Consider the following 88,566-nt stretch of genomic DNA (forward strand, 5'->3'; position numbering starts at 1 on the left):
TCGCCGGTTCCCGCGGGGCAAGCAACACCGGGAAGGAGCGCCTGGACAAGCGTCCCGTACGTGACGGGAGCGGTGCTGGGTACGGCGAACGTGGCGACGCTTGCGGCAAGGAGTGTGCGGCGGTGCATGTCCTCTGGGGTCTCTCGATCTGTGCTGCGGACGGTGGGAGGCGGAGCAAGCCCCAGCGTGTGCAAAGGGATACGAAGTTCCGCGGCAACGGCACGAAGAACGCGTAAGTCCTCGGTGCCCTTGCCCTGTTCGAGCCGGCTGACCTTCGACTGGTGGTAGCCGAGCGCGGTCGCGACCTCCGTCTGGGAACGTCTCGCGAGCATCCGCGCATGCCGGAGAATCCCGCCGATCTTCTTTGCCTCGTCCTGGTCTGCGGCCATGCGCGCCGACTCCCTCCGCTGCCGTCGATCCTGCCCCGTGGACCACAGCCGGCAACAGGCCGCCTATCCGTCATGCGCAGTCTGCATAGGCCATGCCGCACCAGCGGCTCGGCTGGAACGTCCCGTTCGGTCGACGGTTTCGTGGTGATCCGTACCCGTCGCCGTCGAGGAGGGACACGCATGGAAGAGTCGTACGCCAACACCAGAAGCGCCGAACGGGCAACGGCCGCCGAGGTCATCGCCATTCGGCCCGGGCTGCCGCTCAACGGCACAGTGCGCGTGGACGGTTCGAAGAACGCGGCCTTGCCGCTGCTGGCCGCGGCGGCGGTGCTCGGCACGCCGGTGCGGCTGAGCAACCTTCCTGGCAGCCGCGACGTGCACGTCATGATCGCGCTCTTACGCGCTGCCGGGCTCGACGTGACCTGGCTTCTCGGCAGCGCCGACTCCGCATTGATCACGCCGGGCGGTTCTCGGGGTCCGGCGTCCGAACTCCTCGCCGCAGCAAGCGGCATCCGCGCTTCCTACTACCTGGTCCCGGTACTCGTCGCGCTCCACGGCCGAGCCCGCCTGCCGTGGCCCGGCGGCTGCCGCATCGGCGACCGGGGCATGGAACAGCACTTCCGGGTGTACGAGGCGTTCGGCGACCGCTGCACGAGCCACCGGCAGGGCTACGCCGTCACGATGGCGCGTTCGTCTCAAGGACTCGTGTCCCTTGCCCTGCCGTTTCGCTCCCGGGGAGCGACGATTGCCGCGATCCTGCGTGCTGTCGCCTCCGAGCAGGAACTGCGGCTGGCCACGCCGAACCTCTCGCCCGAAGTGCTCAGCGTTCTTGGTGCGTTGGGGACGGTCGGCTGGAGTTTCGACACCCGCCGCGATCTCCTCACGCTGGTCCCGCCGCGCCACCCGGCGGAGGACGCGAGCAGTTGGTCCGTGCCGGGCGACAAGATCGAGGCCGGAACCCTCGCCTGTGCGGTCGCCGCCACCGGCGGCACCGCCCGCATCGAAGGCATCCGGAGCCGTGACGCCAGCCCCGCACTGGTGCAACTGCGTCGGGCGGGCGTCACGATCACCGATGAGCAGGACGCCATCGTCGTCGACGCTCAGGAAATCCGTCCCACCGACCGCCCGATGCGCGCCTCAGCTTCCCTCTCTCCCGACGGACTCGACGCCGACTTCGAGCCCTCTCTGCTCGCTCTGGCTCTCGGCGTTCCCGGCGCCCACGCTTTCGCGGACACGATCAACCCAGGCCGGCACGCGAACCTGATCCCACAACTTCGCAGCATGGGCGCGGACATCGAGGAGATCTCGCCTACGCAGTGCAGGTTCGCCGGCCCGCAACGGCTGTCGGGTGCAGGCGTGGAGACCACCGACATCCGCACCGGGGCGGCGCTTCTCATCGCGGGACTGACCGCCGACGGCATCACCACCCTCGGCGGCCTCGAACAACTCCGCCGAGGCCACGCCGACTTACCGGGCAAACTCCGCTCGCTGGGGGCCGACATCTGCGAGGTCACCCCGTGAGACGGCAACTCGCGCGCATCATGGCCACCACCGACTTCCACTCCAACTTCGATGACGCCACGCCGTTGCTGGCCCACCTGTCGGCCACCCGCCCGGACACCCTGATTGTGGACAGCGGCGACTTCTTCGAGGGCACCGGCTACTACCGCATCGGCCGCGGCTACCTCGAACGAGCCACGCTGCTCGCGCTGTACGACGTGATCGCCCCCGGCAACCATGGCTGGCAGCACTACTTCGAACCTGACCTGCACCGCATCACCGTCTGCGCCAACGCGTACGGCGCCGACGGTCGCCGGCTGTTCCGGCCGGTGGACATACGCCGCATCGGCGGTCGAACGGTCGGCGTGACGGGCGTGCTCGGCCACCAGGCGTTCAACGCCATTCCGTACGCCGAGCGTGCCGGCCAGCACGTGACCAATCCGGCCCACGCGTTGCGTGAACTGAGGCTCGCGCACGAAGAGGTGGAGTCCTGGGCAGTGCTCAGCCACTCGGGCTTCGAGGAAGACCTACTCCTCGCTGACGCGTGCCCCTTCCTCGACCTCGTCTTCGCCGGCCACTGCCACGGCGACCAGTACGGTCCCGTGCAGGTGGGCGGCGTGAACGTCCTCAAGGGATACGAACTGGGCGCGGGCTTCGCGTACGCCGAGCCGTCGGAATGCGGCTGGACAGCGCGGGTCTCGCGGTTCGACCTGATCGCGTCGTCCCCGCCACCGGACGGGTTGGAAGACGTTCGCGCTCAGATAAGTTCCATCGCGCGCGAACTCGCCGCGGGGCTTGGCATAGTGGCGGCGCCGTACCGGCGTACCACCCTGAACCGCCGATCGTTGCTGACGGACATCATCGCCCGCATCGGTGCGGAGCGCGCCGTGGACGCCGTCCTTCTCAACGAGACGGCGCTGCGGGCCGTCCAGCTCAACGACGTGCTCACTTACGGCGACCTCCTCGCCGTCGAGCCGTTCGGCAACCAACTCGTGCGCACGACCCTCCCGGAGAGGTTCCGGAGCGACCCGGCTTCGCTGATGGCCCGCCTCACCGAGCACGCGGGCCCGATGGCGTCGGCCCCGGACCCGCTCCCGCGGCGCTTGCACACCGTACTGACCACCGGCTACCTCGCCGACGCCATCGGCGTACCTGCGGACGCAACCGGTCCACCGCTCGCGCAGCTCGTACGACAGGCCCTCACCCAAGGAGTTGGCCGATGATCCTCACCGGCCCCGAAATCACCGCGGCGGCGAGCGACGGCCGCTTACGGATCACCCCGTTCGACCAGACCCAGGTCAACCCGAACAGCTACAACGTCCGCCTCGGCCGGAGCCTGCTCGTCTACACCGGCGACGTGTTGGACCCCCACCGCCCCAACCTCACCCGGCACGTGGAAATCGGCGCCGAGGGACAGGTGCTGGAACCCGGCCAGCTCTATCTCGGTCACACCGTCGAGCACGTCGGCTCCGACGTCTTCGTCCCGCTGCTCTTCGGGCGCTCGTCCGTCGGACGCCTCGGACTCTTCGTGGAGATCACCGCTCCGATCGGCGACATCGGCTTCCACGGGCAGTGGACGCTGATGCTCTCCTCGATCCGCCCGCTGCGGGTCTACGCCGGCATGAAGATCGGGCAGATCATGTTCTTCGTGGCCGTCGGCCCGATCACGCCCTATGCAGGCAAGTACCAGGCGTCGGAGGGTCCCAGGCCCTCCGCCTTCTGGCGTGACGAGCGGCCGGCACCGGTGGTCGTCTCGTGATCCTCACCGGCCCCGCCATAGCCGCCGCTCGCGCCACTGGCGAGATAGCCATCGAACCGTACGACCCCCGACGGCTCTCCCCGAACGCCTACGACTGGCGACTCGGCGAGACCCTACACATCTGCGACGACGCACTCGATTCGGCTCAGCCCACCCTCGCCCGAGAACTGAACATCCCGCCATCGGGGTTCGTGCTGCACCCGGGTGTGCTGTACCTCGGCAGCACATACGAGAGAACGAGCTCGGAGCGGTACGCGCAGTTCCTCAACGGCTCGCGCACGATCGGCGCCCTCGGCATCTGGGTCCACGTTTCCGCCCCGCTGGGACACCAAGGCCACGCTATCCGCTGGACGTTGGAGATCCGCGCGGCCAGGCCCGTGCGCGTCTATCCACGGATGACCTTCGGCAAGCTCGCGTTCCTCCACACCCTCGGCGCCCCGGCGAGCTACCAGGAGCACGGCCTGAAGTACGTCACCAGCCGAGGCGCCGAGACCTCCCGACTGTACGAGGAACTGCCCGGCGGCCGACCGTGAACCCGTCAGTCGCCACCGCGCTCGACCTGCCCTACCCAAGCCCCGGCGGAAGCGTCGAACTCTTCCTCGACCTCTACACCGGCGACCGGCCGCTGATCCCGGCTTCCGCGTTCATGCTCGCCAATCGACCCGAGCAGACGTCGCTCCCGAGAGGGCTGAGTGTCCTCACCGTCCCCGGCAAATGCGTCGAAGGCCCCGGCCTCCGCGCTTACCTCAAGGCTCTGCGCCAGGCACTCGCTGGGGCCATCGACCCGACCGCCATCAGCACGCTCCACCTGCACCACCTCGCCTTCGGTGCCTCACCGGCTCTGCTCGCAGCACTACCGACCGCCCGCAGCATCGCCCTGATCCACGGCACCGACTTGCTGTACGCCGAGAGGTACGCCGACCAGCTCGCCGTCCTCCAGCACTGCGCCGGCGCCGCCGACGCGATCGTGGTGCCGACCAACGCGATGGCCGACCGACTGCTCACGCTCGCCCCGGAAGCCCGCAAGAAGATCGAATTCATCCCCTGGGGCATCCCGGACCACCTGCTCAACTCCCCGCGGGCGCAGCAGAGTCCACGCCGCACGGACCATCTGCGCTTGCTGTACGCGGGCCGCCTGACCGCGGAGAAGGGCATCGAACTACTGCTGCGGGCGCTCGCCTACGCCCCGGCCGTCGAGCTGAGCGTGGCGGCCCCACCGGCTCAGTTCCAGGCCCTGGCGCCGCTCCTCCACCAACTCGGCCTGCACGTTCACTACCTCGGCTGGCTCCGCCGTCCACAGTTGTGGAAAACCTTCCGTGACCACGACGTGCTCGTCATGCCGTCGACCACTCTGGAGGCCATGGGCCTGGTGGCCCTCGAAGCGCAAGCCTGCGGGCTTCCCGTCCTCTACCAGCCCGTCCCGGGCCTCAACGAGTCCGTGGGAACGAGCGGCCTGGCGACCGACTTCACCAGCCCTGCCACTCTCGCCCGCGACCTGGAACGGCTCCGCACGGTACCGGGACTACTCGACGCCCTCCGCGAGGCAGGCCGCGCCAACGCCGCCCGCTACCCGCTCAGCGCCACCGCAGCAGCGCTCACCGCTCTCGGCAACCAACTCAACTGATGACCGCCGTGGCACCCGAACCCTCCTCGCCGGTCTTACTACGCTGGCCGGAGGGCAACTGCCGGGACTCGACGGGGAGACCATGACGCTCGACACCGACCGCATCCACCAGTTCCTGGACGACGGCGTACGCGACAAGGTCTACCCCGGCGCAGTCTGGGCCACCGGCGACGCCAACGGCACCACGGCCAGCGGAGCGGTCGGCCTCCTCGACCCCGACGAGCCCGACCACCCGATGCGACTCGACACCATCTTCGACATCGCCAGCCTCACCAAGATCCTGGCGGTCTGGTCCACGATCGGCACCCTCGTCGAAGCGGGCAAGCTCCAACTCGAAGCCCCCCTCGGCACGTTCTGGCCCGAGACCGAAGGCCACCCGCTCGCCGACGTCACCGCCCAGCAGCTCCTGACCCACACCGCCGGCCTCCCGCTCCGCGCCAACCTGCGCAACCTCTACGGCACGGACCCCCAGGACATCCGCGACGGCGTCCTCCGCGAAGCCCTGCACCGCCCACCCGGCGAGGCCGTCGAATACACCGACCGAGCCGCCCTCATCCTCGGCTACCTGGCCGAACACCTCGCGGGTGAGCCCCTCGACCAGCTCGCCACAACCCACGTCTGGCAGCCCCTCGGTATGACGGAAACCAGCTTCGGCCCGCTGAGCCCGGAAAAGGTGACCCGCAGCGCCCCCACCGAGCTGGACGACGAAACCGGCCGCCACCTCAAAGGCACCGCCCACGATTTCTCCGCCCGCCTCCTCGGCGGCGTCTGCGGCATCGCCGGCGCCTTCACCACAGCCGCCGACCTCGCCACCTTCGCCCGCCACATGCTCACGCCCACCGAGTCCGCCTTCGGCGCCGGCTGGGTGCAGGAATCCCTCCGGGTCCACACCGGCAGCCTCACCCCACCCCGCGGCTTCTTCTGGCACCCCGCCCCCGGCACCGACCCAGAAGCAGATGACGTGTGGGTCCACTACGGCTTCACCGGCACGGCCCTATGGATCTCCCCGTCCCGTCAGAGGTGGGCCGTCCTGCTCTCGAACAAGCTCTACTACACCCGCGACCGCGCCCCCCTCTCCGACATCCGCGACCCCTTCCGGACACTGACGTTCGAGTGAGCCAAGACGATGGACACGTTGTTGGAAAGGGCGGTTCGCCGACGCCACGGATACTCACGAGCGACACGACATAAGTGTCTCTGGGCATGGTCATCAGGATCGCAATGACCAAGGCAGCGTTGTAGAGTTGAGGCTCGCGTCTGGAGCGCATCTCGCATGTTCGGAGGGCCAAGATGGTGATCGTTTCGCCGTGGGGCTCAGCTGCGAAGCCCCTCAAAGGCATCTATGCCTTCAATGCCCCAGGGGAGGCAATCGTACTCCACGATGGCCCTATATGCGGAGCCACCGAGGATGAGGCAGTCGGCTGTGTGACGCTTCGTTGCTCGCCGAAACCGGGAATCGAATGGTACTTGGATCCCTCTCCGGGGATTTTCCCCGGACTTCGTGATTCGCTCACGTTGGAGTTGCGCCGCCCTTACGGAAATGTGACCATCCCAGTCAAGGTCCGAGGCCCGTTCGATGGCTGGATGAATGGGACGGCTCTCGGCGATCCGGCGGCGCCGTTGCAACGGATCATCGCCCACTGGTTCAACATTCCGCGCTTCCCAGGGCAGCAAAATCTGGCCGAGCATACAGGTCAAGGTGACCGAATGTGGTCGGACGGCCGATGGGTCCATGAAGTGGACGGATGGACGATCACCATCGACGTGCGCCCCGACCACAGAGACGTCTGGGAAGATCTTCACAAGTCCGATGTCTACGTGATGACGCATATCATGGAGATCTCCCGGGAAAACGGCGCTACCTTCACTGCCGACGAGGCAGCGCCAGTTCTGGCCGCCTTGCACTGTGGCTTCTCTTTTGGGCTCGGCCGCTGGGTTGCGCCCTTTCTTCCCGTAGGGCTCGACGCTGACAACAATGTCGTATGGGAGGAGTGGGGACCAAACCATTGTGCCCCTGCCCGCAAGAGTAGCAACGGATGGTGGAACGCGCTGGATAGCCAATCGCTATCGATGTTGCTCGATAAATTGGTCCCGGCCTTCGCTGACTCCGTTAAGGCCGAGCCGATCCGGCTCCAAATTAACTACGCGATAACAGCCACCAACGACGTGGGGTTCGTGGAGCAACGAGTAATGATCGGGGCTGCTGGCCTGGAACACGTGATGTGGGAGCGCCTCGTGCTGAGCGGACGTTTGACCCGGTCGCAGTACAACGGGCGTCCAGCGCATTCACTTCTGCGAGAGGTCTTAACAGACGTCAGAATTCCGCTGTCAATCGACGACAAGCAACTTCCCGCCCTATCACAGCTTGTCGAATACAGGCGCCGGGAGACCGGAGCGCAGATGGATGGCCCGGATGTGTCAACGTGGGTTCGCAATAAGCTAGTACACCCTAGTGGTTCGCAGGATGTCGTTTACCGTATTCCAGGAGTTGTTACAGAGACCTGGCTGCTGACACGCCACTACCTGACTCTGCTGATCCTGGAATCCCTCGGTTACCGTGGTCCCTACGCCCACCTCGCGAAGCTGGACCGTTGGGTCGGCGAGGTCGAGAACGTGCCATGGGCCTAACGGAACTGTCGCAACCCCGCCCATCGTGGCGAGGAGGAGAGCCTGGACACCATGGATCTGGCGGAGGACTGCGTCGTTCTATGCAGCGACCCGAGCTGAGTTCGGACGGCACCCAGCCTGATGACCTACAAGCGCACGTGGTCAGCGCTTTCCCAGGGCGGTACCGATCACCACTCTGGCGTCTCCGACGGACTTCGCACATTTTCGGCATGAAGGTGATAGATCTAGGTACAGTGTTTTTCTTCGCCACGCGCCCCCAGGAGAACCGATGGCTCTACAACTTACTGCTAATGAACAACGTGATGAGCTGAGTGCTCAGCGACGGCAGGTAGATTTTGATACCTACGACGTAACAGTAGATGAACTTCTCCGACGAGTTCAGAGGAAACGCATCGATATCGCCCCCGTCTACCAACGGCAGTTTCGCTGGGATACGGAACGGCAATCTACGCTGATCGAGTCAGTTCTTCTTGGAATCCCAATTCCCCCGCTTTTCATGGCGACTAACATTGATGCGAATAAGCAAAACCGCTGGGAAGTTGTCGATGGACTACAGCGTTTGCTCACTCTCGTGAATTTTGCAGGGGACCAGAAGACAAGGACTTCCGCCAAGCTGACGACAGATAGGTTGACTCTCTCAAAGCTCGAAAAACTTGAGTCCTTCAATAGGTGCACCTTCGAGTCTCTTCCGGAAGATATTCGTTCGGCGTTCGAGGATCGGCCTCTAAAGATCATTATCCTCAACGACAAGAGTCAGCTTCAGGTTCGATTCGACCTGTTTGAACGATTGAATACAGGTGGTATCGCACTTACTCAGCAGGAAATTCGCGAGTGTGTCTACCGGGGGGACTTCGTGGATCTTCTTGGAGAGCTGGCAGATTCCGATGACTTCAAGAGAGTCGTAATCCTACCCGAAGCCAGGACAAAGGACGGCACACCCAAGGATTTTGTGCTGAGATATTTTGCGTACTCTGAAGCGTATGCAGATTTTGAGCACATCGTGAAAGATTTCCTCAAGGCTTTCATGGAGGATGCATTCGAAAATCCAAGAACAGAGGAGAGGAAGGAAAAGTTCCACCGAACCTTCAGGTATCTATCTGCATGTTTCCCGGAAGGAATCAAGACGCGTAAAGGGCAGACGCCAGTCAATCTCTATGAGGCGCTGTCGGCCGGCGCCGCATTGGCGCTTTCTCAGGAACCCGATCTACAGCCGCCGAGCGATCTAGAGTGGGTCGAATCGCCAGAGTTGAAGCATCTAGTAACGGGTGCCACGAACAGTCGCCCCCGTGTGAGGGATCGGATCGAGTTTTGTCGGGACAAGTTCATTGGCTAGGGCATTCGACTGCAGTCCGCAGCGATCCGAGATGCAGAGAAGACTCAAGGTTGTCACGACCATTCTTGACGCAACGCACGATTACGTTCCTTCGGCGACTTTGGACATTTCGAGAGAAGCGCGAGGGATGGGAATCGTTCTTGTCTATGCGGCCTACGAAAACATGCTCTATTCTCTCTGCAGGGCAGTGCTTGAACATGTAGTGAATCTTCGTGTCTCCAATAAGCGTTTAATGCCTGGACTGCAGATTTTCGCCGTTCATCCTAAATTGAAATCACTAACCAACTCTTCGCCGGCCAAGATTTGGAGCGGGTCAGGAAGCGACGTAGTAGACGCTATAACGTCGTCATCGTGTACCATTTCCAGTGATCTATTTCCAGATGACGGTTCCCACATGAGAAGATCGCAGGTGACAACCTTCTGCAATGTATTTAATTTCGGAAATCCTGCCCCTATCCTTCGCGAGGCGTGGCAGCGGATTGACTCCATTGTCAACGAAAGAAATGCTGTAGCCCACGGAAGGATGACACCCGAGGAAGTAGGAAGAAACTACTCGATCGGGGAGATGCGTGATTTTCTCCAAATTTGGGAGATCCGGTGGAATGAATTTTTGGATTGGGTGGAATCGAAGGCATCGTCGCGAGATACATTTCGAGTGCGCAGATAGTCTATTACGCACAGTCCTCCCGGGCGCTGGTCGCAGAATGAAGGCGTCTCAGTCTGCATCTCATTCAGGCCGTTCGGGAACTTTCATGCCGTCCTGGATCTCACGGCATTAACCGTCCGTATGCGGGTGAGATCAGGAGTTGCTATAGCGGAGGCGAGTCGCCGCCTCCTGGAGGACATCCTTCTTCTTGCAGAACGCGAAGCGGGCCTGGGTTCGGCCGGCGTCGGGGTTGTCGTAGAAGACCGAGTTGGGGACCGCGACCACGCCGCAGCGTTCGGGGAGGGTGCGGCAGAAGGTGAGGGCGTCCTTCTCGCCGAGGGCTGCGAGGTCTGTCGTGATGAAGTACGTGCCCTGGGGGCGGTAGACCTCGAACCCGGCCGCGGTGAGGCCGTCGGCCAGGAGGTCGCGCTTCGTCTGGAGGTCGTCGCGGAAGGCGGTGAAGTAGTCGTCCGGGAGGCGGAGGGCCTCGGCGATGGCGTACTGGAACGGGCCCGAGGCGACGTAGGTGAGGAACTGCTTGGTGGTGCGGACGGCCGCGACGAGGGGAGCGGAGGCGGTAACCCAGCCAACCTTCCAACCCGTGAACGAGAAGGTTTTGCCCGCCGAGGAGATGGAGACCGTCCGGTCGCGCATGCCGGGCAGCGAGATCAGCGGGGTGTGGGCGCCGCCGTCGAAGACCAGGTGTTCGTAGACCTCGTCGGTGACGACCAGCAGGTCGCGCTCGACGGCCAGTTTGGCGATTGCCGTCAGTTCGTCTCGCGTGAGGACCATGCCGGTCGGGTTGTGCGGGCTGTTCAGGAGGAGAAGGCGGGTGCGTGGTGTGACGGCCGCCCGTAGCGCGTCGAGGTCCGGGCGGAAGTCGGGGGCGCGCAGGGTTAGCGGGACTCGTACCCCGCCGGCCATCGCGATGCTCGCCGCGTAGGAGTCGTAGAACGGCTCGAACGCGATGACCTCGTCACCCGGCTCCAGAAGCGCCAGCATCGCGGCCGCGATGGCCTCGGTCGCTCCCGCGGTGACCAGGACCTCGGTGTCGGGGTCGAAGCTCAGTCCGTAGAAGCGGCGCTGGTGGTCGACGATCGCCGTCCGCAGCTCAGGAACGCCCATCCCCGGCGGGTACTGATTCCCGCGCCCCTCCCGCAGCGCCCGCACGGCCGCTTCCCGGATCGCCTCCGGGCCATCCGTGTCCGGGAAGCCCTGGCCCAGGTTGATCGCCCCGGTGGCCAGTGCCAGCGCGGACATCTCCGCGAAGATCGTCGTCCCGAGCCCGTCCAGCCTGCGGTTCAGCAGCGGCCTGCCGCTCATCTCTCCACCGTCCTCAACCCGACACCACGCGTCCGTTGACCATCCTGGCCGATCATCGCCGGCACGCCTACGCAGCCAGCGTCCAATAGGTAGGTGAAAACGGCTTGACGCAGCCGACCTTCCAGCCCGTGAAGGAGAAGGTCTTGCCGGCTGAGGAGATGGAGAGGGTGCGGGTGCGCATGCCGGGGAGGGAGATCAGCGGGATGTGTTCGCCGCCGTCGAAGACCAGGTGTTCGTAGACCTCGTCGGTCACCACGATGAGGTCGCGGTCCACAGCCAGTTCGGCGATCGCGGTCAGCTCATCTCGGGTGAGGACCATGCCGGTCGGGTTGTGCGGACTGTTCAGCAGGAGCAGGCGGGTGCGCGGGGTCACGGCCGCACGCAGCGCGTCCAGGTCGGGGCGGAAGTCGGGGGCGTGGAGCGTCAGCGGGACACGGACGCCGCCGGCCATCGCGATGCTCGCCGCGTAGGAGTCGTAGAAGGGCTCGAAGGCGATCACCTCGTCGCCCGGTTCGAGCAGGGCGAGCATCGCCGCCGCGATGGCCTCGGTGGCGCCCGCGGTGACCAGTACCTCGGTGTCGGGGTCGAACTCCAGGCCGTAGAAGCGCTGTTGGTGCGCGGCGATCGCCGTGCGCAGCTCGGGGACGCCGAGGCCCGGCGGGTACTGGTTGCCGCGGCCGTCGCGCAGCGCGCGGACAGCGGCCTCCCGCACGGACTCGGGTCCGTCCGTGTCGGGGAAGCCCTGCCCGAGGTTGATGGCGCCGGTCGCCACCGCCAGCGCGGACATCTCCGCGAAGATCGTCGTGCCGAGCCCGTCAAGGGCCCGGTTCAGCAGCGGCCTGCCGTCCATCTCTCCACCGTCCTCAATCCCCGGAACGACACCGGATCACGTCGTACGGGGACCATCCTGGCCGAGAGACGGCCGTACGCCTAAGGTCAGCCGGTTTCGCCGCCCGTGGCGATCCGGCCCGCGTAGCGCTGCGTCCAGGCCGGGTCGGTGCCGGCGGTGACGATCACGTCGTAGTAGCCGTCCTGGGTGGGCCACGTGACGGTCTTCGTCCGGCCGCGCTCCACCGTGACGCTCTGGGTGCGGCCGAGGTAGTCCTGGGCGGTGAGGGTGTAACGCACCGGGTCGTGGCCGTCGTTGTGCAGGGCGAACCTCAACCGCGCCTCGGGCCGGGGGCCTTCGCCCGTCAGCAGGTCCACCGCCACGCGGGGGAGGCCCGCGCGTGAGGAGCCGGCGGGCGGGGTGATCCGGCCGGCGAAGGAGCGGACGAAGCCGTCGTTGGAGTAGATCGAGAACGCGTACTTGCCGCCGGTGCCCGCGGTGTCCCAGGTGTACTCGCGCGGCCGGCGCGCGGAGACGGTGAACGGGGTCGCGGAGAAGGGGAGATGGCCGTCGGGGAAGACCTGGAAGCTCATCGCCTTGTCCCACGGGCCGCCGGCCAGGGTCATCCTGGCCGTGACCGTGCCGGCGGCGCGGTCCTCGGAGATCGTCGCGTGCGGGTGGAAGTCCAGCGGGCGCGGCTTCATGTGGCCGGCCGCGACCACCACCGGCTGCTCGGCGAGCGGGTCGGGGAAGGCGGCGGGCCCCGGCTGCGGGTGGGCGAAGTCGAGCGCGCTGGTCAGGTCGCCGGCGATCGAGCGCCGCCAGTCGCTGATGTTGGGGCAGCGGAACGGCCTGCCGAGGTGCGCCGCCCACGTCTCGAGGAACCTGATCGTCGAGGTGTGGTCGAAGACCTCCGTGGCGACGTGGCCGCCGCGGGTCCACGGCGAGACCAGCAGCATCGGCACCCGCGGGCCGAAGCCGAGCGGGTAGTCGCCGGCGTACTCGCGCGCGGTGCCCGGCTCCGGCCACGGCGCCAGGACGTGGTCGAACTTCCCGTCGTTCTCGTCGTAGTTGAGGATGAACAGGGTGTGGTTCCAGATGTCGGGGTTGCTCTGCAGGGCGTCGAGCACCTTTTTGACGTAGCGCTCGCCGTGCTGGGTGTCCGCGCTCGGGTGCTCGGACCAGCCGTACGGCGCCACCAGCCAGGAGACCGCGGGCAGCGGGTGCTCGGCGCCCGGCTGGCAGGCGTCGTGGAAGTCCTTCAGCACGGCGTCGAGGTTGCCGTCGGAGTCGTCGTTCGGTGCCGTCATCCCGGAGTAGTACGTGGCGTTGCCGCGCCAGATCAGCCCGGTGCCGGGCCGCAGCTTCGGGTCGTCGGCGCTCAGGCCCTCCGGGTCGAACCCCTTGAAGTACTTCAGCTCGTTGTCGCCGTAGTCGCCGACCCACGAACTGACGTAGCCCTGCCGCCCGTTGCCGCTGTTGTCGGAGTAGAGCCGCCAGCCGATGCCGGCCTGCTGCAACTGCTCGGCCACCGTGATCCACGGGCGCGAGTAGTTGGACTCGTCGGTGTTGCCCGTCTCGCTGTTGGCGGTGCCGCTCCACAGGTACTTGCGGTTGGGGTCGGTCGGCCCGAACTCGGAGCAGAAGTTCTGGTCGGCGACGGTGTATTGGGCCGCGACCGAGTGGTAGAAGCCCATGTAGCCGTCGCTGTGGTAGTTCATGCAGCTGGCGCCGTTGTGCCGCACCCACAGGTCCCACTTGCGGTGGTCGGCGTCGCCCCACGCCCCGTGGTCGTTGCCCCAGGCGCCGTCGTCCACCTGCGGGGTGACGACGGCGCCGGCGGCGTCCTTCTGCTGGAAGACGGTGCTGCCGTCCTGGAACCGCAGCGCCTGCTTGTCGGCGAAGCCGCGTACGCCGGGGAACGTACCGAAGTAGTGGTCGGTCGACCGGTTCTCCTGCATCAGGATGACGACGTGCCGCAGGTCGGAGATGTCACCCCGGTAGCCGTGCGACAGCCCGCGGCGCGGCTGCGGGGCGGCGGCGTACGCGCTGCCGGCCGCGGCGGTCCCGCCGAGCGCGAGCGTCCCGGCGGCGACCCCCGTGCCCTGGAGGAACCGGCGGCGGGACGTGCCGGAGGAGGTGCCGGAGGACGTGTCCGCGTACGTGCCTGAGGCGTAGGCCGCCGTCCCGGCGCTGCCGCCTGGACGCTCGTGCTCGGGGGCCGGGCTCATCGGATCGGGGGCCATGGCGAAGCTCCTCACCTGCGCGCGAAGACGCGGTGGACGGTCGGGGGGACGCTCGTGGGACGGGCGCTGCTACCCGCTCATCGAACCGACCCGACACCAACTCCGTGTGAACGCCGGCGAAGCGCTGACCAGCGGGACGTCGACCGGCACCTCCGCCGGGATCTCCGCCCGGGCCTCACCCTGACCTCCACCGCGACGTCACCCGCGACCTCGCCCGGACGTATACGAAACCGTCTACCCGGCCTTCGCCCCCGCCGTCCCCGCGCCCCGGTCCCACCCCGCCGTCGTGGCGTCGAGCGCCGCCACCGCCCGCGCGATCCGCCGCGGGCTGTCCCGTACCGACCGGCTGAACTCGACGTGCAGGAACGGCACATGGGCCGCCGCGGCGATCGCGCTCTGCACGTTGGTGCGGCCTTCGAGCGTGCAGTCCCGCGTCCAGGCCCGGCAGACGTCGAGGCCGTGGTCGCCGAAGCCGCGGGCCAGCGCCACCGCGGCGGCATGCGCGTCCGACCCCTTGCCGGTGGACAGCAGGACGTCGTAGTGCGGCTCGGTGGCGTCGGCGAACCCGTGCACCTGGACCCCCGGCAGCCCGCGGTGCACGAGCTCGGTGCAGATCGCGTCGAAGACGGTGTCGGCCCGGTGCGCGACGTCGGCGGAGCCGTCCTCGCCGGCGTCGCGGTGGGCGCCGGCCAGCACCATCACCCCGCCGGGGGTACCGCGCAGCACGCCGACGCCGATCGTCTCGCTGTCCTGGTCGGCGACCGGGTGCGGGACCTGGACAGACCAGCGGACCGGGGCGCCGAGGTCGGCGTAGACCCGGCCCCAGCCGCGGTTGCCGGTGCCGCTCTCGCGGGCGTCGGCGATCTCGGCGAAGCTGCGCCCGGTGCCGGAGTCGGTGAGGGTGCGCAGGACGTAGTCGACCTCGGCCAGCCGGGCGACCGCGGCCGACCGCCTGCCGTCGAGCAGCAGGCCGACGCCGTCGGCGATGGTGGTCCGCTCCAGGAGGGACGGGGTCCGGTAGCCGCCGCGCGCCGCCTTACCCGCCCCACTGCCCCCGCCCGCGCCGAACCCCGCAGTGAAGTCCGTCACGCGGCGCTCCAGGTCGACCCCGCCCCGGGGCGCCGTCGAACCGCCGCCTCCGGGCGAACGCCCATTGTCGGAGCGGCCACCCGCCCCGGAACCGTCGATTCCGAATATCACGAAAAAAAGTCCCGCGGCCAGTACAACCATTGAGGTAATCCCAATTGTTATTCGCCGAGGGGAGTTTGCATCCACGAAACCAGCACAATACCCGAGTGATACGAAGTTCAAACCGGTCCCCGCAGGCGCTGAGCGCGCTGCTCCTGGCGCTCGCGCTCACCGCCCTCGCAGCGTGCAGCGGCGGCGGCGGTGGTTCGCACGGGTCCGGATCCGGCGGCCCGACCTTCACGGTGGCCGCCGCGGGTGACATCCTCATCCACCCGCAGCTGACCGCGCAGGCCCAGCTGGACGCCAAGCGCAGGCACGTACCCGGGCCCTACTTCGGCGACATCATGGCCGGGGTCAAGCCGGTGATCAGCAAGGCGGATCTGGCGATCTGCCACCTGGAGCCGGTGCTCGGCAAGCCCTCGGGGCCCTGGTCCTCGTACCCGAACTTCCTGGTGCCGCCGCAGATCGCCACCACGATCAAGGACATCGGCTACGACACCTGCTCGACCAACTCCAACCACTCGCTGGACGACGGCTACAGCGGCGTCAAGCGGACCCTCGACACCCTCGACAAGGTCGGCCTCAAGCACACCGGCTCGGCCAGGACGAAGGCCGAGCACGACACGCCGAACATCATCGACGTCAAGGGCGTGAAGGTCGCGCAGCTGTCGTTCGCGTTCGGCTACAACGCGCACGAGGTCCCCAAGGACAAGCCGTGGCTGGTCAACAAGACCAGCCTCAAGGCGATCAAGGCGGCCGAGAAGCGGGCCCGCGCCGCCGGCGCGGAAGTGGTCATCCTCAGCATCCACTGGGGCCGCGAGGACTGGCCCAACCCGAGCAAGTCGCAGCTCGAACTGGGCCGGCAGATCGCCCGCGAGACGACGATCAACCTGGTCATCGGGCACCACGCGCACGTCGTGCAGCCGATGGAGAAGGTGGACGGCACCTGGATCGCGTACGGCCTCGGCAACCAGGTGGCCCGGCACGACGTGCCGATCGGGCTCACCGAGGAGGGCGTGATCGGCTGGTTCACGTTCAGCAAGCGGGACGGCAAGTGGGACGTGCGGGCGCAGTACGTGCCCACGTTCGTCGATCTGCCGGCCGACCCGGACGAGACCGCGACCGGCCCCGACGGCGGCCAGGTCACGCCGGTCACGGACCACCGGCTGGTGGACGTCGCCCGCTCGCTGCGCGACGACCACACGCTGACCGACGAGCAGCGGGCCCGCTACCGGCTGGCGTTCGAACGCACCCGCGGCACGCTGCTCAACCGGGGCGCCGCGAAGGACGGCCTCACCCCGCTGCTCGACCTGCCGGCGGACTGAGCCGGGGGCCGCCGGACCGACCGGGGGGTCGTCCGACGGAGCACCGTCACGCATCACAAGCGCGCGCCGCACCACGCGCGCGAGCACGCACGACCACGCACGACCACGCCCGAGCACGCACGACCACGCACGAACCGGATCGCACGAGCCGCACGAACCGGACAAAACCACAGGGGAGGGACCTCCGTTGGCCGCCTGGCAGACCACACGGGGAACACAAGCATCACGGGGCGCACCCGCCGCACCCGGTCCGCGGGGCGGCCGCACCCGCCACCACAGGGCCCGGCGCCGCGCCGACATGTCGCTGCTCGGCGGCATCCGCCCGCCCATCGCCGCACTCGCCGCGGCGCTGCTCGCGCTGGCCGGCGTCACCGCGTTCACCATCGGCCAGGTGCACAGCGCCGGCCAGCCCCGCGCCGTCCTCACCTCGCAGCAGCACTTCGCCGAGGACGGCGCCATCGCGCTGCGCGCCTCGCTCGACGAGAGCGTCACCGACCTGACCAGGACCGCCGAGCTGTTCGACGCGGGGCAGCCGGTACCGGCCGACGCCGTCCTCGACAAGATCGGCAACGTCTACCAGAAGTGGCTCGGCACCGCCGTCATCGAGATCGGCTCCGGCAAGCTGCTGGCCGCCCGCGGCGAGAACGTGCCGCTCACCGCCGTCGACCGCGGCACGCTCGGCGACGAGGGCGGGCTCAGCCCGCGGATGGTCAAGCTCAGCAACGGCGAGACCCGGCTGCTGACGTTCGCCCTGCTGTCCTGGCCGGGCCGGCCGCAGGAGCTGCTGATCGCCTCCAGCGGGCTGAAGTTCCCCGGCATCAGCCTCGGCGACTTCCGGGCCATCGCCGTCCTGGACGCGCAGGGCGCGATCCTGTCGACCGACGGCATCCCCGCCCCCGAGCAGGTGCTCACCGCCGACGAGCGGGAGGGCGTGAAGCGGTCCAACGCGCAGCTGGCCGACTACGCCAGGACCGTCACGAAGAAGACCGCCCGGCAGCCGCTGACCACCAAGAACCCCGGTGAGGGCGGCTTCCTCGGGATCAGCGGCAGCCTGACCGGTGGGATGTTCCAGGGCGACCGCTCGGTGGCCGGCTACGCCACCCTCGCCGCGCCGCAACCGGGCGAGGGCACGGTGGCGACCGACCTCGGGTTGACCGTGCTCGCCATGGTCAGCGTCGCCGAGGACCCGACCAGGACCGACCATCCGCTGTTCGGCCTGCTGGCCGCGGGCGCGCTGCTGGTGCTCGGCGCGCTGGCGGTCGCGGTGCTGCTCGGCACCGTGCAGCGGCCGCTGCTGCGGCTGTTCCTGGAGAGCCGGCGGCTGCACCGCGGCGAGCTGACCCGACCGGTGACCGTGCCGGGGTTCGGCGAGACCGCCCGGATCGGCCGGGCCCTGGAACGGCTGCGCCGGCAGCTGAACGGCGAGGAGGCGGGCGGCGGCGCGGGGGCGGGCGGCGGCGCGGGCGCCGGCGGCGGCGAGGGGGTGGGCGCGGGTGCGCCGCGAGCCGGCCGGCTGCCGCGCTTCGGCTCCCGGATCGTCCTCGTCCTGTGCGGGATCCTGCTGGTGGCCTGGTCCGCGCCGCTGATGCTGCTGCTCAACCGGGCCGACACGACGGTGATCGTGCCGCAGCAGGTGGTCAACGACCAGCGGGAGCGCACCGACACCCTGACCGACCGGGTGCGCCGCGCGCTCAACGAGGGGCAGGCCGACCTGGCCTCCGTGGCCTCGCTGATCGGCAACAAGACGCCGACCGACCAGATGGCCAAGGTGCTCGACCGCACCATGGGCGACCACCTGCGCTACCGCTCGCTCTACGTGCTGGACGGCGACGACGTGCTGGCCAGGGCCGGCGAGAAGCCGCGCGAGCTGGAGCAGCAGCGGCCCAAGGACCTCCAGGTGACGGTGGTCAACTCCTCCGGCCGCGAGCCGGTGATCGCCGGCTACGCCGAGATACCCGGCAGGGCCGGCGCCATGCTGGTCGGCGAGTTCCGGATCGACTTCCTCAACTCGCTGCTCAAGCGGCCCGGCCTCGGCACGGTCCGGGTGGTGGACGCCAAGCGGCGGGTGATCGCCGGCAACACCGGCTACATCGCGTTCCGGCCGCTGCCGACGGAGGACCTGGACGAGCTGGCCGAGGCGTCCGCCATGAAGGTCGGCGCCGGCGCGCACCCCGGCAGCGTCGTCTACCGGCACCACGGCAAGGCGCAGATCGCGGCCTCGGCGCCGTTCGCCGGCGGCGGTCCGGCGAAGGCGCTCAGCTGGTCGGTGGTCAGCTGGCAGCCGGTGGCGGGCCTGGACATCCCGGAGAACCGGCTCCAGCACCGCACCACGCTGGCCGGGCTGCTCGGACTGGCCGCGGCCGTCGCGTGCCTCGGCTGGCTCCACATCGTGGTGGTCCGCCCGCTGCGGGAGCTCGCGGCGCAGGCCGAGGCGCTGGCGGACGGCGACCGGCGGACCGTGCTCTTCCCACGGCACCACGACGAGGTGGGCGCGGTGACCCGCAGCCTGGAGCTGATCCGCCAGGAGTTGCAGCAGGCGAAGCCGCGCCGGCCCGACCCGTCCCGCCGGCCCGACCCGTCCCGCCGGCCCGAGCAGCACCGACACCCGGACGAGCCCCATTGGTACGCCCCGCCGGACCCTCGTACCGACGGACGCGACCCCGGCGATTCCCCGCAGACGGCCGGAAGGATCTGACCCGCCGTGCTCTTCCTCTTCTCCGTCCTCGTGGTGAGCTGCGCGGTGCTGCTGGTCGCGGGCATCGTCGAACAGCGGCGGCACTTCACCAACCTGACCCAGATACCGGTACGGGTGCTGGTCAACGGCATCCGCGGCAAGTCCTCGATCACCCGGCTGTGCGCGGGTGCGCTGCGCGGCGGCGGGCTGCTGACGGTCGCCAAGACCACCGGCACCGCGGCCCGCTTCATCCACCCCGACGCCACCGAGGAGCCGGTCTACCGCAAGTTCGGCATCGCCAACATCGTCGAGCAGATCGGCATCGTCAGGCGGGCCGCCGCCTACCGGCCCGACGCGCTGGTCATCGAGTGCATGGCGGTGATGCCGCCGCTCCAGGAGATCAACCAGACCAAGCTGATCCAGTCCACCATCGGCGTGCTCTGCAACGTCCGCGAGGACCACCTCGCCGAGATGGGCCCGACGCTGGACGACGTGGCGCGCTCGCTGTCCCGGTCGATGCCGGTCGGCGGGGTGTGCGTGACGGCCGAACGGGACCGGTTCGACATCCTCAAGGAGGAGGCCGACGCCCGGGACTGCGAGCTGGTCTACGCCGACCCGGACACCGTCACCGACGAGGAGCTGCGCGGATTCAGCTGGTTCACGTTCAAGGAGAACGTGGCCATCGCGCTGAAGGTCGCCGAACTCCTCGGCGTGGAGCGGCAGACGGCGCTGCGCGGGATGTACGAGGCCCCGCCGGATCCAGGTGTGCTGTCCGTGCAGCGCTACCGGATCCCGGACGAGCAGAGCTCGTTCATCCCTGACGAGCAGACCTCGTACGACCCGTCAGCGGCCGGCGGGTTCCCGGCCGGCGGCAAGCGGCTCCGGTTCGCGAACGTCTTCGCCGCCAACGACCCCGAGTCCACGCTGATGAACGTCAACCAGCTGCTCGACCTCGGGGCGATCAGCCGCCCGTTGAACGTCCTCATCAACTGCCGTCCCGACCGGGTGGAGCGCAACGGCCAGATGGGCGAGATCGTCCCGCAACTCGCCCCCGACCAGGTGTTCGTGATCGGCCACCCGGCCAAGAGCGCGATCGACGCGATCCCGGGGGAGTGGCGGTCGCGGGCCGTCGACCTCGGCGGCGACCGGCGCGACCCCGACGGCCTGCTGGCCGAGATCCTGCGGCGGCTCGGCCCCGACTCCTCGCTGGTCGCCGTCGGCAACATCCACGGCCAGGGCGAGCTGCTGCTCGAACGGCTCGCGGAGCTGCCGGCCGACGACGAGCAGGGGGACCTGGCGGCGGACACCTTCTCCGATGTCTACGCCGACCCGTACGGCAGCCCGTACGGCGACGCGTCCTACCCCGAGCTGTACGCGGACCCGAACTACTACCCCGAACCGGGCTCGTACCAGCGGGCCGCCCCCAGCTGGGCGCAGCCCGCCCCGACGGACCCGCCGGCACCGTATCCGGCCCAGCCCACGTCATGGCAGAACCCAGGAGAGCACCGATGATCCCCGACGCCCTCACTCCCGAGATCGCCGCCATCGGCATCGCCCTCGGCCTGCTCGCCTCGCTGGTCTGCTACCTGACCACCAACCTGTCGCCGGGCGGCATGATCACGCCCGGCTGGCTCGCGCTGACCCTGGTGGAGGACCTGCAGCGGGCCTCGATGGTGGTCGGCGTCACCGTGCTGACGTATCTGCTGACCGTGCTGACCCAGCGGTACGTGATCCTCTACGGCAAGCGGCTGTTCGCGGCCGTGGTGCTGATCGGCGTGGTGCTCCAGGGGACGCTGATCATCGGGCTCCAGCACGAGTACCCGCTGATGTACACCAACGAGACGCTGGGCTTCGTCGTCCCCGGGCTGATCGCGTACCAGCTGGTCAGGCAGCCCAAGGGGCCGACGCTGCTGGCCACCAGCGGCGCCACGCTCACCACGTACGTCGTGCTCACCGCCGGAATCCTGCTCGGCGTCATGCCGTCCGCCTGAAGCCGAAGTCACCGAAGTCACCGAAGTCACCGAAGAGCCGAAGTCACCGAAGAACGGAGCTGTTCGCATGCCCGCCACCAGGACGGCCGGCCAGAGCCGGACCCGCAAGGCCGTCAACGTCGCCGCGATCACCGCGCTGCTCGCCGCCAGCGGCTACTTCACCGTCGCGCTGCGCAAGGACGAGCAGGCCAAGGCGCCCGCCGTGCAGGCCGTCACCGACAAGCCGGCGCTCAGCTCGTCCAACGCCGGCACCCAGGTCAAGGCGCAGACCTGGGAGCGGCTGACCGGCCCGGCGCGTTCGGTGCTGCGCGGCTCGAACGGCGCGGTGCTCGCCACCTTCACCGACGGCGCCCGCACCGCCACCCTCACCGGCCCGAGCCGCACCTTCGCCGAGCCGGCCAACACCAAGTCCCGGGTGGTGACCGAGAACTGGGTGCGGCTGCTGCCGCAGAAGTGGTCGGCGGGCGCACAACAGGCCCAGTGGTTCAAGGACTGGTACAAGAAGTACGCGGGCAGCGAGGAGGACGACCTGTTCGCGTACGCCTTCCAGTACGTCCAGGGCGCACCGGTGAAGAAGGACGCGCAGGGCATCCCCTACGCGGGTGACGCCAACTTCGGCCCGATCAACCCCAACGGCAGCGAGGGCAACGACCTGCGGGACGAGCAGTCCGACTTCTACGACTACCTCGGCATCCCGTACACCTTCAGGGACGGCAGCACGATGAAGCCGCAGAGCGGCCGCTACCGGGACATCGACTGCTCCGGCTTCGTCCGAACGGTGTTCGGCTTCCGCGGCCGCTACCCGCTGGCGCCCACCGACGACCAGGGCGACGGGCTGCCGCGCACCGCCAACGGCATCGCGCGCTCGCACGAGGGCATCACCGTCATCCCGCTGGCCGGCAACGGCCCCTGGTACACCCGGCCGACGTCGATCGACCTGCTGCAACCCGGGGACCTGGTGATCTTCAAGCTGGACGGGCGGACCAAGAACCGGCTCGACCACATCGGGATCTACCTCGGCAACGACACCGACGGGCACAAGATCTTCATCTCCAGCCGGGAGGAGGTCAACGGCCCGACCATCGGCGACAAGGGCGGCACCTCGCGGCTCGACGGCAACGGCTACTACGCGACGTACTTCCGCACGGCGCGGCGGCTCTGAGAGCGGGCCGCCGCGGCTCTGCGGGCGGCCCGCCGCAACCGGACAACAACTGAACATCTGAACTCGTAAGCGCTCCAAGGGATGGAAAGTCCGCACAGATGGGTAAAAAGGCTGAGGGCGGCATGAGTTTCATGATTCCGTAGCTGTCGGATCCACTCGATCCACGGACCCCACGCCCACGTGGGCACGAGCCGTCGCGCCTGGCTGCCGCTGGCCGTCAGCGCGGATCGGCCCCACACCCCGACTGCGTGTCTGATCCACTGCGTGCTTGCGGAGCCGACCCATGCTCACCACCCTTCAGACCTCGTATACCGACACCCGCGCGGGAGACCTCGCCTGGTGCCTCGGCAAAGACCCGCTGCCCGCGCTCGCCGAGCTCGGCGTCGAGGTCGGTGAGGCGCCCGGGCTGCGGGCCAAGGTGGAATTACGCCTGCTCGGCGCCTCCCACCAGGTGCTCGTCGACGCCGGCAACGGCGGCTGCTCGGAGACCGTCGCCTGCATGCCCGGCAGCCAGGCGCCGCTGCCGTTCGGCGTCGCCCGCCGGGTCGGCAGCTGGGACTACGAGTTCGCGGCCCGGATCGAGACGCTGTCACAGGGCTCGTTCGCCGGCCGCGCACAGGAGTTGCTCGCGCTGGTGGCCGACCACCCGCACGGCCTGGCCGGCACCTTCCCCGGCGACCCGCACGCCTTCACCGCGATGCTCGTGCAGTGCACCGAGGGCAGCGTGCGCTGGCGCACCTGGCACGCGTACCCGCAGGAGGGGCGGCTGGTGACGACCAGAACGCGGGTGAGCGTGGCGGCGGCGTGAGGGCCGGCGGGAGGGAACGCGCCCCCGGGGCGGGTGCGCCGCCGCGTTCCCGAAGGCGCCCTCAACTGCCGTTGATTACACCCCTGTGGGTGACTTGTGGCGACGCGGCACTGACATAGCGTGCACTCATGATCGACCAGCGCGGCCGCCAGGCACCCCGACTCGCAGCCTTAACGCTCCCCGTGCCCGCGGGCGCGGCTCGCGCGCTGGTCCTCGCCGCCGTGTTCGTCTGCGCCGCCTGCGGCCTGGTCTACGAACTCGAACTCGTCGCCCTGGCCTCCTACCTGGTCGGCGACTCGGTCACCCAGGCGTCGGTGATCCTGTCCGTGATGGTCTTCGCGATGGGCTGCGGCTCGCTGCTCGCCAAGCGGCTGCGCTGCATGGCCGCCGCCGGCTTCGCCGCCGTCGAGACGGCGCTCGCCCTGGTCGGCGGCCTGTCGGTGATGGCGCTCTACGCCTGCTTCGCGTGGTTCGGGCAGGCCGAACCCGCCATGGTGGGCTGCGCGTTCGCCATCGGGGTGCTGATCGGCGCGGAGGTGCCGCTGCTGATGACGCTCGTGCAGCGGATCAGGCGGCAGGACGCGGGCGGCGCCGTCGCCGACCTGTTCGCCGCCGACTACGTGGGCGCGCTGGTCGGCGGGCTCGCCTTCCCGTTCCTGCTGCTGCCGAGGTTCGGCCAGCTCACCGGGGCGCTCGCCACCGGCGTGGTCAACGCGCTGGCCGGCGGGGCCACCGTGCTGTGGCTGTTCCGCGGCGACCTCAGCGGGCGCACCCGGCGGTGGCTGCTGATCGCGAACGTCACCGTGCTCGCCGTGCTCGGCGCCGCCGCCGCGGCGGCGGGACCGTTCGAGCGGGCGGCGCGCAACGCCGTCTACGGCGGGCAGGTGCGGGTCGCGGAGCACACCGCCGTGCAGGAGATCGTGGTGACCGGCGGCGGCCGGACGCACGCCCCCGTCGAACTCTTCCTCGACGGCCGGCTGCGGGTCTGCGGCCCCGGCTCGGCCGGATACGCCCAGGCGCTCGTGCGCCCCGCGCTGATGGGTCCGCACGACCGGGTGCTTATCCTCGGCGGCGGCGACGGACTCGCGCTGCACCAGGTGCTCCTCGACTCCGGCGTGCGGTCGGCGACCGTCGTCGAGGACGACGGCGAGCTGCTGCGGCTGGCCCGCACCGACCCCGGCCTCGCCGCGCTCAACGGCCACGCCTACGACGACCCCCGGGTGCGGACGGTCACCGACGACCCGTTCGACTGGCTGCGGGGTTCCGCGGCGCGGGACGGGCCGCCGTACGACGTGATCGTCGCGGATCTGCCCGACCCGGGGATCTCGCGCAGCACGAAGCTCTACTCGGAGGAGTTCTACGGGTTGGCGTCGCGGGTGCTCGCGCCGGACGGCCGGCTGGCCGTGCACGCGGGAACGCCCGACGGCTCGGCCCACCCGTTCTGGACGATCGACGCGACCCTCCAGGCCGTGGGCCTCCAGACCACCCCGTACTGGACCCCGGGCCGGGGGTGCGACGCCCCTGGCGGGGGGCCGTCCCGAGAAACCCCAAACGCAGCGTTCCTGCTTGCAGCACGCCAGCCCCCTCTCCCGCCCGCGCCGCCCCTCCGGCTGCTGCCGAGACCGCTGCACGCGCTGCCGCCTTCGACGCTGCTGCATCCGCGGGTGGCGATGTGAGGGGCGGTTCGTCGGCTGCGGCGCCGTCGTGGCTGGTCGCGCCCACGCGACGGCAGCCGCAGATCAGATACAGCCCCGCGCCCCTTCTTGGGTTGCGGTCCGGTTTTCGTCTGCGGCGCCGTCGTGGCTGGTCGCGCCCACGCGGCGGCAGCCGCAGATCAGATACAGCCCCGCGCCCCTGTCGGGGCGCGTCCCCCCAGCCCGTCCGGCGATTGAGGACGGCCCCGGTGCACCCGTTCAGCCTGTCCGGCGATTGAGGACTGGCGGGCGGGTGGGTGGGCGAAAAGGGGCATCGTGGGTAGGCTCCGCCGCATGGAGCACGACTCATTCGTCCCGGCCACCAGCCCCGCCCACCTCAGCCGCGCCCTCGCGCACCCCGCCGTGGTCGCGGCGAGCCTCCCGGGCTGGCAGCCCGACGCCCCGGACGCTCCGGACACCCCTGCCCCGGAGGGGCGCCTGCGGCTGCGGATCGGCGGATCCACCATCACCTACCGGGGCTCCTACCGCGTCAGCGACAAAAGCGGGGACGCCGGCCGCTTCACCGTCGAGGCCACCGGCACGGAGGTCCGCGGCACGGGCAAGGTGACCGCCACCCTGGAGATCACCCTCGCCGAGGCCACCCACCCGGAACCGGGCACCCTGCTGACGTTCCGCGGCACCGCCCAGGCCGACGGCCGGCTGGCCGGCTACGACGCCGCCGTCGTGGAGTCCGCCGTCCACCGCCTGCTGGACCGTTTCGCCGCCGAGCTGGCCGCGAACGCCGGGGACGTCCCGGCCGCGGAGACCGCGCGGGAACCGGAGCCCGAGAACGACGTCGTGGACGACCTGGGCGAGCCCGCCCCGCCCGCCGACCTGGACGACTTCGAGCTCGTCGAGGTCGAGGTGGAGGTCCCGGAGAGCGCCGCCGCCCTGGACGACCTCGTCCCGGCCGCCGAAGCCGCGCACGCCCGCCGCACGATGATCGGCCGCAGCGCGGAGGAGGTCGACCACGCCCCGCCGCGTGGCCGGTACGCCCCCGTCCCCGCCCCGGAGAGCGGCTCCGCCGCCGCCACCCTGCGCTGGGCGGCCCCCGCGGCCGCCGCCCTGGTCGCGTCCGCCGTGGTCGTCGGACGCGTGCTGCGCCGCCGCCGGTAGAGCCGTTCCCACCTGCCCGGCACCGTCCCGCTAGGCTCACGCCGTGGAGACTGAGAAGACCGAGAAGAAGCTGACGGCGGGCGACGCCGAACTGACGCTGCGCCCCGACCAGGGCTGCCGGATCGCCTCACTGAAGATCGGCGGGACCGAGCTCCTGCGCCAGGGGGACCACTTCGGCGCCTTCGTGATGGTGCCGTGGTGCGGCCGTACGGAGAACGCCACCTTCCGCAACGGACCCGTCACCCACCACCTCCCGGTGGACGACCCGCCGCACGCCATCCACGGCACCGGCCGGCACACCGCCTGGCACGAGGCGGCGCCCGGCACCGACACCACGGCCGCGTACTACTTCGACCTCGCCGACCCCTGGCCGTACCCGGGCCGGGTCACCCACACGGTGGAGCTGTCCCCGCACTCGGTGAAGCTGACGCTGAGCGTGGAGGCGGCCGGCGACTCGTTCCCCGCGCAGGCCGGCTGGCACCCGTGGTGGCTGCGCAACCTCGGCCAGGGCGGCCAGGACGTCGAGCTGGCCTTCACCGCGGCCTGGCAGGAGGAGCGCGGCGACAACCACCTGCCCAACGGCAACCGCATCGACCCCAAGCCGGGGCCGTGGGACGACTGCTTCGGCATGCCCGACGGCGTCGACGTCTCGCTGACCTGGCCGACCGAGCTGCGGGTCCGGGTGGAGAGCCCGGAGCAGTGGGCCGTGATCTACGACGAGCAGCCGGAGGCCGTCTGCGTGGAGCCGCAGTCCGGGCCGCCCAACGGCCTGAACACGCTGCCGCGCCTCGTCACGATGATCGACCCGCTGGAGGTCAGCACGACCTGGTCCTGGCACCGCTTCGGCTGAGCCGCTGAGCGGCGGCCGCTGAGCCGCACCGGGGCCGTCACCTGGCCCGCCGCCGTCCCGGAGATACTGGTCGCATGAGTGACCAGACACGTGACGCCCTGCTGCGGCAGATCAAGGACAAGGCCGTAGTGCACGGCAAGGTGACCCTCTCCTCGGGTCTCGAGGCCGACTTCTACGTCGACCTGCGCCGGATCACCCTGGACGGCGAGGCCGCCCCGCTGGCCGGACAGGTGATGCTCGACCTCACCGCCGACCTCGACTTCGACGCGGTCGGCGGCCTCACCCTGGGCGCCGACCCGGTGGCCGGCTCGATGCTGCACGCCGCCGCGGCCCGCGGGCAGCGGCTCGACGCCTTCGTCGTCCGCAAGGCCAACAAGGCGCACGGCCTGCAGCGCCGGATCGAGGGCACCGAGGTCAAGGGCCGCCGGGTGCTGGTCGTGGAGGACACCTCGACCACCGGCGGCTCGCCGCTGACCGCCGTGGAGGCCGTCCGGGAGGCGGGCGGCGAGGTGGTCGCCGTCGCGGTGATCGTCGACCGCGGGGCGGCGGCCAGGATCGCGGAGGCCGGGCTGCCGTATCTCGCCGCGTACTCGCTGGCCGATCTCGGCCTCGACGCGTAGCCCGCCTACACCACCTCCACGCGGAGGTGGTGTATCGGCGCGCGTCTGGGAAGATGAGGGCGACGAAAACGACAACGACGTCGCTCAGCAGCAGGACCACCCGCAGATCATGAGGAGCGGACACGATGCCCATCGCAACCCCCGAGGTCTACAGCGACATGCTCGACCGGGCGAAGGCAGGCAAGTTCGCCTACCCGGCCATCAATGTCACCTCGTCGCAGACGCTGCACGCCGCGCTGCGCGGCCTCGCCGAGGCGGAGAGCGACGGGATCATCCAGATCTCCACGGGCGGCGCGGAGTTCCTGGGCGGCCAGTACAGCAAGGACATGGTCACCGGCGCGGTCGCGCTGGCCGAGTTCGCGCACATCGTCGCCGAGAAGTACCCGGTGACGGTCGCGCTGCACACCGACCACTGCGCCAAGGACAAGCTGGACGCGTACGTGCGCCCGCTGCTCAAGATCTCGCAGGAGCGGGTCAGCGCCGGCCGCGACCCGCTGTTCCAGTCGCACATGTGGGACGGCTCCGCGGAGAACCTGGACGACAACCTCGCCATCGCCAAGGAGCTGCTGGCCGAGGCCGCGAAGGCCAGGATCATCCTGGAGATGGAGATCACCCCGACCGGTGGTGAGGAGGACGGCGTCTCGCACGAGATCAACGACAACCTCTACACCACGGTGGACGACGCCTTCCGCACGGTCGAGGCGGTCGGCCTCGGCGAGCACGGCCGCTACCTGCTGGCCGCCTCGTTCGGCAACGTGCACGGCGTCTACAAGCCGGGCAACGTCGTGCTGCGGCCGGGCATCCTCAAGGAGCTCCAGGAAGCGGTCGCGCAGAAGTACGGCAAGGCCAACCCGTTCGACTTCGTCTTCCACGGCGGCTCCGGCTCGACGGTCGAGGAGATCGACGAGGCGCTGGAGAACGGCGTGGTCAAGATGAACATCGACACCGACCTCCAGTACGCGTTCACCCGGCCGGTGGCCGGCCACATGTTCAGCAACTACGACGGTGTGCTGAAGGTCGACGGCGAGGTCGGCAACAAGAAGGCGTACGACCCCCGTGTGTGGGGCAAGGCCGCGGAGGCGGGCATGGCGGCGCGCGTCGTCGTCGCGACGCAGAACCTCCGCTCGGCGGGCAACCGCCGCAAGTAGCGCTCGCCTCAGGTTTCGCACCACGGCGCGGCGCCGTCTGCCCCTTGCAGGGGGGCGGGGCGGCTGCCGCGCCGTGGCCTTGTGGGGCGCGAGCCCCAAGGGGCGCGGGGAACTGCGCGCTCAGCCCCCACCGGGCCGCGGACGGGGTCCGGCCGTGCGGCCCCGGCTCATCCCGGCTTTTCCGCCGCTGCGCAACAGATGCGGGCCCGCGCCCCTCCGGGGCGCGTTTTCGTGGGGGCTCGCGGGGCCCGCGGCCATCGCTCTCGGGCAGACTGGGGGCATGGCCAATCACGAGAATCTGCTCGGGGGTCCTGCCCCGACCCATCTGCCCGACGACCCGGAGCCGCGCGAGCTGCTCGCCTCCGGGGCGGCGCCCGCCGAGGTCGCTGCCAAGTACCCGGCGTCCTCGCTGGTCTGGGCGCGGCTGTCCGACGACGCGTTCGAGGACGGGCGGGTCGTGGAGTCCTACGCCTACGCCCGTACCGGCTACCACCGCGGCCTGGACGCGCTGCGCAGGGCCGGCTGGAAGGGGCACGGGCCGGTGCCGTTCGAGCACGAGCCCAACCGCGGCTTCCTGCGCGCCCTGCACGGCCTCGCCCGCGCCGCGCAGGCGATCGGCGAGAACGAGGAGTACGAGCGCTGCACCACGTTTCTGCGGGACAGCTCGCCGACCGCCGCGGACACGCTGAGCTGACCTCCGGCGGGGGACACGCTGAGCTGACCTCCGGCGGGCCCGGCCCCGTGCCGCCCGCGACCTGGCCCGATGTCGCAGTCCTGGCACAGTCGTGGCACAGGCGGCAGGCGCCTTCGTTCTCGTGTGCGGGCTCATGCGATCGTTGTCACTCCGACGTCCGCACCCGCGGCGGGGAGCGCCACCAGGGGCCGGGCACCAGCGGCCGGGCCCGGCTCCCGCCGTGCCAGCACTGGGGGAGTTTTGGCCGCACCGCGCCGCCGCAGTCCGCTTCATCACCGCACGGACGGGGGGCGGATCGCGATCGGGCCGCTGCTGATCGCCGTCGTGCTGCTGCTCGTCGTCGGGGCCGGTTACGGCGCCTGGCATCGTTCCGGGCACGGTGGCGACGCGTCGGCGGCGATCTCCGGGGGGTCGGACGACTCCAAGGGCGGTTCGCCGGCGGACGGTTCCTCGTCCGGCTCCTCCTCCGGCGGCTCGTCCGCCGACGGCGCGCGGACGGACGGCGTCCCGAAGTCGGGCACCAGCAAGTTCGCCACCGCGCACGCCTCGGGCCGCGCCTCCGGGCACGGCACGGTCCGCCGCTACAAGGTCCAGGTCGAGGGCGGGATCAGCCTGTCGCCCAGTGCGGCGGCGCACGAGATCGAGGCGATCCTCGCCAACCCGCGCGGCTGGACCGCCGACGGCCACGACGCCTTCCAGCTGGTCTCCTCCGGCCACTCCGACTTCGTGGTCAAGATCGCGACCCCGGACACGGTGGACGACATCTGCGGCGCGGCGGGCCTGGACACCGGCGGCGAGGTCAACTGCGACGTCGGCTCCACCGTCGTGGTCAACCTCAAGCGCTGGATGCTGGGCTCGCCCGAGTTCAACGGCCCGATCTCGGAGTACCGGGCGCTGATCATCAACCACGAGGTCGGCCACCGCATCGGCCACGGCCACGAGGGCTGCCCCGGTCCCGGCAAGCCGGCGCCGGTGATGATGCAGCAGATCAAGGGCCTGGACGGCTGCAAGGCCAACGAGTGGCCGTACGACGCCCAGGGCCACTACCTCAGCGGCCCGCCCGCCCAGTAGCCCCGCCCCTCACCGCGGGGGCCGTCGGCCGCTCCGGCCTTGCCGGATCGGTCCGCACCACAGATGATCTCGGCGTAGCCCAGCGATCCTGGGAACGTATCCGGAGGTATCCCATGTCCGAGCAACCGACCGACGAGGCGGCGACCCCGAATCTCTCGTTCGAGGGCGCGACCCCCTACGAGGACTACGTCCAGGCGTCCGTCCTCACCCACTTGCAGCACCCGCTGTCCGACGAGCCCGGCGAGATGGCGTTCCTGGTCACCACCCAGGTCATGGAGCTGTGGTTCACCCTGCTGGTCCACGAGTGGACCACCGCCGCCTCGGCGCTGCGCCGGGACGACCTGCCGACGGCGATGACCGCGCTGCGCCGCAGCCTGCCGACGCTGGAGTCGCTGAACGCCTCCTGGAAGCCGATCGCGCACCTCACCCCCGCCCAGTTCAACGCGTACCGGTCCGCCCTCGGCGACGGCTCCGGCTTCCAGTCGGCGATGTATCGCCGGCTGGAGTTCCTGCTCGGCGACAAGTCCGCCTCCATGCTCGTACCGCACCGCGGCACGCCCGCCGCGCACGCCGAGCTGGAGAAGGCGCTCACCGAGCCGAGCCTGTACGACGAGGTGCTGCGGCTGCTCAAGCGGCGCGGCTACGCGGTGCCGGCCGCCGTCATCGACCGCGACCCGGCGCTGCGGCACGATCCCGACCCGGAGGTCGAGGCCGTCTGGCAGGCCGTCTACGCCGACGACGACCAGGACTCCGAGCTCATCCGGCTCGGCGAGGCGCTGACCGACGTCGCCGAACTCGTCTGGCGCTGGCGCAACGACCACCTGGTGGCGACCCGGCGCGCGATGGGCGCGAAGGCGGGCACCGGCGGCTCCGCGGGGGTGGCCTGGCTGGAGAAGCGCGCGGCCAAGAACGTCTTCCCCGAGCTGTGGACGGCCCGCAGCCATGTCTGAGCCGCACGGCCGCCCGGCCGGCCTCTCTCCCTACGACGGGCTCGTCGCGCGCGCCTCCGCGCTCGACACCGGCGACCCGCTGGCCCCGCTCCGGGACCGCTTCATGCTCGACCCCGCCGGTCCGGCCGTCCCGGCCGGCCCCGCCGATCCCGCACAAGACGGCAACGGCACGGTCTATCTCGACGGCAACTCGCTCGGCGCCCTGAGCACCGGCGTGCTGCCCCGGCTGACCGACGTGGTGAACCGGGAGTGGGGCGAGCTGCGGATCCGCTCCTGGGAGGAGAGCGGCTGGTGGACCGCCCCCGAGCGGATCGGCGACCGGATCGCGCCACTGGTGGGCGCGGCTCCGGGACAGCTGGTGGTCGGCGACTCCACCAGCGTGAACGTCTTCAAGGCGTTGGTCGCCGCCGTGCGGATGGCGCCGGCTGAGCGCACCGAGATCCTGGTGGACGCCGACACCTTCCCCACCGACGGCTACATCGCCGCCTCCGCGGCCCGGCTGACCGGGCACACCCTGCGGCCGGTGCCGGCCGCCGGGATCGCCGCCGCGGCCGGCCCGCAGACCGCCGCCGCCCTGGTCAACCACGTGGACTACCGCACCGGCCGGCTGCACGACCTGGCCGCCGTGACCGCCGCCCTGCACGCGGCCGGCGCGCTCGCCGTCTGGGACCTGTGCCACAGCGCGGGCGCGCTGCCGGTCGCACTGGACGCGGCCGGGGCGGACCTCGCGGTGGGCTGTACGTACAAGTACCTCAACGGCGGCCCGGGCGCCCCCGCGTACCTCTACGTCAGGCGCGACCTCCAGCCGCGCTTCGACTCGCCGCTGCCCGGCTGGAACTCGCACGCCGACCCGTTCGGCATGGCCGGCGACTTCCAGCCCGCGCAGGGCGCGCCGCGCGGCCGGGTCGGCACCCCGGAGATCCTGTCCCTGCTCGCCCTGGACGCCGCTCTCGACGTCTGGGACGGGGTGGACCTGGCCGAAGTGCGGGCCAAGAGCCTCGCGCTGACCGACTTCTTCCTGGAGTGTGTGGCCGCGCTCGTGCCGGCCGGCCGGGTGGCCTCCGTGACCCCGCAGGCGCACGCCGAGCGCGGCAGCCAGGTGTCGCTGCGCTGCGCGGACGCGGGCAAGGTGATGGGCGAGCTGACCGCGCGCGGTGTGGTGGGCGACTACCGCAGGCCCGACCTGCTGCGCTTCGGCTTCACCCCGCTCTACACCCGCTACGCCGACGCGCTGCGTGCCGCCCGCGTGCTGGCCGACGTCATCGAAGGGACCGCCTGAACGATGTCCGCCGCTGACCCCGCCACCTTCCCACCGGTGCCGCAGGCCGAGGCAGCCGAAGCCGCCGAGGCCGCCGAGGACGCGGCCGAGGAGTCCTCGGCCTTCGCGCACGCACCGGTGCCGCCGGACGCCACCGCGGCCTACGGCGACCACCCTGACCAGGTGGTGGACTTCTACCGCCCGCGCAGACCGGGGGCCGGCCCCGCGCCGCTGGTGGCCCTGCTGCACGGCGGCGCCTGGCGGGCAGCCCACGACCGGGCCCACCTCTCGCCGCTCGCGGCCCACCTGGCCGGCCACGGCTACGCGGTGGCCTCGATCGAGTACCGCCGCGGCGCCGCACCGGCCCGGCCGCGCCCGGCGGAGGACGGCCCGGCCCCCGTACCGGCCCCAGCACCGGCCGAACAGGCGCCCGACGGCCCCGAGCCGGCGCTGCCGCCCGCCGGCTGGTGGCCCGGCACCTTCCACGACGTGGCGGCCGTCGTGGACGCGCTGCCCGAGCTGGCCGTGGCCGCGCTCGGCGCCGCGGCCGTCGATCCGCGGCGGATCGTACTGAGCGGCCACAGCGCGGGCGGTCACCTCGCCCTGTGGGCAGCCGCCCGTAACGCGCTTCCTGCTGATTCCCCCTGGCACCGCCCCTCACCTCCCCCGTTGCGCGGTGTCGTGGCCCTCGCCCCGATCGCCGACTTCACCTCGGCGATCCGGCTGCGGGTCTGCTCCGACGCGGTGATCGGCCTGCTCGGCGGCCCCGACCACCTCACCGACCGACTTCCCCACGCCGACCCGGCCTCGCTGCTGCCTACCGGTATCGCCACAACCATCGTGCACGGCACCACTGACAATACGGTTCCGCCGCAGGTCAGCGCCGCTTTCGCGCGTGCCGCGGCAGCCGCGGGGGAGGAGATCGTCACCGCGTGGCTGCCCGCGACCGGCCACTTCCCGCTGATCGACCCGTCGAGCCCCGCCTGCGCCGCGGTGGCCGACGAGATCGCCCAGCTCGCCTGGTGAGGAGCGGGCCCAGCGGGTCCCGTCGCGCGAAGAGGCCCCCGCCCGGGAAGGGCGGGGGCCTCAGTGGTTGCTCAGTGTCCGGAAGTGGTCCGAAAAACGGGTCCGGTGACGGGTCAGCGCGACCGCTTGGCCAGCCGCTCCACGTCGAGCAGGATCACCGCACGGGCCTCCAGCCGCAGCCAGCCGCGGCCGGCGAAGTCGGCGAGCGCCTTGTTGACCGTCTCGCGGGACGCGCCGACCAGCTGGGCCAGCTCCTCCTGCGTGAGGTCGTGCACCACGTGGATGCCCTCCTCCGACTGGACGCCGAAGCGCCGGGAGAGGTCGAGCAGCGCCTTCGCGACCCGGCCGGGCACGTCGGAGAACACCAGGTCGGACATCACGTCGTTGGTCCTGCGCAGCCGGCGCGCGACGGCCCGCAGCAGCGCGGTGGAGACCTCGGGCCGTACGTTCAGCCACGGCTGGAGGTCGCCGTGGCCGAGCCCCAGCATCTTCAGTTCGGTCAGTGCGGTGGCCGTCGCCGTCCGCGGGCCGGGGTCGAAGAGCGACAGCTCACCGATCAGCTCGCCGGGGCCGACCACGGCCAGCATGTTCTCCCGGCCGTCCGGTGAGGTGCGGTGCAGCTTCACCTTGCCCTCGGTGACGACATACAGCCGGTCACCGGGGTCGCCCTCGTGGAACAGCGAGTCGCCACGCGCGAGCGTGACCTCGGTCATGGAGGCGCGCAGTTCAGCGGCCTGCTCGTCGTCGAGCGCCGCGAAAAGCGGGGCACGGCGCAGAACGTCGTCCACGAGCTCTCTCCTTGCTGACATCGCCGGGTCATCCCCATGATGCATGCCATCTCAAACAGTGCGATCAATCACAAGGATGTCTTATGTCTGGCCGCAGTCGTGCTCCGGGGGTCCGATTGGGGGTCCGATCTTCGTGCCCGAGGGCGGTTGTCGGTGCCGAGGCTTAGGCTGGCCGGGTGTCTGAAACACCGAGCGTGCAGAAGAAACGGGCGGCCAAGACGGCCGAACGGGTGGCGGCGAAGCCGAGTTCCGCTGTGAGCGAACAACCCTCGCGAGCGGCGCTGGTCCGGCGCGCCCGCAAGATCAACCGGGAGCTCGCGGAGGTCTATCCGTACGCCCACCCGGAGCTGGATTTCGAGAACCCCTTCCAGTTGCTGGTCGCCACGGTGCTCTCCGCGCAGACCACCGACCTGCGGGTGAACCAGACGACACCCGCGCTGTTCGCGAAGTACCCGACGCCTGAGGACATGGCCGCGGCCGACCCGGAGGACCTGGAGACGCTGCTGCGGCCGACCGGCTTCTTCCGCGCCAAGGCCAGGTCGGTGCTCGCGCTCTCCACCGACCTGCGGGACACGTTCGGCGGCGAGGTGCCGGGCCGGCTCGACGACCTGGTCAAGCTGCGCGGAGTGGGCCGCAAGACCGCCAATGTGGTCCTCGGCAACGCGTTCGGAGTGCCCGGCCTGACCGTGGACACCCACTTCGGACGGCTTTCCCGGCGCTTCGGCTGGACCACGTCGGAAGACCCGGAGACGGTCGAGAAGGACGTCGCCGCGCTCTTCCCGAAGTCCGAGTGGACGATGCTCTCGCACCGCGTCATCTTCCACGGCCGCCGGATCTGCCACTCCCGCAAGCCCGCCTGCGGCGCCTGCCCGATCGCCAACCTGTGCCCGTCCTACGGCGAGGGCGAGATGGACCCGGAGAAGGCGAAGAAGCTGCTCAAGTACGAGAAGGGCGGCTTCCCCGGCCAGCGGCTGAAGCCCCCGGCCGACTACCCGGGGCAGCCCGCGCCCCCGCTGGCCGGCTCATGACCCAGGCTCGGGGGCCGGGCGCCGGGGCGGATGCCGGTCCGGGCGTGGGGACGGGCGCGCGCACAGAGATCAGCGCGGCCGGGCTGCCGCAGTGGCTGGCCCCGGTCGCGGCCGTGGCGGAGCAGGTGCTGCCCGAGGAGCTCAGCCGCTTCCTGCCGCCGGCGGCGGGCGGTCGCCAGTCGGCCGTCCTGATCCTGTTCGGCGAGGGCGAGGGAACGGAAGATCCTTCCGCCGGCTCCGGTAGCTCTGCCGCCTACGGTCCCGGGCCGGACCTGCTGCTCATCGAGCGGTCCGCGGCGCTGCGCTCGCACGCCGGCCAGCCGTCGTTCCCCGGGGGCGCCCTCGATCCGGTGGACGGCGACCCGGAGGGCGAGGGCCCGCTGCGGGCGGCGCTGCGCGAGGCCGAGGAGGAGACCGGGCTCGACCCGGCGGGCGTCCAGGTCTTCGGGGTGCTGCCCCGGCTCTACATCCCGGTCAGCGGCTTCGTGGTCACTCCGGTGCTCGGCTGGTGGCGCGACCCTAGCCCGGTCGGCGTGGTCGATCCGGCCGAGACCGCCCGGGTCTTCCGGGTGCCGCTCGCGGAGCTGACCGATCCGGCCAACCGGGCCACCCTCGTGCACCCCAGCGGCTTCCGCGGCCCGGCGTTCCTGGTCGGCGGCGCCCTGGTGTGGGGCTTCACCGCGGGCCTCATCGACAAGGTCGTGCAGTTCGCGGGCTGGGAGCGGCCCTGGGACCAGGAGCGTCTGGTACCGCTCGGCTGAGCCGCCGCCGTGGCCGCCCGGGGCCGTACCGGAGCGCGCGGGGGGCGTACCGGGCGGCCGGGAGACCGCCCGGGGGTTGGCTCGGGCCGTCCGGAGAGGGGTCCGAAGACCGCCCGGAGACCGTCCCCGACCGTTTCCGAGCCGGGCCGGAAGCGTCCGAGCCGTTGGGCTATTGGGGCTACCGCCCCGCGCGGACAGACCCGCGTGAGACCGTGTCCCTTGTGAACGTGCTGGACTTCCTGCTCATCCTCGCCGCCCTCTGGTTCGCCGTGATCGGCTACCGCCAGGGCTTCGTCGTCGGCATCATGTCGGTGACCGGCTTCCTCGGCGGCGGCCTCGCCGCGGTCTACCTGCTCCCGCTCATCTGGGACAACGCGACCGACCACGCCACCCCCGGCTCGGTGGCGGCGATGTCGGCGGTGGCGATCGTCATCGTCTGCGCCTCGGTCGGGCAGGCATGCACCACGTATCTGGGCAACCGGGTCCGCACCCGGATCACCTGGGAGCCCGCGCGGGCGGTGGACGCGGGCGGCGGCGCGCTGGTCAACGTCCTGGCGATGCTGGTGGTGGCGTGGCTGATCGGCAGCGCGCTGGCCACCACGGCGCTGCCGACCATAGGGCGTGAGGTGCGCTCGTCCAAGGTGCTGCTCGGGGTGTCGAGGGTGGTGCCGGAGCAGGCCGACACCTGGTTCAACAACTTCAGCACCACGCTCGCGCAGAACGGCCTGCCGCAGGTCTTCGGCACCTTCGGCTCCGAGCCGATCACCTCCGTGCCGCCGCCGGACCCGGCGCTCGCGCACAGCGCGGTGGTGACCGACGCCCGCCGCAGCATCGTGAAGGTGGTCGGCACCGCGTCCGGCTGCGGCAAGGTCATCGAGGGCTCGGGCTTCGTCTTCGCCAAGGACCGGGTGATGACCAACGCGCACGTCGTCGGCGGCGTGTCGGAGCCCACCGTGCAGGTCGGCGGCAAGGGCAGGCTGCACGACGCGCGGGTGGTGCTCTACGACTGGCAGCGCGACATCGCGGTGCTCGACGTACCGGGCCTGGACGCCCCCACGCTGCCTTTCGCCACCACCGACGAGCACACCAAGGACGACGCCATCGTGGCCGGCTTCCCGGAGAACGGCGGCTTCGACGTGCGCGCGGCCCGGGTCAGGGACCGCATCGAGGCCAAGGGCCCGGACATCTACCACCGCGGCACCGTGAAGCGTGACGTGTACTCGCTGTACGCGACGGTCCGGCAGGGCAACTCCGGCGGCCCGCTGCTGACGCCCGACGGGCATGTGGCCGGTGTGGTCTTCGCCAAGTCGCTGGACGACGACAACACCGGTTACGCGCTCACCGCGGCCGAGGTCGCGGCGGACGCGAGCGCCGGGCGCGCCGCGGACCGGCAGGTGGACAGCCAGGGCTGCGCGCTGTGAGGACGGCCGGGTCAGTCGCGCGGATGGCGCAGCCGGGCGCCGACCCAGCGCGCGCGGCGGCGCAGTATCCGGGGGATTCCGAGTCGGCGGTCTCCGGCGGGGAGTAGCGCCATGGGCACCGCGCGGCTAGCGGCGGTGGAGGTGCTGCGGCGATTTCGTGACACATCACGGTAGTCGTGCGTCCAACCCATACCGAGCTACGTGCCCGCGCCCCAGGGTCGGTAATCGCCGATCGGTCGCCCGATTGGCTTATGCGTCCGGCATTTTGCTGACGATACGACAGTCATACCGGGAGTCGACGTCAGGCCCGGCGGCCGGCGGTCAGCCGTCGGCGCTCAGCGGTCCGGTTCCGGGTCCTTCAGCCAGTTGATCAGCTCGGACGAGAAAGCCGCCGGGTCCTCCTCGTGCGGGAAGTGCCCGAGACCGTCGAAGAGCCGCCAGCGGTACGGCGCCTCCACGTACTCCCCGCTGCCCGCCGCGCTGCGCGGCCGGATCGCCGGGTCAAGCGACCCGTGCAGATGCAGTGTGGGCACCCGTACCGGCCGCTTCATCCGGCGGTTGAACTGGATCCCGTCGGGCCTGGCCATCGACCGCACCATCCAGCGGTACGGCTCGACCGCGCAGTGCGCCGTCGAGGGGATCTGCATGGCGCGCCGGTAGTGGTCGATCGCCTCCTCGTCGGGCAGCGAAGGCCCCGACCACTGGTTGATCAGCCGGCCGACCAGCGCGGCGTCGTCCGCGACCAGCTGACGTTCCGCCAGCCACGGCCGCTGGAAGCCCCAGATGTAGCCGCCGGACTTGCTCTGCCGCAGGTCGGTGAGCATCGCGGTGCGCCAGCGGCGCGGGTGCGGCATCGAGCTGACGGCCAGTCGGCGGACCAGCTTGGGCCGCATCGTCGCCGCCGTCCACGCCAGGTAGCCGCCGAGGTCGTGGCCCACCAGGGCGGCGTCGGGCTCGCCGAGCGAGCGGATCACCCCGGTGACGTCGAGTGCGAGGTTGCCGGCGTCGTAGCCGCGCGGGGTGCGGTCGCTGCCGCCGACGCCGCGCAGGTCCATCGCCACCGCGCGGAACCCGGCGTCGGCGAGCGCGGTCAGCTGGTGCCGCCAGGTCCACCAGAACTGCGGGAAGCCGTGCAGGAACAGCACCAGCGGCCCGTCGCCGACCTCCGCGATGTGGAAGCGGGCGCCGTTGGCCGCGATGTCACGGTGGGTCCAGGGGCCGTCCGGCCGCACGATCGACGCGGTGGACCCGCCCGACACCCCCGAGGCACCTGACGTGCTTTCCGATCCACCGGCGAACTTCATGGAGCAGAGCGTGTCACATCTTGGCGTCCGCTGGGCCGTCCGGGCCACGGGTGCCGGAACCGGCCGCCGCGGTGGTCCCTGAGGTGGCCCCCGTGCCGATCGCGGCGTTCGCCGGCAGCCCGGAGTCCAGCGCCCTGGTCGCGCCGGTGCGGGTCGGGTCGGTGTCCAGCGGGCGCGGGTGCGGCTTGGCCTTGGCCAGCACGGCGGCGGTCTGCTTGGCCGACGCGATGGAGCGCTCCGGCTTCTTCACCTTCTTGAACTTCAGTACGCCGAACAGGCTCAGCAGCAGCGCGACCAGCACGAACGCGCCGCCGACGATCAGGAACGACCAGCCCAGGCCGAGCCCGGAGGAGTGGATCCAGTAGGCCGCGGCCATGCTGAGCATCGGTACCGAGAAGAAGGCCACGGCGAGGGCGCCGACGAAGGCCCCGGTGCCGAACATGGCCCGCTTGGCGTCCTGTCGGATCTCCGCCTTGGCCAGCGCGATCTCGTCGTGCACCAGGGCGGAGACCTCCGCCGTGGCGGAGGCGAACAACTGCCCGATACTGCGCCCGTCACCGCTGTGGGCTGCGTCCATCGGGTCCTCCGTTCGGTTCGGTCTGGGTCATCTGCCCCCGATCATGCCTCAGATGTCGCCGGGTCCGCCGTCTCTCCGCGCCAGTCGGGCCGGCCGGCGGCGCGGCGGTAGGTGTTGTTGCGCAGCCTGAGCAGGATTCCGGCCAGGACGGCGGCGATCACCGAGCCGACCAGGACGGCGGCCTTGGCCCGGTCGGCCAGCAGCGGGTCGGCGGAGAAGGCGAGTTCGCCGATCAGCAGCGAGACGGTGAAGCCGATGCCGGCCAGCGCGGCGACCGCCAGCACGTCGGCCCAGCCGAGGTCGGGGTTGAGCTGCGCGCGGGTGAAGCGGGCGGCGAGCCAGGTGCCGCAGAACACCCCGATGGTCTTGCCGGCCACCAGTCCGATCACCACACCGAGGGTCTCCGGCTCGGAGAAGACATCGGCCAGCGCCCCGCCGGAGATCGTCACACCGGCGGCGAACAGCGCGAACAGCGGCACCGCGATCCCCGCCGACAGCGGGCGCACCAGGTGCTCGACGCGCTCGCCCGGTGAGCGCCGTTCACCCTCGCGGGTGGCGCAGCGCGGCAACAGGCCCATCGCGACGCCGGCGATCGTGGCGTGCACGCCGCTGTTGTACATCAGGCCCCAGATGGCCAGCGCCAGCGGCAGGTAGACGTACCAGCCGCGTACCTCCGCGCGCAGCAGCCACCACATGAGCACCAGGCCCGCCGCCGCCCCGGCCAGCGCCGCCAGGTTGATGTCCGAGGTGAAGAAGACGGCGATGATCAGGATCGCGCAGAGGTCGTCCACCACGGCCAGGGTGAGCAGGAACGCGCGCAGGGCGGCGGGCAGCGCGGTGCCGATGACGGCGAGTACGGCCAGCGCGAACGCGATGTCGGTGGCGGTGGGCACCGCCCAGCCCTTGAGCGAGCCGCCCTCGGCACCGCTGACCACGGCGTACAGGATCGCGGGCACCGCCATCCCGCACAGGGCGGCGATCACCGGCAGCGCGGCGGCGGCCGGGGTGCGCAGCTCGCCCGCGACCAGTTCGCGCTTGACCTCGACGCCGGCCACGAAGAAGAAGACGGCGAGCAGGCCGTCGGCCGCCCAGTGCGCCACGGAGAGGTGCAGGCCGAGCGCGCTCGGGCCGAAGTGGAAGTCGCTGGCCGCCAGGTAGCTGTGGTGCAGGGTGTTGGCCCAGATCAGCGAGGCGACGGCCGCGGCGAGCAGGATGATGCCGCCGACGGTCTCGGTGCGCAGCGCGTCGGCGACGAAGGTGCGCTCGGGGAGCGGGAGGCGGTCGAGCAGTACGGCGCCCCGCCGCGGCGGGGGCGTCGAGGTCTCGGGTGCTGAGGGCTCGGGCACGGGGACCTCCAGGGCGGTGCGGCCGGCGGCGGACACAGCTGTGCTGTGTGCCGACCAGACTTCCCGGCGCGCCCTGTGAATCCTGTCGCGATCTTGTCGCGACGCCCCGCCAGCCTAACCCGAACGGGTGAGGTGCGCCCGGTCCCGGCCTCGGGCGTGCCCCGGCCGGGCTCTTGCTCTGGCGCCGGCCGGGCGCACCTCACGGGCCGTCAGTCCTCGCTGGCCGCCGAGGGCAGCTTGCTCTGGATGAGGTCCATCACGGTGGAGTCGGTGAGCGTGGTGACGTCGCCCAGCTCCCGGTTCTCCGCGACGTCGCGCAGCAGCCGCCGCATGATCTTGCCGGAACGGGTCTTGGGCAGTTCGGAGACCACCAGGATCCGCTTGGGCTTGGCGATCGGGCCGAGCGTCTTGCCGACGTGGTCGCGCAGCGCGCCCACCAGGTCGGCGCTGTCCTCCGCGGTGCCGCGCAGGATGACGAACGCGACGATGGCCTGCCCGGTGGTGGCGTCGGTCGCGCCGACCACCGCGGACTCGGCGACCTTCGGGTGCGAGACGAGCGCGGACTCCACCTCGGTGGTGGAGATGTTGTGGCCGGAGATCAGCATCACGTCGTCCACCCGGCCGAGCAGCCAGATGTCGCCGTCGTCGTCCTTCTTCGCGCCGTCACCGGCGAAGTAGCGGCCCGGGAAGCGCGACCAGTAGGTGTCGAGGTAGCGCTGGTCGTCGCCCCAGATGGTGCGCAGCATCGACGGCCACGGCTCGGTCAGCACCAGGTAGCCGCCGGAGCCGTCGGGCACCTCGTTGGCCTCGTCGTCCACCACGGTGGCGGCGATGCCGGGCAGCGGGGTCTGCGCCGAGCCGGGCTTGGTCGCGGTGACGCCGGGCAGCGGGCTGATCATCATCGCGCCGGTCTCGGTCTGCCACCAGGTGTCCACCACCGGGGTCTTGCCGGCGCCGATGTGCTCCCGGTACCAGATCCACGCCTCGGGGTTGATCGGCTCGCCGACGCTGCCCAGCACCCGCAGGCTGCTCAGGTCGAACTTGGCGGGGATGTCGTCGCCCCACTTCATGAACGTGCGGATCGCGGTGGGCGCGGTGTAGAGGATCGTGACGCCGTACTTCTGGACGATCTCCCAGAACCGGCCCTGGTGCGGGGTGTCGGGGGTGCCCTCGTAGATCACCTGGGTGGCGCCGTTGGAGAGCGGACCGTAGACGATGTAGGAGTGGCCGGTGACCCAGCCGATGTCTGCGGTGCACCAGTAGACGTCGGTCTCCGGCTTGAGGTCGAAGACGGCGTGCGTGGTGTAGCTGGTCTGGGTGAGGTAGCCGCCGGAGGTGTGCAGGATCCCCTTGGGCCGTCCGGTGGTGCCGGAGGTGTAGAGGATGAACAGCGGGTGCTCGGCGTCGACCGGCTCGGGGGTGTGCTCGGCCGGCTGCCGGGCGGTGATCTCGTGCCACCACACGTCCCGGCCCTCGGTCCACGCGACGTCCTGGCCGGTGCGGCGGACCACCAGCACGTGCTCGACCTGCGGGCTGCGGGCCACCGCGTCGTCGATGGCCGGCTTGAGCGCGGACGGCTGGCCGCGCCGGTAGCCGCCGTCGGCGGTGATGACGATCTTGGCGTCGGCGTCGTCGATCCGGGAGGCGACGGCGTCGGCGGAGAAGCCGCCGAAGACCACCGAGTGCGGTGCGCCGATCCGGGCGCAGGCCAGCATGGCGATGACGGCCTCGGGGATCATCGGCAGGTAGACCGCGACCCGGTCGCCCTTGCGGACGCCGAGTTCGAGCAGCGCGTTGGCGGCCCGGGAGACCTCGTCCTTCAGTTCCGCGTAGCTGATCGCCCGGCTGTCGCCGGGCTCGCCCTCGAAGTGCAGCGCGATCCGGTCGCCGTGGCCGGCCTCGACATGGCGGTCCACGCAGTTGTAGGCGACGTTCAGCTCGCCGTCGGCGAACCACTTGGCGAACGGCGGGTTCGACCAGTCCAGCGTCTGGGTGGGTTCGGTCGTCCAGGTCAGGCGGCGGGCCTGCTCGGCCCAGAAGCCCAGCCGGTCGGCCGAGGCCTGCTCGTAGGCGGCGGCCGTGACGTTGGCGGCGGCGGCCACCTCGGCCGGAGGCTCGAACCGCCGCTCCTCCTTCAGCAGGTTGGCCAGGCTCTCGTTGCTGCTCACGCCAGCTCCTTGTCAGGGTGTCCCATCTGTCCCGCCACTAGCTCATCAGTCCTGGGTCACGCTGACAAGGGCTGGCCGCAAAAATGGTTTAGACCTTTGTGGTCAGATCGGGGACGGCCGCGCCGGGGCGCACCGCAGCGAACACCCCCGCCGCCGGATCCAGGATGTACGCCTGCGCCTCGGCGACGTGGAAGTACATCCCGTGCAGTTGCAGGCTGCCCTCCTCGACCCGGCGGGCCACGCAGGCGTGCGCCATCAGGTGGTCCAACTGCTGTGTCACGTTGACCAGGCTGAGCCGTTCCAGCTCGTCGGCCACCGGGCGGTCGGCGAGCGCCACCCCGCCCGATCCGGGCGGGCCGTTCCCGGCCAGCCGGGCCAGGCTCGGCCTGCCGTGCCGCAGCCATCTGGCCAGCGGGGTCTGCGCGCCCGGCTCGTGGTCGGAGCCGAGCAGCGCCTGCATCGCGCCGCACCCGGAGTGCCCGCAGACCGTGATGCTGGAGACCTGGAGCACCTCCACCGCGTACTCCACGGCGGCGGCCACCGAGTCGCAGGAGGCGTCGGAGCCGGGCGGCGGCATCATGTTGCCGATGTTGCGGACGGTGAACAGGTCGCCGGGGCCGCTCGACGTGATCATGCTGGTGACCAGCCGGGAGTCGGCGCAGGTCAGGAACAGCTGGCCGGGCCGCTGACCCTCCCTGGCCAGCCGGGCCAGCTCCTCGCGGACCAGCGGCGCGGTGTTCCGCTGGAACGCGCTCACCCCGCCGAGCAGTTGGCTGCCGCTGGTGGCCGGCACCGTGCCGGACCGGGTGCAGTGGTGGTTGCGCCACGGGGTCCACGGCCGGCAGGCGTGCGCGCTGACCGGTTCGCTGACGGTCCGTCCGGCGCCGTCGCCGAGCACCGCCCGGCCACCGTGCGAGCGGTGCCGCGCCGTCCAGCCGCGCAGCGCCTCGTAGGCCGCGTGGTCCATGAACGAGCCGTCGAGCTCCACCACCGCGTCGGCCCCCTGCGGCACCTGGGCGAAGGCCCGGGTCAGCCGGGGCACCGCCAGGAACGTCAGCTGTCCGGTCACCCGCACCCGGTGGACGCCGGCGTCCTGCACGACGGTGACCCGGGTGTGCGTCAGCCGGCGCATCGCCAGCGCCACGGCCACCACGATGCCCGCGATCACCCCTTGCAGCACCCCGAACAGCACCACCGTGCCGAGCGTGGCCGCGTAGACCGGGAACTCGCGGTGCCGCTGGATGTGCCGGATGTGCGCGAAGCTCACCATCCGCACCCCGACCAGCATCACCAGTGCGGCGAGCGCGGCCAGCGGGATCAGCTCCAGCGCGCCGGCGGCAAGACCGGCGCACAGCAGCACCCACACGCCGTGCAGCACGGTGGACCGCCGGGTGACCGCGCCGGCTGCCACGTTCGCCGCGCCGCGCATCGCGCCGCCCGCCACCGGCAGGCCGCCGAGCAGCCCGGAGACCACATTGGACGCGCCCTGGCCGAGCAGCTCGCGGTCCAGCTTTGCCGCCGGCGCGTGCGGGCCGGGCCGCTGGGCCTGCAACGCGTCCACCGCGACGGCCGACAGCAGCGACTCCATGCTGGCCACCAGGGTGACGGTCAGCACGGCGGCGGCCAGCGCGAGGAACGGCCCCTGCGGCATCTCCGGCAGCACCGGGGCCTGCCACGCGGGCAGCTCGACTCGTTGCAGGGTGAGCCCGGCGCTCGCCGCGGTGGCCAGCGCCACGGCCGCCAGCGGCGCCGGCACCTGGCGCAGTGCCTTGCCCACCCGGCCGCGCAGCCGCGGCCAGCCGAGGATCACCGCGACGGTGATCGCGCCGATCGCCGGGGTGGTGGGGTTGGTGACCATCAGCTGGCCGGGCAGCGCGGCGACGTTGGCGAGCGCGGAATTCTGCGGGCTGCCGCCGAGCACCACATGCAGCTGGCCGACGGCGATGACCGTACCGATGCCGGCCAGCATGCCGTGCACGATGGCAGGGCTGATCGCGAGCGCGGCTCTGGCCACCCGCAGCACCCCGAGCAGCAGTTGGGCCAGCCCGGCGAGCACGGTGATGGCGCAGGTGGCGCGCCAGCCGTAGTGCTGGACGAGGTCGGCGGTGACCACGACCAGGCTGGTGGCGCCACCGCTGACCTGGAGCGGCGCGCCGCCGAGCGCCCCGGCGACGAGGCCGCCGACGGCGGCGGCGACCAGCCCGGACTGCAGCGGGGCGCCGGTCGCCAGCGCGATGCCGAGCGACAGCGGGACGGCGATCAGGAAGACCGTGATCGAGGCGGACAGATCGGACCTGTGAACTCTCATTTTTCCCGTCTCCTTCGGTGGGCGGCGGGAGAGGTAGCGCTGCGTCAGCAATCGCTACTTCCAAGTGGCAGTAAATGGAGAGTAATCAATCGACTGCGGAGAGTGAAGTCCAGAGGACTGATTGGGAGGTTATTTACGGCTATCGAGTGAATTGACAGATGAACTGGCCGGTCGATTCGGCTACGGCGGGTCACTGTGTCACTTTCTGGTCAAATCTCCTGTTCCTCTGCGATGCGAGGTATGTATGCACTCCCTGCGCAAGGCTCCGGCGCTGCTCGCCGCCGCCGCGCTGGCCCTCGGCGCCGCGGCCTGCTCGTCCGGCCACACCGGGGCGGGCCATGCCGGTACGGGCCACGCGGATACAGGTCACGCCGGCACCGGTCACGCCGGTGCCGGCCGGGCCGAATCCGGCAACGCCGGGCGGCAGGCCGCGGGCCGTCCGGGCGCGGCGGCCCGGCCGCAGCAGGCCGCCCCGCAGGCGGTGCGGCTGATCGGCGACGGCTCGACCGCCGACACCGGCCCGCAGCCGAACCAGCCCGTCTTCCACCGGCTCGCGCCCGGCGAGCAGCCGCCGCAGTTCGTCGTCTTCTCCTGGGACGGCGCCGGCGAGGACAGCCAGAAGCTCTTCTCGCACTTCCGCGAGGTGGGCGAGCGCTACAACGCGACGATGACGTACTTCCTCAGCGGCGTGTACATGCTGCCCGGCGACCGCAAGGAGACCTACGCGCCGCCCGAACACTCCCGAGGTGCCTCCGACATCGGCTTCAACGACCGGGCCGGGATCACTGACACCCTGCGCGAACTGCGGCTGGCCTGGCAGGACGGCAGCGAGATCGGCACCCACTTCAACGGGCACTTCTGCGGCCCGAACGGCGGCGTCGGCACCTGGTCGAGCAGCGAGTGGACCAGCGAGATCCAGCAGGCCGAGGGCTTCGTGAAGAACTGGAAGACCAACTCGGGCCTGACCTCGCTCGCCCCGCTGCCGTTCGACTACGGCAAGGAGCTGGTCGGCGGGCGCGCGCCCTGCCTGGAGGGCCAGCACAACCTGATCCCGGCCGCGAAGGCGGCGGGCTTCCGCTACGACGCGAGCTCGGTCGGCGGCCGGCAGGTCTGGCCGTCGAAGATCGACGGTGTCTGGGACTTCCCGCTGCAGGACATCCCGGTGCCCGGCCGCGCCTTCGAGACGCTGTCCATGGACTACAACTTCCTGGCCAACCAGTCCGTCACCACCCAGGGCGACCCCGCCAAGCGGGCCGCGTGGGGCAAGCAGATGCACGACGGCCTGGCCGCCGCGTTCGACCGCGCCTACCGGGGCAACCGCGCACCGCTCTTCGTCGGCGACCACTTCGAGTCGTGGAACGGCGGCGTGTACATGAAGGCCGTCGAGGACACCATCAAGGAGGTCTGCGGGCGGCCGGGCGTGCGCTGCGTGTCCTTCAAGCAGCTCGCGGACTGGATGGACGTCCAGGACCCGAAGGTGCTGGAGCACCTGCGCACGCTCGATGTCGGGCAGGCCCCGAAGGCGGGCTGGACCACCTTCCTCGGCGGCACGCCGACCGCGGCGGGCGCACCGGGCGCGGGCGCCGGCTCAGGTGCGGGTGCGGGTGTGGGTGCGGGGACGAGTGCCGCCGCGCCCGCCGACCGGATCAGCCCGGAAACGCGCTAGCCGTACCCTGCGGGGACAGGCTCGGCTCGCTCGGTACGCCGGACTCGCCGAGTACGAAGGCGGGGTCGATCTGGGCCACCAGGTCGGCGCCCGTCTTCTCGTTTCCCCAGCTCTGCGCGTTCTTGATGTGGAACTCCACCATCTGCCGGGTGTAGCGCTTCCAGTCCCGGCGGGCGTAGGCGGCGTCGGCGCGCTCCCGCATGGCGTGCAGCGAGCGGCGGTTGGGCTCCTCCAGCAGGTCGAAGTGCGGCGGTCTGCCCTTCTCCATCGACCGCACCCAGTCCGAGTGGCCGACCGTCACCAGCAGGTCGTCGCCCACCTCGGCGCGCAGGAAGGCGACGTCGTCCTCGCCCTGCACCTTGTTCCCGATCACCGCCAGGTTGACGCCGAAGTCGCGGGCGTACTCCTTGTACTGCCGGTAGACGGCGACGCCCTTGCGGGTGGGCTCGGCGACCAGGAACGTCATGTCGAACCGGGTGAACATCCCGGAGGCGAACGAGTCGCTGCCCGCGGTCATGTCCACCACCAGGTACTCGTGCTGGCCGTCCACCAGGTGGTTCAGGCACAGCTCGACCGCGCCGACCTTGGAGTGGTAGCAGGCGACCCCGAGATCGGACTCGTTGAACGGGCCGGTCACCATCAGCCGCACATCGCCGTGGTCGAGCGCGACGGGCCGGGCGCAGGCGGCGTAGACGGGATTGTCCTCGGCCAGCCGCAGCAGCCGCGAGCCGCGGCCGGGCGGGGTGGTCTTGATCATCGTCTCGGCCGAGCGGATCAGCGGGTTCGCGCCGCGCAGGTACTCCTTGATCTCCGGCAGGTGGGCGCCGAGCGCGGGCAGTGCCGCGGCCTCGTCCTCGGGCAGGCCGAGCGCCGGGCCGAGGTGCTGGTTGATGTCGGCGTCGATCGCGAGGACCGGGGCCTGCGAGGCGGCGAGATGGCGGATGAACAGGGAGGACAGCGTCGTCTTGCCGCTGCCGCCCTTTCCGACGAAAGCGATCTTCATATTCGCCAAGAGTAGTCGCACGACTACGGAGAATGAGAGTCGGGAGTGGGGAAGGCCACTCGTTCGGGGAACGTCGCCGCCGTGCGGTGTGCGTAGGGTCGTGGGCATGGCTACGAACGCTGATCCAACCCCCGCCTCCGGGCCCGGGCAGGCGGACCCGCTGGCCGTGCTCGGCGCGCTGCCGGGCGTACCCGAGGCGGTCGACTCCGTACGGCGGGCCGTGGACGGGGTCTACGGGCACCGCGTGATGCGCCGCCGCTCGAACGAGGTGACGTCCGAGGCGGCGCTGCGCGGGGCCCGCGGCTCCGCGGCGCTCGCGGGCGCCGACTGGCCGCTGGAGGAGGTCCGCAGGCGCGGTGACTACTCGGCCGACGAGCAGGCCGTCACCGTTGGCGCGGCGCTGCGGCTGACCGCCGAGGCCGGCCAACTGCTGGGCGTATGGCGGCAGTCGCCGGTGCAGGCGCTGGCCCGGCTGCACCTGGTGGCGGCGGGCGACACGGTGGCCGAGGCCACGGTGGGGCGCCCGCGGCTGGCAGGTGAGCCGCTGGACGAGCCGCTGATCGGCATCGCCGAGATACCGCTCCCCGAGCCAGCCGAGGTCACCGCCCGGCTGGACGGCCTGGCCGAGCTGCTGCGCGGCGGAACGCGGGCGCCCGCGCTGGTGGCCGCCGCGGTCGTGCACGGCGAACTGCTCTGCCTGCGGCCCTTCGGCTCCTTCAACGGCCCCGTCGCGCGGGCGGCGGAGCGGATCGTGCTGGTCGGCTCCGGCCTCGACCCCAAGTCCATCTGCCCGGCGGAGGTCGGCCACGCGGAGCTGGGCCGGGCCGGATATCTCAAGGCGCTTGAGGGCTATGCCTCCGGTACGCCGGAGGGCATGGCCGAGTGGATCGGGCACTGCGGACGGGCGCTTGAGCTGGGGGTACGGGAGAGCGTCGCCGTCTGCGAGGCGCTGCAACGGGGCGCTGCCTGACGGCCGGTGACCGGGCCTGCTTGGTGTGGAGGTCGGGGGACTGCCCCGGAAAAGTGTTGCGGCGGCACCGGGGGTGCCGCCGCGGGCATGTCCACCGGGTTACCAGTGCGTGCACGAATTTAGCCGATCAGGCCGGGATCTCTGCCCGGTGCCTGGTGCGGCTGGCCCGGTTAGCGGGTCGGCTGCGCGTGGGTGCCCGATTTTCATGCTCGGTCCGTGGGCCGTCTGCTGTGAACTGCGGTCTTCCTCTCGGAACTCCGTGGTCTCGCGGGCCGCTACAACCTTTCTACCGCTGACCGGGCCGCAGCGGAACCCCTTGATGGACATCTTTACTTTTCGGTCAAATCAGGACATAGCGATCGATCCTCGGCGCCGGGACGAGAGCCAGACGACCAGCCCCGCGGTGACGGCCGCCGCACCCACCGCGGCGGCGGCGAGCACCGGGCGCGGCGGCATCGACAGCGAGGGGATCCGCTGGTTCAGCCGCACCGGCCGGCTGAAGGTGAGCACCGGCCACTCGCGCGCCACTGCCTCCCGGCGCAGCGCGCGGTCCGGATTCACCGCGTAGGGGTGGCCGACCGACTCCAGCATGGGGATGTCGGTCACCGAATCGCTGTAGGCGAACGACCGTTCCAGGTCGTAGCCCTCCGACTCCGCCAACCGGGTGATGGCTTCTGCTTTCGCCGGACCGTAGACGTAGTGCTCGATCTCGCCGTTGTACGCGCCGTCCTTGACCACCATCAGCGTGGCCACGACGTGATCGGCGCCGAGCATCTCGCCGATCGGTTCGACCACCTCGGATCCGGAGGCGCTGACGATCACGACGTCACGGCCGGCCGCGTGGTGATCCTCGATCAGCGAGGCAGCCTCGTCGTAGATGATGGGGTCGATCAGGTCATGCAGCGTCTCCGCGACGATCTCCCGTACCTGCTGGACATTCCAGCCTCGGCACAGTTCGGAGAGGTATTTGCGCATGCCTTCCATCTGGTCGTGATCTGCGCCGCCGACCAGGTACACGAACTGGGCATATGCGGTACGCAATACCGCACGCCTGTTGATGAGGCCGCCCTGGTAGAAGGAGCGCCCGAAGGCGAGCGTGCTGGACTTGGCGATCACGGTCTTGTCGAGATCGAAGAACGCCGCGGTGCGCGGTGGCAGGTGGTTTTCCACGGGTCGAGCATAGGCAACCACCATTCGGCGTAAGGTCCGGCGCGTGGGTTTGCTTGAGAAGGCCATCGGGTACACCATGGAAGTCACGGATCGTTCGCGACCGTGCTAACCCGGTCTGGCTCCTCCCCCCCCCGAGTCAGATCGTGGGGACGACCCCCGCTCTCCCCCCCGGCGGGGGTCGTCGCATGTCCAGACCCGTTTTCGGCGTACTTGCCCGGGTCGGTCCGGCGCTCGGCCTTCTTGGTCATCGTGCTCTCCTCAACTCGTCGGTGGTCGTTGATCCGTACGACGTGTGACGGTCCGTAATCGTTTCGCGGATCGGCGAACTCACCCGTGTGGGTGGCGAAGTTATCCACAATCGCCGAGTTGTCCACAGATTCCGACCAAGATCATCTCAATTCCACTTCTCGCCCCAAGCTGATCGCAGGCGAAGCACACCGCGCTCGCATCTCAGCTCGCAACACAAGCGACGGGGGAAGAGAAATGGTTCGATCCATGACACCCGACCGGCAGTCGGCCACGGCTGAACGGCCCGGCGGACCGCTGATTGTCACCGAAGACGAAGGACTGCTGGACGATCTGCTGCGCCTGTGCGCGGCGGCGGGAACGGAGCCCGAGGTCGTCTTCGGCGCGCCACCGCGCGCCCCGAGTTGGGACGGCGCCCCGCTGGTCCTGGTCGGTGTCGAGGCGGTGGACCGGGTACGCGGGGCCGCCCGCCGTAAGGGCGTACTGCTGATCGGCCGGGATCTGGACGACTCCGAGGTCTGGCGCAAGGCGGTCGGCATCGGCGCCGACCACGTCCTCGTCCTGCCCGACGCGGAGAACTGGCTGGTCGACCGGATCGCCGACATCGCCGAAGGCGCCGGCGAACCCGCCCTGACCGTAGGGGTGGTGGGCGGCCGCGGCGGCGCCGGCGCCAGCACCCTGGCCTGCGCGCTCGCCGTCACCGCGGCCCGGACCGGCCGGCGCACCATGCTCATCGACGGCGATCCGCTCGGCGGCGGCCTGGACATCCTGCTCGGCGCCGAACGCACCGGCGGGCTGCGCTGGCCCGATCTCGCCGATTCGCGCGGCCGGGTCAACAGCGGCGCCCTGGAGGAATCCCTGCCCCGGCTGGAGAACCTGAGCGTCCTGAGCTGGGACCGCGGCGACTCGGTACTCATCCCGCCGCAGGCCATGCGCTCCGTGCTCGGCGCCGCCCGGCGGCGCGGCGGAGTGGTGGTGGTCGACCTGCCCCGGCGGGTGGACGAGCCGGTGGCCGAGACGCTGGCCCAGATCGACGTCGGACTGCTCGTCGTACCGGCCGAGTTGCGGGCGATCGCCGCGGCCACCCGGGTCGCCGCGGCGGTCAGCATGGTCCTCAAGGACCTGCGGATCGTGGCCCGCGGCCCGTTCGCCTCCGGCCTCGACGACCGCGAGATCGCCCGGATGATCGGACTGCCGCTGGCCGGCGAGCTGCCGCCCGAACCGGCCCTCGCCGAGGCCCTGTCCGGCGGGGCACCACCGGGCTCCTCCGGCCGCGGACCGCTGGCCCGCTTCTGCACCGCCTTCCTCGGCCACGCCCTGGCCGGCGGCGGGAGCGTGACGGTATGAGCGCCGAACTGCTGGACGCGGTACGGCTGCGGCTGGCCGAACACGGCGGCGAACCCACCCCCGCGCGAGTGGCGGCGGCGCTGCGCGCCCAGGGCCGGCTGCTCGGCGACAGCGAAGTGCTGGGCGTGGTGGCCGCGTTGCGCTCCGAACTCGTCGGAGCCGGACCGCTGGAACCACTGCTCGCCGACCCGGCCGTCACCGACATCCTGGTCAACGCGCCCGACGAGGTGTGGATCGACCGGGGCGCCGGCCTGGAGCGCAGCGAGATCCGCTTCGCCGACACCGCGGCCGTCCGCAGGCTCGCCCAGCGGCTCGCCACCACCGCGGGCCGCCGGCTGGACGACGCCCGCCCCTGGGTCGACGCCCGGCTCCCCGACGGCACCAGGCTGCACGCCGTCCTGCCGCCGGTCGTCGTCGGCTCGCCGTGCCTGTCGCTGCGGGTCGTGCGGGCCCGGGCCTTCACGCTCGCCGAGTTGACCGCCGCCGGCACGCTGGACACCGAGACCGCCCGGCTGCTGCGGGCCGTCCTGGACGCCCGGTTGTCGTTCATGATCAGCGGTGGCACCGGTACCGGCAAGACGACACTGCTGAGCTGCCTGCTCGGCCTGGTGGACCCCGCGGTGAGGATCGTACTGGCAGAGGACTCCGCCGAACTGCGCCCGGACCACCCGCACGTGGTCCGCCTGGAAACCCGCCCCGCCAACCAGGAGGGCGCCGGCGAGGTCACCTTGCGCGATCTGGTCAGGCAGGCCCTGCGCATGCGCCCCGACCGCCTGGTCGTCGGCGAGGCCCGCGGCGCCGAAGTCGCCGATCTGCTGGGCGCGTTGAACACCGGCCACGAGGGCGGCTGCGGCACCGTCCACGCGAACGCCGCCGCCGACGTCCCCGCCCGCCTCGAAGCCCTGGGCTCCACCGCGGGCCTGGACCGCGCGGCCCTCCACAGCCAACTGTCCGCCGCGCTCTCCGTGATCATCCACCTGACCCGCGATCCGATGGGCCGCCGCCGGCTCTCCGAGATCCACGTCCTGCGCCGAACCTCCGAGGGCCTGGTCAGCACGTCCCCCGCGATCGTCCGCGACCCGCGGGGCGGCCACGAACGGGGCCCGGGGTGGCAGCGGTTGGACCAGCTGTGCACGGCAGGTGCGGCATGAGGGGGCAGGGCGGTGCTTTGGCCGCGCGGATGCGTGCGGGTGGGCGAGGTGCCGCTGGCGCGGGGGGCGGGTCCCGGGTGGACGGGGGTCCGGGTGGCGTGGGAGGGCCGAAGGTTGATTGCCCGGTCAGCGGTGTGGAGTCGGCGGCTTTCCGGCGCCTTGTCCAGGCGGCTGCCTTCGCGCGAGTTGCGAGGATTCCGGCGGGTGAGCGCAGCTCGTGGCAGCCGTGGTTGACGGATCCCGGCGCTGTTTGCGCGGTGGCGGGTGCGAGGCGGGTGGTTCCTCGGTGTGTCGGTCGGGCGGGTGAACGCGGGCTGTGGCAACGGCGGTTGGCGGGGCCCGGCGCTGTTCGCGCGGAGGCCGGAGCGGGGTCGGTGGTTCCTCGGTGGGTCAGCTGGGCCGGTGAACGCGGGGCGCGGCCACGGTGGTTGGCGGGGCACGGCGCTGGTGGCGGTGCTCTTGGCGTGCAGGGTGCCGCAGCCGCCCTCGTGGCCGGTGTTCAACGGCCGCGGCAAGCGGGCTGCTTGGACGGCGCCGGCCTTGTCGACGGCCGGGTGGACGTGGATGGCGGGGGAGCGTCATGACGGCTCTGGTCTGGGGTGCGATGCTCTGCGCGGCGTTGGCGGCGTGGGCGGCTCTGCAACGGGACGACCAGCGGCGGCGGGCGCGGGATCTGCGGGTCGGCGGCTGGAAGGAACCGGCGAGCGGCGGCGGCGCGGTGGACCGGTGGCGGCAGGCGCTGCGGCGCGGGCTGCCGGTGGGGTGGGCGAAGCTGCTGCCCCGGCCGCTCCGGCGCTGGTCGGGCCGCGAGGCGCTGTGCCTGCCGGTCGGGGTGGTGTTGGCGGTGCTGACCCGGTCACCGGTTCCGGTTCTCGCGGGCGCCGCCGCCGTGCCCTTGGTCGGCCGCGCGGTACGGAGGCGGGCCGAACTGGCCGCCGCCGAGCGGCGATCGGACGCGGTCAGCGCACTGTGCGGCACGATCGCCGGTGATCTGCGGGCCGGCCGGCCACCGCACGCGGCACTGGCCGAGGCGGTCGGAACGGCCGGCTGGCCGGACTCCCCTGACCTGGCAGAACCGGCAAGACTGCTGCTCTCGGCCGCGAGGTTCGGCGGCGACGTCCCGCACGCGCTGCACGAGGCGTCCCGGCTGCTACCGGGCACCCACGGGCTCGCCGCGGTGTCCGCCTGCTGGCAGGTCGCCGTGGACGGCGGCGCGGGCCTGGCCGCCGCCCTCGACCGGGTCGCCGCGGCCCTGCGCGCCGAAGCCGACCAACGCGACGACCTACGGGCCCAGTTGGCGGGCCCACGTTCCACCGCCGTCCTGCTCGCGCTGCTCCCGGCATTCGGGGTGGTGCTCGGCACAGGCTTGGGCGCCGCACCCGCGCACGTCCTACTGCACACCCCGCTGGGCCTGGCCTGCCTGGCAGCAGGCTGCGCCCTGGAATGGGCGGGACTCGTCTGGACATCCCGCATCATCCGGGGCGCCCAGGGCTCAGCCCCCACCGCCACCAACCGGCAGACCGCTGCGGCCCAACGCAAGACGGTGGCCTCGGGCCGACCGGGTCGGGGGCAGTCATGAGGGCCCGGCAGATCGGCGGAGCGACCCGGGGTGGCGCTCCGGGCCCCCGGCCCGGTACTCGGCGGTGGGCTGGTCGGCGTCCACGAGCAGGACGGCTGCGCGATGCCTCCCGCAATGGCTTTGCGGGGTACGGGCGGACGGCGCCGAACGCCGGCGGGGAGTTCGGTTGGGCGCGGGTCAGTGGCGGGCTGGGGGTGGCGGTTGGTGGAGGTGGGGGTTTCCACAGGCTGGGGATGACGGTTGGGGTGCTCGCGCTCGGTGGGGTTTTGCTGGCGGTCGTAGGCCAGGTGCGGCGGGAGCGGGTGGGGGTCAGCCGGTTGCGCGGCGCGTTGGGCGAGGTGCGGCAGGGGCGGGGGCACGCGGATGGGGTGCGGCGGGCGCGGGAGCTGCTGGGGGAGTGGGGGCCGGTGATCGCGGCCGGGCTGGGGGCCGTGCTGCTGGCGGGGGGCGCCCTGAGAGCGCCCGCAGGCGTGGCCGCGGCTCTGGGGACCAGGGTGTGGCTCAGAAGGCGGCAGACGGACGCTGACGCCTCCGCGGTGGATCAGGCCGGCGACCCGGCCCAAGTCCCCCTCTGCGCCGACCTGATGGCCGCGTGCCTCGCGGCCGGCGCCACCCCCGGTGAGGCGGCGGGCGCCGTGGGGCGCTGTCTGGACGGCCCGCTCGGCGCCGCGCTGATACGGGCCCAGGCCGAACTGCGGCTCGGCGGCGACCCCGTGGAGTGCTGGCACCGGTTCGGCCGGCTGCCCGCGGCCCGCGAGATGGGCCGTTGCCTGGCCCGGGCCTCGACCACGGGGAGCGCGCCGGTCGCGGAGATGTCCCGGCTGGCGGCCGACTACCGGGCGGAGCACGCCCGTTCGGCCCTCGCCCGGGCCAGGCGGGCCGCCGTGCTGGCGACGGCGCCGCTTGGGGTGTGCTTCCTGCCGGCGTTCCTGCTGGTCGGGGTCGCCCCGGTGGTGATGGGCCTGGCCGGCACGGTCCTCGGCTCCCGCTGAGCGGCGCGCACTTCCACCCAAGGGGCCAGCCTCGCGCCGGGCCCCGGCAAACCGATCGACAACGCAATGACGACCCGACACCCGAGTTCCCAGGGGGAATCGATGATGAAGCGAGCGACGACAGGCTGGAAGAACGCGGCGGACAAGTTGGGCCGCCGGGTCCGCAGGTGCCGTGCGGTGGCCGATGCGGGCATGAGCACCGCGGAATACGCCGTGGGAACGATCGCGGCGTGCGGCTTCGCGGCGGTGCTCTACAAGATCGTGACGAGCGCGGCGGTGCGCTCGGCGATGACCGCGGTGATCGAGAAGGCACTCCATGCGCCGTTCTGAGCGGGCCGGGCCGCCGGGCGGCGAGCGCGGGTACGTCACGGCGGAGGCGGCCGTCGTGATCCCCGCGCTGGTGGTGCTCGCCGCCGTGCTGATCGCCGGGCTGGGCGCGGGGGCCGCGCAGATCCAGTGCGTGGACGCGGCCCGGGCGGGCGCCCGGGAGGCGGCACGGTCCGAGACGCCCGCCGACGTGCAGAAGGCGGCGAAGCAGGCCGCGCCGCCGGGCGCCCGGGTGAGCGTGCGGCGCACCGGGGACCTGGTGACGGTGTCCGTCTCGGCCCCGGCGCCGCACCTGCCGATGACGCTGACCGCGCGGGCCGTCGCCCTCGCCGAGGACAGCGTGGGCGGCGGTGGGGAGCCGTGAGGCGGCGCGATGACCGGGGGTCGGCCACGGTCTGGTCGCTCGGGCTCGTCGTGGTGCTGCTCGCCGTCTTCACAGCGGCACTCCTCATGCAGCGCGCGGTGCTGGCCAGGCACCAGGCGGGTGGCGCCGCCGACCTGGCGGCGCTGGCGGCAGCCGATCACGCGCTGGACGGTCCCGGGGCGGGCTGCGAGCTGGCCGCCCAGGTCGCCGCCGCGCAGGGCGCCCGGCTGGTCAGCTGTGCGGTGACCGGCGAGATCGCCGACGTGGTGGCCGCGGTGGGCCGAGCACGGGTGAGGTCCCGCGCCGGCCCCTCACTCCCGCTCACCCCGCCGCCCGGCAGCCCCGCCGGGGTTCCGGGTCGTGCTGCCGTCCCCCTCGGCAGCTTTGGCCTCGACGTCAGCCCCGGCAGCCCCGGTGGATCTGGCCCCCGAGCGGCGACGGGAGAGCGCCTTGCCGCTCTCGCCCTCGCCGCTCCGGTTGCCGGGTACGCCACCATCGGCAGCCCCGGCCCCCGACCGGCGGCGGGAGGCAGCGGTGCCGCCCTCGTCCCCGCTGCCACGGTCGCCGGGCGCGTCGTCGCTGGGCGGCTCCGGCGTCGCCTCGCCGCCCGTGCGCTGCGCTTCGGTTCGCCTCCGGCCCCGGCGTGCGGTTACGGCGTGGCCGTCCGGCTCGGGCGTCGCCTGGCTGCCCGTGTGCTGCGCCTCGGCTCGCGCTCGGCCCCGGCTTGTGGGTGCGCCGTCGGTCTTGGGCGCCTCCGTCCGGCCGGGATGTTGTGCTCCGGCTCGTGCCCGGCTTCGGCTTCCGGGCACGCCGTCAGCCTTCGGGGCCCGGGCATCGCCGCCCCGGCGTGCGGGTACGTCGTCGCTGGGCGTCTCCGGAGTCGCCTGGCTGCCCGGGTGCTGCGCTTCGGTTCGCGCTCGGCCCCGGTTCGCGGGTGCGTCGTCGGCCTTCGGTGCCTCGCCGGCGCTGACCTTCGCTGCCCCGGTTCGGGCTCGGCTTCGGCTTCCGGGTACGCCGTCGGCCTTCGGCGCCGGGGCATCGCCGGCCTCCGGCGTTCCGGCCGCCCCGCCCGCGTGTTGGGACCCGGCTCGCGTCCGGCCCCGCTTGTCCGGTGCCCCGTCGCCGTGCGGCTCCGGCGTCGCCGCGGCGGCCGCCTGCTGGGCCCCGGCTCGCGTCCGGGCCGCGCTTCCGGGTACCCCGTCCGCCCTGGGCGACACGGCCTTGCGCTGCCTCGGCGGGCGGGGTCGCTTTGGGGGCGGGGGGGCTGGAGTGAGGAGGGAGGTGAGGAGGCGGAGGGAGGCGGGTTTGTTCAGGGGGTCGTTGCCGTTGCCGCATTTGGGGGACTGGACGCAGGAGGGGCAGCCGAAGTCGCACTCGCAGGCGGCGATGGCTTCGCGGGTGGCGGTGAGCCAGGTGCGGGCGGTGTGGAAGGCGCGTTCGGCGAAGCCGGCGCCGCCGGGGTGGCCGTCGTAGACGAAGACGGTGGGGAGGCCGGTGTCGGCGTGCAGCGGGACGGAGACGCCGCCGATGTCCCAGCGGTCGCAGGTGGCGAAGAGCGGGAGGAGGCCGATCGAGGCGTGTTCCGCGGCGTGCAGGGCGCCCGGGAGCTCCTCGGGGTGGATGCCGGCGGCGTCGAGCTGGTCGTCGGTGACGGTCCACCAGACCGCCCGGGTGCGCAGGGTGCGCGGCGGGAGGTCGAGCTTGGTCTCGCCGAGCACCTCGCCGGTGATCAGCCGGCGGCGCAGGTAGGAGACCACCTGATGGGTGACCTCGACCGACCCGAAGTGGATCCGCGCCTCGCCCCACGGCTCGTCCAGCTCGTCGGCGAGTATCCGGATCGAGGTGGTGTCGCGGGCCATCGTGGAGTACGGCGGGTCGGCGCGCTCGACCAGCGCGACGCCGTCCTCCAGGTCGAGCTGCCTGACCAGGTAGGTGCGGCCCTGGTGGAGGTGCACGGCGCCGTCGTGCACGGTGGTGTGCGCGGAGGACGCGTCCACCGTGCCGAGCAGCCGCCCGGTGCCGTCCTCGACGACCTGCACCGGCTTGCCGCCCTCGCCGCGGATGTCGGTGAGGTCGGCGGCCCGCTCCCGCCGGGTCCAGAACCAGCCGGCCGCCCGCCGCCTGAGCAGCCCGCGCTGCTCCAGCTGCGGCACCAGCGCGGCGGACTCCGGGCCGAACAGCGCGAAGTCGTCCTCGGTGAGCGGCAGCTCGGCCGCCGCGGCGCACAGGTGCGGGGCGAGGACGTACGGGTTGTCCGGGTCGAGGACGGTGGACTCGACCGGCTGCTCGAAGATCGCCTCCGGGTGGTGGACGAGGTACGTGTCGAGCGGGTCGTCGCGGCCGACCATGACCGCGAGCGCGCCCTGCCCGGACCGCCCGGCCCGGCCGGCCTGCTGCCAGAGCGAGGCGCGGGTGCCCGGGTAGCCGGCCAGCAGGACGGCGTCGAGGCCGGAGATGTCGACGCCGAGTTCGAGCGCGGAGGTGGAGGCGAGGCCCAGCAGGCGGCCGGAGTGCAGGTCGCGTTCCAGTGCCCGGCGCTCCTCGGGCAGGTAGCCGCCGCGGTAGGCGGCGACCCGGGCGGGCAGCGAGGCGTCGATCTCGGCCAGCCGCTCCTGGGCGATCAGCGCGACCAGCTCGGCGCCGCGCCGGGAGCGTACGAAGGCGACGGTCCGCACGCCCTGGAGGACCAGGTCGGTGAGGAGTTCCGCGGTCTCGGCGGTGGCGGTGCGGCGGACCGGGGCGCCGTGCTCGCCGGAGAGCTGGGTGAGCGGCGGCTCCCACAGGGCGAAGGCGAGTTCGCCGCGCGGCGAGGTGTCCTCGGTGACCTCGGCGACGGGGACACCGGTGAGGCGGGAGGCGGCCTGGCCTGGGTCGGCGGAGGTGGCGGAGGCGAGCAGGAAGACCGGCTCGGCGCCGTAGCGGGCGCACACCCGCCGCAGCCGGCGCAGCACCTGGGCGACGTGCGAGCCGAAGACACCGCGGTAGGTGTGGCACTCGTCGATGACGACGTAGCGCAGGTTGCGCAGGAAGGAGGCCCAGCGGGCGTGGCCGGGCAGGATGCCGCGGTGCAGCATGTCGGGGTTGGTCAGCACGTAGGTGGCGTACTGGCGGACCCACTCGCGTTCGTCGAACGGGGTGTCGCCGTCGTAGACGGCCGTGCGGATCGCGGTGCCGAGCGGCGCGGCGAGCGCGGTCACGGCGCGGCGCTGGTCGGCGGCGAGCGCCTTGGTGGGCGCCAGGTAGAGCGCCGTCGCGCCCTGCCCGCCCGCGCCCCGGCCCCCGACGCCGCCCGCCCGCCGCCGCCCGGCCCCGGAAGCCGGGCCGGCGCCCGGAGCAGCGCCACCAGCCGAACCGCGGCCGCCCCCCGAGGCGGACCCGGCAACCGAGGCGGAGGCCGAGGCCGACGCCGACGCCGAGCCGGAAGCCCCCGACGCGGCAGCCGACACCCGGCCGCCCCGCGCCCGCGCCCCGGCCCGCGGGCCAGCGCCCGTTCCCGCCTCCGGCACCCCAGCCGCACCAACCCCCTCACCCGCCCCGGACCCCGCATCCGGGCTTGCACTCGAACTCAACTCCGATTCCGACCCGCCACCGGCGCTCGCCCCGGCCGCCGCGCCGCCGCCGTCCGCCGGAGCGGACACCTCCGCCCGAGCGGACACGCCCGCCGGAGCGACCCCGGAAGCCGCCCCGCGCGCCGGAGCGACCCCGTCCGCCCCGTCCAGCAGAGCACTGAGCACCGGCGCCAGATACCCCAGCGACTTGCCCGACGCCGTCCCCGTGGACACGACCACCGACCGGCCGGCGCAGGCCAGGGTGGCCGCCAGCGCCTGATGCGCCCACGGACGGTCGATTCCGGCGGCTCGGATCGCCGCCACCACCTCGGGCCGGATGCCTTCCGGCCAGGATGCATGGCTGCCGACCCGCGGGGGCAGGTGCTCCGTATGGGTGATGCGTGCGGCTCGATCCGCCCCCGCGGCGAGCCGCTCCAAAGCGGCGCCGGGGGAAGGGCGCCTGTGCGCCGACTGCGGAAGTTGATCCTGGGCCATCGGCACTCAGTGTGTCACCGGCGTGCCGGACAAACGCGGTAAGGCGTCGTGCTGGCCCGCTGCGAAGTGATTGAATGCCATCGCGGCGCCGTTCCGTCCCCTACCTTCAGGTGGGAGGCCCCAGGGGGGCGCCGCGTCGATGCAAGGTGCTGGAGGATCCGTGGACCTGTCCCTGTCGACCCGAACCGTCGGCGATCGCACGATCGTCGAAGTCGGCGGCGAGATTGATGTGTACACCGCACCCAAGCTGCGGGAACAGCTTGTGGAGCTCGTGAACGACGGGAGTTATCACCTGGTCGTGGACATGGAGGGAGTGGACTTCCTCGACTCCACCGGACTCGGTGTGCTCGTCGGCGGGCTCAAGCGGGTGCGCGCGCATGAGGGATCGCTGCGTCTGGTGTGCAACCAGGAGCGCATTCTCAAGATTTTCCGAATCACCGGTCTGACCAAGGTGTTCCCCATCCACACCTCGGTTGACGAGGCTGTCGCGGCGACCGACTGACGATGTCGCCCGAGAGGGGTACCGGACGGGTCGCCGTCCGGGCCCCTGTGATGCCCACCCAGAAGACCGAGGGGGAGGCCATGCCCACCGTAGAACTGCTCTTCAGCGCCCAGCCCGAGCATGTGCGCACCGCACGGCTCGTGGCCGCCGCGGTGGCGCGCCGGGCAGGTGTGGACGAGGCGGCTCTCGACGAGGTCCGGCTCGCGGTGGGCGAGGCGTGCAGCCGGGCTGTCGGGCTGCACCGCAGCAACGGCGTGGAAGAGCCGGTACGGGTGATGCTCACCGAGGAGGAGAAGAAGTTCTCCATCGAGGTGGCCGACGAGGTGCCGGGCAACGCGACCGGCTCCTCCCCCGACTCCGGCAGCGACGACGCCGCCGACGACGAGGGCGAGATGGGCCTCGCCGTCATCAGCGGCCTGGTGGACGACGTCGAGGTCATCGAGGGTGAGAGCGGCGGTGTGATCCGGATGAGCTGGCCGACCGCGTCGGTCTAGTCCGCCTCAAGAACCCGCTGAACCGAGCCCTCTCCGAGGCTCCCGGCCCGACCCGACATGACCCTGTCATGCCCGGCCGGGCCCTCTCCTGTGCGGGGAATTCCCTACCGGCACCCTTTTGCGATCATCTGCGGCTCCCTACAATCCGTCCATCTTGCTCAGCTCGCCTGAGCGTCGCGGCTTGTCGAGCCGTAGGAGCCGCACGCCCATGCGCCAAACGTCAAGGAGGACGAATGGCGGGGCTATCCACTACCCCTCACGCGATCGCGGCGGCGCCGGTACTCACCGACGGAAACCGCCTCCTCGTATGGATCATCGCGGTGGTCGCACTGGCCGCTCTGGCGCTCGCCGCGGTCTTGGTACGTCAAGTGCTCGCGTCGGACGAAGGGTCCGACAGCATGAAGAAGATCGCCGCTGCCGTGCAGGAAGGTGCCAACGCCTACCTCGCACGGCAGTTCCGTACTCTCGGGATCTTCGCCGTGGCGGCGTTCTTCCTGCTCATGCTGCTTCCGGCGGACAGTACGTCGCAGCGGATCGGCCGGTCGGTGTTCTTCCTGGTCGGCGCGGTGTTCTCGGCCGTGACCGGCTACGTGGGCATGTGGCTGGCGGTCCGCAGCAACGTACGGGTCGCCGCCGCGGCCAGGGAGGCCACCCCGGCGGAGGGTGAGCCGCCCGCCGACCTGACCACCGTCTCGCACAAGGCGATGAAGATCGCCTTCAGGACCGGCGGCGTGGTCGGCATGTTCACGGTGGGCCTCGGACTGCTCGGCGCGTGCGCCGTGGTCCTGACCTACAAGGCCGACGCGCCCAAGGTGCTCGAGGGCTTCGGCTTCGGCGCGGCCCTGCTCGCGATGTTCATGAGGGTCGGCGGCGGCATCTTCACCAAGGCCGCCGACGTCGGCGCCGACCTGGTCGGCAAGGTCGAGCAGGGCATCCCCGAGGACGACCCGCGCAACGCCGCCACCATCGCGGACAACGTGGGCGACAACGTCGGCGACTGCGCCGGAATGGCGGCCGACCTCTTCGAGTCGTACGCCGTCACCCTGGTGGCCGCGCTGATCCTCGGCAAGGTGACGTTCGGCGACTCCGGCCTGGCGTTCCCGCTGCTCATCCCGGCGATCGGGGTGCTGACGGCAATGGTCGGCATCTTCGCGGTGGCCCCCCGCCGCAACGACCGCGGCGGGATGACGGCCATCACCCGCGGCTTCTTCATCTCCGCGGTGATCTCGCTGGTGGGCGTCGCCATCGCCTGCTACACCTACCTGCCGTCCTCCTACGCCGACCTCAAGGGCGTCGGCACCGACATATCAGGCCACTCCGGCGACCCCCGGGTCTTCGCCCTGGTCGCGGTCGCCATCGGCATCGTGCTGGCCGCGCTGATCCAGCAGCTCACCGGCTACTTCACCGAGACCAGCCGGCGTCCGGTCCGGGACATCGGCAAGACCTCGCTGACCGGCCCGGCCACCGTCATCCTGTCCGGCATCTCGCTCGGCCTGGAGTCGGCGGTCTACTCCGCGGTGCTGATCGGCCTGTCCGTCTACGGGGCGTTCCTGCTCGGCGGCACCTCGGTGTGGCTGGCGCTCTTCGCGGTCGCGCTGGCCGGCACCGGCCTGCTGACCACGGTCGGCGTCATCGTCGCCATGGACACCTTCGGACCGGTGTCCGACAACGCGCAGGGCATCGCGGAGATGTCCGGCGACGTGCACGGCGAGGGCGCCCAGGTGCTCACCGACCTCGACGCGGTCGGCAACACCACCAAGGCGATCACCAAGGGCATCGCCATCGCCACCGCGGTGCTGGCGGCCACCGCCCTGTTCGGCTCGTTCAAGGAGGCCATCGACACGGCGGTGGACAAGGCGCATCCCGCCGCGTCCGACGCCCGCTGGCTCTCGCTCGACATATCCCAGCCCAACAACCTGGTCGGGCTGCTGCTCGGCGCGGCGGTCGTCTTCCTCTTCTCCGGTCTGGCGATCAACGCGGTGTCCCGCTCGGCGGGCTCGGTGGTCTACGAGGTGCGCAGGCAGTTCCGCGAGCACCCCGGGATCATGGGCGGCACCGAACTGCCCGAGTACGGGCGGGTGGTGGACATCTGCACCAGGGACGCACTGCGCGAGCTGGCCACCCCGGGACTGCTCGCCGTGCTGGCGCCGGTAGCGGTCGGCTTCTCGCTCGGCGTCGGCTCGCTCGCCTCGTATCTGGCGGGCGCGATCGGCGCGGGCACCCTGATGGCGGTGTTCCTGGCGAACTCCGGCGGCGCCTGGGACAACGCCAAGAAGCTGGTCGAGGACGGCAACCACGGCGGCAAGGGAAGCGAGGCGCACGCCGCCACCGTCATCGGCGACACGGTCGGCGACCCGTTCAAGGACACCGCGGGCCCGGCGATCAACCCGCTGCTGAAGGTGATGAACCTGGTGGCGCTGCTGATCGCACCGGCGGTGGTGAAGTTCAGCTACGGCGTGGACGCCAACGCGGCGGTGCGGATCACGGTCGCCGCGCTGTCCATCGTGATCATCGTGGTGGCGGTCTACATCTCCAAGCGGCGCGGCATCACGATGGATCAGGACGACGACGGTGAGGGCGGCGGCGACGCGCGGGCCGGCGACGGACCGGTCCGCACCGAGAACGACCCCTCGGTGATCGCCTGACACCGAGCCTGACGCCGATCCGGGCGTCAGCCCGGCACCAACCTGACCCCGACTGAGTTGTCGCACCATCAGACAGGCGGCGGACGACCGGAACTGACCGGTCGTCCGCCGCCTTGCTGCGAACGGCTCCATTGTTGGACGAATATTGACAAAGAACCCCGGCGATTCGCGGTTGCCACCCTTCCCCCGTGTAAGTTCCGGGGCCGTGAGGCCACGGAAGGAACCCATTCGGTGAAGGCGAACAAGAAGTCCACGGCCGCCCTGTGCGGTGCCGCGGCCCTGCTGCTTGCCCTGTCGGCGTGCGGCGGCGACAGCACGGGCAAGAAGCAGGACGACTGGGCCAAGGGCGTCTGCGACCAGGTCGGTGCCCAGACCAAGAAGATCAACGACGCGAACGCGCAGATCTCCAAGGTGGACAGCGGGGGCAAGCCGGCGGACCTGAAGGCGGCGGACTCCGCCGCGTTCCAGTCGATCTCCGACGCGTACGAGTCGCTCGCCTCGATCTTCACCAAGGCGGGTCCCGCGCCGGGCGACGACGGCGCGAAGTTCCAGCAGAACGCGGTGTCGGCGTTCAACAACCTCTCCAGCCAGTACGCGGCGCTCAAGACGAAGGCGGACGCGCTCGACACCAGCAGCCAGACCAAGTTCGCGCAGAGCCTCAAGGGCGTCTCGGACGCGCTGGCGAAGACCGTCACCGGCGCGGAGACCTCGCTCAACACGCTGCGCGAGGGCGACATGGGCAAGGCGCTCGCCAAGCAGCCCGGCTGCCAGGCCACCGCCCCGTCCGGCTCCGCCTCGCCGTCACCGTCCTAGACACCGGCCCGGTCCGTCCTGGACACCGGCCCGGTCCGTCCTGGACACCGGCCCGGTCCGTCCTGGACACCGGCCCGGTCCGTCCTGGACACCGGCCCGGTCCGTCCTGGACACCGGCCCGGCCGAGACCCCGGACCCCGGCGAATCCACACCCGACGGCCCGGCGCCCCGCAGGAAGGGCGCCGGGCCGCCCCCGTTCCGCGACAATGGGCGGGTGAGTACGCCCCTCCTCCCCGCCCCCGGGAGTACCCCGTCCCTGCGCGCGGACCTGCGCGCCGCCGACTTCACCGCCGACGGCTGCCTCGATCTGCTCGGCGCCGCCGGCTACGCGGCGCTGTCCCGCGCCGAGACCGTGCCCGCGCTGCGTGCCACCCGCGGCCGCGGCCCGCTGGAGAGCCTGATCCGGCTGTTCCTGCTGCAACGCCCGGTGCCCTACGAGCAGGCCCGCGCGGCCCTGCCCGGCGGCCCTGAGCGGCACGGCCTGGAGCGGTACGAGGCCGACGGCTGGCTGCGCCGCGACGGCGACGAGGTGCGGGCCACCGTCGACGTACGGCCCTACGCGGGCGACGGCGGCGAGGACTGGTGGATCGTGTCCGACCTCGGCTGCGCGGTCGGCGGCGCGGGCGGCATCGGAGGCGCGGGCAGCGCCGCCGGGGTGGCCCGGGCCGACCTGGTGCTCGGCGTCGGCGGCGCGTCCACCACGCTGGCGGGCCTGACCGTCCGCGAACCGGTGGGCAGCGCGCTCGACCTCGGCACCGGATCCGGCGTCCAGGCGCTGCACACCTCCCGGCACGCCTCCCGGGTCACGGCCACCGACGTCAACCCGCGCGCACTGCACTTCACCCGGCTGACCCTCGCGCTGTCCGGCGCCCCGGAGGCCGACCTGCGGCAGGGCAGCCTGTACGAGCCGGTGGGCGACGAGCGGTACGACCTGATCGTGTCCAATCCGCCGTTCGTGATCTCGCCGCAGGGCCGGTTCACCTACCGGGACGGCGGAATGGCCGGCGACGACCTGTGCCGGCTGCTCGTCCAGCAGTCAGCCGACCGGCTCAACGACGGCGGCTGGTGCCAGCTGCTCGCCAACTGGCAGCACACCGAGGGCCAGGACTGGCGCGAGCGGCTCGCCTCCTGGGTGCCGGCCGGCTGCGACGCCTGGATCGTCCAGCGCGAGGTGCAGGACGTCACCCAGTACGCCGAGCTGTGGCTGCGCGACGGCGGCGACCACCGGGCCGATCCGGCCGAGTACGCCGCCCGCTACGACGCCTGGCTGGAGGAGTTCGAGCAGCGCAAGGTCAACGGGGTCGGCTTCGGCTGGATCACGCTGCGCAAGTCCGGCGGCGACCGCAACGCCATCACCGTGGAGGAGTGGCCGCACCCGGTGGAGCAGCCGCTCGGCCCGCACATCGCGGCCTGGTTCAGCCGGCAGGACTTCCTGCGCGCGCACGATGACGCGGCGCTGCTCGGGGCGAGGTTCCGGCTGGCGCCCGAGGTGGTGCAGGAGCAGGTGGGGCTGCCCGGCGCGGAGGACCCGGAGCACGTGGTGCTGCGCTCGGCGCGCGGTATGCGGCGGGCCGCCGTGGTGGACACGGTGGGCGCGGGCTTCGCCGGGGTCTGCGACGGCACGCTGCCGGCCGGCCGGATCCTGGACGCGATCGCCCAGCTGCTCGGCGAGGACCCGGTGGTGCTGCGCGACCGTACGCCGGAGTCGATCCGGCTGCTGGTGGAGCAGGGCTTCCTGGAGCCGGTCACCGACTGACGCGCGCGCCCGGTGCCATCGCTCGGTCGAACGACAGGAAGCCGGTCAGACAAGCCCGGTCATACGACGTTCCGTACGACCGCCCACAGGACGGCCACGGCCAGCACCGCGTACGACGCCCTCGGCCCCATCCGCACCGGCCGCCGCCTGCCCCGCAGCCCGTCCACCAGCCAGCGTCCGGCGAACCACAGGATCACCGGCGAGCTGACGAACAGCAGCGCGTTCTCGTGGAAGGCGCGGACCGGGTCCGCGTGCAGCAGGTCGTACACCATTCGTGTGGCGCCGCAGGCCGGGCAGAGCAGTCCGGTGGCCCAGTTGAACGGGCAGCGCGGCAGCCAGTGCCCCGACTGGTGCGGGTCGTTGCGGTACACCCAGAAGGACCCGGCGATCCCGGCGGCCAGCAGCCCGAGCGGCGGCGCGGCCGGATGCCCCGTCCAGCGGGCCACCAGCCCGCGCAGGCCGCCGGGCCCGCCGGGCTCGTCCGGCCGGGGGGCACGGGTCGGCCCCGGGACGCGGAACGGCACCGCCGGCCGGCCCGTCACCCGCGGAGGGGACGCGCCGGCCGGCGGTTGACGAACCGTCTCAGCCACGCAGCACGCGGCCCTGCGCGTCGGTCGCGTTGTTCCCCGCCAGCAGCATGATGCCGTCGATCAGCGCCCAGATGCCCAGGCCGCCGCAGGTGAAGAGCTGGCCGAGGGCCATGCCGGTGTGACCGGTGTAGAAGCGGCCGATGCCGAGGCCGCCCAGGAAGAGCTGCAGCACGCCGGCCACGATCTTCGACTTGTCCGAATACGGACGGCCGTAGGGGTCGTAGCCGTAGGGCGCGTTCGGGTCACCGGTGAAGGTGCCGGGGGGCGCGTAGCCCGCCGGGCCGCCGGGGTACGCACCCGGTGCGGCCTGCGGATAGCCGTATCCTGGCTGCTGGCCGCCCTGCTGCGGGTAGCCGTAGCCGGGCTGCTGCTGCGGCGGTTGCTGGCCATACGGATTCTGGCCATACGGATTCTGTTCGGACATTCCCGTCCCCCTGCGCTGTGCGTGCGTCGGTCGTCGTCGTAAGACGACATCTTTGCAGCCCCGACCCGTCCGCGTCCCGCCCCCGCCCACCTCGGACGCCCCCGATCCCGTGCGGAGCCCGGCCGGCGGCGCAAATGGACCGTGCTGCCCGTCCATGCGGCAGACAGACCGCTTGTCGGGTTACCGTTCGGATGGCGTTGTGGACTTTTCCCGTTTGACACGGGACCGGGAGGTACGGTCACACTCCGCAGCGACACCCCTTCGAACCGGAGAGAAGAGCGAAGTTGTCCCCGACCCGCGAGAGCGCACCGTCCGGCCGCCGGCTCGTCATCGTCGAGTCGCCTGCCAAGGCGAAGACGATCAAGGGCTACCTCGGCCCCGGCTATGTCGTCGAGGCCAGCGTCGGGCACATCCGCGACCTCCCCAACGGGGCCGCCGAAGTGCCGGCGGAGTACAAGGGCCAGCCCTGGGCGCGGCTCGGCGTCAACGTGGACAGCGACTTCCAGCCGATCTACGTCGTCAACGCGGACAAGAAGGCGCAGGTCAAGAAGCTCAAGGACCTGCTCAAGGAGTCCGACGAACTCTTCCTCGCCACCGATGAGGACCGCGAGGGCGAGGCCATCGCCTGGCACCTGCAGGAGATCCTCAAGCCCAAGGTGCCGGTGCACCGGATGGTCTTCCACGAGATCACCAAGGACGCCATCCAGGAGGCGGTCCGCAACCCGCGCGAGCTGAACCAGCGGCTGGTGGACGCCCAGGAGACCCGCCGCATCCTCGACCGCCTCTACGGCTACGAGGTCTCCCCGGTGCTGTGGAAGAAGGTCATGCCGCGGCTGTCGGCGGGCCGCGTGCAGTCCGTGGCCACCCGGCTCGTGGTGGAGCGGGAACGCGAGCGGATGGCGTTCAGGACGGCCTCGTACTGGGACCTGACCGGCACTTTCGACACCGGCCGCAGCGGCGACGCCTCCGACCCGTCGACGCTGAACGCCCGGCTGGTCAGCGTGGACGGCCGCCGGGTCGCCCAGGGCCGCGACTTCGACGCCTCCACCGGCGCGCTCAAGGGCGGCTCGGCCGTCCTGCACCTGGACGAGGAGAACGCCCGCGCGCTGGCCGCCGCCCTCGCGGACACCGCCTTCGCGGTCCGCAGCGTCGAGTCCAAGCCGTACCGGCGCTCGCCGTACGCCCCGTTCCGCACCACCACCCTCCAGCAGGAGGCGTCGCGCAAGCTCGGCCTCGGGGCCAAGGCCACCATGCAGGTCGCGCAGAAGCTGTACGAGAACGGCTTCATCACCTATATGCGTACCGACTCCACGACGCTGTCCGAGACCGCGATCCGGGCGGCCCGCGCGCAGGTCACGCAGCTGTACGGGGCGGAGTACCTGCCCGACAAGCCACGCGTGCACGCCGGCAAGGTGAAAAACGCGCAGGAGGCGCACGAGGCGATCCGCCCGTCCGGCGACCGCTTCCGCACCCCCGCCGAGACCCGGCTGACCGGCGACCAGTTCCGGCTGTACGAGCTGATCTGGATGCGCACGGTCGCCTCGCAGATGAAAGACGCGGTCGGCCAGTCCGTCACCGTCAAGGTCGCCGGCACCTCCGCGGACGGCAGGGACGCCGAGTTCTCCGCGTCCGGCAAGATCATCACCTTCCACGGCTTCCTCAAGGCGTACGTCGAAGGCGCCGACGACCCCAACGCCGAGCTCGACGACCGCGAGCGCCGGCTGCCGCAGGTCGCCGAGGGCGACGCGCTGACCGCCCGGGAGATCACCGCCGACGGCCACTCCACCAAGCCGCCGGCCCGCTACACCGAGGCCAGCCTGGTCAAGGAGCTCGAAGAGCGCGAGATCGGCCGCCCGTCCACGTACGCGACGATCCTGGGCACGATCCTGGACCGCGGCTACGTCTTCAAGAAGGGGACGGCGCTGGTCCCGACGTTCCTGTCGTTCGCCGTCGTCAACCTGCTGGAGAAGCACTTCGGCTGGCTGGTCGACTACGACTTCACCGCCTCCATGGAGGACGACCTCGACCGGATCGCCCGCGGCGAGGCGCAGTCCGTGCCGTGGCTGCGGCGCTTCTACTTCGGCTCCGAGGACGGCGACGGCGCCACGGCCGCGCTGCCGGCCGGCGGCAACGGCAACGGCGACGCCGGCTCCGCCGCGCACCGCACCGCGGGCGGCAACGGTGACGGCGACCACCTCGGCGGCCTCAAGGAACTCGTCGAGGACCTCGGCGCGATCGACGCCCGGGAGATCTCGTCCTTCCCGGTCGGCAACGGCATCGTGCTGCGCGTCGGCCGCTACGGCCCGTACATCGAGCGCGGCGAGAAGGGCGAGGAGGACCACCGGCGGGCCGACGTCCCCGAGGACCTGCCGCCCGACGAGCTCGACGTCGAGTACGCCGAAGAGCTGTTCGCCCGCCCCAGCGGCGACTTCGAGCTCGGCGACGACCCGGCCACCGGCCGTCCGATCATCGCCAAGGACGGCCGCTACGGTCCCTACGTGACCGAGGTGCTGCCCGAGGACACCCCCAAGACCGGCAAGAACGCGGTCAAGCCGCGCACCGCCTCGCTCTTCAAGTCGATGTCCCTGGACACCGTCACCCTGGAGGACGCGCTCAAGCTGATGTCGCTGCCGCGGGTGGTCGGCAAGGACCCCGAGGGCGTCGAGATCACCGCGCAGAACGGGCGCTACGGGCCGTACCTGAAGAAGGGCACGGATTCGCGCTCGCTGGAGAACGAGGACCAGCTGTTCTCGATCACGCTCGACGAGGCGCTGGCGATCTACGCGCAGCCCAAGCAGCGCGGCCGGGCCGCGGCGAAGCCGCCGCTGAAGGAACTGGGCACCGACCCGGTCAGCGAGCGCCCGGTGGTCGTGAAGGACGGCCGCTTCGGTCCGTACGTGACCGACGGCGAGACGAACGCGACGCTGCGGCGCGACGACGAGGTCGAGTCGATCACACCTGAGCGCGGGTACGAGCTGCTGGCGGAGAAGCGGGCGAAGGGCCCGGCGAAGAAGACGGCGAAGAAGGCGCCCGCGAAGAAGGCTTCCCCGGCGAAGAAGGCCGCGGCGCCGAAGAAGGCCCCCGCGAAGAAGGCTTCCCCGGCCAAGAAGGCCACCACGGCAGCCGCGAAGAAGTCCACGGCCCCGGCCACCGACTAGCCCCCGTCCGGCCGGGGCCCCGTTAGCGGCTGCCGCCGCGCGGGGCCCGCACATCGCTCCCGGCTGGCAGGGGCGCTTTTTAAGGGGCGCGGGGCTGTTGTCTTTTTGCGGCTGGCGCCGCGTGGGCGCGATTTGTCCCGGCTTCCCCAGGGGCGCGGGCCTGTTGCCGATTTGCGGCTGCCGCCGCGTGGGCGCGAGCACGGGCCCCGTCAGGGGCGCGGGGCTGTTGTCTTTTTGCGGCTGGCGCCGCGTGGGCGCGATTTGTCCCGGCTTCCCCAGGGGCGCGGGGAACTGCGCGACAAGCCACGGCGGTGGCGCGCCTTACCACCGGCCCGAAGGGGCTGGTCCTGTTGTTTTCCGGCCTCCCCCAACCTTCGGCCGGGGGTGCCCCCAGGCCGGTGGTGGGCTGGTGGCGCAGTTCCCCGCGCCCCTGAAAAGCGCCCCTGCGGGCCGGGAGCGATGTGCGGGCCGGGCGGGGCGGCGCGGTGGTGGGGGCGGAGGGCTCGTCGGCTTCACCGGGCCGGAGGCCGCTAGGCTGTTGGGATGACGCCATCCGAGCAGCCGGCCTCCGCAGACGTCAGCGACGTTTCCGCCTCCGCCGCGTCCGCGGGCGACGCCTTCGCCGCCGACCTGGCCGCGGACTCCCGCGAGCGCGCGGTGGGCGCGCTGCTGAAGATCCCCGCCCTGCGCAAGCTGTGGAGCGCCCAGATGACGGGCGCGGTCGCCGACCGCCTCGGCCTCCTCGTGCTGCTGGTGCTCGCCTTCCAGGCCGCCGTCTCCGCGAGTTCCTTCGGCGGCGGCTACCGCGGCGTCGGCTTCGCCATCGCGATCGTCTTCGGCGCCCGCCTGCTCGCCACCCTGCTCTTCGGCGCCGTGCTGCTCGGCCCGCTGTCCGCGCTCACCGCGGAGGACGGCCCGCTCGACCGCCGCTGGACGATGATCGGCGCCGACGCCGTACGCCTGGCGCTGTTCATCATCGCGCCGCTGTGGATCACCTGGGTACCGGATTCGGCCATCGCCTGGCTGCTGATCACCGCCTTCGTCACCGGTCTGGCCGAACGCCTGTGGGCGGTCGCCAAGGACGGCGCCGCGCCCCTGCTGCTGCCGCCGCCCGGTGACACCTCGGTACGTCCCGCGCCCGACCACCTCGCCACCCTGCACCGGCTCGACCTGCGGACAAGCTTCGTCGCGTTCCCGATCGCCGCCGCCGCCCTGGTGGTCATCACGCTGGTGAACACGCTGATCGCGGTCGGCATCGACTGGTTCCACCTGCACCAGGTGGCGCTGTCCTCGTACGTCGCGGCCGGCCTGTTCTCGTCCTCGATCGCCGAGCTGTACCTGCTGCAACTGCCCGGCGGCACGGCGTCCCGGCCGCGTTCCCCGCTGGAGGGGCTGCGCAGGCCCAAGGGCCCGGCCGGCGCGGAGAACGGCAGGACCGGCGCGCTGCCGCTGTTCGTACTCGCCACCAGTGCGGTGGCCGGCGCGATCGCCGCAGCTGTGGCGGTTTCCGTGCTGCACGCCGCCGACCTCGGCTTCGGCCCGACCGGCTTCGGGCTGCTCGTCCTCGCGCTGACCGGCGGCACGGTCGTCGGCATCCGGATCGCGCCCCGTACGCTGCCCGGCCTGTCCAGGCGGCGGCTGCTCGCGCTGTCCATCGGCGTCACCGGCCTTGGGCTGCTGCTGACCGGTGTCGTCGCCGAGCCGGCCACCGTCCTGCTGATCGCGGCTCTGGCCGGCATCGCGGCCGGTGTGGCGGCCAACACCGGGCACACCCTCGTCGAGCAGGAGGCCGAGGAGCCGCGCCGGGCCCGTACCGCCGAACACCTGCGGTCGGTCTCGCGGGCCGTGCTCGGCGTCACCGCGATCGTCGCGCCGCTGCTGGCCGCCGCGATCGGGCCGCGCCGGATCCACAACGGGCACTTCACGTTCGACCACGGCGGCGCCGCTTACACGTTGATACTGGTCGGCGCGCTGCTGCTGCCGGTCGCCGCGCTCGTCCTGGCCAAGGCCGACGACCGCAGCGGCGTCACCCTGCGGCGCGACCTGCGCGAGTCGCTGCGCGGCGGCGAACCCGACACAGCTGCGTCGGCCACCGGGTTCTTCATCGCCATAGAGGGCGGTGACGGGGCCGGGAAGTCCACCCAGGTCGAGGCGCTCGCGGACTGGATCCGCAGCAAGGGCCACGAGGTGGTCGTCACCCGCGAACCCGGCGCCACTGCCGTCGGTAAGCGGCTGCGGTCAATCCTGCTTGACGTCTCCTCTGCGGGCCTTTCGCACCGCGCCGAGGCGCTGCTGTACGCCGCCGACCGCGCCGAGCACATCGAGTCCGTGGTGCGGCCCGCGCTGGAACGTGGCGCGGTCGTCATCTCCGACCGCTACATCGACTCCTCGGTCGCCTACCAGGGCGCGGGCCGCGACCTCGCGCCGACCGAGATCGCCCGGATCAACCGCTGGGCCACGACGGGCCTCGTACCGCACCTGACCGTGCTGCTCGACGTCACGCCCGAGGCCGCGCGGGAACGCTTCACCGAGGCGCCGGACCGGCTGGAGTCGGAGCCGGTGGAATTCCACCAGCGGGTCAGGGCCGGATTCCTCACGCTGGCCGCCGCGGACCCCGGCCGCTACCTCGTGGTGGACGCCGGGCAGGCGCCCGAGGCCGTCACCACCGTCGTACGGCACCGGCTCGACCAGATCCTGCCGCTCTCCGAGCAGGAGATCGAGGCGCGCGCGGAGGCCGAGCGCAAGGCCGCCGAGGAGGCGGCCCGGCTGGCCGCGGAGGAAGCCGCCCGCAAGGCGGCGGAGGAGCGCGCCGAGCGCGAGCGGCAGGCGCAGCTGGAGAAGCTGCGCCGCGAGGAGGAGGAACGGCGGCTCGCCGCCGAGGAGGCCGCCCGCCAGGAAGCGGCCGAGCGCGAGGCCGCGCGGGCCGCGGAGGCGGCGCGGCTGCGCCAGGAGGAAGCCGACCGCATCGCCGCGGAGGAGCGCGCCCGCCGCGAGGCGGAGGAGGCGGCCCGCGCCGCGGAGCAGGCCCGGTTGCGCCGGCTCGCCGAGGAGCAGTCGCGGCTGCGCGCCGAGGCGGAGGAGCGGCGGGTGGAGAAGCAGCGCAAGGCGGAGGAGGCGCTGCTCCGCGCGGAGGCCGCCCGCACGGCTGCGGCCGCGGCCGCGGCGACGGCGGCGGCTGCTTCGGAGACGTCGTCCGAGGTGTCGTCGGAGGCGCCGTCGGAGGCGTCCGAGGCTTCGGATGGCGATGACGTGGAACGGACGGCGGTTCTGCGACCGGTTCCGCAGGACGCGGGGTCGGATTCGTCCGACAGTACGACGACGGTGACGCCGGTGGTGCCGGACGAGGCTGAGTCCGGTTCGGCGGCCGACGAGACGGCGGTGATGCCGCCGGTGGAGACCGGGCCGGCGGCTGACGAGACGGCTGTGCTGCCGCCTGTTCGGGAGTCGGACTCGTCGGAGACCACGACGGTCATTCCGCCGGTGGCCCCGCAGCAGCAGCCGCCGTCGGACTCGTCCGAGACGACGACGGTGATTCCGCCGGTGGTGCCGACCGAGGGGGAGTCCGGCCCGGCGGCCGACGAGACCGCCGTGCTCCCGCCCGTCGGGGACGACCCGGCCGACCGCGTGCCGCCGTGGCTCTTCCGCCCGGAGAACCCGTCCGGCGACGAGCGCACCCGCGAGATGCCCCCCGGTCAGCAGTCCCCCCAGCGCCCGACGCCGCCGCGCCGCCCGCGCCCGGACTGGGCGGAGGAGACGCCCCTGGACGATCTCCCCACCCTGGCGGACGAACTGCTGGGCCCGCACGACGAGGATCCCCGCCCTCCGGCCCGCTAGCCCACCCCCACCGGCCCGCGGCGGGCCCCGGACCTGCGGCCCCGTCGTGGCTGGTGGCGCAGTTCCCCGCGCCCCTTTGGGGCCCGGGCCGGGGCAAACGCGGACGCTTTGGTGGTTGTCCTGGTGCGGGGTGTGCCCCGGTAGGGGCGCGGGGAACTGCGCGACAAGCCACGGCGGGCCGGCAGGTGGCCGCTTGCCTTCCCACCCGTAGAGCTGGGTTGTCCTGGTGCGGGGTGTGCCCCGGTAGGGGCGCGGGGAACTGCGCGACAAGCCACGATGGACCGGCAGGTGACCGCTTGCCTTCCCACCCGTAGAGCTGGGTTGTCCTGGTGCGGGGTGTGCCCCGGTAGGGGCGCGGGGAACTGCGCGACAAGCCACGATGGACCGGCAGGTGACCGCTTGCCTTCCCACCCGTAGAGCTGGGTTGTCCTGGCGGGGGGTGTGCCCCGGTAGGGGCGCGGGGAACTGCGCGACAAGCCACGGCGGACCGGCGGGTGGCCGTTTGCCTTCCCACCCGTAGAGCTTGGTTGCCCCGGCGTGGGGTGTGCCCCGGTAGGGGCGCGGGGAACTGCGCGACCAGCCACGGCGGGCCGGCAGGTGCCGCTTCGGGTGGGCTCGCGCGCCCGCTGTGCGGGTGGGTTCGACACAATGGGCGCGTGCGGTATCTGGTGTTGGGGGTCACGGAAGTGTGGGCCGAGGGGCGCGTCGTCCCCCTCGGCGGAGGCCGGCTGCGCGCGCTCGTCGCCGCGCTCGCGCTGCACGGGGGGCGCGTCGTGTCCGTGGAGGAGCTCGTCGGGGAGGTGTGGGCGGGGGAGCCGCCCGCCGACGCGACGGGGGCGCTACAGGCCCTGGTGGCCCGGCTGCGCCGCATCCTGGGCCGGGAGGCCGTCGCCTCGGAGCCGGGCGGCTACCGCCTCACCACCGGGCGCGACGCAGTCGACCTGTACGAGTTCGAGCAGCTCCTGCACGCCGGCGAAGCCGCCCTCGCCGCCGGCGACCCGGCCTCCGCCGCTGACACCCTGACCCGCGCCCTCGCGTTGTGGCGCGGCCCCGCCCTGGCCGACCTCCCGGACCGGGCGTCCGCCGCCGCCCGCCCCGAGGCGCTGCGCCAGACCGCCCTGCGCCTGCGCATCGACGCGGACCTCGCCCTCGACCGCGCCGCCGACGCGCTCCCGGTGCTGCGCGAGGCGGTCGCGGACCACCCGCTGGACGAGGCGTTCCGGGTCCAGCTGATCCGGGCGCTGCGCGCCGAGGGCCGCACCGCCGACGCGCTGGTGGCCTTCGACGAGGCCAGGACCGTACTGGCCGACACCCTCGGCGCGGACCCGGGCCCGGAGCTGCGGGCCCTGCACGCCGAGCTGCTGCGCCGGCAGCCCGTCCAGCAGCCGGCCAAGGCGCAGAAGCCGCGTCCCGGCAGCAACCTCCGCACCCGCCTGACCAGCTTTGTCGGCCGCGAAGCGGACCTCGCCGACATCCGCGCGGACCTGTCCACCGCCCGCCTGGTGACCCTCACAGGGCCGGGCGGCTCCGGCAAGACCCGGCTCTCCCAGGAGGCCGCGGAGTCCGTCGAGGCCGGCTACCCCGACGGCGTCTGGATGGCCGAGCTGGCCCCGCTGGACGACCCCGCCGCCATCCCGCACGCCGTGCTGAGCGCGCTGGGCCGCCGCGATGCCCAGGGCCTGCCGCCGGGCCCGATGCGGCTGGAAGCGGCGCAGGAGGACCCGGTCGCGCGGCTGCTCGAACACTGCGCGCCCCGCCGCCTGCTGCTGGTGCTCGACAACTGCGAGCACGTCATCGCGGCCGCCGCCGAGCTGACCGCCGAGCTGCTGGGCGGCTGCCCCGACATCACCGTGCTGACCACCAGCCGGGAGCCGCTCGGCGTGCCCGGCGAGGTCGTCCGGCCGGTGGAGCCGCTGCCGCCGGCGACCGCGTACCGGCTGTTCGCCGAGCGCGCCGCCACCGTGACGCCGGGCGCGGTCTCGTACGACAGCTCCGACGAGCAGGCGGTCCGGGAGATCTGCCGGCGGCTCGACGGCCTGCCACTGGCGATCGAACTGGCCGCGGCCCGGCTGCGGGCGCTGTCCCCGCGGCAGATCGCCGACCGGCTGGACGACCGCTTCCGGCTGCTGACCAGCGGCAGCCGTACGCTGCTGCCCCGCCAGCAGACCCTGCGCGCGGTGGTCGACTGGAGCTGGGAGCTGCTGACCGAGGAGGAACGGGCGACGCTGCGGGCCTTCAGCGTCTTCGCCGGCGGCTGCACGCTGTCGGCCGCGGAGGCGGTGTGCGGCCCGGGCGCGCTGGAGACGGTGGCGCAGCTGGTGGACAAGTCGCTGGTGGTCGCGGACCGGCCGACCGGGCTCGGCGTGCGCTACCGGCTGCTGGAGACGATCCACGAGTACGCCGCCGAGCACGCCGCCGCGCGGCCGGACGAGCTGGCCGCGGCGGCCGGCCGGCACACCGCGTACTACCTGGAGCTGGCCCGTACTGCCGACGCGGGGCTGCGCGGCTCGGACCAGATGCGCTGGTTCGACGTCCTGGAGACGGAGCTCGACAACGTCCGCGCCGCCCTGGCCCGCACCATCGGCGCCGGCCAGGAGGAGCAGGCGATCGGGCTGTCGCTGGCCATGGGCTGGTTCTGGTGGCTGCGCAACTACCGCGACGAGGCGGACGTCTGGCTCGGCCAGGTGGCCGCGCTCAGCGAGATGCCCGAGGACCGGGACGACCCGATGTACTGGCCGCGCACCGACCTGCGGATGCTGCGGCTGTTCGTGGAGAGCGACCACGCCTCGGAGGCGCAGTGGCAGTCCGAGGGGATGCGGACGACCGCGACCCGGCTGGCGGACGCCTACAGCGGGGCCGGCCCGGAGGCGGCGCGCTTCCCCGGCCTGCTCTGGCCGTTCACCACGTACCTGCTCGGCGACACCATCGACATCCGCGACCACACCCAGGTCGTGGTCGAGAACTGCCGGGCGCACGGCGGCGACTGGGAGCTCGCGGCGGCGCTGATGTTCCGCACCCATGTGGCGGCCGACGCGCCCGGCGGCCTCGCCGACGCCGACGCGGACTGGTCGGAGCTCGAAGCGCTCAACGAGCGGCTCGGCGACCGCTGGATCCGCGCCCAGGTGCACGGCGGGCGGGCGGAGGTGCAGATCGCCCGCGGCCAGTACGGGCAGGCTCGCGCGAACATCGAGATCGCCCACCGCCTCGGCCGCGACCTGGGCTCCAACAGCGAGGCGGCGTTCCTGCTCGCCAGGCTCGGCGACATCGCGCACCGCGACGGCGACGACGAGGCCGCCGGCAAGCTGCTCGACGAGGCGATGGAGGAGGCCGAGCGCTACTACGTCCCCGACGCCCGCACCTACATCCGCTACCTGCGGGCCGTGCTGCTGCTGCGGCGCGGCGAGGTCCGGGCCGCGGCGGAGCTGTGCGGGCTGGCCGGCGGGCAGATCGCCGACGGCACGCCGCCGCCCACGTTCCACGTGATGCTCAGCGGGCTCCGCGCCCGGATCAGCGCGGCGCAGGGCGACCCGCACGGCGCCCTGACCGAGGCCGCCGGCGGGCTGCGCAGGGCGATCGGCGTGGGCTGCAACGAGCCGATCCTCGGCGGCCTGATGGACTCCGCGGCCGAGATGCTCTCGTCGGTGGACGAGCTGCGTGCCGCGGAGGTGCTGCGGGCGGCGGCGACCGCGGTGCGCGGCCCGCTGCCGCGAACCGTCCCCGAGCAGGAGTGGGCGGACGCGGTGCAGGCCCGCGCGGCGGCCGGGCTGACCGCGGCGGACCGCTCGGCGGCGGCCGCCGAGGGCGCGGACCTTGCCCCGGACGACGCGGTGTCGCTGCTCACCGAACTGGCCGCGGCATGTCCGCCGGCAAAGTCGAGCGGATTGCCGGACAGCGGGGAATAACGAACATTGAGGTTCGGGTTATTCCTGTTTGATAATTCAAGGAAAATTTCCGGCCGGACAGCGACGGCCGGGTTTTACGACCGGGAGTGAGCGTTACGTGAAAGTCGAGATCTACAGCGACATCGCCTGCCCGTGGTGCTACCTCGGCAAGGCCAGGTTCGAGCGCGCGCTCGCCGCTTTCCCGGACGCCGACTCGGTCGAGGTCGTCTACCGGCCGTTCCAGCTCGACCCGTCGGCGCCGTACGAGCCGCTGCCGCACCGCGAGGTGCTCGCGGCCAAGTACGGACCGCAGGCCGCCGCGATGGACGACCGGCTGGCCGCGATGGGCGCCGCCGAGGACATCACGTTCGACTTCGACACGGTGCTGGAGAACAACTCGCTCCCGGCCCACCGCCTGCTGCGCTTCGCCCTGGAGGAGTACGGCCCGGAGGCGCAGGTCAGGCTCAAGGGGCGGCTGATGGCCGGCCACTTCGGCGAGGGCATGGACATCGGCGACCACGAGCACCTGACGGACGCGGCCGTGATCGTCGGCCTTGACCGGGACGCGGTGGCCGCCTTCCTGGACGGCGACGAACTGCACGACGAGGTGCTCGACGACATCGAGCAGGCACGGGAGTTGGGCATCACCGCGGTGCCGACGTTCGTCTTCGAGGAGCAGTGGGCGGTGCAGGGCGGCCAGGAGAGCGAGGCGTTCCTGCGGGTGCTCGAACAGGTGGCCAAGGACACGGCTGCCGGGGCGGACAGCTGACCGGCGCCGCTCCCGGCGGGCGACCGGCCTGACCGCTGACCGGCGCCGCTCCTGGCGGGCGACCGGCCTGACTGTTGCCCCTACGGGCAGTTGATGACCGAGTCGGCCCAGTCCGCCAGGTTGGCGAGGCCGAACGGGCCGCCGCCGGCGGGCCGTACGACCAGCCGCAGCGTGTCGTACCCGGTGATGCCCACGTGCACGGGCACCGCCGGGTCACCGGCGCTGACCTGGCCGGACGACCACAGCCTGGTGTCGTCCCCGTAGACCGAGAAGCGCACCGAGCCGCGCCCCCACTTGGCCAGGTCGTCAAGCCCCGCCTTGGCGTCGTACGAGACGCAGGCGCGGTTGAGGTCGATGGTCAGGCTGGACGGGGCGTGCACGGTGATGCCGTGCGTGTACTGGACGCCGCCGATGCCGAGGCCCCAGCGGTCCCACCACCAACTGCGGGCCGACGGGCGGATGGTGGGCGCGGAGTCGTCACCTAGGCCGCTGACGCCAAGCGAGTTGAGCTTGTACGCGACCGGCGCGGGCGGCGGAGCCGGGGTCGGGGTCGGAGTCGGCGTGGGCTTCGGCGGGGGAGGCGGGGCCGGCTTCGGGGACGGCGGCGGGGTGGGCTTCGGGGCCGGCTTGGGCGCCGGCTTCGGGCTGGGCGTGGGCTTCGGCTTCGCCGGGGGAGACGCGGTGGGCTTCGGCGCCGGTGCGGAGGCGGCCGGCGGCGCGGGCGGTGCCGGCTTGGGGGCCGGGGGCGCCGGGCTCGGCGCGGGCGGCGGTGCCGGCTTGGGCGTCACCGGGGCCACGACCGGGGCCTTGGCCTGCGGCTTCGCCGGCTTCTCATGGCCGCCGGTGAGCGTGAAGGCGAAGGCGACACCGGCCGCGGCGACCACGACGGCCGCGGCGATCCCGATCTTCGCGGGCGCGCCCAGTCCCTCACCCGCGGCGCCGGCGCCTGCCGCGCCCGCCCCGCTGCTGGAGCCGCCCGCAGCCGCCATGGCGGTGCCCGCGGCGGCGCCACCCGCGGCAGCCGCGCCGCCCACGGCCGCGGCACCGGCCGCCGCCTTGGCGGCGGCCACGGCGGCGAACCAGCCGATGTAGGCGATCGGCAGCATGCCCTTGAGCGTGGCGTTGAGGTCGGCCAGCTCGCGCGAGGCGGCGGTGCAGCGCGCGCACTCCTTGAGGTGCCGGTTCAACTCCCGGTCGGCACGCAGCCGCAGGCCGCCGCGGGCGTGCGCGCCGAGCCGGTCGGCATAGCGCGCGCACTCGCCGCCGCCGGTCAGCGTGGAGCTGACGTGCGCCTGGAGATACGCCTGCCGCAGGCCCTCACGGGCCCGGTGGGCCAGTACGGCGGTGGCGTTGGGGGTCAGGCCGAGCAGCGGCGCGATGGCGCTCGGCGACTCCTCCTCGACGGCGGTGTGCCACAGCACGGTCTGCCAGCGCTCGGGCAGGGTGCGGAACGCCTGGATGGCGAGCGACTGCTCGGCCTCGTGCATCGCGCGCACGTCGGCGCCCTGCTCGCTGTTCTCGGCGGCGGCCGTGGAGCCGGCGGCGGAGACGGCGAACACCGCGAAGTCCTCGACCAGTTGCTCGCGGCGGGCGGTGTTGCCCCACGAGGCCGCGACCCGGCGGACGGTGGTGAGCAGGTAGGCGCGGACCGCGGACTCCGGGCCGCTGCCGCCGCGGATCGCCTGGAGCGTCCGGGCGAAGACCTCGCCGGTGAGATCCTCGGCGGTGTGCGCGTCACGGCAGCAGGAACGGGCGTAGCGGCGCACGGAGTCGGCGTGCCGCCGGTACAGCTCCTCGTACGCGCTGTCCTGGCCGCCGCGCACCCGGGCGACCAACTCGGCGTCGGCGAGCGCGGCTTCGGCTTCCGCCTCCGCCTCGGACGGGGCGGGGTGCGGCGCCGGACGCAGGTCGTCGTCCGCGGGCGCGGCCGGTTCCGGGATGCCGGGCGCCGTTTCCGGCCGCGCCACCGGATCACGCTGCCCCGGCACCCTCCGCGAGGGCAGCCCCTCACCGGCTTCCGGGCCCGCAGCGGCCTGACCCGAGTCCCCGTTAGCCTCATCCACCGCGCAAGCGTGACACAGCCCCCCGACCCTGGGCGCGCCGATCGACGGGAACCACCCGTCCGTGAACCAGATCGTTCACGGATCCTCCACGTTCACCCGAACGAGCAGTGCCCCGGCCGCCGTTGAGCCGCTGCGGGCGGCCGGTTGGCCGGGCGCGGGGCCGGCGTTCTGTGGCCTGGCAGGCCAGCGGGTCTGTAAGGCCGGGTCAGCGATCACGGCGGCCGGTGTACGGCCGCGGCGGGCGCGGCCTGGACGGGCGTGTGGCGGCTGTTGTGTGGCCTGGCGGGCCCGTGGCCTGCCCAGGCTGGGCCGACGCCGACGGCGGCCGGTGTGCGCCCGCCGTGCGGACCCTGGCGCCGCGGCCCGGATGGGCGTGGGGCGGCCGTTGTGTGGTCTGGCGGCCTCGCGATTCCGCCGGGCCGGGTTGGCGATCACGGCGGCCGGTGTACGGCCGCAGCGTGCGCGGCCTGGGCGGGCGCGGGACTGGCGTTCGGCAGGCCTGCGGGTCTGCCGGGCTGGGCCCACGCCGACCGGGGCCGGTGTGCGGGCCGCCGTGCAGACCCCAGCGTCGCGGTCTGGGCGGCGTGGGGCGGGTGTTGTGTGGCCTGGCGGGCCGACGAGTCTGCGCCGGGCCGACGCCGTCAGGCGCCGGTGTACGGCCGCCCTGCGGGCCCCGCACCGGGCCCGTTCGTCGGTCGACCGGGGCCGGTCGCTCGGCCGTCGGCCCTGCCCCCGCCCCCGGCGTGAGTCGCCGGCCCGGTCCGGGGCCGGCGGCTCACCAGGTCACCGGGCCTCCAGGCCAGGCCCCGGCCCCACCCCCTCAGCCGCCGGTCAGGGTTGCACCGTTCCGTTTCCCGCCGGCTCGACCGCCTCGCGGTCCGCCGGGCGTTCGCCCGGGCGGGAGCGGAGGCCCTCGAGGAGGATGTCCAGCAAACGGGCCGAGGCTGCGGCCTGTTGGGCCGGGTCGGGGAGGGCGGGGGCGGCTGTCGCGATCACCAGGAGGACGTCGGCGATCGACACGTCGACGCGCAACTCGCCTGCCTCGCGGGCGCGTTCCACCAGCTGGCCGACCACGTCGAGCAGTGTCCTGATCCCGTCGTCGCCCTCCGGCTCCTCGTCCTCGGCCCGGTCGCCCGGGTCCGTGGACCTCGCCGCGTCCGCCGCCTGCTCGATGTCCTCCCGGCCGGTGTGGTCGGGGCGTTCGGCCGCATCACCCTGCTCCGCCTGCTCGTACGGTCCGGGCGCCGCGCCCGCGCCCGGCAGCGGATTGCGCTGCTGCGGCACCCGCAGCGGATCGCCGCCCGGTGCGCCGGGGTAGTCGGCCCCGCCGCCGGCCGGCCGCACCCGCAGCACCTGCGGCGGAAGCAGCCGCCCCGCGCCGGAGGCGACCGACGTGCGCAGGAAGCGGGCGAGCGCCGACCACGCCTCGTTCTCCTGGCCGAGCGCGCTGCGCGCCTGCTCGGTCAGCCGCGCGGTCTCCTCCTGCGCGATCCGCCTGACCAGTACGTCCTTGCTGGGGAAGCGCCGGTAGACGGTGCCGACGCCGACCCGCGCGCGCCGCGCCACGTCCTCCATCGGCGCGCCGTAACCCAGCTCGCCGAACACTTCCCTCGCCGCCCGCAGCACGTGTTCCAGGTTGCGCTGCGCGTCCACCCGCAACGGGGCCGCCCGGCCCGCCCCGCCGACCCCTTCCGAAGCCGTCGCTGTCGCCCACTGTGAGTCCTGAATGTGCATATTAGTATCCCCCGGAAATTGAATGTCTCCCCCCGGAGACTCCCCACCCGTAACGATCTACAGGGTTCGTGTTTCGCGCACACCCGCGTGCGCACTACTACGAGATACGAACATAGTTGAGGCCGGGTCAAGAAAAAAGAGGGCCGGATGACGGTAACGCGCAAGCGATCCCGTGCAACCTCTGCCGACTACTTCACGCCGTGCCGACTTTGCCCGCTGATGCGTGCCCTCTGACCCGCAGGAACGCCGATTTCCTGGAATCGTGCCGTCCGCCCTGTGGACAACGGCGCTGATCCATTGCGTCATGGACCAATGACCGACTCGCGCACGACCAGGGCACTGCCGCCGCGCATTCTCGTGGTGGGCGGAGGCTACGTTGGCATGTACGCGGCCCTCCGGCTGCAGCGCAAGCTGCGGCTGAAGCGGGGCGAGGCCGAGATCGTGGTGGTCGAGCCGCAGGCGTACATGACCTACCAGCCGTTCCTGCCCGAGGCCGCGGCCGGCTCGATCTCGCCCCGGCACGTGGTGGTGCCGCTGCGCCGGGTGCTGCACGACTGCCGGATCATCGTCGGCGAGGCGCAGCGCATCGACCACGGCAAGCGGGTGGCCACCATCGCCACCCTCGCCACCGAGCAGGAGGGCGACAGCGCGCTGGAGATCCCGTACGACCAGCTGGTGATCGCACCGGGCTCGGTCTCGCGCACCCTGCCGATCCCCGGCCTGGCCGAGCACGGCTTCGGCTTCAAGACCGTCGAGGAGGCGATCGGGCTGCGCAACCACGTACTGGAGCAGCTCGACATCGCCTCCTCCACCCGGGACGCGGCCGTCCGCGAGGCCGCGCTGACCTTCGTCTTCGTCGGCGGCGGCTACGCGGGCGTCGAGGCGCTCGGCGAGCTGGAGAACATGGCGCGTTACGCGGTGCGGTACTACCACAACGTGCGGGCCGACGACATGAAGTGGGTCCTGGTGGAGGCCACCGGGCGGATCCTGCCCGAGGTCGGCGAGGAGATGGGCCGGTACGCGATCCGCGAACTGCGCGGGCGCAACGTCGACATCAGGCTCGACACCCGGCTGGACTCCTGCGAGAACCGGGTGGCCGTGCTCTCCGACGGCTCCCGGCTGCCCACCAGGACGCTGGTCTGGACGGCCGGCGTCAAACCGGCCCCGGTGCTGCCCGACACCGGGCTGCCGCTGACCGCGCGCGGCCGGCTGCGCGCGGAGGCCACCTTGGCGGTGGCCGGCACGCCTGGCGCGTGGGCGGCGGGCGACGCGGCGGCCGTCCCCGACCTCACCGCCGAGGCCCCGGGCACCGAGTGCGCGCCCAACGCCCAGCACGCCGTCCGGCAGGCGAAGGTCCTTGCCGACAACGTGATCGCCACCCTGCGCGGCCGGCCGCTGACCGAATACCGGCACAAGTACGCCGGATCGGTCGCCTCGCTGGGATTGCACGAGGGCGTCGCGCACGTCTACGGCCGGAAGTTCAAGGGCTACCCGGCCTGGCTGATGCACCGTGCCTACCACCTCAGCCGGGTGCCGACGTTCAACCGGAAGGCCAAGGTGCTGGCGGAATGGGTGCTGGCGGGCCTGTTCAAGCGGGAGATCGTGTCGCTCGGGTCGCTGGAGCACCCGCGCGCCGAGTTCGAGCTCGCGGCGGGCGGGGAGGGCCCCGACCGGCGCCCGGGAGGCGGGACGGACGAGGGCCCGGGCCGCGGTCCGGGCGGGGTGTGACGGCGGACGGACGCTTCCGGAGCCGTCGTCGGATCGCCGGGCCGGCCCGGTCGCGCCGGCCGTCGACCACCGAATCGTGCGACGGGCCGTTCCCGGTGCGATCCGATCGGGTGGAAACCGACCGACCCGAACTCGTCCTGATTGACCCGTTCTTGACCGGGTCATCCGACCTCTACGGGTCAATCTGACCCGCCGTGGCCGCCGCGCGATTCCCCCGGAGGCCGCGAGTCGGCCACACTGGACGGGTGACCACGCGTGCGCCAGCACCTGCAAAGAGTGACAAATACGAGGAATCGGACGTTTGAACCTTACGCGTTGGAGCGCCCGGCTCCCCGGACTGCCCGGAACCCAGCGACGCGGTGCCGTCCCTGCGGCCCGCGGCAAATCCGGCGATCCCGCGTCGCCGCCGGCCACGGCCGCCGCCGCCAGGACCGCGGGCGCCCGGACCACCGCCGCCCCCGGCACCGACGGCGAGGCCAGGCCGGAGAGCGCGGCCCCGCCGAGCCCGGCCGACGGCACGGCACCGTCCGCCGCATCGGTGGCACCCGCCGGGGCCGCGGCGGCCGCCACGGCAACGGCCACGTCGGCCACCCCGTCCATCCCCGCCGTCCTCAGCCAGCTCCCGGCGCTGATCGCCGTCACCCGCGGGCCGGCCCACCGGGTCAGCTTCGTCAATGACGCGTACGTCGCCGTCTTCGGCCCGCGCGACACCGGCGGGCCGGCCGGCGAAGCGCTGCCGGAACTCGACGAGCTCGGGCTGCTGCCGCTGATGGACCAGGTCCACCGCAGCGGCAAGCCGCGCACCGTCAAGGCCCGCAAGGTCACCCCGGACGCCGCCGCCGCGCTCACCCGGCAGGGCTACTTCACGTTCACCTGCACCCCGATCAGGGCCGACGACCCCGACCCCGAACGCCGCGGGGTCCTGGTCTTCGCCGCCGACGTCACCGACCAGGTGCAGTCGGCCGAACGCCTCCGGGAGAGTGAACGCCGGCTGCACGAGACCGCCGTCACCCTCCAGCGCAGCCTGCTCCCGCAGGAGCTCGAACAGCCCGACGACCTCAGGGTCGCCGCCACCTACCAGCCCGGCGGCACCGACGCGGCCGTCGGCGGCGACTGGTACGACGTCATCACCCTCGGCGCCGGCCGTACCGCCCTGGTCATCGGCGACGTGATGGGCCGCGGGGTGCGGGCCGCCGCCGTCATGGGCCAGCTCCGTACGGCGGTACGCGCCTACGCCCGGCTCGACCTGCCGCCGCACGAGGTCATCCAGCTGCTCGACGGGCTGGCGTCCGAGATCGACGCCACCCAGATCGCCACCTGCCTCTACGCCGTGCACGACCCGAGCGAGGGCCGGCTCTCCTACGCCAGCGCCGGCCACCTGCCGATCCTCACCCGTGACGCGGACGGCACCGTACGGCGCACCGACGAGCCGACCGGGCCGCCGCTCGGCACCGGCGGCTGGGTGCACTCCACCGCGACCATCCCGCTCGGCCCCGGCGGCACCGCCGTGCTCTACACCGACGGCCTGATCGAACGCCGCGGCGAGGACATCGACGACGGCGTCACCGCGCTCATGCGGGCGCTGGCCGGCGCGACCGGGGCGCCGCAGGTGGTCTGCGACCGGCTGATGCGGGCGCTCGGGGTCACCTCGGAGCACGACGACGACGTGGCCGTGCTCGTCCTCCAGTACCCCGAGCACACCGGGGCGGACGCCGAACTCTTCCGCAACGCCTCGCTCGAACTCCTCGGCGGCATCGAGGCGGCGCCGCGCGCCCGCGCCTTCGCCTCAGGGGTGCTCGCGTCGTGGCGCTTCCCCGTCGAACTGCACGACCTCGGGGTGCTCGCGGCCAGCGAGCTGGTGGCGAACTCGCTGAAGCACGGGACGCCGCCCATGCGGTTGCGGCTCCGCCGCACGGATCGCCGCCTCATCATCGAGGTGACGGACGGCGACGACCACCTCCCGCGGCGCCGCCGCGCCGACCCCGGCGACGAGGCCGGCCGCGGCATCTCGATCATCGCGACGGTCGCCTCCGCGTGGGGCTCCCGGCGGACGCCGGGCGGCGGCAAGGCCGTCTGGTGCGAATTCGCCCTCCCGGCGGGTCCCTGACTTCCGGGCCCCCGGCCCGGGCCCGCCGCAACGGGCCCGCGCCCGGTGGTCAGGCGCGGGCCCGTCGTGGCTGGTCGCGCAGTTCCCCGCGCCCCTGACGGGGCGCCCCTTGCCGGGGCTAGTGGACCGGGGCGGCTGGGGTTTCGGTGGTTGGGCGGGAGCCGGTCACGATGCGGCTCGGGTGGTGGGGGCTGTCCTGGCCGGGGGTGAGGTGGCGGGCCAGGCGGAGGGCCATCGCCGAGACGGCCAGCGAGCTGGCCACCAGCAACCCGATGTACGCGCCGTACGCGCCGGCCGCCGCCATCACGCCGCCCACCGCGGGCCCGAGCGCCAGCGCGAGCTGCTTCACCAGCGCGAAAGCCGAGTTGTACTGCCCCACCATCCGCGCTGGCGCCAGGTCAGCCACCAGCGGCGCCACGGTCGGCGCGAGCATCGCCTCGCCCAGTCCGAAGAGCGCGTACGTCGCGATGATCGCGCCGACGGCCACGGCGTGACTGCCGTGCACCAGGCCGGACGCCCCCGCGACCAGCCACGCCACCGTCCACACCACGCCGACCGCGGCGATCACCCTGCTGCGCCGCCGCGTCTCGGTCAGCCGGAGCACCACGAACTGCGCCAGCACGATGACCGCCGTGTTCGCGGCCAGCGCCACACCGAGCGTGGCCGGCGAGATCCGGGTGACCTCGACCGCGAAGGCCGAGAGGCCCGACTCGAACTGCCCGTAGCAGGCGAAGAACATCACGAAGCCGAGCGCGCAGACCATCACCAGCGAACGGTCCCCGGCCAGCACCCGCCAGCCGCCCGCCGTCCGTCCCTCCGGAAGCGCCGCCTGGTCCGCGCGGGTCACGTGCGGGGCGTGCGGCAGCCGGACGGTGGAGATCACCGCGCCGAGCACCAGGAACATCGCCGCCTCGATCGCGAACAGCCGGATGAACGACGACGGATGCGCCGTGTCCACGATCAGCCCGCCGATCAGCCCGCCGACCCCGAGTCCGAGGTTCGTCAGGAAGAACTGCCCGGCGAACGCCCGGGACCTGGTCGCCGCCGTGGAGCACCACACGATCATCGTGGCCAGCGCCGGCTGCACCACGGAGAAGCCCGCGCCGAGCGCACCCGCCGCCACGATCACCACCGGCTCGCTGCCGGAAAGCCCGAGGCCGAGCGACCCGGCCGCTGCCAGCACGGTGCCGGCCACCGCGACCGGCACCGGCCCGCGCCGGTCGATGATCCGACCGGTGAAGGGCAGCACGAAGAGCGCGGCGACAGCGAACGTCGCGAGCACCACACCCGCGGTGCCCGCGCCGAGCCCCCGCACCTGCGACACGTAGACGAACGTGAACGGCACGGTGAAGCCGTTGCCGAACGCGCTCAGTGCGCTGCCCAACTGGATCCGGCGCAGTGCTGCGCCCATGGCGGTGGTCACACTCACCCCTCTAGGTACGAGTCTTCGAGGTGAAGACTTCAGAGTTAAAGTTCGAAGCTAAAGGCTACATACCGAAGGGCTTTAGTGCAACGCTCTTTCGTGTCATACTCGGGGGATGACCGCAGCCGCAGGTTCCGCGGGCGCCCCGCAGGAGCTTGACCTCGACGCTCAGATCGCCGCCTACCAGCGCGAGTTTCCTGAGGTCGACCCGCAGACAGAGAAGGTCGTCACCGC

Annotated in this window: 67 protein-coding genes and 3 pseudogenes (2 of these 70 cut by a window edge); 49 read left to right on the forward strand and 21 right to left on the reverse strand. The window is 72.2% G+C overall.

Annotated features, from left to right (window positions below; genetic code table 11):
• Positions 1 to 389: the 5' end (the start) of a helix-turn-helix domain-containing protein gene (locus ACQPW6_RS21830; RefSeq protein WP_433891355.1), read on the reverse strand. It extends 877 nt beyond the left edge of the window; only the first 389 of its 1,266 coding nucleotides appear in the window; the start codon lies at positions 387 to 389; its stop codon lies beyond the left edge, outside the window.
• Between the two features lie 180 nt (positions 390 to 569).
• On the opposite strand from ACQPW6_RS21830, the gene ACQPW6_RS21835 reads away from it, so the two are divergent.
• The 9 genes from ACQPW6_RS21835 to ACQPW6_RS21875 all read left to right on the forward strand — a co-directional run bounded on the left by ACQPW6_RS21835 (position 570) and on the right by ACQPW6_RS21875 (position 9,900).
• Complete coding sequence (locus ACQPW6_RS21835; protein WP_433891356.1) at positions 570 to 1,910, forward strand: UDP-N-acetylglucosamine 1-carboxyvinyltransferase; 1,341 nt, start codon at positions 570 to 572, stop codon at positions 1,908 to 1,910.
• Between the two features lie 20 nt (positions 1,911 to 1,930).
• Positions 1,931 to 3,112 carry a metallophosphoesterase gene (locus ACQPW6_RS21840; RefSeq protein WP_433891357.1) on the forward strand — a complete coding sequence of 394 codons (1,182 nt, stop codon included), beginning with the start codon at positions 1,931 to 1,933 and terminating at the stop codon, positions 3,110 to 3,112.
• On the forward strand, positions 3,109 to 3,648 hold the full coding sequence (gene dcd / locus ACQPW6_RS21845; RefSeq protein WP_433891358.1) for a dCTP deaminase: 540 nt from the start codon (positions 3,109 to 3,111) through the stop codon (positions 3,646 to 3,648). Before ACQPW6_RS21840 ends, dcd begins: the two co-directional genes overlap by 4 nt.
• A complete protein-coding gene (locus ACQPW6_RS21850) occupies positions 3,645 to 4,181 on the forward strand; it encodes a dCTP deaminase (RefSeq protein WP_433891359.1) in 537 nt (178 codons plus the stop codon). Before dcd ends, ACQPW6_RS21850 begins: the two co-directional genes overlap by 4 nt.
• The gene (locus ACQPW6_RS21855) at positions 4,178 to 5,272 is read left to right on the forward strand and encodes a glycosyltransferase family 4 protein (protein ID WP_433891360.1); all 1,095 of its coding nucleotides are present in this window, start codon (positions 4,178 to 4,180) and stop codon (positions 5,270 to 5,272) included. The genes ACQPW6_RS21850 and ACQPW6_RS21855 overlap by 4 nt, the downstream gene beginning before the upstream one ends.
• Before the next feature lie 82 nt (positions 5,273 to 5,354).
• Positions 5,355 to 6,389, forward strand: a complete 1,035-nt coding sequence (locus ACQPW6_RS21860; RefSeq protein WP_433891361.1) for a serine hydrolase domain-containing protein — start codon at positions 5,355 to 5,357, stop codon at positions 6,387 to 6,389.
• 173 nt (positions 6,390 to 6,562) lie between these two features.
• Positions 6,563 to 7,900, forward strand: coding sequence for a hypothetical protein (locus ACQPW6_RS21865; protein WP_433891362.1), 1,338 nt, complete (start codon positions 6,563 to 6,565; stop codon positions 7,898 to 7,900).
• A 268-nt stretch (positions 7,901 to 8,168) separates the two neighbouring features.
• Positions 8,169 to 9,233 carry a DUF262 domain-containing protein gene (locus ACQPW6_RS21870; protein ID WP_433891363.1) on the forward strand — a complete coding sequence of 355 codons (1,065 nt, stop codon included), beginning with the start codon at positions 8,169 to 8,171 and terminating at the stop codon, positions 9,231 to 9,233.
• 31 nt (positions 9,234 to 9,264) lie between these two features.
• Positions 9,265 to 9,900, forward strand: a complete 636-nt coding sequence (locus ACQPW6_RS21875) for an MAE_28990/MAE_18760 family HEPN-like nuclease (RefSeq protein WP_433891364.1) — start codon at positions 9,265 to 9,267, stop codon at positions 9,898 to 9,900.
• 132 nt (positions 9,901 to 10,032) lie between these two features.
• On the opposite strand, the gene ACQPW6_RS21880 is transcribed toward ACQPW6_RS21875, so the two are convergent.
• The 4 genes and pseudogenes from ACQPW6_RS21880 to ACQPW6_RS21895 all read right to left on the reverse strand — a co-directional run bounded on the left by ACQPW6_RS21880 (position 10,033) and on the right by ACQPW6_RS21895 (position 15,366).
• Positions 10,033 to 11,202, reverse strand: coding sequence for a pyridoxal phosphate-dependent aminotransferase (locus ACQPW6_RS21880; RefSeq protein ID WP_433891365.1), 1,170 nt, complete (start codon positions 11,200 to 11,202; stop codon positions 10,033 to 10,035).
• Positions 11,203 to 11,308: 106 nt separating this feature from the next.
• Positions 11,309 to 12,052: pseudogene (locus tag ACQPW6_RS21885) on the reverse strand (aminotransferase class I/II-fold pyridoxal phosphate-dependent enzyme); the annotation flags it as partial.
• Positions 12,053 to 12,138: 86 nt separating this feature from the next.
• The gene (locus ACQPW6_RS21890; protein WP_433891366.1) at positions 12,139 to 14,277 is read right to left on the reverse strand and encodes an alkaline phosphatase family protein; all 2,139 of its coding nucleotides are present in this window, start codon (positions 14,275 to 14,277) and stop codon (positions 12,139 to 12,141) included.
• A 234-nt stretch (positions 14,278 to 14,511) separates the two neighbouring features.
• Positions 14,512 to 15,366: a hypothetical protein gene (locus tag ACQPW6_RS21895; protein ID WP_433891367.1), complete on the reverse strand. Its 855-nt coding sequence runs from the start codon at positions 15,364 to 15,366 to the stop codon at positions 14,512 to 14,514.
• A 206-nt stretch (positions 15,367 to 15,572) separates the two neighbouring features.
• Between ACQPW6_RS21895 and ACQPW6_RS21900 the strand changes: the two genes are divergently transcribed.
• From ACQPW6_RS21900 to ACQPW6_RS21975, 16 genes are all read left to right on the forward strand, one after another.
• Positions 15,573 to 16,790 carry a CapA family protein gene (locus ACQPW6_RS21900; RefSeq protein ID WP_433891368.1) on the forward strand — a complete coding sequence of 406 codons (1,218 nt, stop codon included), beginning with the start codon at positions 15,573 to 15,575 and terminating at the stop codon, positions 16,788 to 16,790.
• A 298-nt stretch (positions 16,791 to 17,088) separates the two neighbouring features.
• Entirely contained in the window at positions 17,089 to 19,485 is a 2,397-nt protein-coding gene (locus tag ACQPW6_RS21905) for a HAMP domain-containing protein (protein WP_433891369.1), read from the forward strand.
• Between the two features lie 6 nt (positions 19,486 to 19,491).
• A complete protein-coding gene (gene pgsB / locus ACQPW6_RS21910; RefSeq protein WP_433891370.1) occupies positions 19,492 to 20,976 on the forward strand; it encodes a poly-gamma-glutamate synthase PgsB in 1,485 nt (494 codons plus the stop codon).
• A complete protein-coding gene (locus ACQPW6_RS21915) occupies positions 20,973 to 21,455 on the forward strand; it encodes a poly-gamma-glutamate biosynthesis protein PgsC/CapC (protein WP_433891371.1) in 483 nt (160 codons plus the stop codon). Before pgsB ends, ACQPW6_RS21915 begins: the two co-directional genes overlap by 4 nt.
• A 67-nt stretch (positions 21,456 to 21,522) precedes the next feature.
• Positions 21,523 to 22,617, forward strand: coding sequence for a C40 family peptidase (locus ACQPW6_RS21920; RefSeq protein WP_433891372.1), 1,095 nt, complete (start codon positions 21,523 to 21,525; stop codon positions 22,615 to 22,617).
• Between the two features lie 283 nt (positions 22,618 to 22,900).
• Positions 22,901 to 23,425, forward strand: coding sequence for a DUF2617 family protein (locus ACQPW6_RS21925; RefSeq protein WP_433891373.1), 525 nt, complete (start codon positions 22,901 to 22,903; stop codon positions 23,423 to 23,425).
• Between the two features lie 128 nt (positions 23,426 to 23,553).
• The gene (locus tag ACQPW6_RS21930) at positions 23,554 to 25,101 is read left to right on the forward strand and encodes a polyamine aminopropyltransferase (RefSeq protein ID WP_433891374.1); all 1,548 of its coding nucleotides are present in this window, start codon (positions 23,554 to 23,556) and stop codon (positions 25,099 to 25,101) included.
• Between the two features lie 312 nt (positions 25,102 to 25,413).
• A complete protein-coding gene (locus tag ACQPW6_RS21935; protein ID WP_433891375.1) occupies positions 25,414 to 26,235 on the forward strand; it encodes a carbon monoxide dehydrogenase subunit G in 822 nt (273 codons plus the stop codon).
• A gap of 43 nt (positions 26,236 to 26,278) precedes the next feature.
• Positions 26,279 to 27,085 (forward strand): aldose 1-epimerase, encoded by an 807-nt coding sequence (locus tag ACQPW6_RS21940; protein ID WP_433891376.1) that lies wholly within the window; start codon positions 26,279 to 26,281, stop codon positions 27,083 to 27,085.
• 74 nt (positions 27,086 to 27,159) lie between these two features.
• On the forward strand, positions 27,160 to 27,705 hold the full coding sequence (pyrE, locus tag ACQPW6_RS21945; RefSeq protein ID WP_433891377.1) for an orotate phosphoribosyltransferase: 546 nt from the start codon (positions 27,160 to 27,162) through the stop codon (positions 27,703 to 27,705).
• Positions 27,706 to 27,830: 125 nt separating this feature from the next.
• Complete coding sequence (gene fbaA / locus ACQPW6_RS21950) at positions 27,831 to 28,853, forward strand: class II fructose-bisphosphate aldolase (RefSeq protein WP_433891378.1); 1,023 nt, start codon at positions 27,831 to 27,833, stop codon at positions 28,851 to 28,853.
• A gap of 280 nt (positions 28,854 to 29,133) precedes the next feature.
• Positions 29,134 to 29,547, forward strand: coding sequence for a DUF3151 domain-containing protein (locus tag ACQPW6_RS21955; protein ID WP_433891379.1), 414 nt, complete (start codon positions 29,134 to 29,136; stop codon positions 29,545 to 29,547).
• A 240-nt stretch (positions 29,548 to 29,787) separates the two neighbouring features.
• Positions 29,788 to 30,618 carry a DUF3152 domain-containing protein gene (locus tag ACQPW6_RS21960; protein ID WP_433891380.1) on the forward strand — a complete coding sequence of 277 codons (831 nt, stop codon included), beginning with the start codon at positions 29,788 to 29,790 and terminating at the stop codon, positions 30,616 to 30,618.
• 113 nt (positions 30,619 to 30,731) lie between these two features.
• Complete coding sequence (locus tag ACQPW6_RS21965) at positions 30,732 to 31,568, forward strand: tryptophan 2,3-dioxygenase family protein (RefSeq protein ID WP_433891381.1); 837 nt, start codon at positions 30,732 to 30,734, stop codon at positions 31,566 to 31,568.
• Positions 31,561 to 32,847 carry a kynureninase gene (kynU, locus tag ACQPW6_RS21970; RefSeq protein ID WP_433891382.1) on the forward strand — a complete coding sequence of 429 codons (1,287 nt, stop codon included), beginning with the start codon at positions 31,561 to 31,563 and terminating at the stop codon, positions 32,845 to 32,847. Before ACQPW6_RS21965 ends, kynU begins: the two co-directional genes overlap by 8 nt.
• Before the next feature lie 3 nt (positions 32,848 to 32,850).
• Positions 32,851 to 33,852, forward strand: a complete 1,002-nt coding sequence (locus tag ACQPW6_RS21975; RefSeq protein WP_433891383.1) for an alpha/beta hydrolase — start codon at positions 32,851 to 32,853, stop codon at positions 33,850 to 33,852.
• Between the two features lie 113 nt (positions 33,853 to 33,965).
• Here the strand turns inward: ACQPW6_RS21975 and ACQPW6_RS21980 are convergent, their stop codons facing one another.
• Positions 33,966 to 34,640, reverse strand: a complete 675-nt coding sequence (locus ACQPW6_RS21980; protein WP_433891384.1) for a Crp/Fnr family transcriptional regulator — start codon at positions 34,638 to 34,640, stop codon at positions 33,966 to 33,968.
• Positions 34,641 to 34,870: 230 nt separating this feature from the next.
• Here ACQPW6_RS21980 and nth point away from each other — a divergent pair, with 230 nt between their 5' ends.
• The 3 genes from nth to ACQPW6_RS21995 all read left to right on the forward strand — a co-directional run bounded on the left by nth (position 34,871) and on the right by ACQPW6_RS21995 (position 37,850).
• Positions 34,871 to 35,668, forward strand: a complete 798-nt coding sequence (nth, locus tag ACQPW6_RS21985; protein ID WP_433894614.1) for an endonuclease III — start codon at positions 34,871 to 34,873, stop codon at positions 35,666 to 35,668.
• On the forward strand, positions 35,665 to 36,429 hold the full coding sequence (locus ACQPW6_RS21990; RefSeq protein WP_433891385.1) for an NUDIX hydrolase: 765 nt from the start codon (positions 35,665 to 35,667) through the stop codon (positions 36,427 to 36,429). The genes nth and ACQPW6_RS21990 overlap by 4 nt, the downstream gene beginning before the upstream one ends.
• 221 nt (positions 36,430 to 36,650) lie before the next feature.
• Positions 36,651 to 37,850, forward strand: a complete 1,200-nt coding sequence (locus tag ACQPW6_RS21995) for a MarP family serine protease (protein ID WP_433894615.1) — start codon at positions 36,651 to 36,653, stop codon at positions 37,848 to 37,850.
• 11 nt (positions 37,851 to 37,861) lie between these two features.
• Here ACQPW6_RS21995 and ACQPW6_RS22000 read toward each other — a convergent pair whose 3' ends face one another.
• From ACQPW6_RS22000 to ACQPW6_RS22025, 6 genes are all read right to left on the reverse strand, one after another.
• A complete protein-coding gene (locus ACQPW6_RS22000; protein WP_433891386.1) occupies positions 37,862 to 38,041 on the reverse strand; it encodes a hypothetical protein in 180 nt (59 codons plus the stop codon).
• Between the two features lie 144 nt (positions 38,042 to 38,185).
• Entirely contained in the window at positions 38,186 to 39,154 is a 969-nt protein-coding gene (locus tag ACQPW6_RS22005; protein ID WP_433891387.1) for an alpha/beta fold hydrolase, read from the reverse strand.
• Between the two features lie 13 nt (positions 39,155 to 39,167).
• Positions 39,168 to 39,731 (reverse strand): phage holin family protein, encoded by a 564-nt coding sequence (locus ACQPW6_RS22010; RefSeq protein WP_433891388.1) that lies wholly within the window; start codon positions 39,729 to 39,731, stop codon positions 39,168 to 39,170.
• Positions 39,732 to 39,772: 41 nt separating this feature from the next.
• The gene (gene nhaA, locus ACQPW6_RS22015; protein ID WP_433891389.1) at positions 39,773 to 41,077 is read right to left on the reverse strand and encodes a Na+/H+ antiporter NhaA; all 1,305 of its coding nucleotides are present in this window, start codon (positions 41,075 to 41,077) and stop codon (positions 39,773 to 39,775) included.
• Positions 41,078 to 41,286: 209 nt separating this feature from the next.
• Positions 41,287 to 43,245 carry an acetate--CoA ligase gene (acs, locus tag ACQPW6_RS22020; RefSeq protein ID WP_433891390.1) on the reverse strand — a complete coding sequence of 653 codons (1,959 nt, stop codon included), beginning with the start codon at positions 43,243 to 43,245 and terminating at the stop codon, positions 41,287 to 41,289.
• An 88-nt stretch (positions 43,246 to 43,333) separates the two neighbouring features.
• Entirely contained in the window at positions 43,334 to 45,553 is a 2,220-nt protein-coding gene (locus ACQPW6_RS22025; RefSeq protein ID WP_433891391.1) for a bifunctional SulP family inorganic anion transporter/carbonic anhydrase, read from the reverse strand.
• A gap of 244 nt (positions 45,554 to 45,797) precedes the next feature.
• On the opposite strand from ACQPW6_RS22025, the gene ACQPW6_RS22030 reads away from it, so the two are divergent.
• On the forward strand, positions 45,798 to 47,219 hold the full coding sequence (locus tag ACQPW6_RS22030; protein ID WP_433891392.1) for a hypothetical protein: 1,422 nt from the start codon (positions 45,798 to 45,800) through the stop codon (positions 47,217 to 47,219).
• Here ACQPW6_RS22030 and ACQPW6_RS22035 read toward each other — a convergent pair.
• Complete coding sequence (locus tag ACQPW6_RS22035) at positions 47,200 to 48,222, reverse strand: ATP-binding protein (RefSeq protein ID WP_433891393.1); 1,023 nt, start codon at positions 48,220 to 48,222, stop codon at positions 47,200 to 47,202. The two genes, ACQPW6_RS22030 and ACQPW6_RS22035, sit on opposite strands and share 20 nt — an antisense overlap.
• Positions 48,223 to 48,328: 106 nt before the next feature.
• On the opposite strand from ACQPW6_RS22035, the gene ACQPW6_RS22040 reads away from it, so the two are divergent.
• Entirely contained in the window at positions 48,329 to 49,192 is an 864-nt protein-coding gene (locus ACQPW6_RS22040; RefSeq protein ID WP_433891394.1) for an oxidoreductase, read from the forward strand.
• 345 nt (positions 49,193 to 49,537) lie between these two features.
• Here ACQPW6_RS22040 and ACQPW6_RS22045 read toward each other — a convergent pair whose 3' ends face one another.
• Positions 49,538 to 50,386 carry an HAD family hydrolase gene (locus tag ACQPW6_RS22045; RefSeq protein WP_433891395.1) on the reverse strand — a complete coding sequence of 283 codons (849 nt, stop codon included), beginning with the start codon at positions 50,384 to 50,386 and terminating at the stop codon, positions 49,538 to 49,540.
• Positions 50,387 to 50,845: 459 nt separating this feature from the next.
• Between ACQPW6_RS22045 and ssd the strand changes: the two genes are divergently transcribed.
• The 7 genes and pseudogenes from ssd to ACQPW6_RS22080 form a co-directional block, all read left to right on the forward strand.
• On the forward strand, positions 50,846 to 51,955 hold the full coding sequence (ssd, locus tag ACQPW6_RS22050; protein ID WP_433891396.1) for a septum site-determining protein Ssd: 1,110 nt from the start codon (positions 50,846 to 50,848) through the stop codon (positions 51,953 to 51,955).
• Entirely contained in the window at positions 51,952 to 53,106 is a 1,155-nt protein-coding gene (locus ACQPW6_RS22055; RefSeq protein WP_433891397.1) for a TadA family conjugal transfer-associated ATPase, read from the forward strand. The genes ssd and ACQPW6_RS22055 overlap by 4 nt, the downstream gene beginning before the upstream one ends.
• Before the next feature lie 580 nt (positions 53,107 to 53,686).
• Positions 53,687 to 54,685, forward strand: coding sequence for a type II secretion system F family protein (locus ACQPW6_RS22060; protein ID WP_433891398.1), 999 nt, complete (start codon positions 53,687 to 53,689; stop codon positions 54,683 to 54,685).
• A 233-nt stretch (positions 54,686 to 54,918) separates the two neighbouring features.
• A complete protein-coding gene (locus tag ACQPW6_RS22065; RefSeq protein ID WP_433891399.1) occupies positions 54,919 to 55,677 on the forward strand; it encodes a type II secretion system F family protein in 759 nt (252 codons plus the stop codon).
• Positions 55,678 to 55,779: 102 nt separating this feature from the next.
• Positions 55,780 to 56,007: a DUF4244 domain-containing protein gene (locus ACQPW6_RS22070; protein WP_433891400.1), complete on the forward strand. Its 228-nt coding sequence runs from the start codon at positions 55,780 to 55,782 to the stop codon at positions 56,005 to 56,007.
• Positions 55,994 to 56,368: a TadE family type IV pilus minor pilin gene (locus ACQPW6_RS22075; protein WP_433891401.1), complete on the forward strand. Its 375-nt coding sequence runs from the start codon at positions 55,994 to 55,996 to the stop codon at positions 56,366 to 56,368. The genes ACQPW6_RS22070 and ACQPW6_RS22075 overlap by 14 nt, the downstream gene beginning before the upstream one ends.
• A pseudogene (locus ACQPW6_RS22080) lies at positions 56,365 to 56,607 on the forward strand (Rv3654c family TadE-like protein); the annotation flags it as partial. The gene ACQPW6_RS22075 and the pseudogene ACQPW6_RS22080, both read left to right, overlap by 4 nt.
• Here ACQPW6_RS22080 and ACQPW6_RS22085 read toward each other — a convergent pair.
• Both ACQPW6_RS22085 and ACQPW6_RS22090 read right to left on the reverse strand, forming a co-directional pair.
• Entirely contained in the window at positions 56,526 to 56,693 is a 168-nt protein-coding gene (locus tag ACQPW6_RS22085) for a hypothetical protein (RefSeq protein WP_433891402.1), read from the reverse strand. The pseudogene ACQPW6_RS22080 and the gene ACQPW6_RS22085 sit on opposite strands and share 82 nt — an antisense overlap.
• 925 nt (positions 56,694 to 57,618) lie before the next feature.
• Positions 57,619 to 60,411 (reverse strand): annotated as a pseudogene (locus ACQPW6_RS22090) (DEAD/DEAH box helicase); the annotation flags it as partial.
• Positions 60,412 to 60,571: 160 nt separating this feature from the next.
• Between ACQPW6_RS22090 and bldG the strand changes: the two are divergent.
• The 5 genes from bldG to ACQPW6_RS22115 all read left to right on the forward strand — a co-directional run bounded on the left by bldG (position 60,572) and on the right by ACQPW6_RS22115 (position 66,621).
• Positions 60,572 to 60,913 (forward strand): anti-sigma factor antagonist BldG, encoded by a 342-nt coding sequence (gene bldG / locus ACQPW6_RS22095; protein WP_031520166.1) that lies wholly within the window; start codon positions 60,572 to 60,574, stop codon positions 60,911 to 60,913.
• 80 nt (positions 60,914 to 60,993) lie between these two features.
• Positions 60,994 to 61,407, forward strand: a complete 414-nt coding sequence (locus tag ACQPW6_RS22100) for an ATP-binding protein (protein WP_433891403.1) — start codon at positions 60,994 to 60,996, stop codon at positions 61,405 to 61,407.
• A 233-nt stretch (positions 61,408 to 61,640) separates the two neighbouring features.
• Positions 61,641 to 64,052, forward strand: coding sequence for a sodium-translocating pyrophosphatase (locus ACQPW6_RS22105; RefSeq protein ID WP_433891404.1), 2,412 nt, complete (start codon positions 61,641 to 61,643; stop codon positions 64,050 to 64,052).
• 231 nt (positions 64,053 to 64,283) lie between these two features.
• Positions 64,284 to 64,865, forward strand: a complete 582-nt coding sequence (locus ACQPW6_RS22110; RefSeq protein ID WP_433891405.1) for a small secreted protein — start codon at positions 64,284 to 64,286, stop codon at positions 64,863 to 64,865.
• A gap of 214 nt (positions 64,866 to 65,079) precedes the next feature.
• A complete protein-coding gene (locus ACQPW6_RS22115) occupies positions 65,080 to 66,621 on the forward strand; it encodes a DUF7059 domain-containing protein (protein ID WP_433891406.1) in 1,542 nt (513 codons plus the stop codon).
• A 59-nt stretch (positions 66,622 to 66,680) separates the two neighbouring features.
• On the opposite strand, the gene ACQPW6_RS22120 is transcribed toward ACQPW6_RS22115, so the two are convergent.
• The gene (locus ACQPW6_RS22120; protein WP_433891407.1) at positions 66,681 to 67,163 is read right to left on the reverse strand and encodes a DUF2752 domain-containing protein; all 483 of its coding nucleotides are present in this window, start codon (positions 67,161 to 67,163) and stop codon (positions 66,681 to 66,683) included.
• A gap of 40 nt (positions 67,164 to 67,203) precedes the next feature.
• Positions 67,204 to 67,635, reverse strand: a complete 432-nt coding sequence (locus tag ACQPW6_RS22125; RefSeq protein WP_433891408.1) for a TM2 domain-containing protein — start codon at positions 67,633 to 67,635, stop codon at positions 67,204 to 67,206.
• Positions 67,636 to 67,919: 284 nt separating this feature from the next.
• On the opposite strand from ACQPW6_RS22125, the gene topA reads away from it, so the two are divergent.
• From topA to ACQPW6_RS22145, 4 genes are all read left to right on the forward strand, one after another.
• Positions 67,920 to 70,793: a type I DNA topoisomerase gene (gene topA / locus ACQPW6_RS22130; RefSeq protein WP_433891409.1), complete on the forward strand. Its 2,874-nt coding sequence runs from the start codon at positions 67,920 to 67,922 to the stop codon at positions 70,791 to 70,793.
• 543 nt (positions 70,794 to 71,336) lie between these two features.
• Entirely contained in the window at positions 71,337 to 74,627 is a 3,291-nt protein-coding gene (tmk, locus tag ACQPW6_RS22135) for a dTMP kinase (protein ID WP_433891410.1), read from the forward strand.
• Between the two features lie 656 nt (positions 74,628 to 75,283).
• The gene (locus ACQPW6_RS22140) at positions 75,284 to 78,529 is read left to right on the forward strand and encodes a BTAD domain-containing putative transcriptional regulator (RefSeq protein ID WP_433891411.1); all 3,246 of its coding nucleotides are present in this window, start codon (positions 75,284 to 75,286) and stop codon (positions 78,527 to 78,529) included.
• 97 nt (positions 78,530 to 78,626) lie between these two features.
• A complete protein-coding gene (locus ACQPW6_RS22145; protein ID WP_433891412.1) occupies positions 78,627 to 79,277 on the forward strand; it encodes a DsbA family oxidoreductase in 651 nt (216 codons plus the stop codon).
• An 80-nt stretch (positions 79,278 to 79,357) separates the two neighbouring features.
• Here the strand turns inward: ACQPW6_RS22145 and ACQPW6_RS22150 are convergent, their stop codons facing one another.
• Together ACQPW6_RS22150 and ACQPW6_RS22155 are read right to left on the reverse strand one after the other, a co-directional pair.
• A complete protein-coding gene (locus tag ACQPW6_RS22150) occupies positions 79,358 to 81,340 on the reverse strand; it encodes a sigma-70 family RNA polymerase sigma factor (protein ID WP_433891413.1) in 1,983 nt (660 codons plus the stop codon).
• An 831-nt stretch (positions 81,341 to 82,171) separates the two neighbouring features.
• Positions 82,172 to 83,074 (reverse strand): TetR/AcrR family transcriptional regulator, encoded by a 903-nt coding sequence (locus ACQPW6_RS22155; RefSeq protein ID WP_433891414.1) that lies wholly within the window; start codon positions 83,072 to 83,074, stop codon positions 82,172 to 82,174.
• 312 nt (positions 83,075 to 83,386) lie between these two features.
• Here ACQPW6_RS22155 and ACQPW6_RS22160 point away from each other — a divergent pair, with 312 nt between their 5' ends.
• The gene (locus ACQPW6_RS22160) at positions 83,387 to 84,802 is read left to right on the forward strand and encodes an NAD(P)/FAD-dependent oxidoreductase (protein ID WP_433891415.1); all 1,416 of its coding nucleotides are present in this window, start codon (positions 83,387 to 83,389) and stop codon (positions 84,800 to 84,802) included.
• 301 nt (positions 84,803 to 85,103) lie between these two features.
• Complete coding sequence (locus ACQPW6_RS22165) at positions 85,104 to 86,909, forward strand: ATP-binding SpoIIE family protein phosphatase (RefSeq protein ID WP_433891416.1); 1,806 nt, start codon at positions 85,104 to 85,106, stop codon at positions 86,907 to 86,909.
• A 118-nt stretch (positions 86,910 to 87,027) separates the two neighbouring features.
• On the opposite strand, the gene ACQPW6_RS22170 is transcribed toward ACQPW6_RS22165, so the two are convergent.
• Entirely contained in the window at positions 87,028 to 88,332 is a 1,305-nt protein-coding gene (locus ACQPW6_RS22170) for an MFS transporter (RefSeq protein WP_433891417.1), read from the reverse strand.
• A 115-nt stretch (positions 88,333 to 88,447) separates the two neighbouring features.
• Here ACQPW6_RS22170 and ACQPW6_RS22175 point away from each other — a divergent pair, with 115 nt between their 5' ends.
• Positions 88,448 to 88,566, forward strand: the 5' end (the start) of a protein-coding gene (locus ACQPW6_RS22175) for a MarR family winged helix-turn-helix transcriptional regulator (RefSeq protein WP_433891418.1). It continues 442 nt past the right edge of the window; 119 of the gene's 561 nt are visible here — the first part of the coding sequence; its start codon is at positions 88,448 to 88,450; the stop codon falls past the right edge of the window.

Origin of the sequence: Streptomyces sp. CA-111067 (genome assembly GCF_050956065.1) — a bacterium.
In the GTDB taxonomy this organism is placed as follows: Bacteria; Actinomycetota; Actinomycetes; order Streptomycetales; family Streptomycetaceae; genus Actinacidiphila.

Coding starts and splice junctions, on each gene's coding strand:
- ACQPW6_RS21870 (WP_433891363.1), top strand. CDS start 8,169: ATGGCTCTACAACTTACTGCTAATGAACAACGTGATGAGCTGAGTGCT.
- ACQPW6_RS21920 (WP_433891372.1), top strand. CDS start 21,523: ATGCCCGCCACCAGGACGGCCGGCCAGAGCCGGACCCGCAAGGCCGTC.
- ACQPW6_RS22025 (WP_433891391.1), bottom strand. CDS start 45,553: ATGAGAGTTCACAGGTCCGATCTGTCCGCCTCGATCACGGTCTTCCTG.
- ACQPW6_RS21890 (WP_433891366.1), bottom strand. CDS start 14,277: ATGGCCCCCGATCCGATGAGCCCGGCCCCCGAGCACGAGCGTCCAGGC.
- ACQPW6_RS22065 (WP_433891399.1), top strand. CDS start 54,919: ATGACGGTTGGGGTGCTCGCGCTCGGTGGGGTTTTGCTGGCGGTCGTA.
- ACQPW6_RS21990 (WP_433891385.1), top strand. CDS start 35,665: ATGACCCAGGCTCGGGGGCCGGGCGCCGGGGCGGATGCCGGTCCGGGC.
- ACQPW6_RS22155 (WP_433891414.1), bottom strand. CDS start 83,074: ATGCACATTCAGGACTCACAGTGGGCGACAGCGACGGCTTCGGAAGGG.
- ACQPW6_RS21925 (WP_433891373.1), top strand. CDS start 22,901: ATGCTCACCACCCTTCAGACCTCGTATACCGACACCCGCGCGGGAGAC.
- ACQPW6_RS21955 (WP_433891379.1), top strand. CDS start 29,134: ATGGCCAATCACGAGAATCTGCTCGGGGGTCCTGCCCCGACCCATCTG.
- fbaA (WP_433891378.1), top strand. CDS start 27,831: ATGCCCATCGCAACCCCCGAGGTCTACAGCGACATGCTCGACCGGGCG.
- ACQPW6_RS21840 (WP_433891357.1), top strand. CDS start 1,931: ATGGCCACCACCGACTTCCACTCCAACTTCGATGACGCCACGCCGTTG.
- ACQPW6_RS21905 (WP_433891369.1), top strand. CDS start 17,089: ATGTCGCTGCTCGGCGGCATCCGCCCGCCCATCGCCGCACTCGCCGCG.
- pyrE (WP_433891377.1), top strand. CDS start 27,160: ATGAGTGACCAGACACGTGACGCCCTGCTGCGGCAGATCAAGGACAAG.
- ACQPW6_RS22035 (WP_433891393.1), bottom strand. CDS start 48,222: ATGAAGATCGCTTTCGTCGGAAAGGGCGGCAGCGGCAAGACGACGCTG.
- ACQPW6_RS22040 (WP_433891394.1), top strand. CDS start 48,329: ATGGCTACGAACGCTGATCCAACCCCCGCCTCCGGGCCCGGGCAGGCG.
- ACQPW6_RS21935 (WP_433891375.1), top strand. CDS start 25,414: ATGGAGCACGACTCATTCGTCCCGGCCACCAGCCCCGCCCACCTCAGC.
- ACQPW6_RS21880 (WP_433891365.1), bottom strand. CDS start 11,202: ATGAGCGGCAGGCCGCTGCTGAACCGCAGGCTGGACGGGCTCGGGACG.
- ACQPW6_RS22005 (WP_433891387.1), bottom strand. CDS start 39,154: ATGAAGTTCGCCGGTGGATCGGAAAGCACGTCAGGTGCCTCGGGGGTG.
- ACQPW6_RS21860 (WP_433891361.1), top strand. CDS start 5,355: ATGACGCTCGACACCGACCGCATCCACCAGTTCCTGGACGACGGCGTA.
- ACQPW6_RS22075 (WP_433891401.1), top strand. CDS start 55,994: ATGCGCCGTTCTGAGCGGGCCGGGCCGCCGGGCGGCGAGCGCGGGTAC.
- ACQPW6_RS21930 (WP_433891374.1), top strand. CDS start 23,554: ATGATCGACCAGCGCGGCCGCCAGGCACCCCGACTCGCAGCCTTAACG.
- dcd (WP_433891358.1), top strand. CDS start 3,109: ATGATCCTCACCGGCCCCGAAATCACCGCGGCGGCGAGCGACGGCCGC.
- ACQPW6_RS21875 (WP_433891364.1), top strand. CDS start 9,265: ATGCAGAGAAGACTCAAGGTTGTCACGACCATTCTTGACGCAACGCAC.
- ACQPW6_RS22000 (WP_433891386.1), bottom strand. CDS start 38,041: ATGGGTTGGACGCACGACTACCGTGATGTGTCACGAAATCGCCGCAGC.
- ACQPW6_RS21975 (WP_433891383.1), top strand. CDS start 32,851: ATGTCCGCCGCTGACCCCGCCACCTTCCCACCGGTGCCGCAGGCCGAG.
- ssd (WP_433891396.1), top strand. CDS start 50,846: ATGGTTCGATCCATGACACCCGACCGGCAGTCGGCCACGGCTGAACGG.
- ACQPW6_RS22100 (WP_433891403.1), top strand. CDS start 60,994: ATGCCCACCGTAGAACTGCTCTTCAGCGCCCAGCCCGAGCATGTGCGC.
- ACQPW6_RS22060 (WP_433891398.1), top strand. CDS start 53,687: ATGACGGCTCTGGTCTGGGGTGCGATGCTCTGCGCGGCGTTGGCGGCG.
- ACQPW6_RS22160 (WP_433891415.1), top strand. CDS start 83,387: ATGACCGACTCGCGCACGACCAGGGCACTGCCGCCGCGCATTCTCGTG.
- tmk (WP_433891410.1), top strand. CDS start 71,337: ATGACGCCATCCGAGCAGCCGGCCTCCGCAGACGTCAGCGACGTTTCC.
- ACQPW6_RS22125 (WP_433891408.1), bottom strand. CDS start 67,635: ATGTCCGAACAGAATCCGTATGGCCAGAATCCGTATGGCCAGCAACCG.
- ACQPW6_RS22045 (WP_433891395.1), bottom strand. CDS start 50,386: ATGGTGGTTGCCTATGCTCGACCCGTGGAAAACCACCTGCCACCGCGC.
- ACQPW6_RS21865 (WP_433891362.1), top strand. CDS start 6,563: ATGGTGATCGTTTCGCCGTGGGGCTCAGCTGCGAAGCCCCTCAAAGGC.
- ACQPW6_RS22030 (WP_433891392.1), top strand. CDS start 45,798: ATGCACTCCCTGCGCAAGGCTCCGGCGCTGCTCGCCGCCGCCGCGCTG.
- ACQPW6_RS22010 (WP_433891388.1), bottom strand. CDS start 39,731: ATGGACGCAGCCCACAGCGGTGACGGGCGCAGTATCGGGCAGTTGTTC.
- ACQPW6_RS21835 (WP_433891356.1), top strand. CDS start 570: ATGGAAGAGTCGTACGCCAACACCAGAAGCGCCGAACGGGCAACGGCC.
- kynU (WP_433891382.1), top strand. CDS start 31,561: ATGTCTGAGCCGCACGGCCGCCCGGCCGGCCTCTCTCCCTACGACGGG.
- ACQPW6_RS21915 (WP_433891371.1), top strand. CDS start 20,973: ATGATCCCCGACGCCCTCACTCCCGAGATCGCCGCCATCGGCATCGCC.
- ACQPW6_RS22055 (WP_433891397.1), top strand. CDS start 51,952: ATGAGCGCCGAACTGCTGGACGCGGTACGGCTGCGGCTGGCCGAACAC.
- ACQPW6_RS21965 (WP_433891381.1), top strand. CDS start 30,732: ATGTCCGAGCAACCGACCGACGAGGCGGCGACCCCGAATCTCTCGTTC.
- ACQPW6_RS22105 (WP_433891404.1), top strand. CDS start 61,641: ATGGCGGGGCTATCCACTACCCCTCACGCGATCGCGGCGGCGCCGGTA.
- ACQPW6_RS22070 (WP_433891400.1), top strand. CDS start 55,780: ATGATGAAGCGAGCGACGACAGGCTGGAAGAACGCGGCGGACAAGTTG.